108 protein-coding genes, 2 tRNA genes and 1 pseudogene (1 of these 111 running past the window's edge) are annotated in these 113926 nt (G+C 69.5%); 45 read left to right on the forward strand and 66 right to left on the reverse strand.

Going from position 1 to position 113926, the window contains the following annotated elements:
- Positions 1-42 precede the first annotated feature (42 nt).
- Entirely contained in the window at positions 43-480 is a 438-nt protein-coding gene (locus tag AB0M02_RS30240) for a SufE family protein (RefSeq protein ID WP_364232883.1), read from the forward strand.
- 1 nt (position 481) lies between these two features.
- Entirely contained in the window at positions 482-1123 is a 642-nt protein-coding gene (locus AB0M02_RS30245) for a DsbA family oxidoreductase (protein WP_364232884.1), read from the forward strand.
- A gap of 42 nt (positions 1124-1165) precedes the next feature.
- Here AB0M02_RS30245 and AB0M02_RS30250 read toward each other — a convergent pair whose 3' ends face one another.
- The gene (locus tag AB0M02_RS30250) at positions 1166-1708 is read right to left on the reverse strand and encodes a YbaK/EbsC family protein (RefSeq protein WP_364233288.1); all 543 of its coding nucleotides are present in this window, start codon (positions 1706-1708) and stop codon (positions 1166-1168) included.
- A gap of 38 nt (positions 1709-1746) precedes the next feature.
- Here AB0M02_RS30250 and AB0M02_RS30255 point away from each other — a divergent pair, with 38 nt between their 5' ends.
- The 3 genes from AB0M02_RS30255 to AB0M02_RS30265 are packed head-to-tail and all read left to right on the forward strand — an operon-like array spanning position 1747 to position 3112.
- A complete protein-coding gene (locus AB0M02_RS30255; protein ID WP_364232886.1) occupies positions 1747-2202 on the forward strand; it encodes a helix-turn-helix transcriptional regulator in 456 nt (151 codons plus the stop codon).
- Positions 2199-2609 carry a VOC family protein gene (locus AB0M02_RS30260; RefSeq protein WP_364232888.1) on the forward strand — a complete coding sequence of 137 codons (411 nt, stop codon included), beginning with the start codon at positions 2199-2201 and terminating at the stop codon, positions 2607-2609. Before AB0M02_RS30255 ends, AB0M02_RS30260 begins: the two co-directional genes overlap by 4 nt.
- A 41-nt stretch (positions 2610-2650) precedes the next feature.
- Positions 2651-3112 carry a hypothetical protein gene (locus AB0M02_RS30265; protein ID WP_364232891.1) on the forward strand — a complete coding sequence of 154 codons (462 nt, stop codon included), beginning with the start codon at positions 2651-2653 and terminating at the stop codon, positions 3110-3112.
- 299 nt (positions 3113-3411) lie between these two features.
- Here AB0M02_RS30265 and AB0M02_RS30270 read toward each other — a convergent pair.
- Both AB0M02_RS30270 and AB0M02_RS30275 read right to left on the reverse strand, forming a co-directional pair.
- Positions 3412-3831, reverse strand: a pseudogene (locus AB0M02_RS30270) (NUDIX hydrolase); the annotation flags it as partial.
- Complete coding sequence (locus tag AB0M02_RS30275) at positions 3832-4503, reverse strand: DUF6461 domain-containing protein (protein WP_364232894.1); 672 nt, start codon at positions 4501-4503, stop codon at positions 3832-3834.
- Between the two features lie 269 nt (positions 4504-4772).
- Between AB0M02_RS30275 and AB0M02_RS30280 the strand changes: the two genes are divergently transcribed.
- On the forward strand, positions 4773-5141 hold the full coding sequence (locus tag AB0M02_RS30280) for a tyrosine-type recombinase/integrase (RefSeq protein ID WP_364232896.1): 369 nt from the start codon (positions 4773-4775) through the stop codon (positions 5139-5141).
- Positions 5142-5206: 65 nt separating this feature from the next.
- Here the strand turns inward: AB0M02_RS30280 and AB0M02_RS30285 are convergent.
- From AB0M02_RS30285 to gyrB, 6 genes are all read right to left on the reverse strand, one after another.
- Positions 5207-5279: transfer RNA gene (locus tag AB0M02_RS30285), tRNA-Ala, on the reverse strand.
- A 16-nt stretch (positions 5280-5295) separates the two neighbouring features.
- Positions 5296-5424: a DLW-39 family protein gene (locus AB0M02_RS30290; protein ID WP_364232899.1), complete on the reverse strand. Its 129-nt coding sequence runs from the start codon at positions 5422-5424 to the stop codon at positions 5296-5298.
- A 140-nt stretch (positions 5425-5564) separates the two neighbouring features.
- Positions 5565-5638: transfer RNA gene (locus AB0M02_RS30295), tRNA-Ile, on the reverse strand.
- 79 nt (positions 5639-5717) lie between these two features.
- A complete protein-coding gene (locus AB0M02_RS30300) occupies positions 5718-6596 on the reverse strand; it encodes a DUF3566 domain-containing protein (RefSeq protein WP_364232901.1) in 879 nt (292 codons plus the stop codon).
- 3 nt (positions 6597-6599) lie between these two features.
- Positions 6600-9077, reverse strand: a complete 2478-nt coding sequence (gene gyrA, locus AB0M02_RS30305) for a DNA gyrase subunit A (RefSeq protein ID WP_364233291.1) — start codon at positions 9075-9077, stop codon at positions 6600-6602.
- Positions 9078-9225: 148 nt separating this feature from the next.
- Positions 9226-11178, reverse strand: a complete 1953-nt coding sequence (gene gyrB / locus AB0M02_RS30310; protein WP_364232903.1) for a DNA topoisomerase (ATP-hydrolyzing) subunit B — start codon at positions 11176-11178, stop codon at positions 9226-9228.
- 559 nt (positions 11179-11737) lie between these two features.
- Here gyrB and AB0M02_RS30315 point away from each other — a divergent pair.
- A complete protein-coding gene (locus AB0M02_RS30315; protein ID WP_364232906.1) occupies positions 11738-12304 on the forward strand; it encodes a hypothetical protein in 567 nt (188 codons plus the stop codon).
- A gap of 31 nt (positions 12305-12335) precedes the next feature.
- Here AB0M02_RS30315 and AB0M02_RS30320 read toward each other — a convergent pair whose 3' ends face one another.
- From AB0M02_RS30320 to dnaA, 6 genes are all read right to left on the reverse strand, one after another.
- Positions 12336-12815 carry a hypothetical protein gene (locus AB0M02_RS30320; protein ID WP_364232908.1) on the reverse strand — a complete coding sequence of 160 codons (480 nt, stop codon included), beginning with the start codon at positions 12813-12815 and terminating at the stop codon, positions 12336-12338.
- Positions 12816-12847: 32 nt separating this feature from the next.
- Positions 12848-13366, reverse strand: a complete 519-nt coding sequence (locus tag AB0M02_RS30325) for a DciA family protein (protein ID WP_364233293.1) — start codon at positions 13364-13366, stop codon at positions 12848-12850.
- 139 nt (positions 13367-13505) lie between these two features.
- Positions 13506-14636, reverse strand: a complete 1131-nt coding sequence (gene recF, locus AB0M02_RS30330) for a DNA replication/repair protein RecF (RefSeq protein ID WP_364232909.1) — start codon at positions 14634-14636, stop codon at positions 13506-13508.
- A gap of 1 nt (position 14637) precedes the next feature.
- Entirely contained in the window at positions 14638-15510 is an 873-nt protein-coding gene (gene gnd, locus AB0M02_RS30335) for a phosphogluconate dehydrogenase (NAD(+)-dependent, decarboxylating) (protein ID WP_364232910.1), read from the reverse strand.
- Positions 15511-15549: 39 nt separating this feature from the next.
- Positions 15550-16683, reverse strand: coding sequence for a DNA polymerase III subunit beta (gene dnaN, locus AB0M02_RS30340; RefSeq protein WP_364232912.1), 1134 nt, complete (start codon positions 16681-16683; stop codon positions 15550-15552).
- A gap of 1134 nt (positions 16684-17817) precedes the next feature.
- Positions 17818-19686 carry a chromosomal replication initiator protein DnaA gene (dnaA, locus tag AB0M02_RS30345; protein WP_364232913.1) on the reverse strand — a complete coding sequence of 623 codons (1869 nt, stop codon included), beginning with the start codon at positions 19684-19686 and terminating at the stop codon, positions 17818-17820.
- Between the two features lie 589 nt (positions 19687-20275).
- Between dnaA and rpmH the strand changes: the two genes are divergently transcribed.
- The 8 genes from rpmH (at position 20276) to AB0M02_RS30385 (ending at position 27133) form a co-directional block, all read left to right on the forward strand.
- Positions 20276-20413 (forward strand): 50S ribosomal protein L34, encoded by a 138-nt coding sequence (gene rpmH / locus AB0M02_RS30350; protein ID WP_111650962.1) that lies wholly within the window; start codon positions 20276-20278, stop codon positions 20411-20413.
- Positions 20414-20449: 36 nt separating this feature from the next.
- Complete coding sequence (gene rnpA, locus AB0M02_RS30355; RefSeq protein WP_364232916.1) at positions 20450-20806, forward strand: ribonuclease P protein component; 357 nt, start codon at positions 20450-20452, stop codon at positions 20804-20806.
- Positions 20803-21060: a membrane protein insertion efficiency factor YidD gene (gene yidD / locus AB0M02_RS30360; RefSeq protein ID WP_364232918.1), complete on the forward strand. Its 258-nt coding sequence runs from the start codon at positions 20803-20805 to the stop codon at positions 21058-21060. Before rnpA ends, yidD begins: the two co-directional genes overlap by 4 nt.
- Before the next feature lies 1 nt (position 21061).
- Positions 21062-22093 (forward strand): membrane protein insertase YidC, encoded by a 1032-nt coding sequence (yidC, locus tag AB0M02_RS30365; protein WP_364232921.1) that lies wholly within the window; start codon positions 21062-21064, stop codon positions 22091-22093.
- A 66-nt stretch (positions 22094-22159) separates the two neighbouring features.
- A complete protein-coding gene (locus AB0M02_RS30370; RefSeq protein ID WP_364232924.1) occupies positions 22160-22855 on the forward strand; it encodes a R3H domain-containing nucleic acid-binding protein in 696 nt (231 codons plus the stop codon).
- Between the two features lie 427 nt (positions 22856-23282).
- Positions 23283-24014: a 16S rRNA (guanine(527)-N(7))-methyltransferase RsmG gene (gene rsmG, locus AB0M02_RS30375; RefSeq protein ID WP_364232926.1), complete on the forward strand. Its 732-nt coding sequence runs from the start codon at positions 23283-23285 to the stop codon at positions 24012-24014.
- Positions 24015-25145: 1131 nt separating this feature from the next.
- Positions 25146-26087 (forward strand): ParA family protein, encoded by a 942-nt coding sequence (locus AB0M02_RS30380; RefSeq protein WP_364232928.1) that lies wholly within the window; start codon positions 25146-25148, stop codon positions 26085-26087.
- Entirely contained in the window at positions 26084-27133 is a 1050-nt protein-coding gene (locus AB0M02_RS30385) for a ParB/RepB/Spo0J family partition protein (RefSeq protein ID WP_364232930.1), read from the forward strand. The genes AB0M02_RS30380 and AB0M02_RS30385 overlap by 4 nt, the downstream gene beginning before the upstream one ends.
- A 622-nt stretch (positions 27134-27755) precedes the next feature.
- On the opposite strand, the gene AB0M02_RS30390 is transcribed toward AB0M02_RS30385, so the two are convergent.
- Positions 27756-28745 carry a hypothetical protein gene (locus AB0M02_RS30390; RefSeq protein WP_364232932.1) on the reverse strand — a complete coding sequence of 330 codons (990 nt, stop codon included), beginning with the start codon at positions 28743-28745 and terminating at the stop codon, positions 27756-27758.
- A gap of 884 nt (positions 28746-29629) precedes the next feature.
- Between AB0M02_RS30390 and AB0M02_RS30395 the strand changes: the two genes are divergently transcribed.
- Together AB0M02_RS30395 and AB0M02_RS30400 are read left to right on the forward strand one after the other, a co-directional pair.
- Positions 29630-29776: a hypothetical protein gene (locus AB0M02_RS30395; protein ID WP_364232934.1), complete on the forward strand. Its 147-nt coding sequence runs from the start codon at positions 29630-29632 to the stop codon at positions 29774-29776.
- A gap of 1935 nt (positions 29777-31711) precedes the next feature.
- Positions 31712-32569, forward strand: coding sequence for a hypothetical protein (locus AB0M02_RS30400; RefSeq protein WP_364232936.1), 858 nt, complete (start codon positions 31712-31714; stop codon positions 32567-32569).
- A 445-nt stretch (positions 32570-33014) separates the two neighbouring features.
- On the opposite strand, the gene AB0M02_RS30405 is transcribed toward AB0M02_RS30400, so the two are convergent.
- Both AB0M02_RS30405 and AB0M02_RS30410 read right to left on the reverse strand, forming a co-directional pair.
- A complete protein-coding gene (locus tag AB0M02_RS30405; RefSeq protein WP_364232939.1) occupies positions 33015-33977 on the reverse strand; it encodes a D-alanine--D-alanine ligase in 963 nt (320 codons plus the stop codon).
- Positions 33978-33985: 8 nt separating this feature from the next.
- Positions 33986-35293: a PLP-dependent aminotransferase family protein gene (locus tag AB0M02_RS30410; RefSeq protein WP_364232942.1), complete on the reverse strand. Its 1308-nt coding sequence runs from the start codon at positions 35291-35293 to the stop codon at positions 33986-33988.
- 221 nt (positions 35294-35514) lie between these two features.
- On the opposite strand from AB0M02_RS30410, the gene AB0M02_RS30415 reads away from it, so the two are divergent.
- A complete protein-coding gene (locus AB0M02_RS30415) occupies positions 35515-36189 on the forward strand; it encodes a GNAT family N-acetyltransferase (protein ID WP_364232943.1) in 675 nt (224 codons plus the stop codon).
- 1 nt (position 36190) lies between these two features.
- On the opposite strand, the gene AB0M02_RS30420 is transcribed toward AB0M02_RS30415, so the two are convergent.
- The 8 genes from AB0M02_RS30420 to AB0M02_RS30455 form a co-directional block, all read right to left on the reverse strand.
- On the reverse strand, positions 36191-37342 hold the full coding sequence (locus AB0M02_RS30420) for an N-acetylmuramoyl-L-alanine amidase (RefSeq protein ID WP_364232945.1): 1152 nt from the start codon (positions 37340-37342) through the stop codon (positions 36191-36193).
- Positions 37343-37428: 86 nt separating this feature from the next.
- Positions 37429-37752, reverse strand: coding sequence for a thioredoxin (gene trxA, locus AB0M02_RS30425; protein ID WP_364232947.1), 324 nt, complete (start codon positions 37750-37752; stop codon positions 37429-37431).
- A 16-nt stretch (positions 37753-37768) separates the two neighbouring features.
- On the reverse strand, positions 37769-38728 hold the full coding sequence (gene trxB, locus AB0M02_RS30430; protein ID WP_364232949.1) for a thioredoxin-disulfide reductase: 960 nt from the start codon (positions 38726-38728) through the stop codon (positions 37769-37771).
- Positions 38729-38850: 122 nt separating this feature from the next.
- Entirely contained in the window at positions 38851-39750 is a 900-nt protein-coding gene (locus AB0M02_RS30435; RefSeq protein WP_364232952.1) for a hypothetical protein, read from the reverse strand.
- Positions 39747-40478 carry an RNA polymerase sigma factor SigM gene (sigM, locus tag AB0M02_RS30440; RefSeq protein WP_364232954.1) on the reverse strand — a complete coding sequence of 244 codons (732 nt, stop codon included), beginning with the start codon at positions 40476-40478 and terminating at the stop codon, positions 39747-39749. The genes AB0M02_RS30435 and sigM overlap by 4 nt, the downstream gene beginning before the upstream one ends.
- 45 nt (positions 40479-40523) lie before the next feature.
- Positions 40524-42080, reverse strand: a complete 1557-nt coding sequence (locus AB0M02_RS30445; protein WP_364232957.1) for a protein kinase family protein — start codon at positions 42078-42080, stop codon at positions 40524-40526.
- A 214-nt stretch (positions 42081-42294) separates the two neighbouring features.
- Positions 42295-44049: a murein biosynthesis integral membrane protein MurJ gene (gene murJ / locus AB0M02_RS30450; protein ID WP_364232960.1), complete on the reverse strand. Its 1755-nt coding sequence runs from the start codon at positions 44047-44049 to the stop codon at positions 42295-42297.
- Positions 44050-44098: 49 nt separating this feature from the next.
- Positions 44099-44977, reverse strand: a complete 879-nt coding sequence (locus AB0M02_RS30455) for a hypothetical protein (RefSeq protein WP_364232963.1) — start codon at positions 44975-44977, stop codon at positions 44099-44101.
- Between the two features lie 57 nt (positions 44978-45034).
- On the opposite strand from AB0M02_RS30455, the gene AB0M02_RS30460 reads away from it, so the two are divergent.
- Positions 45035-46468: a CCA tRNA nucleotidyltransferase gene (locus tag AB0M02_RS30460; RefSeq protein ID WP_364232964.1), complete on the forward strand. Its 1434-nt coding sequence runs from the start codon at positions 45035-45037 to the stop codon at positions 46466-46468.
- A 4-nt stretch (positions 46469-46472) separates the two neighbouring features.
- Here the strand turns inward: AB0M02_RS30460 and AB0M02_RS30465 are convergent, their stop codons facing one another.
- Together AB0M02_RS30465 and AB0M02_RS30470 are read right to left on the reverse strand one after the other, a co-directional pair.
- Positions 46473-47627 (reverse strand): WD40 repeat domain-containing protein, encoded by a 1155-nt coding sequence (locus AB0M02_RS30465; protein WP_364232966.1) that lies wholly within the window; start codon positions 47625-47627, stop codon positions 46473-46475.
- Positions 47624-48145, reverse strand: coding sequence for a SigE family RNA polymerase sigma factor (locus tag AB0M02_RS30470; RefSeq protein ID WP_364232969.1), 522 nt, complete (start codon positions 48143-48145; stop codon positions 47624-47626). The genes AB0M02_RS30465 and AB0M02_RS30470 overlap by 4 nt, the downstream gene beginning before the upstream one ends.
- A gap of 83 nt (positions 48146-48228) precedes the next feature.
- On the opposite strand from AB0M02_RS30470, the gene AB0M02_RS30475 reads away from it, so the two are divergent.
- Entirely contained in the window at positions 48229-48684 is a 456-nt protein-coding gene (locus AB0M02_RS30475) for a methylated-DNA--[protein]-cysteine S-methyltransferase (protein WP_364232972.1), read from the forward strand.
- Positions 48685-48777: 93 nt separating this feature from the next.
- Here AB0M02_RS30475 and AB0M02_RS30480 read toward each other — a convergent pair whose 3' ends face one another.
- Together AB0M02_RS30480 and AB0M02_RS30485 are read right to left on the reverse strand one after the other, a co-directional pair.
- Positions 48778-49857, reverse strand: a complete 1080-nt coding sequence (locus AB0M02_RS30480; RefSeq protein ID WP_364232974.1) for an inositol-3-phosphate synthase — start codon at positions 49855-49857, stop codon at positions 48778-48780.
- A 23-nt stretch (positions 49858-49880) separates the two neighbouring features.
- Positions 49881-50510 carry a PadR family transcriptional regulator gene (locus tag AB0M02_RS30485; RefSeq protein ID WP_364232975.1) on the reverse strand — a complete coding sequence of 210 codons (630 nt, stop codon included), beginning with the start codon at positions 50508-50510 and terminating at the stop codon, positions 49881-49883.
- Positions 50511-50669: 159 nt separating this feature from the next.
- On the opposite strand from AB0M02_RS30485, the gene AB0M02_RS30490 reads away from it, so the two are divergent.
- The 3 genes from AB0M02_RS30490 to AB0M02_RS30500 all read left to right on the forward strand — a co-directional run bounded on the left by AB0M02_RS30490 (position 50670) and on the right by AB0M02_RS30500 (position 55622).
- A complete protein-coding gene (locus AB0M02_RS30490) occupies positions 50670-51104 on the forward strand; it encodes a DUF5318 domain-containing protein (protein WP_364232976.1) in 435 nt (144 codons plus the stop codon).
- A gap of 466 nt (positions 51105-51570) precedes the next feature.
- Positions 51571-53922, forward strand: coding sequence for a transglycosylase domain-containing protein (locus AB0M02_RS30495; protein ID WP_364232978.1), 2352 nt, complete (start codon positions 51571-51573; stop codon positions 53920-53922).
- Between the two features lie 140 nt (positions 53923-54062).
- Positions 54063-55622 carry a glycosyltransferase 87 family protein gene (locus tag AB0M02_RS30500; RefSeq protein ID WP_364232980.1) on the forward strand — a complete coding sequence of 520 codons (1560 nt, stop codon included), beginning with the start codon at positions 54063-54065 and terminating at the stop codon, positions 55620-55622.
- Here the strand turns inward: AB0M02_RS30500 and AB0M02_RS30505 are convergent.
- Together AB0M02_RS30505 and AB0M02_RS30510 are read right to left on the reverse strand one after the other, a co-directional pair.
- Positions 55588-57795 (reverse strand): hypothetical protein, encoded by a 2208-nt coding sequence (locus AB0M02_RS30505; protein WP_364232982.1) that lies wholly within the window; start codon positions 57793-57795, stop codon positions 55588-55590. The two genes, AB0M02_RS30500 and AB0M02_RS30505, sit on opposite strands and share 35 nt — an antisense overlap.
- 21 nt (positions 57796-57816) lie before the next feature.
- Positions 57817-58593 (reverse strand): deoxyribonuclease IV, encoded by a 777-nt coding sequence (locus tag AB0M02_RS30510; protein WP_364232985.1) that lies wholly within the window; start codon positions 58591-58593, stop codon positions 57817-57819.
- A gap of 116 nt (positions 58594-58709) precedes the next feature.
- Here AB0M02_RS30510 and AB0M02_RS30515 point away from each other — a divergent pair, with 116 nt between their 5' ends.
- The 5 genes from AB0M02_RS30515 (at position 58710) to rplI (ending at position 61636) form a co-directional block, all read left to right on the forward strand.
- On the forward strand, positions 58710-59672 hold the full coding sequence (locus AB0M02_RS30515) for a hypothetical protein (protein WP_364232988.1): 963 nt from the start codon (positions 58710-58712) through the stop codon (positions 59670-59672).
- A 298-nt stretch (positions 59673-59970) separates the two neighbouring features.
- Entirely contained in the window at positions 59971-60261 is a 291-nt protein-coding gene (gene rpsF / locus AB0M02_RS30520; RefSeq protein WP_097325510.1) for a 30S ribosomal protein S6, read from the forward strand.
- Positions 60262-60326: 65 nt separating this feature from the next.
- Positions 60327-60896 (forward strand): single-stranded DNA-binding protein, encoded by a 570-nt coding sequence (locus tag AB0M02_RS30525; RefSeq protein ID WP_364232991.1) that lies wholly within the window; start codon positions 60327-60329, stop codon positions 60894-60896.
- A 36-nt stretch (positions 60897-60932) separates the two neighbouring features.
- Positions 60933-61172, forward strand: coding sequence for a 30S ribosomal protein S18 (rpsR, locus tag AB0M02_RS30530; protein ID WP_007073789.1), 240 nt, complete (start codon positions 60933-60935; stop codon positions 61170-61172).
- 14 nt (positions 61173-61186) lie between these two features.
- Entirely contained in the window at positions 61187-61636 is a 450-nt protein-coding gene (gene rplI / locus AB0M02_RS30535; RefSeq protein ID WP_364232993.1) for a 50S ribosomal protein L9, read from the forward strand.
- A 319-nt stretch (positions 61637-61955) separates the two neighbouring features.
- Here the strand turns inward: rplI and AB0M02_RS30540 are convergent, their stop codons facing one another.
- Complete coding sequence (locus AB0M02_RS30540) at positions 61956-66191, reverse strand: hypothetical protein (RefSeq protein ID WP_364232994.1); 4236 nt, start codon at positions 66189-66191, stop codon at positions 61956-61958.
- 386 nt (positions 66192-66577) lie between these two features.
- Between AB0M02_RS30540 and dnaB the strand changes: the two genes are divergently transcribed.
- On the forward strand, positions 66578-68032 hold the full coding sequence (gene dnaB / locus AB0M02_RS30545; RefSeq protein WP_364232996.1) for a replicative DNA helicase: 1455 nt from the start codon (positions 66578-66580) through the stop codon (positions 68030-68032).
- A gap of 597 nt (positions 68033-68629) precedes the next feature.
- Here dnaB and AB0M02_RS30550 read toward each other — a convergent pair.
- From AB0M02_RS30550 to AB0M02_RS30565, 4 genes are all read right to left on the reverse strand, one after another.
- Positions 68630-68971: a YbaB/EbfC family nucleoid-associated protein gene (locus AB0M02_RS30550; protein WP_364232998.1), complete on the reverse strand. Its 342-nt coding sequence runs from the start codon at positions 68969-68971 to the stop codon at positions 68630-68632.
- A 434-nt stretch (positions 68972-69405) separates the two neighbouring features.
- The gene (locus AB0M02_RS30555) at positions 69406-69795 is read right to left on the reverse strand and encodes a zf-TFIIB domain-containing protein (protein ID WP_364232999.1); all 390 of its coding nucleotides are present in this window, start codon (positions 69793-69795) and stop codon (positions 69406-69408) included.
- Between the two features lies 1 nt (position 69796).
- Positions 69797-71044, reverse strand: a complete 1248-nt coding sequence (locus AB0M02_RS30560; RefSeq protein ID WP_364233001.1) for a glycosyltransferase 87 family protein — start codon at positions 71042-71044, stop codon at positions 69797-69799.
- Positions 71041-73569, reverse strand: coding sequence for a bifunctional diguanylate cyclase/phosphodiesterase (locus AB0M02_RS30565; protein ID WP_364233296.1), 2529 nt, complete (start codon positions 73567-73569; stop codon positions 71041-71043). The genes AB0M02_RS30560 and AB0M02_RS30565 overlap by 4 nt, the downstream gene beginning before the upstream one ends.
- A 438-nt stretch (positions 73570-74007) precedes the next feature.
- On the opposite strand from AB0M02_RS30565, the gene moaC reads away from it, so the two are divergent.
- The 4 genes from moaC to AB0M02_RS30585 are packed head-to-tail and all read left to right on the forward strand — an operon-like array spanning position 74008 to position 76624.
- Complete coding sequence (gene moaC / locus AB0M02_RS30570; protein WP_364233004.1) at positions 74008-74499, forward strand: cyclic pyranopterin monophosphate synthase MoaC; 492 nt, start codon at positions 74008-74010, stop codon at positions 74497-74499.
- Positions 74496-74963 (forward strand): MogA/MoaB family molybdenum cofactor biosynthesis protein, encoded by a 468-nt coding sequence (locus tag AB0M02_RS30575; protein ID WP_364233007.1) that lies wholly within the window; start codon positions 74496-74498, stop codon positions 74961-74963. The genes moaC and AB0M02_RS30575 overlap by 4 nt, the downstream gene beginning before the upstream one ends.
- Positions 74964-74987: 24 nt before the next feature.
- Complete coding sequence (locus tag AB0M02_RS30580; RefSeq protein WP_364233010.1) at positions 74988-76202, forward strand: molybdopterin molybdotransferase MoeA; 1215 nt, start codon at positions 74988-74990, stop codon at positions 76200-76202.
- On the forward strand, positions 76202-76624 hold the full coding sequence (locus AB0M02_RS30585; protein WP_364233013.1) for a molybdenum cofactor biosynthesis protein MoaE: 423 nt from the start codon (positions 76202-76204) through the stop codon (positions 76622-76624). The genes AB0M02_RS30580 and AB0M02_RS30585 overlap by 1 nt, the downstream gene beginning before the upstream one ends.
- On the opposite strand, the gene AB0M02_RS30590 is transcribed toward AB0M02_RS30585, so the two are convergent.
- The 4 genes from AB0M02_RS30590 to AB0M02_RS30605 form a co-directional block, all read right to left on the reverse strand.
- Positions 76621-77904, reverse strand: a complete 1284-nt coding sequence (locus AB0M02_RS30590; protein ID WP_364233016.1) for a glycosyltransferase family 87 protein — start codon at positions 77902-77904, stop codon at positions 76621-76623. The two genes, AB0M02_RS30585 and AB0M02_RS30590, sit on opposite strands and share 4 nt — an antisense overlap.
- Positions 77905-78050: 146 nt before the next feature.
- A complete protein-coding gene (locus AB0M02_RS30595) occupies positions 78051-78599 on the reverse strand; it encodes a DoxX family protein (protein WP_364233018.1) in 549 nt (182 codons plus the stop codon).
- Positions 78600-78627: 28 nt separating this feature from the next.
- Positions 78628-79833: an ATP-binding protein gene (locus AB0M02_RS30600; protein ID WP_364233019.1), complete on the reverse strand. Its 1206-nt coding sequence runs from the start codon at positions 79831-79833 to the stop codon at positions 78628-78630.
- Between the two features lie 81 nt (positions 79834-79914).
- Positions 79915-80514, reverse strand: coding sequence for a hypothetical protein (locus AB0M02_RS30605; protein ID WP_364233022.1), 600 nt, complete (start codon positions 80512-80514; stop codon positions 79915-79917).
- 291 nt (positions 80515-80805) lie between these two features.
- On the opposite strand from AB0M02_RS30605, the gene AB0M02_RS30610 reads away from it, so the two are divergent.
- On the forward strand, positions 80806-81285 hold the full coding sequence (locus tag AB0M02_RS30610; RefSeq protein ID WP_364233024.1) for a hypothetical protein: 480 nt from the start codon (positions 80806-80808) through the stop codon (positions 81283-81285).
- On the opposite strand, the gene AB0M02_RS30615 is transcribed toward AB0M02_RS30610, so the two are convergent.
- From AB0M02_RS30615 to AB0M02_RS30640, 6 genes are all read right to left on the reverse strand, one after another.
- A complete protein-coding gene (locus AB0M02_RS30615; protein WP_364233298.1) occupies positions 81272-84517 on the reverse strand; it encodes a UvrD-helicase domain-containing protein in 3246 nt (1081 codons plus the stop codon). The two genes, AB0M02_RS30610 and AB0M02_RS30615, sit on opposite strands and share 14 nt — an antisense overlap.
- Before the next feature lie 65 nt (positions 84518-84582).
- Positions 84583-85824, reverse strand: a complete 1242-nt coding sequence (locus tag AB0M02_RS30620; protein WP_364233300.1) for a metallophosphoesterase — start codon at positions 85822-85824, stop codon at positions 84583-84585.
- 183 nt (positions 85825-86007) lie between these two features.
- A complete protein-coding gene (locus tag AB0M02_RS30625; protein ID WP_364233027.1) occupies positions 86008-86565 on the reverse strand; it encodes a hypothetical protein in 558 nt (185 codons plus the stop codon).
- A 33-nt stretch (positions 86566-86598) separates the two neighbouring features.
- The gene (locus tag AB0M02_RS30630) at positions 86599-86841 is read right to left on the reverse strand and encodes a MoaD/ThiS family protein (RefSeq protein ID WP_364233029.1); all 243 of its coding nucleotides are present in this window, start codon (positions 86839-86841) and stop codon (positions 86599-86601) included.
- Between the two features lie 3 nt (positions 86842-86844).
- Complete coding sequence (gene moaA / locus AB0M02_RS30635; RefSeq protein WP_364233303.1) at positions 86845-87846, reverse strand: GTP 3',8-cyclase MoaA; 1002 nt, start codon at positions 87844-87846, stop codon at positions 86845-86847.
- A gap of 131 nt (positions 87847-87977) precedes the next feature.
- Positions 87978-88856, reverse strand: a complete 879-nt coding sequence (locus tag AB0M02_RS30640) for a fructosamine kinase family protein (RefSeq protein ID WP_364233030.1) — start codon at positions 88854-88856, stop codon at positions 87978-87980.
- Between the two features lie 56 nt (positions 88857-88912).
- On the opposite strand from AB0M02_RS30640, the gene AB0M02_RS30645 reads away from it, so the two are divergent.
- Both AB0M02_RS30645 and AB0M02_RS30650 read left to right on the forward strand, forming a co-directional pair.
- Positions 88913-89416: a GNAT family N-acetyltransferase gene (locus AB0M02_RS30645; protein WP_364233032.1), complete on the forward strand. Its 504-nt coding sequence runs from the start codon at positions 88913-88915 to the stop codon at positions 89414-89416.
- Between the two features lie 85 nt (positions 89417-89501).
- A complete protein-coding gene (locus AB0M02_RS30650; RefSeq protein ID WP_364233035.1) occupies positions 89502-90488 on the forward strand; it encodes a DUF4192 domain-containing protein in 987 nt (328 codons plus the stop codon).
- 1 nt (position 90489) lies between these two features.
- Here AB0M02_RS30650 and AB0M02_RS30655 read toward each other — a convergent pair whose 3' ends face one another.
- Together AB0M02_RS30655 and fdhD are read right to left on the reverse strand one after the other, a co-directional pair.
- On the reverse strand, positions 90490-92136 hold the full coding sequence (locus tag AB0M02_RS30655) for an alkaline phosphatase D family protein (protein WP_364233037.1): 1647 nt from the start codon (positions 92134-92136) through the stop codon (positions 90490-90492).
- A 71-nt stretch (positions 92137-92207) separates the two neighbouring features.
- Complete coding sequence (fdhD, locus tag AB0M02_RS30660) at positions 92208-93035, reverse strand: formate dehydrogenase accessory sulfurtransferase FdhD (protein WP_364233039.1); 828 nt, start codon at positions 93033-93035, stop codon at positions 92208-92210.
- Between the two features lie 74 nt (positions 93036-93109).
- On the opposite strand from fdhD, the gene AB0M02_RS30665 reads away from it, so the two are divergent.
- The 3 genes from AB0M02_RS30665 to AB0M02_RS30675 are packed head-to-tail and all read left to right on the forward strand — an operon-like array spanning position 93110 to position 95061.
- Entirely contained in the window at positions 93110-93709 is a 600-nt protein-coding gene (locus tag AB0M02_RS30665) for an NTP transferase domain-containing protein (RefSeq protein WP_364233041.1), read from the forward strand.
- Positions 93706-93948, forward strand: coding sequence for a DUF6457 domain-containing protein (locus AB0M02_RS30670; RefSeq protein ID WP_364233044.1), 243 nt, complete (start codon positions 93706-93708; stop codon positions 93946-93948). Before AB0M02_RS30665 ends, AB0M02_RS30670 begins: the two co-directional genes overlap by 4 nt.
- Before the next feature lie 24 nt (positions 93949-93972).
- The gene (locus tag AB0M02_RS30675; RefSeq protein ID WP_364233045.1) at positions 93973-95061 is read left to right on the forward strand and encodes a hypothetical protein; all 1089 of its coding nucleotides are present in this window, start codon (positions 93973-93975) and stop codon (positions 95059-95061) included.
- Here AB0M02_RS30675 and AB0M02_RS30680 read toward each other — a convergent pair.
- The gene (locus tag AB0M02_RS30680; protein WP_364233306.1) at positions 95058-95510 is read right to left on the reverse strand and encodes an Lrp/AsnC family transcriptional regulator; all 453 of its coding nucleotides are present in this window, start codon (positions 95508-95510) and stop codon (positions 95058-95060) included. The genes AB0M02_RS30675 and AB0M02_RS30680 overlap by 4 nt on opposite strands.
- A 68-nt stretch (positions 95511-95578) precedes the next feature.
- On the opposite strand from AB0M02_RS30680, the gene ddaH reads away from it, so the two are divergent.
- A complete protein-coding gene (ddaH, locus tag AB0M02_RS30685) occupies positions 95579-96406 on the forward strand; it encodes a dimethylargininase (protein WP_364233046.1) in 828 nt (275 codons plus the stop codon).
- 25 nt (positions 96407-96431) lie between these two features.
- The gene (locus tag AB0M02_RS30690) at positions 96432-97004 is read left to right on the forward strand and encodes a bacterial proteasome activator family protein (RefSeq protein WP_364233049.1); all 573 of its coding nucleotides are present in this window, start codon (positions 96432-96434) and stop codon (positions 97002-97004) included.
- 238 nt (positions 97005-97242) lie between these two features.
- On the opposite strand, the gene AB0M02_RS30695 is transcribed toward AB0M02_RS30690, so the two are convergent.
- The 4 genes from AB0M02_RS30695 to AB0M02_RS30710 all read right to left on the reverse strand — a co-directional run bounded on the left by AB0M02_RS30695 (position 97243) and on the right by AB0M02_RS30710 (position 101008).
- Positions 97243-98043: an HAD family hydrolase gene (locus tag AB0M02_RS30695; protein WP_364233051.1), complete on the reverse strand. Its 801-nt coding sequence runs from the start codon at positions 98041-98043 to the stop codon at positions 97243-97245.
- Positions 98040-98855, reverse strand: coding sequence for a Cof-type HAD-IIB family hydrolase (locus tag AB0M02_RS30700; protein WP_364233054.1), 816 nt, complete (start codon positions 98853-98855; stop codon positions 98040-98042). The genes AB0M02_RS30695 and AB0M02_RS30700 overlap by 4 nt, the downstream gene beginning before the upstream one ends.
- A gap of 103 nt (positions 98856-98958) precedes the next feature.
- The gene (gene serS, locus AB0M02_RS30705) at positions 98959-100245 is read right to left on the reverse strand and encodes a serine--tRNA ligase (protein ID WP_364233057.1); all 1287 of its coding nucleotides are present in this window, start codon (positions 100243-100245) and stop codon (positions 98959-98961) included.
- Between the two features lie 55 nt (positions 100246-100300).
- Positions 100301-101008 carry a hypothetical protein gene (locus AB0M02_RS30710; protein WP_364233059.1) on the reverse strand — a complete coding sequence of 236 codons (708 nt, stop codon included), beginning with the start codon at positions 101006-101008 and terminating at the stop codon, positions 100301-100303.
- 67 nt (positions 101009-101075) lie between these two features.
- Here AB0M02_RS30710 and AB0M02_RS30715 point away from each other — a divergent pair, with 67 nt between their 5' ends.
- From AB0M02_RS30715 to AB0M02_RS30725, 3 genes are all read left to right on the forward strand, one after another.
- Positions 101076-101504, forward strand: a complete 429-nt coding sequence (locus tag AB0M02_RS30715; RefSeq protein ID WP_364233062.1) for an OsmC family protein — start codon at positions 101076-101078, stop codon at positions 101502-101504.
- A gap of 75 nt (positions 101505-101579) precedes the next feature.
- Positions 101580-101921, forward strand: coding sequence for a metallopeptidase family protein (locus AB0M02_RS30720; RefSeq protein WP_364233064.1), 342 nt, complete (start codon positions 101580-101582; stop codon positions 101919-101921).
- Positions 101922-101937: 16 nt separating this feature from the next.
- A complete protein-coding gene (locus AB0M02_RS30725; protein ID WP_364233065.1) occupies positions 101938-102675 on the forward strand; it encodes an AIM24 family protein in 738 nt (245 codons plus the stop codon).
- Here the strand turns inward: AB0M02_RS30725 and pheA are convergent.
- The 5 genes from pheA to AB0M02_RS30750 all read right to left on the reverse strand — a co-directional run bounded on the left by pheA (position 102672) and on the right by AB0M02_RS30750 (position 105994).
- Positions 102672-103616, reverse strand: a complete 945-nt coding sequence (pheA, locus tag AB0M02_RS30730; RefSeq protein ID WP_364233067.1) for a prephenate dehydratase — start codon at positions 103614-103616, stop codon at positions 102672-102674. The genes AB0M02_RS30725 and pheA overlap by 4 nt on opposite strands.
- Before the next feature lie 16 nt (positions 103617-103632).
- The gene (locus tag AB0M02_RS30735; RefSeq protein WP_364233068.1) at positions 103633-104211 is read right to left on the reverse strand and encodes a hypothetical protein; all 579 of its coding nucleotides are present in this window, start codon (positions 104209-104211) and stop codon (positions 103633-103635) included.
- A 25-nt stretch (positions 104212-104236) separates the two neighbouring features.
- The gene (locus AB0M02_RS30740) at positions 104237-104623 is read right to left on the reverse strand and encodes an ACT domain-containing protein (RefSeq protein WP_364233070.1); all 387 of its coding nucleotides are present in this window, start codon (positions 104621-104623) and stop codon (positions 104237-104239) included.
- Positions 104624-104706: 83 nt separating this feature from the next.
- Complete coding sequence (locus tag AB0M02_RS30745) at positions 104707-105168, reverse strand: hypothetical protein (protein ID WP_364233073.1); 462 nt, start codon at positions 105166-105168, stop codon at positions 104707-104709.
- Positions 105169-105259: 91 nt separating this feature from the next.
- Positions 105260-105994 (reverse strand): hypothetical protein, encoded by a 735-nt coding sequence (locus AB0M02_RS30750; protein WP_364233074.1) that lies wholly within the window; start codon positions 105992-105994, stop codon positions 105260-105262.
- 284 nt (positions 105995-106278) lie between these two features.
- Between AB0M02_RS30750 and AB0M02_RS30755 the strand changes: the two genes are divergently transcribed.
- Positions 106279-107469 (forward strand): arginine deiminase, encoded by a 1191-nt coding sequence (locus tag AB0M02_RS30755; RefSeq protein ID WP_364233078.1) that lies wholly within the window; start codon positions 106279-106281, stop codon positions 107467-107469.
- Positions 107470-107557: 88 nt separating this feature from the next.
- Here the strand turns inward: AB0M02_RS30755 and AB0M02_RS30760 are convergent, their stop codons facing one another.
- The 7 genes from AB0M02_RS30760 to AB0M02_RS30790 form a co-directional block, all read right to left on the reverse strand.
- Positions 107558-108295, reverse strand: a complete 738-nt coding sequence (locus AB0M02_RS30760; RefSeq protein WP_364233080.1) for a glycoside hydrolase family 16 protein — start codon at positions 108293-108295, stop codon at positions 107558-107560.
- Positions 108292-109167, reverse strand: coding sequence for a DUF5926 family protein (locus AB0M02_RS30765; RefSeq protein ID WP_364233083.1), 876 nt, complete (start codon positions 109165-109167; stop codon positions 108292-108294). The genes AB0M02_RS30760 and AB0M02_RS30765 overlap by 4 nt, the downstream gene beginning before the upstream one ends.
- Before the next feature lie 71 nt (positions 109168-109238).
- Complete coding sequence (locus AB0M02_RS30770) at positions 109239-110441, reverse strand: HAMP domain-containing sensor histidine kinase (protein WP_364233085.1); 1203 nt, start codon at positions 110439-110441, stop codon at positions 109239-109241.
- Between the two features lie 83 nt (positions 110442-110524).
- Complete coding sequence (locus AB0M02_RS30775) at positions 110525-111313, reverse strand: glycerophosphodiester phosphodiesterase family protein (protein WP_364233087.1); 789 nt, start codon at positions 111311-111313, stop codon at positions 110525-110527.
- Entirely contained in the window at positions 111310-111645 is a 336-nt protein-coding gene (locus AB0M02_RS30780) for a rhodanese-like domain-containing protein (protein ID WP_364233088.1), read from the reverse strand. Before AB0M02_RS30780 ends, AB0M02_RS30775 begins: the two co-directional genes overlap by 4 nt.
- 21 nt (positions 111646-111666) lie before the next feature.
- Entirely contained in the window at positions 111667-112764 is a 1098-nt protein-coding gene (locus AB0M02_RS30785; RefSeq protein ID WP_364233091.1) for an LCP family protein, read from the reverse strand.
- Between the two features lie 148 nt (positions 112765-112912).
- On the reverse strand, positions 112913-113926 hold the 3' portion of the coding sequence (locus AB0M02_RS30790; protein ID WP_364233094.1) for an LCP family protein. The gene runs 138 nt beyond the window's last position; only the last 1014 of its 1152 coding nucleotides appear in the window; the start codon falls outside the window, past its right edge; its stop codon occupies positions 112913-112915.

The following is a 113926-nucleotide window of genomic DNA, read 5'->3' on the forward strand; positions in this document are numbered from 1 at the left end:
CATGGTCGGCGTGTGTGGAGGGCGCGACGTAGGGTCGGAACCGTGACTGACATGCCGCCGAAGCTGGCCGAGATCGTCGACGAGTTCGCCTCCGCGCCGCGCGATGTGGTGCTGGAGATGCTGCTGGAGTTCGCCGACGCGGTCCCGCCGCTGCCTGCCGATCTCGCCGGGCACGAGGGCATGGAGCAGGTCCCGGAGTGTCAGACACAGTTCTTCCTGAAGGCTGTGGTGCAGCCGGACGGCACCGTCGTGTCGCATTTCGATTGCCCACCGGAGGCTCCGACCACCCGGGCGTTCGCGGGGATCCTGGCGGAGGGCCTGGCCGGAGCCGGCGCCGCTGAGGTGCTGTCGGTGCCGGATGATCTCTATGCACGGATGGGGCTGGCCCAGGCGATCAGCCCGCTGCGGGTACGTGGCGGCACCGCGATCCTGGCCCGCTTGAAACGGCAGGTCGCCGAGCAGTCCGCCGGGGTGAGGTGACGTGGATGTCCAGGTCTGGGCCGACGTCGTCTGCCCGTGGTGCTACCTCGGCAAGCGGCGGCTGGAGAAGGCGCTCGCGGATTTCGACGGCACCGTCACGGTGACCTATCGGGCCTACCAGCTGGACCCGGCACCCGTGCCGTCCCCTCTGCCGATCAAGCAGGTGATGGCCGAGAAGTTCGGTGGCACTTCGCGAGCCGAGGAGATGTTCGCCCACGTGACCGCGATCGCGGCCGGTGACGGGCTGACGCTGGACTTCGACCAGGCTATCGCGGCCAACACGTTCGCGGCGCACCGGTTGGTCGCGTGGGGCGCGACCCTGGAACGACAGGCCGACGTGCTGGACGCGCTGCAGCGGGCGCACTTCACACTCGGCGTCGACGTCGGCTCGGTGCCCGCGCTGGCACGGATCGCCGGTTCGATCGGGCTGGACGAGGCGGCGGCCCTCGCCTATCTGGAGTCGGACGCCGGGACCAGCGCGGTGGAGACCGATCTTCATCAGGCGCGCGAGCTCGGCATCACCAGTGTCCCGACGTTTGTGATCGACGGGAAGTACGCGGTGCAGGGCGCGCAGGAGCCGGCCACTCTGCTCGCGGCGTTCGAGGAGATCGCGCGCCGAGAGGCCGTCGAAGCGGGTCTGTGACGCCGGTCGATGTCGTTTCACGTGGAACGACATCGACGAGCGTCAGCGAGCCAGGCCTTCGATGACCTCGGCGCCGGGGAGGGCACCCAGTGCCGGGCCGGCGATCGCGATCTTGCTGTGCCGGACACCGGAGCCAATGATCACGTGCGGGGTGGCGGCGACGCGGGAGTCGACGAGGATCGGCCAGTCGGCGGGGAGGCCGATCGGAGTGATGCCGCCGTACTCCATTCCGGTCAGGCTGACCGCGTCGTCCATCGCGGCGAAGCTCGCCTTGCGGACGTCCAGGTGACGGCGGACGACGCCGTTCACGTCGGCGCGGGTGGTGGCCAGGATGATGCACGCGGCGTACTTGGTGACACCGCCACGGCTACCGGAGACGATCACGCAGTTGGCGGACTCGGCGAGGCTCACGCCGTACGCCTCGCAGAACGCCGCGGTGTCGGCCAGGCCCGGATCGATCGGTGCCACCAGCACCTGGTCGGCGTCGATCGGCGCCTCGGCCGGCCAGACCGCCAGAGCCTTGGCGACCGGCGGGGCGAGCAGGTCGAGGCGGGACTGGGCGGATTCGGTCTGGAGGCTTCCCATCATGTCCGACATCCTCGCACCCCGGTTACGCTTCGCTGGTGAGCGGTGCAACCGACGACCCGCACCTGCGTGAACTCGTCCTGCTCCGGCGGGTCCGCGACCGGATCGACCGTGACTACGCCCAGCCACTGGACGTGGAGGCTCTCGCGCGCAGCGTCCACCTCTCGGCCGGTCACCTGAGCCGCAAGTTCCGGGCCGCGTTCGGCGAGTCGCCGTACAGCTATCTGATGACCCGGCGCATCGAACGGGCGATGACGCTGCTGCGCCGCGGCGACATGTCGGTGACCGAGGTCTGCTTCGCGGTCGGGTGCTCGTCGCTGGGCACGTTCAGCACCCGCTTCTCCGAGCTGGTCGGCATCTCGCCGAGCGCCTACCGCAAGCTGGGTGCCGGTGAGGCTGCCGGTATTCCCGGATGCCTCGCCAAACAGGTGATGCGACCGATCAGGAATCGAGAAGTGGCCCCGACCCGGACGGACCTAGCATCGTCGGCATGACTGTCACCATTCACTCGGCCTTCCTGCCCGCCGACGACCCCGACAAGTCGCTCGCCTTCTACCGTGACGCGCTCGGGTTCGAGGTGCGCAACGACGTCGGCTACGGAACCATGCGCTGGATCACGGTGGGACCGGTGGACCAGCCGCAGACCTCGATCGTGCTGCATCCGCCGGCCGCCGACCCGGGCATCACCGACGACGAGCGCCGGACCATCGCCGAGCTGATGGCGAAGGGGACGTATGCGGGGATCGTGCTCGGCTCGTCCGACCTCGAGGACACCTTCGAGCGGGTTCAGGCCAGCGGGGCGGAGGTCGTCCAGGAGCCGGCCGATCAGCCGTACGGTATTCGCGACTGCGCATTCCGCGACCCCGCCGGGAACATGGTGCGGATCAACCAGCTCACCTGAGTTCCTCAGTTTGAACCGGATCATGCCGAGCATAAGAGGTTGTGGAGGATCGTCGTAAAGCGCGCATCGGGACCGTCAGCGGGCTGGCTCTGCTGACCGGTGCCACAGCGCTGGTCGCCGTCGGTGGCGGTCATCATTCGATCTTCGCGACCCTGTTGCTCGGGCTGCTCGCTACCGGGATGGCGCACTCGCTCGTCACCGAGATCCAGCGGCAGGCACGGCGGCGGTCGGCCGGCGGCTGGAGCCGTCACGACACCGTCAACTCGGTGCTGCTCGCCTGCTGGTCGCTGAGCGCCACCGCCCTCATGCCGTTCGCCACCCGGCCCGTGCGGCTCCTGGCCCTGGTGCTCGCCGTCGGTTACGCCGTGTCCTGCGCCTACTTCGTCGTTGAGCGGCGCCGGGCCGTCTCCTCCACGGTGGTGCCGGCACCGTCGGAGACCGCTGTTCTGCCTTCGACCGCTGCCGTCCTGCCGGAGCTGTCTGACTCCGCGCCGAGCGCCTGACGCTGCTCCGGCACCGCCTCAGCCGTCTGACTTTGTGTCGGCGCCGCCTCGGTCGCCGGACCTTGTTTCGGCGCCGCGTCAGCCGACTGACCTTGTTTCGGCGCCGCCTCGGTCGTCTGACCTTGTTTCGGCGCAGCCTCGGTCGTCTGACCTTGTTTCGGCGCAGCCTCGGTCGTCGGACCTTGTTTCGGCGCCGCGTCAGCCGTCTGACGCTGTTTCGGCACCGCGTCGGCCGTCGGCAGCACGACCATCAGCGGTGGCACCGGCACGCCCCGGGTTTCGATCGGCAGCTCGGGGACCGGCAACCAGTCCACCCCGAGCGGCTCGGGCCCGGACCCGTCGTCCTGACCGGCCCGCGGCTCGCCGTCGGCCACGGTCACCGTGAACACCGACGTCATGCCCGACGGATAGGGCATCTCGAGCACGTAGCGTGCGTCGCTGACAACCAGGCCGGTCTCCTCGAAGACCTCCCGCCGCAGCGCCTCCTCGGCCGTCTCGCCCGGGCGTAGCCCACCGCCCGGCAGAGTCCACCACTCACCGCCACCGGATCGCCGGCTGCGCTCGTGCACCATCAGCACACGGCCGTCACGCACGATCACGGCGGCGGCCCGTCTTCGTTCGGTCACGAGTCGCAGGCTAACCGCATGACCTGTGCTGTGCAGTGCTCTGTCATTCCTTTGTGGATAACACCCGACACTGAAGAGCGGGCATATCCGCACCTACACCTTCGGAACGGTGACCAGCAGGTACGTTCTCTCAGCGAGCAACTCCCGGGTCAGCGAGACCCCGGTCTGCCCGGCCAGGAACGCCAGCGCCGGTCCCGTGGGATGCGTCACGGTGCTACCGCCGAGAAGCCCCGCCGCCCGCATCGCCGGCATGTAGTCACCCGGCCGCAGCCCACCCCACCGATCCGGCTGCCGCGAGTCGAAGTCCAGTTCGAGATCGCCGTTCCGCAACACCAGCAGCCGTCCCGCACCCTCAGCGTCCCCGCGGTAGGCCAATACCCGCCCGTCACGGGAAAGCGGGCTGACGAGCCGCTGAGTGACTCCCAGCGACCCGTTGTCCTCGACGATCACCGACCAGTCGTCGATCCGAGCGACTCCCAGGAAGTACCGATCAGCCCCGGCCTGCTCCCCGTCCCCCGCCGCAACCAGCCGCAACCACTCGACCCGCTCCAGCTCCTCGCCGCCGAGCCGCTCAACGACCTCGGCCGGCGTCAGGTCCTCAACCAGGGTGAAACAGAAGCCGGCACCGAGGCCGGACTCCCAGCGTGGCCATTGATAGTCGGCCGTGGACGGCTCACTACTCGGCACCGGCACAGCAGCACCGGGCTCGGAGCAGCCGGCCAACCCGGCGAGGGCAAAAAGGGTGAGGGCAGAACGGCGACGCACCGAGCCAGTAGACCAAAGATCCCCGGCGTTTTCTCACCCAGGACCTTCCCCCGCCCCGTCCGACGCTGCCGAACGACCCATCGGCAGCCGGTGGGGCCGGCCGGTAGCCGTCTTCCCCTTTGTTCGAAACAGGTCCGCGGACTCCCCGGCCGGAACAAAGGCTCGCGAGGGAGCCGAACGCTACCCCGGGAATGACGAAAGCCTCCCGGTCCGCAAACCGAGAGACTTATCCGTATCGGCTCCAGCTTCGCTCGCAGAAGTACGCCCCGGTGGAAGTCGAGATGCTTGATCTGACGGGGCGTGACCCGGTCCGGCGGCTGGTACCGCTGTACTTCACGACCGTCCATGGCAACCCTTTCACCGATCGGACCTGGTCCGGCGAGTGGGTCAAGTGGCGGACCAAGGCGGGATGGCCGGCCGATCCGAAGCAAGGCGGCTTCCAGGCTTTGCGGCATTTCTATGCCACCCGGTTGATCGCCAACCATGTCGATGCCAAGGAGGTGCAGCGGCTGCTACGGCATGCCAACCTCAAGACGACGCTGGAGATCTACGTTCACTTCTGGCCCCGCCAGGACCGCGTCCGGGGCATCGTCGGGGCGATCCTGCAAACCGCCCTCACACAGAAGGGCACAACCTGAGTTGTGCCCAGCTTGTGCCCAACGATCTTGAAATTGCTCCGCCGCAGGTCAAGAGCAGTTTTTTGTGGAGCCCAGGGGACTTGAACCCCTAACCCCCGCCTTGCAAAGGCGGTGCTCTGCCAGTTGAGCTAGGGCCCCCTGCCGAAGCCCGACCCTATCGAAGGTCAGGGGACGTGGTTGCCTCGTGCCACAGAGCCCGCTCGTCGCTGGACTCCTTGACCTTCTTCACAACCAAAGCCGCAGCGCCGACCACAGCGGCCACAATCAGAAGCTTCTTGAGCATCGAAAACCTCACCAGGCGCGAGTTGAACTCGGAGCGCAACCACTAAATCGCGGGGTGTCCGGGGGCTCGGCCCCCGGAGAAAGCATGACGAGCTGGCCCGGTCCGCCGAAGTTGGCGGACAGAGACCGCCCACCAGCTCGTGGGGCTAGCTGGAATCGAACCAGCGACCTCAGAGTTATCAGCTCTGCGCTCTAACCGACTGAGCTATAGCCCCCTCAACTGCGAAGGGAACGTTACCGCATCGGGTTGCGAGCCTCCAAAGCGGGGGTGGCTCGCAACCCGACGGGGATCGTCTAGTCGCGCTCGGCGAGGGTGAGCTCGATGCCGCCGACCAGGTCGGCGCAGACGTTGTAGATGAAGGCGCCCAGAGTGGCCAGCGCGGTGAAGAGAACCACGTTGACCGCACCGATCAGCATCGACGTGCCGATGACGCCCCAGGCGGTGACCTGGAACGGGTTGCTGGTGCCGGTGTCGGAGCCGCCGCTGGCGGTCACCAGGTCCTTGAGGCTGGTGTTGACCGAGCTCCAGACGCCCATCGTGTCGAGGGCCAGGTAGAGCACGGACGTCGCGACGACGACCACGATGAAGAGCACGATCGACACGGCGAACGCGAACTTCATCACCGACCAGGGGTCGATGCGCTTCAGGTTGAGCCGGGCCCGGCGGGGGCCGCGCGCGGCGGCCGAGGTGACCGTCGAGCGGGCCGAGCGGACCGCTTCCGAGACGCGGGCGGCGCCGACGGCGGCGGCGCCCGTCGCGGTGCCCGGGCCGGTGCGCTGCTTGGCGGCGCCGGGTGCCGTGGGTGTGGCCGCGCCCGCGGGCCGCGGGGGTGCGGACGGGGGCGCCGCCGGCGTCCCCGTGCGGGCGGCCGGTGTCCCGGGCGCCGCGCCCTTGCCCTTGGTGACGACCGGCACGGAGGCCGAGCCCTTCACCACCGACGGGCCACCCGGCCGCTTGGCCTCGGTGGTGCCGTCGGTGCCGGCACCGGGCTCACTCGGCGGAGCGGGCATGCCCGGCGCACGGGTGAACTTGGGCGGGGACGGGGCATCGGCGGGGACAGCGGCGCGCCCTGGGGTCTCACGACCGTTCGATGCGGCGGCGTCCTTCTTGGCCGCATCGTCCGGAGTCGCTGAGCTCCCGGGGCCCCCCGACTTCGCCTGTGTCTCCGGCATCAACTAGTCCTGTTCGTCAGGCTCGTCGGCATTGCGAGCAAGCGCCACGATGGTTACACCTTCTGGGAGGTCCATCAGCTTGACCCCCATTGTGTTCCGATCCCGTGTGCGCCGTACAGGCTTCACGGGAGTCCGGATGACACCACCATTGCTGGTGATGGCAAACAGTTCATCCTCCGGGCTGATCACGAGAGCGCCGACAAGTCCACCACGACGTTCCGTGATCTTGGCGGTCAGCACCCCCTTGCCACCACGGCCCTGCACCGGATACTCCTCGATCGGTGTGCGCTTCGCATACCCACCATCGGTGGCGACCAACACATCCATGCCCTCGCGCACGACTTCCATGGCGAGCAGCTCGTCGTTGTCACCGAAGCGCATGCCGATCACACCGGAGGTCGCGCGGCCCATCGGGCGCAGTGCGTCGTCCGTGGCGTTGAACCGGATGGCCTGGGCCTTCTTGGAGACCAGCAACAGGTCGTCCTCGGAGGCCACCAGCGCCGCGCCCACCAATTCGTCATCCTCCCGCAGGTTGATGGCGATGATGCCACCGCTGCGGTTGGAGTCAAATTCCTCCAGGCGCGTCTTCTTCACGAGGCCATTCTTGGTGGCGAGCACAAGGTGGGGCGCGACCTGGTAGTTCGGGATCTGGATGACCTGTGCGATGTGCTCGTCCGGCTGGAACGCCAGCAGGTTCGCGACGTGCTGTCCCTTGGCCACCCGGTTCGCCTCGGGCAGCTCGTACGCCTTCGCCCGGTACACCCGGCCCTTGTTCGTGAAGAACAGGATCCAGTCGTGCGTCGAGATGACGAAGAAGTGCGAGACGATGTCGTCCTGGCGCAGGCTCGCACCGCTGACACCCTTGCCGCCGCGCTTCTGCGACCGGTACATGTCGGCCTTGGTGCGCTTGGCGTAACCGGTTCGTGTGATGGTCACCACAACGTCTTCCCGGGCGATGAGGTCCTCCATGGACACTTCACCGTCAAACGGGATGATCTGCGTACGCCGCTCATCACCGAACTTCTGGACAATCTCCCCCAGCTCCTCGGAGACGATCGCCCGCTGCCGCTCCGGCTTCGCGAGGATGTCCTTGAGGTCGGTGATCTCCAGTTCGATCTTGCCGAGTTCGTCGATGATCCGCTGACGCTCCAGGGCGGCCAGCCGGCGCAGCTGCATGTCGAGGATCGCGGTCGCCTGGACCTCGTCGACGTCGAGCAGCTGCATCAGGCCCTGGCGCGAGTCCTCCACCGTGGGCGAGCGCCGGATCAGGGCGATGACCTCGTCGAGCATGTCGAGCGCCTTGACCAGACCGCGCAGGATGTGTGCGCGCTCCTCGGCCTTGCGCAGCCGGAACGCGGTCCGCCGGCGGATGACCTCGATCTGGTGCTCGACGTAGTAGCGGATGAACTGGGCCAGGTTCAGCGTGCGGGGCACGCCGTCCACCAGCGCCAGCATGTTCGCGCCGAACGTCTCCTGCAGCTGGGTGTGCTTGTAGAGGTTGTTCAGCACCACCTTCGCGACTGCGTCGCGCTTCAAAACCAAGATCAAGCGCATTCCGGTACGGCCGGACGACTCGTCCCGGATGTCGGCGATGCCGGTGAGCTTGCCCTCCTTGACCAGCTCGGCGATCCGCTCGGCGAGGTTGTCCGGGTTCACCTGGTACGGCAACTCGGTCACCACGAGGCACGGACGCCCCCGAGCGTCCTCCTCGACCTCGACCACCGCGCGCATCCGGATCGAGCCACGGCCCGTCCGGTACGCCTCCGTGATCGCCGACTGGCCCACGATCAGGCCGTAGGTCGGGAAGTCCGGCCCCTTCACCAGCTCCAGCAGCGCCTCGAGGGTGGTCGCCTCGTCCACCTCCGGGTGGTCCAGGCACCACTGCACCGCCGCGGCGACCTCGCGCAGGTTGTGCGGCGGGATCTTGGTGGCCATGCCGACCGCGATGCCCTCGGACCCGTTGACCAGCAGGTTCGGGAAGCGAGCCGGCAGGATCGTCGGCTCCTTGGTCCGCCCGTCGTAGTTGTCCTGCATGTCGACGGTGTCCTCGTCGATGTCCCGCAGCATCTCCATGGCGAGCGGGGACAGTTTCGACTCGGTGTACCGCATGGCGGCCGGCGGGTCGTTACCCGGCGAGCCGAAGTTGCCGTTGCCGTCGATCAGCGGGTAGCGCAGCGACCAGATCTGCCCCATCCGGACGAGCGCGTCGTAGATCGACGAGTCACCGTGCGGGTGGTAGTTGCCCATCACGTCGCCGACGACGCGAGCGCACTTGACGTAGCCGCGGTCCGGGCGGAACCCGGCGTCGTACATCGCATAAAGGATCTTGCGGTGCACGGGCTTGAGTCCGTCGCGGACGTCGGGGAGCGCGCGGCCCACGATCACGCTCATCGCGTAGTCGAGGTACGACCGCTGCATCTCGACCTCGAGGCCGACGGGCTCGACGCGCTGGCTCACACCGCCGCCGGCGTCGTCCTGGATGTCGTCGCCGCTCGGGGGTTCAGGAGTGTCAGTCACTATTAACCCTTACTCAAGGTGAAACCAGACAAGGCTGGCCAAAGCTCGCATACTGCTGTGGATAACACTGTGGAAATGACGTACACGCTGTGGATACGGCAGCGCCTGGAATTCAGATGTCCAGGAACCTGACGTCCTTGGCGTTGCGCTGGATGAACGACCGCCGAGCCTCGACGTCCTCACCCATCAGCACGCTGAACAGCTCGTCCGCGACCGCGGCGTCATCGAGCGTGACCTGCCGCAGGGTCCGGGTGTCCGGGTTCATCGTGGTGTCCCACAGCTCGTGGAAGTTCATCTCGCCGAGACCCTTGAACCGCTGGATGTCGTCCGGCTTGGCGTTCGCCTTCTTCTGCTGGCGCAGCGCGATCAGGCCGTCGCGTTCCCGGTCCGAGTACGCGTACTGAGCGTCGTCACCGCGCTTGTTCCACTTGATCTTGTACAGCGGCGGGGAGGCCAGGTAGACGTGGCCCTGCTCGACCATCGGGCGCATGAAGCGGAACAGCAGCGTGAGCAGCAGGGTCTGGATGTGCTGGCCGTCGACGTCGGCGTCGGCCATCAGGATGATCTTGTGATACCGCAGCTTCGAGATGTCGAACTCGTCGTGGATGCCGGTGCCCATCGCCGTGATCAGCGCCTGGACCTCGTTGTTCTTCAGCACCCGGTCGATGCGGGCCTTCTCCACGTTGAGGATCTTGCCGCGGATCGGCAGGATCGCCTGGATCCGGCTCTCCCGGCCGGACTTGGCCGAACCGCCGGCCGAGTCACCCTCGACGATGAACAGCTCGGTCTCGCGCGGGTCGGTGGACTGGCAGTCGGCCAGCTTGCCCGGCATCGAGCCGGACTCCAGCAGCGACTTGCGCCGGGCCAGCTTGCGAGCCTGCTGCGCGGCGATGCGGGCGCGCGCGGCCTGGTCCGCCTTCGTGATGATCAGCTTGGCGTCCGCCGGGTTGCGGTCGAACCAGTCGGCCAGCTGCTCGTTGGCGACGCGCTGGACGAAGCTCTTCATGTCGGTGTTGCCGAGCTTGGTCTTGGTCTGTCCCTCGAACTGCGGGTTCGCCAGGGTCACCGAGATGATCGCGGCGAGACCCTCGCGAATGTCCTCGCCGGACAGTTTCTGGTCGGCCTTGAGGAACTTCTTCTCCACGCCGTACCGGTTGACGATGCTGGTCAGCGCGGCGCGGAAGCCCTCCTCGTGGGTGCCGCCCTCGTGCGTGTTGATGCGGTTCGCGAAGGTGTAGACCGACTCGCCGTACGACTCGTTCCACTGCATGGCGATCTCGACCGCCATGCCCTCCTCGGGCGCCTCGGCACCGAACTCGATCACGGTCTTGTGGATGGCGCTCTTCGTCGCGTTCAGGTGGCGGACGAAGTCCGAGATGCCACCCGCGTACATGAAGGTGACCTTGCGATGCTCACCGTTCTCGTCGACCTGGTCCGGCCGGTCATCGGTGAAGTTGATGGTCAGCCCGCGGTTCAGGAACGCCATCTCCTGGAGCCGGCGGTAGATGGTCTGGAAGTCGAAGTCGACCGTCTCGAAGATCGTCGGGTCCGGCCAGAACTGGACCGTGGAGCCGGTCTTGTCGGTGCTCTCACCCTTGACCAGCTCGCTGGGCTTGGAGGCGTCGTACTTCTGGCGCCACACGAACCCGGACTTGTGGATCTCCACAGCCATCCTGGTGGAGAGCGCGTTGACGACCGAGACGCCGACGCCGTGCAGACCGCCGGACACCTTGTAGGCCTGGCCGTCGAACTTGCCACCCGCGTGCAGCACGGTCAGCGCGACCTCGACACCCGGCTTCTTCAGCTGCGGGTGCAGGTCGACCGGGAAGCCACGGCCGTTGTCGGTGACCGAGACACCGCCGTCGGCCAGCAGGATCACGTCGATGGTGTCGCAGTACCCGGCGAGCGCCTCGTCGACGGCGTTGTCCACCACCTCCCAGACCAGGTGGTGCAGGCCGCGTTCACCGGTGGAGCCGATGTACATACCCGGACGCTTGCGAACCGCCTCGAGGCCCTCGAGCACGGTGATCGACTCAGCGCCGTACTCCTGCTTCTTCTCTGACACCCTCGGCCACTTTCTCGCGCCGGCACAGGCCCGCACGGGGTTGGCGGGCAACCGGCGGCAGCCGGGCGCGACAGGTGACCGAAGATGACACCGCGGGAAGAAGCGGACCACCGGTGGAACCGTGCGCGCCGGTCGCCGCGGACGGCCCGCGGATCGTGATCGGCTGGAAAAACCGCATAGCGTGACGATGGTGGCTGGACCCACCGCCATACACAGTTTTCCCGGTCGCTGTCGATTCTACTCCGCTGGAACGAGTTGGTGAGGGTCCGGCACCCCTTCAGGGCGCCTGAGAGTCCCGTAGCGCGATTGAGGCCGCCACCCACGTGTTCCCCTACACGGAACTACCCGCCACCGCAACAACAAGTGATGCGGCTGTTTCGAAGGCCGGGCGCGCCTGCCGAGCCGGACCGGCACACACTGCGACACTGCTCGACAACCGCCCGCACCGGTGTCGTAACCTCGCCCGCGCGGGCCGTTGTTGGCCGGACGTCACGTGGCGGGTTCCATCGGTGCCGCCGCGGATGAGCCCTGTGAGGCAGGTCGAGGAGGGGTGGCCCCGATGGCGCACGACAAGGGCCTGGACAACGTCGCGGTGCACTGGCCGCGGACCAATCAGTACTACGACCCGGTGGCACCCGCCGAGTTCGTCGACTTCGGAGCGATCGCCGACCGCCCCGAGATCGCCGCACCCACCGGTGCGTTGGCGCTGCACATCGCCAAGACCGGCACGGTGCGCGCGACCGCGTACACCGAGCTGGTCGACCTCCTGCTGGGTCTGGAGGGGGTGCTGTATGCCACCGACGCGGCCGCCGAGGACGAGGACCCGGTGATCGACCCGGACGGGTGTGCCTGGATCGCCGGCGGCCTGGAACGCTTCGTCGAGGGCCACGACAAGTTCGGCGACCTGGTCACCTTCGACACCGTCGCCGAGGTCATGCGCACCGCGATCGCGGGCGGCCGCCTGGCCGATCAGCAGTTGCGCTGGCTCGATCACCGGCTCGCCGCGCTGCGTGACGACGCCGGCAACGCGCCGCACTGGAGTTTCGCCCGCACCGAGCTGGTCGTCCTGGCCGGTTTCTATCGCCGTTGCGCCGAGCGAGGGTTCGCCATCTTCGCCGATTACTGAAAACCAATTCAGGGGTACGCCGAAAGCGCGCTCAGTGCTCCCTCGGCTGCCGTAGCAACGCGGTCAACGCCGCGGCCACCACCACGACCACGATCCCCAGCCCGAACCAGAAGATGTGGATACGGTCGGAGGACACCCGCTCGACCCGGGCGGTGTACGTCGGCGTCGCCGTGATCATCTCGTTGCCGCTGCACAGCGACGTCTGCCCGGCGATGGCGTACACGCGGTAGCGCCCGCCCTGGTCGAAGCGGTATCCACAGGACGCCTCGTTGTCCGATGTGGTCAGCGTCACGTCGGCGGGCGGATCGCCCTTGACCACGGACTCGACGGTGAAGGCCACCCGGCTCGACCCCGCGGCCTCGTCGATCGAGGTCACGACACCGACGAAGGCGACCTCCGCCTCCGCGACACCGGCGCCGGCCTTGCACGAGCAGGCCCACGCGGGAGTGGCGGCAACCGGTATCGGCGCCAGCACGAACAGCAACAGCACCAGAAGGCGGCGAACGATCATGCTGGTAAGACGTTCGCCGAGCGGAATCGGTTTCAGCCGTACGTGTCGCGCGGTCCGCGGCCCTGCACGCGCCACGAGCCGCGGCTCCAGGACGGCGCGGCCGGTCCGTGGATGTTGAGCCTGGTGACCACGTTGTGGCCGACCTCTTTGGCGATCTTCTGCAGCAGTGTGGCGGCCAGCAGCCGCAGCTGGGTGGCCCAGGCGGTGGACTCGGCCTCGACGGTGAGCACGCCGCCGTCGTCGAGTTTCACCGGCCGGCTGTGCGCGGCGATGTCCGGGCCGACCACCTTCTCCCAGGCGCCGAACACCGTCGCCTCGGCCTTCGGCTTCTCCCAGCCGCGTGCTTTGACCAGGCGTTCCAGGACCGCGCCGAACAGCTGTGGATCACGCGGATCGGGCCCGGGACCGGAGTAGCCGCGCAGGCGCCGTTCCCCGCTGCCGCCACCGGTGCGCCGCCGCGGTGTGCGGGCGGCCTCCCGCCGCCGGGCGAGGGCGGCGTCCAGCACGGCACGGGCGAGTTCCGGCCCGGCCAGATCGCCACCGGCCTCCAGCGGCCCCCCGGAGAACGAAGGGTGCCCCTCAGCGGGCGAGGGAGCGCCGGAAGCCTGCGGACCCACACCCGACCCTGCCCCATGATCCCCTGAGGGCTTCACGGGCCGCTGAGAGCCTTTTCTCGATCGCTTACCCGGTTCATCGGACACGTTCCACCGCCCCCGTCGTCACGTCAAAGCGTGCACCATGCAACGCGGACGGCACATCCTCCGGCACCGCACATGTCACCAACAGCTGGGCCGCATCGGACACCAGAGCGGCGAGACGGTCGCGCCGGCCACCGTCGAGCTCGGCGAAGACGTCGTCGAGGACGAGCACCGGCTCGATGCCGTCCGAGCGCAGCAGGTCGTAGGCGGCCAGGCGCAGGGCCAGCGCGAACGACCAGGATTCGCCGTGGCTCGCGTACCCCTTGGCTGGCAGGTCGCCGAGGACCAGCGAGAGATCGTCACGATGCGGCCCGACCAGGGTGACACCACGCTCGATCTCGGCGGTCCGGCGTTCCTGCAGGGAGGCCAGCAGGGCGGATTCCAGACCTGGGCGGTCCGCCGCCAGGCCGTCTCCGAGTCTTGATGCGTACGCGATCGAAGCGGCCGACCGTCCCGCGGCAACCGCGTCGTAGGCCTTGGTCAGGTGCGGTCCGAGAGCGGCCGCCAGCTCGATACGACCGGCCAGCAGCTCGGCGCCGTGGTGAGCCAGGTGCTGATCCCACACGGCCAGCGTCGACAGGTCCTGCCCGCGCGAGCCGCCCACCTTCCGGGTCAGGTACGCCGTACGCAAAAGGGCGTTTCGCTGTTTCACGACGCGGTCGTAGTCGGCGCGCACACCCGCGAACCGGGGCTGACGGGCGACGAGCAGGTCGTCGAGGTAGCGGCGGCGCTCGGACGGGTCGCCGCGGACCAGCTCGAGGTCCTCCGGGGCGAACAGCACCATGCGCAAGGCGCCGAGCACCTCGCGCGGCCGGCGCACCGGGGACCGGTTGAGCCGTGCGCGGTTCGCCTTCCCGGGGACGATCTCCAGTTCGACGAGCAGTTCACGTCCATCGTGGACGATCGCACACCGGATCACGGCTGAGCTCGCACCGGCCCGGACCAGCGGGGCGTCCGTGGCCACCCGGTGACTGTCCAGAGTGGCCACGTAACCGAGCGCTTCGATCAGGTTTGTCTTGCCCATGCCGTTCTGCCCGACCAGCACGGATACGCCGGGTTCGAGGTCGACCGCCACACGCTCGTAGGAACGGAAGTCGGCGAGCTCGACCCGGCGTACGTGCATCTCAGCGCTTGACGGCGTGGCCGCCGAACTGCTGACGCAGCGCGGCGACGGCCTTCATGGCCGGCGAGTCGTCCTGGCGTGACTGGAACCGCGCGAACAGCGACGCGGCGATGACGTGGGCCGGCACGGCGAGGCGCACGGCCTCGTCGACGGTCCAGCGGCCCTCACCGGTGTCGTCCGCGTAGCCCTTGAGCTTCTCCAGGTCCGGGTCCTCCTCGAGCGCCCGGTCCAGCAGGTCGAGAAGCCAGGACTTGACGACGCTGCCCTCACGCCAGCTCTTGATCACGCCGGGCACGTCGTGGATGTACTCGGAGGCCTTGAGGATCTCGTAGCCCTCGGCGTACGCGTGCATCAAGCCGTACTCGATGCCGTTGTGCACCATCTTCGCGTAGTGGCCGGCGCCGTGGGTGCCGGCGTGCGCGAAGCCGAACTCACCGGCCGGCTTGAGCGCCTCGAAGATCGGCTTGCAGTGCTCCACCGTCGCGGCGTCGCCGCCGACCATCAGCGCGTAGCCGTTGGTCTTGCCCCAGACGCCGCCGGAGACGCCGACGTCGAGGTATTTGATGCCCTTGACGGCCAGCCGCTCGGCGCGCGGGGCGTCGTCGGTGAACTTCGAGTTTCCGCCGTCGATGATGATGTCGCCCGACGAGAGCACCCCGGCGAGCTGGTCGATGGTGTCTTCAGTGATCTTGCCGGATGGAACCATCGTCCAGACGACGCGCGGCGCGGCCAGCTTCTCGGCCAACTCGGCCAAGCTGGCGGCGTCGCTTACATCCAGGTTCTGGTCGAATCCGACTACTTCGTGCCCGGCAGCACGCAGTCGTTCCCGCATGTTGCCACCCATTCGGCCGAGACCGATCAGGCCGAGTTGCATGGTGATCTCCCTAGATGAGCGGATGGTTCAAGCTCAGTATCAGCGAGTGACCCGGATCGGCATGATCAGATAGCGGTAACCCGGGATGATTTCGCCGTTTTCGTCGGCGGGAGAGATCACAGCGGGCTTGAACGCGTCGACGAACGCCAGCATCGCGGTCGGAGCGCCCAGGTTCTGCAGGCCGTCGATCAGGTACTGCGGGTTGAAGCCGATCGTCAGCGGCTCACCGGTGAAGGTGGCCTCCATGGCCTCGCTGGCGCGCGCCTCCTCGGTGGTGCCGGCCTCGACGACCAGGCCGTCCTCGCTGAAGCTCAGCAGGACCGGGGTGGTCCGCTCGGCGACCAGCGCGACGCGGCGCACGACCTCGACCAGCGCGGCGACCGAGACCCGGGCCTCGGCGTTGTGCGAGGCGGGGAAGAGCGAGCGCACCGGCGGGTAGTTGGCGCCGTCGAGCAGGCGGCTGGTGGTGCGCCGGGTCCCGCCGGCGAAACCGATCATGCCCTCGCCTGCGCTGCCCTGCGCCAGGGCCAGCGTCACCGAACCGCCCAGCGGGCCGAGGGCCTTGGCCGTGTCGTTCAGCGTTTTCGCCGGGACCAGCGCGTTCAGGCTGATCTCCGGGTCGTCCGGGTTCCACTCGATCTCGCGCATGGCCAGCCGGTAGCGGTCGGTCGCGAGCATGGCCATCGTCGACCCGTTCAGCTCGAGGCGCACACCGGTCATCATCGGCAGCGTCTCGTCGCGTCCGGCGGCGACGGCGACCTGGGCCACCGCGGCGGCGAAGACGGCCGACTCGACCGTGCCGGCGCTGGAGGGCATGTCCGGGAGGGTGGGGTAGTCCTCGACCGGCATGGTGGGGAGTGTGAAGCGGGCGCTGCCGCAGACCAGCTCCAGATGTGCGCCGACCGCGGCGATGTCCACCGGCTTGCCGGGCAGGGCCTTGGTGATCTCGGCGAGCAGGCGGCCGGAGACCAGTGCGGCGCCGTCGGCGTCCGCCTGCACCTCGACGCTCACCTGGCTGGAGACCTCGTAGTCGAAACCGGAGACCTGCAGGCGGCTGTCGGTGACTCGCAGCAGGACGCCGGCGAGCACCGGCACCGACGGCCGGCTGGGCAGGCTCTTGGCTGTCCAGGCCACGGCGTCGGCAAGGGCGTCTCGTTCCACCCGGAACTTCATGCTGTCCTCCGCGATGCTTCCTCTACAGGGGCGTCGGCCCCACTGAACTCTATGGCTCCAGCGGTATCCATGCGCGCCCGACCCCGGTGCTGCGAAGTCGAGCCGAGGGCACGGCGAGCCGCAAGCAGCCCATCCACACCTTCCACAACGCTGATGATTGCTTTTTGTTTTCTTAGAAGAGATAACTAGTCGTCTTCATAGGGCCTGTGCATAGTGTGGAGAACTTGAGTCTCTGCAGGTCACAGCGTTATCCACCGGTGATTCACATGTGGGCAACCAGGGTACAAACCCGGGGCTGCGTCCACAGTCGCCGACGCGACGGGCGTTGTCCACCGTTGTCCACCGGCTATCCACCGCTTATCCACCGGGTTTATCCCCCACCCTGTGCATAACGCTGGGACGCTACCGGCTCGTCGTCCCCAGAACCTTCAACAGGTAATCCACACGTTTCCACAGGGTGTGGGCAGTGATGTAACCGTACGTGACTGTCCACATCGATTTCCCCAGGGTTAGTCCACATCTGTGGGGTTGGGTGTCGTGGGTTGTCCACCGTCTGGGGAGGAAGGCTGTGGATGCCTGTGGATTAGTGTGGACAACGTTGGCACGAAACTGTCACGTCGCGACGTTGACAACTCGACGATTTTCGCCCTCAGATACAGGCAGCGAGACGCGTCGATATGTTGTCTGAGCAGCGAAGATCTGGGGACAACCTGTGGACGACCCGGTGCAAAGCCGGTGGATAACCGGTGGGTTGTCGGCGAAGGTCCTGTTCAGGCCGTTGTGCACGGGAGTGGTCGGCCCTGTGGAAGGCGGGGTGTCCGGCGACTTGCGGGTTCGCCGGGCACCCCGCCACCGGCAGGCGCTCCACATCTACAACCCCACGCGAGCTGTGCAGCGGCACGGCCGTTTGCGAGTTGAGGATTCGGCGCGGCGGTGGCTGACCTGAGGATTTTCGTGGGCGGCGGGAAACCGGTGCGTGGGTTCATGACCCGGAAGGGGACCGCATGCGGGACCACGCACGTGGCCGCCCGGTCCGCCCGGGGCAGAGCGCGATTGCGCGTATCCATGAATGGGGTTGAGAAGAGCGACCAGGCAGTGCGGTGAGCTGAGGCCGAAGGGTGACCGGCGGAAGCGTCAGGTGTTCTGCTTGATGCGGTTGGTGAGCTCGGCGATCTGGTTGTAGAGCGAGCGGCGCTCGGCCATGTGCTGGCGGATCTTGCGATCGGCGTGCATGACCGTGGTGTGATCGCGTCCGCCGAAGGCCTGCCCGATGCGCGGGAGGGAGAGATCGGTCAGCTCACGGCACAGGTACATGGCGACCTGGCGGGCGTTCACCAGGACGCGGCTGCGGGAGTGCCCGCGCAGATCCTCGAGCGAGACGCCGAAGTAGTCCGCGGTGGAGACCATGATCTGGTCGGCGGTGATCTCCGGGCCGGCGCCGTCGGGCATGAAGTCCCGGAGCACCTCCTCGGCCAGGGAGAGCTGAACCGGGGAGCGGGTGAGGCTGGCAAAAGCGGTCACCCGGATGAGGGCGCCCTCGAGCTCGCGGATCGAGTTGGAGACGCGGGAGGCGATGAACTCCAGGACGTCGTCGGGTGCGTACATCCGCTCCTGAGCGGCCTTCTTCTGGAGGATCGCGATGCGCGTCTCGAGGTCGGGCGGCTGGATGTCGGCGAGCAGGCCCCACTCGAAGCGGGTGCGCATGCGGTCCTCGAGCGTCGCGAGCTGGCGCGGGGAGCGGTCCGAGCTGATGACGATCTGCTTGTTGGCGTTGTGCAGCGTGTTGAAGGTGTGGAAGAACTCCTCCTGGGTCCGCTCCCGGTTCTCCAGGAACTGGATGTCGTCGATCAGGAGGATGTCGACGTCCCGGTAACGGCGCTGGAACGCCTGGGTCTTGTCGTCCCGCAGGCTGTTGATGAAATCGTTGGTGAACTCCTCGGTCGACACGTAGCGGACCGAGCGCGCGTGGCCCAGGGTGGTGGCGTAGTGGCCGATCGCGTGCAGGAGGTGGGTCTTGCCCAGCCCGGAGCTGCCGTAGATGAACAGCGGGTTGTAAGCCTTCGCCGGCGACTCCGCGACGGCCACGGCGGCGGCGTGCGCGAACCGGTTGGACGAGCCGATGACGAACGTCTCGAACATGTATTTCGGGTTGAGACGGTTGCCGTCGTTGCCGCCCGGGCGCGGTGACGCGCCGGGACCACGCAGATCCAGCGGCGGCCGGCCGGGGCCGTTGTCACCGCGGGTCGGGATCGGCTCGTCGCGGCGGTCCGAGAGCATGGCCGGGCGGTCGTCCGGGTGCCGCTGGTTGTCGCGCAGCTGGGACGGGTTGGCCGCCATCCGGTGCCCGACGGTGTCGTTCTGCGGCTCGGGACCCTTCTCACCGGTGGGCCCGGCCGTGGGCCGGTTCATCGGCGGGGGCGGCGCCTGCGGCATCGGATCGGCGAACAGGGCTTCCTGACCGTCGCGGGCGGTGGGCACGCCTCGGGCGAACGGGTTGGCGGGCGCGGAGTGCTGCGCGGAACCGGTGGGGTACGGCTCCGGCGGGCGAGGCTGGCCGGGGTAGGCCGGCAGCTCCGGCTGATAGGGACCGGCGTCGGGCTGATACTGCCCGGTGTCCTGCTGATAGGGGCCGGCGTCCGGATAGCGGGGCGGCTCGGCGTAGTGCCGGGGCTGCGGCTCGACCGGCGGCTGGCCGGCCTCGACCGGCGTGCCGTAGACGGTGCCGGGGACACCGGAACCGTCCTCGGGCGGGCGGACCGTGACGGCGACCTGTATCGGGCGGCTGAGCCGGCGGGTGAGGGCCTCAGTGATCGCCGCGCGCATGCGGGACTCGATGACGTCGCGAGTGAAGGTGTCCGGAACCGACAGCAGCGCGGTGTCCTCGACTATCGCCCGGAGCCGGACCAGCTGAAGGTAGGCGCGCTGCTGCGGCGAGGCGATCTCGTCGGACAACTCGCCCAGAGTTGCCTTCCACACCTCGCTCAGGTCGACCTGATCGGCCACCGCCGCGCCACCCCCATCGCCACCGACCCCCGGTGGACCTTGTGTCCGGCCTTCCGCCTGTGCCTGTCGGTGCCCTGTGCAGGCAACCGATCGGCCCCCCAACCCAGCACAGTTAACGTGCTGAACACGCACGGCGCCACCGGCTATCCACAGGTTATCCACACCCTGTGGTGTTACCGGTGGCCGCTCCCGGCCGGATGGTCGGCAGATTTACCGGAGCCTGTAGTGGCGCGGGCTGAAAACAGGCTCACCGTGGCGAACGATCCACCTGCTTGTCCGGTTTTGGCCGCCGCTTCGCGGGGTGCGAACGGCCGGTGAGACCAGCAACCGCGCACGCTAACAGCGGCGACAGGTGGACGACAACCGCCCGCCCGACCCTCCCCTGCCCGTCAGCGGGAAAAGATTCACTTTGTGCGCGGAAAGACCAGGTAGCGGTGGTCCATGCCTGCCTGTCGGCGTGCCGACCCAGGATATGGTTGACCGTCATAACCGCTCTCCGTAGGGTTGGGCGGTTGCTCGTCCGCGCTCTGGTAAAGTGGCTCCTTGCAGCGGATACCCCCTGGACGTAGTACGAAGACGGAGTTTTCTCGTGAGCAAGCGCACCTACCAGCCGAACAATCGCCGGCGTGCCAAGACCCACGGCTTCCGGCTGCGCATGCGCACCCGTGCCGGCCGTGCCATCCTGTCGTCCCGCCGCACCAAGGGCCGCGACAAGCTGTCGGCCTGAGCCGACGGTTTTTCGGGCCGGAATGCCCAGGTAGTCGTGCTGGCCGCGACGCAGCGACTGCGGCGTAGCACTGACTTCGCCGCAGCGATTCGCGGTGGCCGTCGAGCCGGTCGCGGAACCCTGGTCGTTCATCTGCTTGTCGACGAGCCGGCGCACGCCTCCACGGCGCGCGCCGGCTTCGTCGTGTCCAAGGCAGTGGGTAATGCGGTGACCCGCAACAAGGTCCGGCGGCGTCTGCGGCACCTGGTCCGGCCACTACTCGACGATCTTCCCGCGGGGACAACCCTGGTGGTCCGGGCCTTGCCGCCGGCTGCCGAGGCGACGTTCGCGACACTCGCCGCGGACCTGGAGGGCGCGCTCGCGACGGCCCGCCGACCCCGGCGGCCACGATGAGCGTGGCTGCCCGCGTCCTGACGGCGATGGTCGTCGCGTACCGTCGATACTTGAGTCCGGCGCTGCCGGCCCGCTGTCGGTTCTATCCCTCGTGCAGCGCGTACGCCCAGGAGGCACTGGCGCGGCACGGTGCGCTACGGGGAACGGGCCTGGCGATCTGGCGGCTCCTTCGTTGCCACCCTTTCCACCCTGGCGGGTACGACCCGGTGCCTGACCCGATCCGTCACCGCCCTGCCGATGTGACTGGAGCTTAGATTGAGTCTCGACTGGATCTACAACGCCATTTCGTGGATCCTCCTGCGATGGCACGCCCTGTGGGACGCGATCGGCGTCCCTGATGAGCGCGTGATCGGCACCAACTGGGCGTGGATCCTCGCGATCATCTTCCTGGTGGTGACGCTGCGCGTCATCTTGTTCCCGGTCTTCGTCAAGCAGATCAAGAGCCAGCGGGCGATGCAGGCGCTGCAGCCCAAGGTGAAGGCGCTGCAGGAGAAGCACAAGGGTGACCGGGAAACGCTCCAGAAGGAAATGATGGAGCTGTACCGGACGGAGAAGGCGAACCCGCTCATGGGCTGCCTTCCGATGTTCCTGCAGATCCCGGTCTTCTTCGGCCTCTTCCACGTGCTCCAGCACCTGGACCCGACGATCTCCGACGAGTACAAGCAGCTGTACGGCTGGTCGCTCGAGCAGTTCAACAGCGCGGCGAACGCGCACCTGTTCAACGCGCCGATCAGCGCGAAGTTCGGCTCGACCCCGGCCGAGCTGGCCGCGGTCGGTGCGGACGGCACCACGGTCAAGGTCCTGGCGGCCATCCTGGTCCTCACGATGATGGCGACCACGTTCCTCACCAGCCGCCAGATGATCCTCAAGACCGGCTGGGCCGAGGACCCGCAGCAGAAGATGATCCAGCGGCTGATGCTGTACGGCATCCCGTTCTCGCTGCTGATCTCCGGCGCGCTGTTCCCGATCGGTGTGGTCATCTACTGGGTGACGAACAACCTGTTCACCCTGGCCCAGCAGCAGTGGGTGCTGCGGAAGTTCCCGCCGGTGCAGATGGCCGGCGCCAAGGGCGGCAGCTCGTCGGCCCGCCCGGCCGGTTCCGCCGGCAACCGCACCGGCACCAAGAACCCGGTTCAGCCGGCCCGCACCGGTGGCCTGTTCGGCCGCAAGCCGGCGCCCGAGCCGACCAGCCCGGTCGTCGACACGAAGGCGCTCGCCCCGAAGCCCGGTGCCAAACCGGTGAATCCGAAGAAGGGCGCCCGACCGGCGAACAAACCCAAGGGATGATCGCAGCCCGGGCCTTCGGGTCCGGGCGCTCCCCTTCGGCACAGACCTCCCCGGGCTGGTTCGGGTATGTATCCGGCGGCGCGGGAAACAGCGGACCGACTTCGGTCCGGATCGAGTGACAACGGAGATGAGACCGTGACCGACACCAGCACTCCCCCTTCCGCCGAGCAGTCGGCATCGTCGGCGCCTGCGGCGTCCACGGCGTCCTCGGCGCCTGCGGCGTCCTCGGTGTCCTCGGTGGCCGAGGCCGCTGAGGCGACCGGCGCCGACGAAGCGAAGAAGTCGGAGAGCGTCGCCTCGGACGGCGACCTGTTCCGCCAGAGCGAGATCGCGGCGGACTATGTCGAGGGTCTGCTGGACATCCTCGACTACGACGGCGACATCGACGAGCTGGTCTCGGCCGGCCGTCCGATGGTCGAGGTGGTCGGCGGACGGCTTCAGCCGCTCGTCGGTCAGCGCGGCGCCACGCTCGAGGCGCTCCAGGAGCTCACCCGGCTCGCCATCTTCCGGGCCACGGGTTCGCCGAGCCGGCTTCTGCTGGACATCGGTGGTTACCGGGCGGCCCGGCGCAAGGAGCTCGCGGCGGTGGCTCGCAACGCCGTGGAGAAGGTCAAGGAACACGGAGATCCGGTACGCCTGGAGGCGATGTCGGCGTTCGAGCGCAAGTGCGTGCACGACGTGGTGAACGCCATTCCGGGTGTGCAGAGTGAGTCGGAGGGTGTGGAGCCCAACCGGCGCATCGTGGTGCGTGTGGCGGATTGATCTCGTGACTGACCCACGCTTTGGGGTGGGGGGTTTCGGCCCGGGCGCTGAGTCGCCCGGGCCGTCGTCTTTCCCACCCGTCTCCCCGCCACCTTCCCCGCCGGTCGCACCTTCCCCGCCGGTCGCACCTTCCGCACCGGTCGCACCTTCCGCACCGGGTTCGGCGCCGCCTTCGTCGCCGGTCCACCCCGCGTCGTCTTCCGCTTCCTCGCCTTCGGCCTCGGGTTCGCCCTCTTCGCTGTCCTCCGCCTCGCCGGCTTCGTCCGCGCCGGGCACGTCTTCCTCGCCGTCTTCTTCTTCTGCGCCGGGCACGTCTTCCGCGCCGTCTCCTTTTTCCGCGCCGTCTCCTTCCTCCGCGCCGTCTCCTTCCTCCGCGCCGTCTCCTTCCCCCGCGCCGGCTTCGGCTCCGGGTTCGGAGGGGCTTGGTGTGCCGCCGGAAGAGGTGGCGGTGGCGGCTGCTGAGGTGTTTCGGGAGCGGTTGGCGTTGGCGGGGCGGTTCGCGGAGTTGCTCGGTACCGAGGGTGTAGTGCGGGGGCTGATCGGCCCGCGGGAGACGCCTCGGCTGTGGGAACGACATCTTGTGAACTGTGGCGTTATGTCGGAGATAATCCCGTTCGGCGCTTCAGTCGTTGACATGGGCTCTGGTGCTGGTTTGCCCGGTATCGTTCTTGCCGTGGCCCGGCCGGATCTTGCCATCACCCTGGTCGAACCACTTGCACGACGAACCGCGTTCCTGGACGAGGCGGTCGCCGAACTGGGCCTGGATGGACACGTCACAGTTCTGCGCGGCCGCGCGGAAGAGGTTGCCGGGCACCTGCCGGGTGCCGACATCGTCACGGCCCGGGCGGTGGCGGCGCTCGACAAGCTGGCCGGGTGGTGCCTGCCGCTGGCCCGGGAGGGTGGGCGGCTCCTCGCGCTCAAGGGTGCTTCGGCGGCCGAGGAGATCGCTTCTCACCAGAGTGCGGTGTCGAAGCTGGGCGGTGGAGAGGCTGTTGTGCGGCTCTGCGGGGTTGGCCTGATCGACCCGCCGGCGACGGTGGTCGAGATCGTGCGGGAGCGTGTCGTGGGGACACGGGCTGCTGCTGCGTCTTCGGCGCGGGGTTCGGCGAAGGGCGAAGTACGCCGGGGTGGCGGGCGAGGGAGATCGCGGAGGGGCTAGATGGGTCGGCGGGACGCGCGCAAGCGAAACGGTCGCAAGGCGCATCCCGCTGAGCCGTCGAAGGCACCAGAACGCCCGGCGGGACCAAGTCTCCCGGTCTCGTCGACTCCACCGAGCTTTGCCGGCTCTGCGGATTCATTGGGTTCTTCTCTAGCCTCTCCTAGCTCGTCCGCCCTCCCTGGCTCGTCGGTCTCTGGTGACTCACCGGCCTTGCCGGGCTCGTCGGCCACTGCTGGCTCACCGGCCTTGCCGGGCTCACCGGCCTTGCCGGGCTCACCGGCCTTGCCGGGCTCACCGGCTTTCCCTGGCTCGTCGGCCTTCGCTGGCTCGCCGGCCTTCGCTGGCTTACCGGCCTCCGCTGGTTCATCGCCTGTGCTGGTGCCGCTCAGTCCGGCGCCTGGGCGGCCGTTGCCGGTGGGGACCGGTGTTGAAGAGGCTGCTCCGCGGCTGCATGGGGTGCCTGAGTTGGCCTATGTTTGTGTGCAGCCGTGGCCGTGGCCGGTGGGGACGGTCGCTAGTTTGACCTGGCAACAGCCGGCGTTGACGGACTTTGCGGGCGCTGTGTTGGGCCTGAGACGTAGTGGAATTGCCTTCGTGGGGCCGAATGTGGGCTTTCGGCGTACGAAAAATGGCTTTGATGTTGGATCTTCTGGCGGATCGATGCGGTTGGTCCCGGGCGTCATGGTGTTCGTCGCGGCGGCAGGCTCGGAATTGTCGGGGTTGCGCTCGACTCATCGGACTGCGGACCATGGCGGCGCATGCCCGACGCCCGTAGGCTGGCTGGGCGTCGATAGTGTGGAGCGGATCTCCTCTGCCGGGCCACACGCTTCGCCGGCCGAACCGTTCCTAGCAAACAGGGATAAAGCGGTGCATGAGTACGGTGTTTCACGTGAAACCGAGTCGCCTCTCGACAGGCCGTCGGGAATGAGCGTGGGCGGGCTGCACGCTGGCGAGCAGAATGTTCCGCAGCCGCGGGCCGGCGGACACGGTCCGTCGCTGCAGTATGGCCACGGGAACTCGCCACATCAGGCTGCCGACGACTTCCGAGGGCCATCTCCGGCACCCCGGTCGGGATCGTCGCCGTTATCAGTTCCAAGTGCGGCGGGTCCCGTTTCCGGTGCGCCTTCATCCGTGGTGCCTACTTCCGGGGTGCCCGTTCAGCCCAGCGAGCATGTTTCACGTGAAACGCCGGGCGGGGATGAAGACGATCCGCCCCTCGCCATGGAAGCGTTGCGAGCTGTGCAGATCCTCAACCCGAGCGGCGAGATCATCATGCCGCGACCGGACCACCCGAGGGTGATTTGCGTCGCCAACCAGAAGGGCGGCGTCGGTAAGACGACCACGACCGTGAACCTGGCTGTCGCGCTGGCACTTCACGGCAACCGCGTGCTGGTGGTCGACCTGGACCCGCAGGGCAACGCCTCGACGGGTCTGAACGTGCCGCACCACGCTGGAGTGCCGGACGTCTACGACTGCCTGATCGACAACGTGCCGCTGGCCGAGGTCGCGCAGCCGGTCGAGGGTATTCCGAACCTGTACTGCGTGCCGGCGACGATTGACCTGGCCGGTGCGGAGATCGAGTTGGTCTCGGTGGTGGCTCGTGAGTCGCGGCTGTCGCGGGCGATCGCCGGCCATCCGGAGAAGTTCGACTACGTCTTCATCGACTGCCCGCCGTCGCTCGGGCTGCTGACTGTCAACGCGCTCTGCGCTGCGCAGGAGGTGCTGATTCCGATCCAGTGTGAGTACTACGCGCTGGAGGGCCTCAACCAGCTGATCAACAACATCAATCTGGTACGCCAGCACCTGAACCCGACGCTGGACGTTTCGACGATTCTGCTGACCATGTACGACCGGCGGACCCGCCTTGCGGACGCGGTCGAACAGGACGTACGGAACCACTTCGGAGCTAAGGTTCTGAACGCCGTCATTCCCCGAAACGTGCGGGTTTCGGAGGCTCCTAGCTACGGCCAGTCGGTGATGACCTACGATCCGGGATCACGGGGTGCCACCAGCTATTTCGAGGCGGCCCTGGAGATTGCGATGCGTGGGGTCGACACGGGAGGCACGGCATGAAGAACCGTCCGCGGGGTGGCCTGGGCCGAGGCCTGGGTGCTTTGATCCCCACGGCGCCCGTCGCTGATCCGGCGGCAGCGGTTGAGGTGGTTCCCGAGCCGGCGGCCGTGGCCTCGGTGGCGGCGTCGGTTGACAGTCCGGCCGCTGCTGCTCCCGTTGCGCCGATCCCGGCTCCTGCGGCTCCGGCTGAGAACGAGTTGGCGCCGGTGCCCGGTGCTCGATTCGCTGAGCTGCCGGTGTCGGCCATCGAGCCGAACGCCAAACAGCCTCGTCATGTCTTTGACGAGGAGGCGCTGGAGGAGCTGAAGACCTCCATTCAAGAGGTCGGCTTCCTGCAGCCGATCGTGGTGCGGGACGTCGGTGACGGCCGGTACGAGCTCGTGATGGGCGAGCGTCGCTGGCGGGCGGCGCAGGCTGTTGGTAAGGAGACCATTCCGGCGATCGTTCGGTACACACCTGACGACGCGATGCTGCGGGATGCGCTGCTTGAGAACATCCATCGGGCGAACCTCAACCCGCTCGAAGAGGCGGCTGCTTATCAGCAGTTGTTGGAGGAGTTCGGCGCTACCCACGAGGAGCTGGCTCGGCGGATCGGCCGGTCGCGGCCTCAGATCTCGAACACGATCCGGTTGATGAATCTGCCGGCGCAGGTCCAGCGGCGGGTGGCGGCTGGGGTTCTGTCGGCGGGGCATGCGCGGGCTCTTCTGGGCTTGGACGACAGCGAGGCGCAGGAGCAGCTGGCGGAGCGGATCGTTCGGGAGGGGTTGTCCGTACGGTCCACTGAGGAGCTCGTGACGCTGGCGATCTCGGATGGGACGCCCAAGAAGACGGCGCCGGCTCGGCGGGCGAAGGTACACGCGCCTGCTCTGAATGATCTGGCTGAGCGGTTGTCGGATCGGTTCGATACCCGGGTGAAGGTTGACATCGGCCGGAACAAGGGGAAGATCACGATCGAGTTCGCCACGGTTGATGACCTTGAGCGGATCGTGGGGATGATCGGTGTGGAGGAGGAAGGGGCGCCTCGGGGGGACTCGGCTGGGGACTGAGGTCCTTGGTCGGGTTTGGCTCTGGGGTCAGGTCTGGACTTTCGCTGGTTGGTTAGTTGGGCGCGCGGGATTGGCCGCGCGCCTTTTGTGTTGTCTATTGGCTAGCCGGATTCGGGGGCTGTTTTGAGGGTCGAATCCGGTTCTGTCAGAACGATTCTCCTGGGATTTCTGCCCAGGCCTCTGCGGCTGGTTTCTGCAAACAGAATGTGAGTTTCTGGCGTGTTTGCCGGAATCAGGGTGGCGGGTCTGTGGTGGCTCGCTTTTTGCGTCTTCTGACTTGGTCGGCTGGCCGTTGAAGCTGTCGATCGGATCGCCAGTGCGCGGAATGTAGTGATGATCCAATGTTGGCTGGTAGGTCGTCGCCCTGCGGTGTCTGGGGATGGATGTCAGCGCAGGGCGTTGTTTGGTTTCACGTGAAACGGGGTGCTGTGAGCTCTGGATGTACGACTGGTTCCTTGGTGGTGCCCTGCCGCTGGCTATCCCTTGTTGCGCGACTCGGCCGGCCGCCTCGGTCGACCGACTCGGTCGGCCGCCTCCGCTGGCCGCCTCCGCTGGCCGCCTCCGCTGGCCACCCCCGCCCTCCGTTTGGTGGGGGTGGCGTCGTCGGCAACTGCTGCGAGGCTCAGGCCTTCCGCATGATGACCTTCTTGCCGGAGGCCTTGAGGGTGTAGGACACCTTCTGGCCCGTGTACGGGTTCTTGGCGCTGACCCGTACGCCGTCCTTGACGTTGGTGACGGCGAGGACCTTTTCGTTGGCGGTGGCGTTGTGGGCGGCTGCCGTGTTGCGAGCGATCTTGCGTAGGTTGGCGACCGTGACCTTCTTGCCCTTGGCTGCTTTCAGGGTTGCCTTGGCGCTGCGAGTGGCGACGTCCTTGGTGGCTGCGGGCATGTCGACGTAGGCAAGTGCCTTGGTGAGGGCCGCGCGGCTGACTGTTTGGTCTGCGGAGGGGAGGGTCACTGTTTGGGGGCCGTAGGCGTACGCGAGGGTCTGACTCAGCAGCGGCGGGTAGCTCACGCCGACGCTGTCCAGCACGCCGTCCTCGCCTACCTCGATGGTGGTGACCGCGTCCTCGGGAACCTCGTAGCTGTAGGTGCTGGAGCCGTCGTCGTGGACCGTCTTCGTGCCGGCGTGGTTGGCGCTGTCGGCGAGCATGATGCTGGGGCGGGGCTCGTTGTCGTCGACCCAGTCGTCCAGGTCCAGCTTCGTGTTCGTGGTGAAGACGAACTTCGCCGAGGGGCGGCCCAGTAGCTTTGCCGCGGCGTACTCGGCCCTTGTCTGGAAGTGCTCGTAGGAGCCCTTGTTCGCTACCGCGTAGCCGGCGCTCGTCTCGCGATCGACAGTGAACTCGTAGTAGGCGCGCCCACCGGTCGGGTCGATCGCGAACGTTGCCCCGCCTTCCGCTCCGCTGATCGTGACCTTGTAGGTCCCGCCCCACCCGGCAACGGACGCGGACTCGGTGGCCTTGGCGACCTCGCTGAGTTCCGCCTTCATCTGAGCCTTGGTCAGCTGGGTGGTGGTGTCGGCGGCGTAGGCCGCGGACGGCGCCACCAGAATGCCGGCCGCAATCGAGGCGGAGGCAAGCAGGATGGCGGGTCGGTGGAAGCGGGACACTCGGGGTCCTCTCAATGGCCAATCGAGCCGTTGGGATTTGGAGTTGAGTACGGCTCGGACGGGGGCGGTGGGGTGGGTTGCTGTGCCAGCCCGCGGTCCACGGTCGACAGGGGATGGTGATCAGGCAATCGGCTATCGCAGGGGAGAACGAAGGATTTCGGCCGTCGAGCCAGAGAGGTTTCACGTGAAACATCGCCCCGAGATGACGGATCCTCGCCGTGTGTTGGATGGGATGCAGGAGCTGCGTTGGTGGGCTTGTGAGGCCTTCGTAGGCGTGGGTCTGCCGATCGCAGTGAATCCATCAACGGGGCGAAACAGGTCCGCGAAACGCCAGCGATGGACACGGCGGCGCCGCGCTTGGTGTTTCACGTGAAACGGCTGTGCGACCAAGTGAGGCGGCCTGAAGGAAGTTGCGTCCCTCTGCCCGGTGCGCGGGGGTCCTGCAAGTTGCGAGGAGGGCTAGCGACGAGGGGAGCGCCGCCGTCGTTGTCCCGGGAATGGTGCCGCCGGTTGGACCGGCCCCTCAGTCCCAGCTGCATTTGTGGAAGTGCTGTGGGTCGTCAAGTCAATCGGTTCGGCAGACGCTGTCGGTGGGGTGCCCGGTCGAAATTTGGCCGGCTGGCGGAATCGGCTGGAAGTGGCGCCGGGATGAAATGGCCACCGAGCGGGGCGGCGCGGGGCGGGCGCGGGGCGGGCGCGGGGGGTGCCGTTGGGCGGCGGAGTGAGGCTGGCGAATCTTCGTCTACCGCGGCCAAGCACAGAAATCTGGACGGGAGGTTCTATGCGCGGCGGGAAACAGGCGACGGACTTGGCTTCGCAGATGCGGGTGGTGCCTCGGTGGGCGGGCGGCGCGGGCGTTGGAGTTGCAGGCCCGGGAGGTGTCGATGCGGAGGCTGGGTGCGGCAGTTGGCGCCGGCCGCCAGTGGTGGGCGGCGCTGGCGGGTGGGCGCCAGTGGTGGGCGGCGCTCGCGGTGGGCGCCAGCGGCGAGATGGCGGTCAACCGTCGGGTGGAGCTGTGTTCGTGTGCCTGACCCCATAGCGGAATTCGGATCACGGGACGGATCACTACTGCAGTCTGACTGTGGTGACTGCGGAGATTGCCAATTGCGAGTCGTGCTTGTGGCGGCTTGATGCTGGGGCGGCCGGGGTGTGCGAGAGATGGCTACTCGCAGGAATTGGTTCGGAGGCAGATCGGTGCGGCGGTTGTTGAGGGCGATGGGACTGGGCGATCAGTGGTCGCCGCTTCCCAGTTCGAAGTAGCCCGAGGCCAGGCGCTGGCAACTAGTCCGTGGTGGCATGTGGGCCGTGAACGCCGTGTCCGTGGTGACGGGTGGACCGTGGTGACGGGTGTCTCGTGGTGAGGGTGGCGGATGGTTCGTGGTGAGGGTGATGGGTGGCTCGTGGTGAGGGTGGCGGATGGTTCGTGGTGAGGGTGGCGCGCAGCTCGCGAAGGCCAGGGTGACCCCTGATGGTCTGGTGGCCAATGAAGGCGGGGCGCCGATGAAGGCCGGGCCTGTGGTGGCGGGGTTGAGCGTGGTGGGAGTCTGCTCTTCCGAGGTGTGTTGAATGTTGAGGGTTGCTCGGTTTCACGTGAAACGGTGCGGTGGGCCGGCCCGTCGAAAAGGAGGGCTCCCGCAGTGCTGGATTCAGCGGGGCCCATCCTGACGAGAGGCCGAAGGAGGGTGCTGCGGTCGGTCGATGGGCACTCCTGCGAAGAGTTGGGTGGCCGCGCATGGATTGGCGCTCGGTCAGAGTGGTTCCGCTGACCAGCCGGCGGTTTGAGTTAGACGGTCGTGCGGAAATGGCGCCTTTGGCGGGGCGCGTCGCTGGAGCTCCTGAATCGGGTCGCGCGTCGAGGCGCCCATCCTGATGCCCGCGTTGATGGGGCTGAGCTATGCGGTCGAGTCGCCACGCAGATGGTGGCGCGCGGTGTGTGGGCCCAGCGGAATCGAGTCATGCGGCGGCAAGGTCCCATGCTGATCTGACGTCGCCCGGGGCCAATGCGGGCGAGCCCTGCGAAGGGCACGACCTACTTTCACGGGTGTGGCGAAGATCGGAGCAATCCAGCCGCGCCATGCCAAGGCATCCCATCACCGGCACTCTGGTTGGACAACCTTCCCAAGGCCGACGGTGACCACCCCAGACCAAACGGCGACCGCCTCCAGTGCCGGCGGTGATGGCTTCGAGGATCGGTGACGACCGCGTCTAGTGCCGGCGGTGACGCTCCCCGAGGATCGGTGGCGACCGTCTCCAGCGCCGGCAGTGACGCCCCCAAGGATCGGTAGCGACCCGCGCCGAGCGCCGGCGGTGACCACCCCCGACCGAAACGGCGACCGCCTCCAGCGCCGACAGCGACGCCCCTGAGGATCGGTGGCGACCGCCTCCAGCGACAGCAGTGATGGCTCCGAGAATCGGCAGCGACCGTCTCCAGCGCCGACGGTGACGCCTCCCAAGGGCAGATGGCGACCTCCCTGCCGCCGCCGGTGACGTTCCGAAGACCGACAACATCACCGCCAATCCCCACGGTGGCCGGCGCGACCCGCCCACGGCCTACGCCCTCAAACCACCCGACCCCACCGACGAGCGCCAATGGACCACCCCCAAACCCCCACCCACACGACCGGATGAATCTTGGGGCAAACGCATGCGCCTACACCACTATCCACACCCTGTGCGTAGACCTGTGCACCCAACCCTCACCCCCGTTTCACGTGAAACACCGCCGATGGCCCGGACTACCGTCCACCGGTCTATCCACAGGGCGCCCAAGCCTGCGACGTCGCGTTTCACGTGAAACCCGCCTGCCTGTGGATAACTTCTGTGGATAACTTGGGGATGGGTTTGTGGGGATTGGGAGCGAGACCATCGTCTAACTCGCCATGCTGCTCAGTCGGGTTGGGCAGAGTCCCCCCGTAGTGCGAAATTGACCCGGGACAGCCCCTCCTGACCTGGGCTAAGGTCACGTCGTGTCCGAGAACACCGCCCCCCTGCCTGACTTCACACGATGGCCGTCATTCCCGTTCGAAGGCGACATGCGAGTCAAGAAACTCGCCCAACCGGTGGAGGTCGAGCCGCCCCGCAGCGGCGAGGATGCCTCCGATTGTGTGGCCTGCGGCACGCCCGATGACGCGTACATCTGGGTCAGCGAACGATGGCGGGTCCGGGCGATGGATCGGCCGACGGGTCTGCCGATGGTCCTGATCCTGGAGTGCCGCAGTCATCTGGACCTGGGCGACCTACCCAATCTGCTGGCCGCCGAGCTCGGCGTGATGACCGTCCGGCTCGAGCGCGCGATCCGCTCCCTCGACGGGGTCGCTCGCGTTCACGTCAACCGATGGGGTGACGGGTCCGCGCACCTGCACATGTGGTTCCTCGCTCGTCCCTACGGACGTCTCCAGCTGCGCGGCACGTTCCTCTCGCTGTGGGACGACATACTGCCCGTCATCCCCGAGACCCAGTGGCGTGAAAACCTCGCTCTGGTCGCCGCGTGGCTGGCCGACTTCGGGGGCAAGGCCAACGCCGAGCCGGCACACATCCAATGGGAGTCCCCCGCCACCTTCACCGTGCCGGCGCCCACCGATCCCGACCCCGAGGACGCCCGCCGTCCCGCCAACCTGGGCGATGTCGAAGCGGCCGAGACGCCACCTGCCGGGTCACCCTCCGCGCCCCGGTCACCCATCGCGTCCATGGAAAATCAAGACCAGGGCGTACGCGAACCCGCGCCAAAACCCCCTCCCACAAACCACGACTCCAACAACGCGCGACCGTCCTCCGAAGCAACCACCCCGAACGGCACAACCACCGCCGCAAAGACAGCAGGCTGAGCATCAGGCCGAGTCGCACCTCGAACGGCACCGCGAGGGCGCCAGGTCGAGCCCGGACCCGAAGGGCGGGAACCGGGCGGCGGGACTGGGTCGCGGCACCGGGCGGCGGGACTGGCTCGCGGGACCGGGCGGCGGGACTGGGTCGCGGGACCGGGCGGCGGGACTGGGTCGCGGGTCCGGGCGGCGGGAACCGGGTTGCGGGTCCGGGCGGCGGGAACGGGCAGCGGGAACGGGCAGCGGGAACGGGCAGCGGGAACGGATCGCGGGACCGGATCGCGGGACCGGATGGCAGAACTGGGTGGCGTGGCCGGCGGGACGCCGGCGGCAGGCGAGCAGGGCGATTCACGAGAAGTGACAAGAGAAGTAACGCAGAAGGCCCGGCAGCTGCCGAAGCAGCGCACCGGGCCTTCACTGCGCTTCGTGTAGCCAGCACCCCAAGACCTTCTCAGGCGTCCTTACGAGCCACCGCCCGCTCCACCAGCGCACTGAGCACAGCACCCAGATCAACCCCGGCAGCCTGCACCGCGAGCGGCAACAACGACGTCTCCGTCAGCCCCGGCGACACGTTGCACCCGAGGACTTGGGGCTCGCCGTCCGGGGACACGATCACGTCGATTCGGGACAGGTCGCGTAGGCCCAGCGCCTTGTAGGCCGCCAGCGCCGTCTCCGAGACCCGCGACGCCACCTCGGGCGCCAGCCGGGCCGGCACGTGCCACGTCGTCAGGCCGGCCGTGTAGCGGGCCGCATAGTCGTACACCCCGTCGCGCGGGACGATCTCCACGATCGGGAGTGACTGGGGGCCCGTCCCCAGATCAATGATCGAGACCGCGACGTTCGTGCCGGTGACGTACTGCTCGACGAGCGCCGTCGAGTCGTACGCGAAACAGCCCACCATCGCCGCCGGCAGGTCCGCCGCGTCCCGGACCACCGCCGCGCCGAGGCCGGAGCCGCCCTGGGCCGGCTTCACCATCAGTGGCAGCCCGAGCCGTTCGACGATCCGGTCCAGAACCGCGACAGCGCCGAGCTCCGAGAACCGGTCGTGGGGGAGCGCCACCCAGTCCGGCGTCGGGATCCCCGCCTCGCGCAGCATCGCCTTCGCCGACGGCTTGTCCCACGCCAGGCGAGCCGTTCGGGCGTCGGCACCCACGTACGGAATCCCGCACAGGTCCAGGACCCCGCGCAGCGACCCGTCCTCACCGGTGGCCCCGTGCAGCGCGATCACCACCGCGTCCGGCGGATCCGCCTGCAGTGCCGGCAGGAGTGAGACGTCCGCGTCGTGCAGTTCCGCCGTCAGGCCGGCTGCCCGCAGCGCGTCGAGCACACGGCGGCCGGACCGCAGGGACACGTCCCGTTCGTAGGACAGCCCACCGGCCAGCACCAGGATTCGTACATCGTCACGCGTACCCATGGCTTTGATCATGCCAAGTCGGGGCCGGGAGCGTCGGCAGCGGCCGGACCACGACGGCGCTGGTGGCCCAGGGCCCCGCCGCCGAAGACCGCGCGCATCGCCAACTCCTGCTCCATCACCCCGGACAGGCGCCGCACGCCCTCACGAAGGCGCTCCGGGGCCGAGAACGAGAAATTGAGCCGCATGTTCCCCCGCCCGGTCCCATCACCGTAGAAGCCCGTTCCCGGCACGTAGGCGACCCGCGCGGCGATGGCCCGCGGCATCATCGCCTTGGAGTCCAGGCCCTCGGGGAGGGTGGCCCAGACGAACAGGCCGCCGGCCGGGCGGGTCCACGTCGTGCCGGCCGGCATCAGGTCGTGGAGTGCCGACAGGAGAGCGTCCCGGCGCTCACGGTAGATCTCCCGATAGACCTTGATCTGCTCGCGCCAGGGCATCGTCGACAGGTACTGCGTGACGGCGCCCTGTGCGAAGGCGGACGGGCACAACACGTTCGCCTCGCTCATCATGACCAGCTTCTCGCGGACCGCGTGCGGCGCGAGGATCCAGCCGACCCGGAGCCCGGGTGCGAAGGTCTTGGAGAACGTGCTGACGTAGAACACGCCGTCGCGCCTGCGGGCCCGCAGCGGCAGCGGCGCGTCGCCCTCGAAGGACAACATCCCGTACGGATCGTCCTCGATCACCAGTAGTCCGGCGCGCTCGCAGATGTCGAGAATCTGCTCGCGGCGTTCCTCCGACAGGGTGACACCGGCCGGGTTCTGGAAGGTCGGGATCGTGTAGAGGAACTTGGCACGGCGCCCGGCTCGGGCGTTCTCCGCGATGGCCTCCTCCAGTGCTGCCGGGATCAGGCCCTCGTCGTCCATTGCCACGTGCCGGACCTGTGCCTGGGCGGCCTGGAAGACCCCGAGTGCGCCGACGTAGGTCGGTCCCTCGGCGAGTACCACGTCGCCCGGATCCAGGAAGAGCCGTGCCAGGAGGTCGAGGGCCTGCTGTCCGCCCACGGTGACCACCACGTCGTCCGGCGAGGCGTTGGTGATCCCGGACAGGGTCATCACGTCACAGATGCGCTCGCGCAGGTCGATGGTGCCCTGGCCGATCCCGTACTGCAGGCTGGTGGCGCCCTGCTCCGACGCCAGCCGGCCGAGCATCTCGCCGACCGCGTCCAGGGGAAGGGCCGCGATGTAGGGCGAACCACCGGCCAGCGAGACCACCTCGGGGCGGCTCGCCACGGCGAACAGCGCGCGGATCTCGGACGTGGTCATCCCTCGAACCCGGCGCGCATAGCGATCGGTGTAGTCGTCCTGGGTGGTACCGGTCATGTCGCTCTCACCTCGCAGAAAACGGAGCAGAAAAAATACGGAGACACCCGATCGTAGACGGGAAAAGCACCATCGAGCCGGTCGTCCCATCCTGGCTGTTGCCCGACCTGCTCCCGTTCATGGCGGTTCCGACGTAAGATTCGGCGGGGGCGCGGCGGAGCACGTTGACGGCGACCGTGCTTCAACACGGTCCCGTCCGCGTCAGGAGCAAGGGGTCCCGCATGTCGCGACGCCTGGTCAATCTCACCCTCGACACGCTCGAGGACCTGCCCCGGCCCTGCCGCCAGTGTGTGTACTGGGAGCTGGACCCGGTCTCCGCCGAACGGGCGTGCGCCACCGGCGACCCGGGGCTGGAGAAAGAGGCCTGGGTCTCACAGACACTGCTGGAGTGGGGCTCCTGCGGCAAGTTGGCGTACGTGGACGGCATGCCCGCCGGTTTCGTGATGTACGCACCACCCGCCTACGTCCCGCGCTCGATGGCCTTCCCCACCTCGCCGGTGAGCGCCGACGCCGCGCTGCTCACCACGGCCAAGGTCGTGCCCGCGTTCGCCGGCGGCGGCCTGGGCCGGATGCTCGTGCAGGGTGTGGCCCGTGACCTCACCAAGCGCGGGGTCAAGGCGATCGAGGCGTTCGGCGACGCCAAGGCCGGTGAGGTCGACGAGAACGAGGAGCACGCCGGCACGTGTGTCGCGCCGGTCGACTACTTCCTGTCGGTGGGCTTCAAGACGGTCCGCCCGCACCCCCGGTATCCGCGGTTGCGGCTGGAGTTGCGGACGGCGCTGTCCTGGAAGTCCGACGTCGAGTACGCCCTGGAGAAACTCCTCGGCTCGATGAGCCCGGAGACACTGCTGCGCCCGGTCCGCCCGGTGACCGCCACGCGGTCGGCGGACAACTGATTCAGGCTCGGTCGGCCAGCGCCATCCGCAGCTGCCGGACGTCGATCGAGCCGGTCGGTACGTCCCGCTCGACCGGGAAGTACATCCTCTGGACCGCGGCCAGCAGTGCCTCCACGATCTGCTCGCGGAACATCGGGTCGATCAGCCGCCCCCGGTCCACCGGCGAGGTGAGGTAACCCAGGTCGACGCGTACGGTCGGCATCCGGGTGAGGCGCAGCAGGTCCCAGGTCTTGGCGTGGGTGCGGCAGTCGTGCATACCCGTACGCACGACGATCTCCCGCTGGACCAGGTTGGCCAGCCGCTCGCCGACCGTGGAGCTCAACCCGTTGCCCGTGCCGTAGTGATAGGTCGCCACACCCTCGGCGGACGGCGTCGAGTGCCCGTCCAGGTGCAGCGAGATGAGCAGGTCGGCACCGAGGCTGTTGGCCAGGGCGGCCCGCTCGGCGCCGCTCAGCGGTGCGGCCGGCGACGGTCCACGGGTCAGGTGCACCCGCATCCCGGCCGCGGCGAGCCGGCCCTCCATCCGGGCGGCGAGGTCGAACACCAGGTCCGCCTCGTTCCACCGCAGCGGGCCGTCGGGCACCACCACGCCGGTGTCGTCACCGCCGCCGTGTCCCGGGTCGATCACGATGGTCTTGCCGACCAGGTTGGGGCCGGACTGCCGGAACGCCTCGGCCTCGCGCAGCCACTGCGGTCGCCCGCCGACCACCTTGCGGCCGAGCCGGCGCAGCGCCTTCATGGTCTGCGGCCCGCAGGAGCCGTCCGGGACCAGGCCCACCTCACGCTGGAACTGCGCGACCGCCCGAGCTGTCCGCGAGCCGTAGATCGCGTCGGCGCGGCCGGTGTCGTAACCCATCTCGAGCAGGCGCTCCTGCAGCGTGCGCACGTCCTCGCCGCGCAGCGCGTCGGGCACCGAGTGGAACAGGGTGCGTGAACCGAGGCGCCAGCGGGCGGCGTCCAGCGCGCCCCACGTCTCGTCACCGACCATGCCGTCGACGCCGAGGCCACGATCCTGCTGGAAAGCACGGACCGCGGTTTCCAGTGCCTCGTCGAAGACGTCCGGTTCGGCCTCGCCGAGAAACTCCAGGCCGACCAGGATCGACCGGATCTCGGAAACGGCGGGGCCGGTGTCTCCGCGTCGGATGGACCGCACTCAGGACTCCCTAGGGGCGAGGAAAACGAACCTTCCGAAGAGTACGCCCCGCACCCGAATCGGGCGCGGGGCGCGGAACGTCGGTGTCAGAGCGCTGATTCGATGAAGTTCACCAGGAAGCTCTTCGGTTTCGCACCGTGGATGGAGTTGACCCGCTCGCCGTCCTTGAACAGGGTCAGCGTCGGCACGGTCATCACCTGGTAGGCGAGGGCGGTCTGCGGGTTCTCGTCGATGTTCACCTTGACGATCTCCACCTTGTCACCCAGCTCGTTGGCGATCTCGGCCAGCAGCGGGTCGACCTTCTTGCAGGGGACGCACCATTCCGCCCAGAAGTCCACCAGAACGAGTTTGTCGGACTTCAGCACGTCAGTGTCGAAGGTGGCGTCGGTGACCACCTTGTTTGCTCCCACCAGGACCTCCCGGGTCTTACAGCTCTACGAATGAAGCGATGAAGCGCTCGGCGTCCAGCGCCGCGGCACAGCCGGTGCCGGAAGCGGTGATGGCCTGCCGATAGGTGTGGTCGACCAGGTCGCCGGCGGCGAACACGCCGGAGATGTTGGTCCGGGTGCTGGGGTGCTGCACCTTCACATAGCCCTCGTCGTCCAGCTCGATCTGGCCCTTGAAGAGCTCGCTGCGGGGGTCGTGGCCGATCGCCACGAAGACGCCGGTGACGTCGAGGACCTTGGTCTCGTCCGTCTTCACGTCGCGCAGCCGGACACCGGAGACCTTGCCGTCGGCGCCGAGGATCTCCTCGACCACCGTGTTCCACTCGACCTTGATCTTCGGGTTGTCGAAGGCGCGCTTCTGCATGACCTTGCTGGCCCGGAAGCTGTCCCGGCGGTGGATGATCGTGACGGTCTCGGCGAAGCGGGTGAGGAACGTGGCCTCTTCCATCGCCGAGTCGCCGCCGCCGACCACCACGATGTGCTGGTTGCGGAAGAAGAAGCCGTCACAGGTGGCACACGACGAGACGCCGTGGCCGAGCAGCTCCTGCTCGCCGGGTACGCCGATCGGGCGCCACGCGGAGCCGGTCGCCAGGATCACGGCGCGGGCGAAGAACTGCTGGTCGCCGACCCAGACCGTCTTGAGGCCCTCGGTGCCGGCCTCGGTCGGCTTGTCGGTCAGCTCGACGCGGGTGACGTCGTCGGTCAGGAACTCGGCACCGAACTTCTCCGCCTGGGCACGCATGTTGTCCATCAGCTCGGGACCCATGATGCCGTCCCGGTGACCGGGGAAGTTCTCCACCTCGGTGGTGGTCATCAGGGCGCCGCCGGACTGCACGCCCTCGATCACCAGAGGCTTCAGGTTGGCACGGGCCGCATACAGCGCCGCCGTGTACCCGGACGGTCCGGAACCGATGATGATCAGATTGCGGACCTCGTCCACTGCCGACTCCTCAGTCTGTTTCGCCGCACGAAAGGTAGGCGACACTGCACGCTAGAACGTCATGCTAGGTGTCCACCATTCCCCGGCGGCGGCTGGTGTCCGACCTCACGCCGGGGGTCCGGTCAGCGTACCGGGACTTGACCCAGGCCGGCCGCGCCCGCACCGGGTGTGCCGCAGTCCGGGCCGACCGCCCAGGCCCAGATGCCGTTGGCCGCGCTAAAACGGACAATCAGGGCGGGCTGTCCCTCGAACGACGCATAGTCCACCAATTGCGCCTCGATCGGGCCGCCGGCGTTCTCCCGCGCGATCGCCTCCAGGCAGGAGGCCAGCAGGTCCGGCGCGAGCAGCCGGCTCAGTCCCTCTTTCGCCGCGGTGATCTCGTCGGGCGCGTCGGAGCTGCCGGCGGTCTGCGCCTGGGCGGCTCGCTGCGCGGAGATCGAATCCAGGGTGCCGGCCGAGTAGTCGGTCCCGCTGTGCAGGACCTGGCCGACCGTGGGCGCGTCCTCGGCCAGCATCGGTGCGGGGGCGGCATTGTCGGCTGCCCCCTCCGCGGCCTGCGAGCTGCCGCCACCGCTGTCCTCGGCGCCGCCGGAGATCTGGCTGAGTCCGAATCCGGCGAAGGCGAGCACACCGGCGGCCACCGAGACGGGTCCGGCCCACCGCATGCGCCGTCGGGCACCGGCACGTGCGGCGCGATCACGCCGGCGTTCATCAAGATCCAAAACCTGCACGGGTACGGAGGAAGCCGACTCGCCGGGAGCCGGTGTCTCCTCGGCGGGCACCGTGAACAGCGAGTCCAGCCGAGCGGCCAGGTCGCCGGGCATCGGCTCGGGCGGCAGGTCCAGCAGCATCGCGCCGACCGAGGACATCGCCGGAACCAACTGCTCGTAGGCCGCCTGCCAGGCCGGATCCTCGGCGATCAGCGAGGTGACCCGATCCTCGTCCGGAGTGCCGTCGAGGGCGCCACCGACATAGTCGGCGAGCAGGTCGAGGTCGACCCCCTCGAACTCGGCGCCGGTCACCGCTGGTCCCTCCGATCGTGTCCGTTCGGCAGCGGATTGCCCGACGCCGACCCGGATGGGACGCTGCCGCCGCCCTCCCGGTTCCCGGCCCGGTGTGCCGAACCGGAGCCCTCCCCGGCCTCGCCGGAGGTCTTGCCCCGCAGATATCCCAGCGTGAGGGCCATCCGCGCTCTTCCCCGCGCGCACCGGCTCTTGACCGTGCCTTCCGCCACACCGAGCATTTCGGCAGCCTCGGACACCGGATAACCCTGGACGTCGACGAGCACGATCGCGGCCCGCTGATCGGCCGGCAGGGCGGCCAGCGCGTCCCGGACGACCAGGACCGTGTCCTGATCCGGCATCGGTGCGGCCGGCTCCGGCCCGCCCGGCCGGTCGTCGTCGCGGTTGCCGTCCGGCAGCGGCACCGTGGGGTGCGCCTGGCGCCGCCGGATCCGGTCCAGGCACGCGTTCACCACGATCCGGTGCAGCCAGGTGGTCACCGCCGAGTCGCCGCGGAAGCGGGCGGCGTTGCGATGCGCGTTCAGCAGGGCGTCCTGGACCGCGTCGGCGGCCTCCTCACGGTCGCCGGTGGTCCGCAGCGCGACCGCCCACAGCCGATCCCGGTGCCGGCGGACCAGCACGGCGAACGCCTGTGGGTCGCCGTCGGCATGGGCACGGATCAGATCGGCGTCGCTCGGCGCGGTCTCCCCCGCGCCGGGCACACCGGCTGAAACGTCCCGGAAAGTCACGCGAGCAATCTAATCCACAGCGGTGCCGAGATGCTTGCCCGCACCTCAGTAGCCGTAGAGTTCGATCTCGCTGACGCTGAGCTTGAAGCCACCGCGGCCGTCCTCGGCCTCCGGCAGGTCGGAGATGAAGACCAGCACGTACTGATACTTCTGGTCCGGCTCGAAGCCGAAGAAGTTCCAGTTGGTGCCGGTGCTCGGCTCCGGCGCCTCGTCTCCGAGACGCTTGAAGTCCTTCATGATCTTCTCGTCGCCGTCCGAGCTGTCGCCCGGGTCGTTGGCGCCGTAGCGGACGTCGAAGGTGGCGCCGGGAGTCGACGCGGCCACACGGACCTCGGCGAGCGAGCGCGGAGAGCCCAGGTTGATCAGGACACCCATGCCGGGCTTCAGGTTGCCGAAATTCGACCGGTTTTCGTAACGCGAGGTCTCCCAGACCGTCTCCGGGTCGCCGTCGACAGTGAATTTCGCCTGGTCGCCGTCATCGCGGTCACCCTTGGGCGGGTCGACCATGCGGACCATGTCGGCGGTCAGCGCGATCTTCTCCGGCGTGGGCGCGGGGGTCTGCGCGTTGCCGTCCGGCTGACCCTGGACCCCGGCGTCGACCGGCGCGGTGGCCTGGGTGTTCGGCTTCGTGGAGTTGCTGATCGCGCGGATGCCGAACACCAGGCCGATGATCGCGATGACGACCAGCGCGCCGACGCCGATCAGGATTTTCGGCGCGCTGCGGATCTGGTCGGTCGCCGAGGCGCCGCCGCCACCACCCTGCACGAACCGCAGGGGGCCGACGTCGTCGAACTCCTCGTCCTCGGCCGCGGCGTCCAGCCGGCCCAGCTCGGCGGTGAGCGCGTCGGCGGCCGGCGCGGCGACGCGCCGGTCGAGCAGGTCCATCGTGAGGTCGTCGAGGTAGGCCGGGACACCGGCGCGGATCTGGCGCGGTGCGGCCGGGTTGCCGGCACTGTCCCGGTTCGCATCCGGCAGGGCGGAGTTTCCCACCTCGTTGTGCGGCCAGTGCCCGGTGAGCGCGAAGTAGAGGACCCCGCCGACGGCGCGGACGTCCAGCTCCACCGAGTCGGACGCGTCGGCGCGGGCGTCGGCGAGCACGACCCGGCCGTCGTCGGCGATCAGCGTGCTGCCCGGGTGCACGTTGCCGTGCACCATCCCGGTGGCGTGCACGGAGGTCAGCGCGTCGGCGACGGCGTGCGCGATGGCGATCGCCCGGGACGGGTCCAGCGGGCCCTCGGCGGCGAGCATGTCGCGCAGCGACTCACCCTCCACCCACTCGCGAACCACGTAGGCCCGGGACTCCTCGTCGATCGCGTCGTAGACGCCGACCAGGTTGGGGTGGATGACCCGGCTCGCGGCGACCGCGGCCTGGAGCATCTCGGTCGCCGAGTCGCCGCCGGGGTGCCGCAGGACCACGGCGACAGGGCGGCGCAGGATCACGTCGATGCCGCGCCAGACCTGCCGTCCGGCGCTGTCGTTGTTGACGTGCTCTTCCAGCTGGTAACGCTCGGCCAGGATCTCACCGACGGTGGGCGCACCGAAGGTCATGACCGGTCCGGCCTCGTCGGCCGCGGTCTCGTGGCCTTCGCCGACCTGGGTCACCAGTCCTCCCTCGGGTGGTGCGCTGTGTGGGGTGCGCTGTCTGGGTGCTCAGGACGGGGTGCTCCCGCGCACATGCCGACACCGACCATACCCGCACAACGCCATGGTCCGGCAGGTCGTCCCCCGGCGCGGCATCGGCGTGGAGCCACACGAATCGGGTCAATCACCCACGAGGTGGTTCAGTGATACCTGTTCAGGGCATGATCCGGTCGAATCAGCGCCCGAGTCTGCGCCGGACCATCCCGACCACCTGGCTGATCTCCTGGACCCGCAGAGCCAGCGCGGCGCCCAGGTAGGCGATCAGGATCACCGCGCCGACCACCACCAGGTGAACCATGGCCTCGATCTTGCCGTCCGGAACGCCGGTGCCGGGCAGCAGCCGCAGCACCAGCAGGCCCAGTCCGGCGGCGATCGCGGCGGCGACCGCCACCTTGATCAGCGACATCGCGACCGTGCCGAGGTTGAGTCGGCCGATCTTGCGGCGCAGCACGGCGAGGGAGATCAGTGCGGAGACCACGTACGAGACGGCGTTGGCGGCGGTCATGCCGGCGGCGGAGAGCGACTCGCTGAGGACCGCGGCGAGCACGAAGTAGGCGCCGATGCGAACCGCCACGACCGGCAGGTTGATCAGTGCGACGGTCTTGTTCGCCTGAAGGGAATAGAAGGCATAGGTACAGAGGTAGCTGATCGACAGCGGCAGGACGGCGAACGCCGACACGGTCAGCACGACGCCGGTGTCCAGCGCCGCGTCCTTGCTGTAGTTGCCGCCCTGGAACAGCACGACCGAGATCGCGGTGCCGAGGACGCCGTAGACGACCGCGATCGGGGCCAGCGCGGCGGAGACCAGCTTGATGCCGCGGCTCAGGTCGGCGCTGACCTCCGCGTACCGGCCGTCGGCGGCGGCCGCGCTCATCTTCGGCAGCAGCGCGGTCATCACCGACACGCCGATGATGCCGTGGGCCATCATCGTCAGCAGGAAGACGTTGTTGAAGGCCAGGACGCTGGCGCTGCCCTTGCCGGCCACCTCGTTGAGGATGCGGACCACGACGAAGACGGCGACCTGGTTCGCTCCGACGTAGAGCAGCATCCAGCCGCCCAGGCCGCCGATCTCGCGCAGGCCCAGCGAGCGCGGGTCCCAGCGCCACTTCCAGCGGAAGCCGACCTTGCGCAGTGCGGGCAGCAGGCCGACCGCCTGCACGATGATGCCGAGCAGGGTGCCGAGGCCGATCAGCAGGATCTGCGCGGTGGTGATCGTCTCGGGGCTCAGCTTGTCGTCGGTGCCGAAGACACCCAGGAACACGCCGCAGGTGGCGATGATGACCAGGTTGTTGAGGATCGGCGCCCACATCGGCGCGGCGAAGTGCCCGCGGACGTTGAGCACCGCGCCGATCAGCGCGGAGAGCCCGGTGAAGAAGATGATCGGCAGGATCAGGTACGCGAAGTTCGTGACCAGATCCCGGTACGCGTCGTTGTTCTTGTCGCTCGCCTGGATCGCCGTGATCACCGGAGCGGCCGCGACCACCAGCAGGGTCGCGATCCCGAGCGACGTGACCGCGAAGGTCAGCAGTTTCTGGGTGAACTCCTGGCCGCCGTCGTGGTCGTCCTTGCGGCGGCGCACCAGCAGCGGGATCAGGACGCTGGAGAGGATGCCGCCGAGCAGCAGTTCGTAGATCTGGCCGGGGAGGAACTGCGCACTGGTGTACGCGTCACCGACACCCGCGCCGAGGGTCATGCCGATCAGCGCGTTGCGTACGAAGCCGATCACCCGGCTGACCAGGCTGCCGATCGCCATGATCGCGCTCTGGCCGGTGGTGCCGCGGTTCTCCCCGCCGGCCGGGACCTCCTCGGCGGGCAGCGCCTGATCGCCGCCGGGAACCTCGGCGTCCACCGAGACGACGGTGACACCCTCCTCGGCCGGCGGCTGCCCGTCCGGCGTCGCGTGGGTGCTGCGGTACAGACCGCCGTTCAACCGGGCCTCCCGAACCAGAGCGATATTGGAGCCACGATAAAGGCAAACGTCACACGTGGTGACGCAGGAGGGTGCCGGGTTCGGCCCCGGCCAGGGTCTCCACCATCCAGCAGGCCTCCAGTGGTACGAGAGGTTCACTCAGCGCATCCAGAACCGTCGGATGATCACAACCGGCCTCGGTGAGCGCGCCGAGCAGGGCGGGCAGCGGCGCCAGGTCACCCGAGTCGGCGATCCGGCGGGCCAGGGGGCGGGTCTCGGCGTACCAGTCCTGGTGGGGCATATCGGTGAGGGTCGCGCTCGCGCGGCGTACCAAATCTGCTAGATCCTCATGCGGGAAGCGCTCGCCCACCCGGACCTGGAGGCCCACCTGGGCCGGGGCACTCATGGCCGCGACAGCGGCCTCGTCGAGCACCCGGGGTGAGAGAACCGGAGGGGCCGGCCACCATCGGTCGTCGCTGAACAGCGGAAGCGGCGCCTGTTCCGGACCGGACGCCTCGGCTGGCGGCACCTCGCGGCGCAGCGACCGGTACGCCGCCTCCCGCACCGCCGCGATCGCCGTCGTGTCGTCCTCGGGCGTCGCCGGCGCGAACGGGGAGAGCAGTGCGACCACGATCCCGGGATGCGGCAGCGTCGGGTCGCCGAGGGCGATCACCCGGGCGAAGGCCTCCAGCTCCCACCACCGCAGGGCCGCCGGGTAGGGACCGTCGGCCGGCGCCCAGCCGAGCTGGACCGGCTCGCTGGAGGCGGGGCGGCGCAGGCCCAGCGCACGCTCGCCGGAGGGCAGGTCGATGTCGAGGACCAGGGCGTAACCGTCCACCACGGGGAACGACACGCGCACGTGCGGGGGAAGTTCGTCCGCCTCGGTGAGGTCACCGGACCAGAAACGGGGGTCCAGGACCAGGCGTTGCAGCGCTTCCGAAACGGGCATATAGCCATCCTGCCCGGCGGAAAACTCAATAGCCATTCCAGATACCCTGGTCATCCCATGTCTTCTCTTCTTAACTCCGCCCAGCAGAAAGCGGTAGCCGAGCTGCTCCGCGTGTCCCCCGTCGCCGACGAGCTCGGGGGCCGGTTCTCCGCCGCGGGTCACGAGCTGCACCTCGTCGGCGGCTCCGTCCGCGACGCGCTGCTCGGCACCCTCGGCGACGATCTCGACTTCTGCACCGACGCCCGGCCCGAGCAGACGCTCGCCGCGGTGAGCGGGTGGGCGGACGCGATCTGGGAGACCGGCCGCGACTTCGGCACGATCGGCATCCAGAAGGACGGGCTGCGGATCGAGATCACCACCTATCGGGCCGAGGCCTACGACGGGGTGACGCGGAATCCGGTCGTGTCCTACGGCACGTCGCTGCACGAGGACCTGTCGCGGCGTGACTTCACGATCAACGCGATGGCCGTGTCGGTGCCGGGGCACGCGTTCGTCGACCCGTTCGGCGGGCTGGCCGACCTGGCGTCCCGGACGATCCGGACGCCGTCGACGCCGGAGATCTCGTTCGGCGATGATCCACTTCGGATGCTGCGCGCGGCGCGGTTCGCGGCGAAGCTCCAGTTCAATGTGGAGGAATCGGTCATTTCGGCCATGCGGGACATGGCCGCTGATCTGGACCGGATCACCGCGGAACGGATCCGGGACGAGTTCACCAAGCTGATGTCCGGCGCCGACCCGATCGCCGGGCTGCGCCTGCTGGTCGACACCGGGCTCGCCGACCGCTTCCTGCCCGAGATCTCCGGTCTCAAGCTGGAGATCGACGAGCACGCGCAGCACAAGGACGTCTACGAGCACACGCTGATCGTGGTGCAGAACGCGATCCGCCTGGAGTCCGGTGAGGGCCCGGACTTCGTGCTGCGGATGGCCGCGCTCATGCACGACATCGGCAAGCCGGCCACCAAGGCGGTCGGCCGCGACGGCCGGGTCAGCTTCCACCATCACGAGGTGGTCGGCGCCCGGCTCACCAAGCAGCGGATGCGCGCACTCAAGTACCCCAAGGACGTGATCTCCGAGGTGGTCGGGCTGGTCGCCCTCCACCTGCGGTTCTACGGGTACGGGCGCGGCGAGTGGACCGATTCGGCGGTGCGCCGCTACGTCGCCGACGCCGGTCCGCTGCTCTCCCGGCTGCACAAGCTCACCCGCTCCGACGTGACCACGCGGAACCGGCGCAAGGCCGCTCAGCTGGCCGCCGACTACGACGCCCTCGAGGAGCGGATCGCCCGGATCGCGGCCGAGGAGGACCTGGCCAAGGTCCGGCCCGACCTGGACGGCAACGCGATCATGGAGCTGCTCGGGGTGCCGCCGGGCCCGATCGTCGGGCAGGCATGGCGCTATCTGAAGGAGCTCCGCCTCGACCGGGGCCCGCTGGACCGGGACGAGGCGGAGGCGGAGCTCTTCAAGTGGGCCCGCGATCAGGGCCACATCTCCTAGCCGGTCAGCCTCTGCCCAGGCTGATGTCGCGGCCGATGAAGTCCGCCGGCAGGTTCAGCTTGGCCTTCAGCACACCGTTGAGGTCGTGCAGATAGAGGTCGCGGCCGCCGACGGCCAGGACCGTGCTGTTCTCCACGAACCGGACCGGCATGCGCTGCTGGGAGCCGATCGTGCCGAGCACGCGGCCGGTCGCCACCTCGGTGATCCGGACGCCGCCCGGTTCGGTGGCGTCGGGCATCAGTAGGACGTGCTTGCCGTCCGGTGACCAGGCGCCGGTCCCGGCGGGCACGCCGGGCAGCGGGAGCTCACGCAACCGCGCGCCGGTCGCCGCGTCGTAGACCACCACCTTCTGGACCGTGTCCTCCCGGTCCTCGGACTGCTTCACCGCAGGATCCCGCTCGGCTATCGCGACCTGCTTGCCGCCCGGCAGCCAGGTGAAGAAGCAGTTGTCCGGGCAGAGAGCCGTGCTCTCCGGAATCGTGTGGTCCTCGGCCGAGCCGGTCGCCGCGTCGATGATCCGGAAACCGCCGGCGTTCAGCGTGAGCAGCAGTTTCTTGCCGTCGGACGACCACTCCACACCGCTGCCGGAGCCGTGGTCCAGCATGCGGACCTGCCCGGTGGCCGCGTTCGCGATGCCGATACGGGCCGAGCTGTCGTCCTGCACGAGCACGTAGCGCCCAGCCGGTGCGGCGTCGAACATGGTGTAGCCGCCCGGGAAGACCTGGTAGCGGCCGGTCGCCCGGTTCAGGACGACGCTGCCCTGCGCCAGTGTGTCGGCGGGCCGCTGCTCACTGGTCCACTTGCCGGAGACCGCGGTGACGACCAGTCCGCCGGGCAGCGCGATCGGCTCGGTCCACCACTTCTTGCCGGCGGCCGCGACGTAGGGGACCTTGGCCGCCGGCTGCGGCGAGGTCACGGAGGGCGAGGGCGTCGGTGCCACCGGGACCGGGCGCGGTGCGCTGCGGCGATCTTCCATGATTGCGTACGGGGTGAGCACACTTCCGACCAGCGCCACCGCGGCGAGTCCGGCCACCGCACGGCGGCGACGGCGGATCCTCCTGCCCCGGTTCCGCGCGACGCTCGCCAGGTCACCGGGCGGCGGAGCGGTCGCGGCCAGCTCCTCGACGGCGGCTCGCACCGAGTCCTCGAAGTGCTTCATCGCCGGCCTCCCGTCGAGTGCGTCCATTCGTCCACGTCGCCGACCAGTTCGCGAAGTTTCGCCAGGGCCCTCGAGGCCTGGCTGGCAACCGTTCCGGGCCGGCAGCCCAGCACCGCGGCGGTCTCCTCGACCGTGCGGTCCTCGAGGTAGCGCAGGACCAGCACGGCGCGCTGGCGCGCGGGCAGGGTGAGCAGCGCCTCGCGGACCGCCAGGCGATCGGTGACGTCGTGTTCCGGCCGGCTGCTGTGCGCGACGTCCGGCGGTTCGGCGACGAACACCTCGCGGTGCCGGCCCGGCCGGCGCCAGCTCGACGCCCGGTCGTTGTAAATGATCTTCCGGACGTATGCCTCGGCATCACCGGAGATGCGTGGCCAGCGGGCGTACGCCTTGGCCAGCGCCCCCTGCACCAGATCCTCGGCGGCGCCCCGGTCCCCCGTCAGAGCGTGCGCGATCCGGAGCAGCACCTGCCCCCGTTCCGCGACGAAGGCGGTGAACTCCGCCTCGAGTGACTCCTTCACCCCTCACCTCCGACGGTCAGACGCGCGAGCGATCGGAAAGTTTGCATGCGTTTGTTGTCGTACCCGTGGCGCAGAATGGTGGGGTGTTCGTCGTCGAGTCACCGATCGGGCCGCTGGGCGTTGTCGCCGAGGGCGATGTCGTGGTCAACGTGCGGTTCGGGGCACGTCCCGCTCCGGTCACCGAGCACCCCGCGACCGAGCAGCTGAGCGCCTACTTCGCCGGGGAGCTGACCGACTTCACGGTGCCGTTCGAGCTGCGCGGCGGCTCCGAGTTCGAGCGTGCCGTGTGGGAGCAGATCGCCCGGATTCCCTATGGCGAGATGATCACCTACGGGGCGATCGCGACAGCCCTGGGCGATCCGGGTGCGGCGCGGGCGGTCGGCACGGCCTGCAATCGCAATCCGATCCCGGTGATCGTTCCGTGCCATCGCGTGGTGGGCGCCGGAGGAAAGATGGTCGGCTTCGGCGGCGGCCTCGACCGCAAGCGGAAGCTGCTGGAGCTGGAGGCGCGGGTCGCGCTGACGAAAGCGTGGGGCTGAACTCAGCGGGGCGCTTTGTCCGTACCTCTATGGGGTTGTGAAAAAAAGGCCGGCCCATCACCTGGGCCGGCCTTTTCGCGTGGCTTGCGCTGGTCAGCGCTCGATCTCGCCGGCGATGAACGCCTCGACGGCCCGGTGGGCGTCGTGGTCGCTGTACTGCACGGGCGGGGACTTCATGAAGTAGGACGACGCCGACAGGATCGGGCCGCCGATGCCGCGGTCCTTGGCGATCTTCGCGGCGCGCACGGCGTCGATGATCACACCGGCCGAGTTCGGGGAGTCCCACACCTCGAGCTTGAGCTCGGCGTTGAGCGGGGTGTCACCGAAGGAGCGGCCCTCCAGGCGGATGTACGCCCACTTGCGGTCGTCCAGCCACGGCACGTGGTCCGACGGGCCGATGTGCACGTCGCTCTTGACCATCTCGTGCGGGATCTGGGAGGTCACCGACTGGGTCTTCGAGATCTTCTTGGAGACCAGGCGGTTGCGCTCCAGCATGTTCATGAAGTCCATGTTGCCGCCGAAGTTGAGCTGGTACGTGCGCAGCAGCTCGACACCGCGGTCCTCGAAGAGCTTCGCCAGCGCGCGGTGCACGATCGTCGCGCCGACCTGGCTCTTGATGTCGTCGCCGACGATCGGCAGCCCGGCGTCGGTGAACTTCTGCGCCCAGGCCGGGTCGGAGGCGATAAAGACCGGTAGGGCGTTCACGAACGCGCAGCCGGCGTCGATCGCGGCCTGGGCGTAGAACTTGTCGGCCTGCTCGGAGCCGACCGGGAGGTAGGAGACGACCACGTCGACCTCGGCGTCCCGCAGAGCCTGCGCGACGTCGACAGCCTCGGCCGACGACTCCTCGATGATCTCGCGGTAGTAGGTGCCGAGACCGTCGAAGGTCGGTCCACGCTGGACCGTGACACCGCTCGGCGGCACGTCGGTCAGCTTGATCGTGTTGTTCTCGCTGGCGACGATCGCTTCGCTCAGGTCCATGCCGACCTTCTTGGCGTCCACATCGAACGCCGCGACGAACTTCACGTCGGATACGTGGTAGTCGCCGAAGGTCACGTGCATGAGACCCGGGACGCGGTCGTTGGGGTCGGCGTTCTTGTAGTACTCCACGCCCTGCACGAGGGACGAGGCGCAGTTACCCACACCGACGATGGCGACGCGGACGGAGCCCATCGCGTTTGCCTCCTTGTTGTTCATCACGGCCGGTCCTGGTGCGGACGCGGTGTTTCCGGGGGTGGTGCCGTCTCCGCCGCCGGTGTTCCGGCGGCGCGGTTGCGGCCGGCCGGCGTACGGCCGGACCGCTCGTTGGTGATCAGTTCCTCGAGCCAGCGGACCTCGCGTTCGCAGGCGTCCAGTCCATGGCGCTGGAGCTCCAGCGTGTACGCGTCCAGGCGGTCAGCGGCGCGGGCCAGGATCTCGCGAAGCCCCTCCCGGCGCTCCTCGATCCGCCGACGCCGGCCCTCGAGGATCCGAAGACGGGTGGCCTGATCGGTGCGCGAGAAGAATGTGAAGTGCACCCCAAAACCGGCGTCGTCATACGTCTCCGGACCGGTCTGGGTGAGGAGGTCGGCGAACCGTTCCTTGCCGTCGGCCGTGATCTTGTAGACAACGCGGCCCCGTTTGCTCGTCAACGGGGGAATGATGTCGCTGTTCGCCTCTGCCTCGCTGATCCAACCGGCAAGCTTCAGCCGCTTCAACGTCGGGTAAAGAGTCCCGTAACTGATCGCGGCTCGCAGCGTGCCGAGCTTGGTCGCGAGCTCCTTGCGCAGTTCGTACCCGTGCATCGGGGCCTCCTGCAGGAGACCGAGGATCGCCAACTCCAGCACCGGTCCCTCCCCCACAGTCTGCTCCGATGTATCGGCTCGATACATCGTCACCGTAGATCGGGTCGCGGAAGTGCGCAAGCAGGACATGCTCCGCAGTCGCCGCGCCACGCTGAGTGATGGCGGTCGCCGGGTTCGCGGTGACCGCGTACTCTTCTCGCCATGCGCACGCAGCGGCAGGTCGTCGACTACTCGCTACAGAAGCGGTCAGTCCTGCGTGACGTGCGTAACGGCTGGATCGGGACCCTCGAGGTCTGCGACGCGTCTCCTTACTTGAGAAACGCCGCGACGTTCCACGGAGAGCCGACCGACGAGCGCTGTCCGATCTGCCGCCGCGACAACCTGACACTGGTGCACTACGTCTATGGCGACGAGCTCAAGCAGTCGGCGGGACAGGCCCGGAAACTGGCGGAGCTGCCGGTCCTCGCGATGACGCTGCGTGAGTTCCAGGTCTTCGTGGTCGAGGTGTGCCGCTCCTGCGCGTGGAACCACTTGATCGAGCGTTACGTGCTCGGCCGGGACGGCATCGAGGCCGACGAGTCCTCGGTCGCGTGTTCCGCGGGGTCATGGTCACATCGCGGGGAGGGGCGGCGATGAACCTGTTCGATCTCGCTAACGTGTACAAGATTGGCACCGACATGAGCGTCCTGCGCCCATATCGGCCATCTGGGACATTTTGCAATACGGTTGCGGTCTCCGCAGCCGAAAACGCCCGCTCGTGGCGCACCGTCGGGGCGGCCCTTCCGGGCCGTCCGGCAGCGCCCCCGCGACCGGTAGGTGTGAAGACATGAACGCGTACGGCGAATCGCAGTCAGCACGAGCCCGGGCCCGAGTGCCCGGGCCGTCCGCTGATTCCACGCCAGGTGACGACGGTGGCCGTCCGGCTCCGGACGCCTATCGGCGTCCGTCCGGGGCAGCCGCGGTGGCCACGCCAGGGCGTGCGTCGGTGGGCGGTGCTTCAGCCGGCCGGGCATCAGTGGGCACCGCGTCCCCCGGCCGCGCCCCGGTCGGCTCGGCACGGGCAGCCGCGGCTGTCGCGCCGGCGGGAGGTGGGCGTGCCTCGGTGGCACGTGCCGCGGTCCGGCCGGTGCCGCCCGGCGGCCCCGGAGGTCCGGGAGGACCCGGCGGCCCCGGCGGGCCCGGTGGCGGATCGGGCGGCCTGGGCGGCGGCAAGGGACGCAGCAAGGCGGACAAGAAGTACCGCCGAGCGAACATCCTGACCGCCGCGGCCGCCGTTCTCGTCATCATGCTCGGTGTCGGCATCGTCGGCGGTACGTACTTCTTCGACGACGTCGAGCTGCCCACGCCCGAGGCGGAGGCGCAGATGAACGTCATCTTCGACTCCACCGGCAAGAACGTTCTGGCGCGCGAGGGTGAGCCTCGTATCAACGTCCCGTACAAGAACATCAGCCAGACGATGCAGTACGCGGTCGCCGCCGCCGAGGACAAGAACTTCTACAACCACAACGGCATCGACATGAAGGGCATCGCCCGCGCCGCGTGGAACAACTTCACCGGCGGCGACAAGCAGGGCGCGTCCACCATCACCCAGCAGTACGCCCGGCACGTGGCCGATCTCAAGGACATCAGCTACAGCCGGAAGCTGCGGGAGGCCGTGATCGCCCGCAAGCTGGAGTCGAAGTACGAGAAGCCCGAGATCATGGGCATGTACCTGAACTACATCGACCTCGGCGAGGGGCGCTACGGCGTCGAGGCCGCGGCCAACGGCTACTTCAACAAGTCGGCGGTCACCGGCGGCAGCGCGGGTAAGAAGGAGATCAACGTCTACGAGGCGGCGGTGATCGCTTCGATCATCAAGCAGCCGTACCCGACGGACACCCACGCCGGCTACGACCCGAACTACAACCTCAAGGACGCCCAGCAGCGCTGGGAGTACACGCTCGCCAACATGCGCGAGATGAACTGGATCTCTCAGGCTGACTACGACGCGCGCAAGTACCCGAAGGTTGCCGAGCCCAACCAGAACAAGTGCAAGACCTGCGCCGACGGCAAGCCGGTCGGCATGGTGTTGCGGCACGTGAAGGCTGAGCTCGCGGAGCTGGGCGTCACGAAGAACGACCTGGAAAAGGGTGGTCTGCAGATCACCACCACGATCAACCCGAAGGTGCAGGCGGCCGCCGTGGCCGCCGGCTCGCGCAAGAGCGAGAGCTCGCCGATGAACGGCCGGTCCGCCAAGATGCAGGCCGCGGTGATCGGCATCGACCCGAAGACCGGCCGTGTACTCGGTTACTACGGCGGTGACGACCCGAACGGCACCGACTACGGCGGCTACATGAACGGTGAGGGCACCGGCATCGTGGACTGGGGCGGCCAGTCGCCCGGCTCGACGATGAAGATCTACACGCTCACCGCGGGCCTGCAGGAGAACCTCTCCTTCGACTCGATCTGGGACGGCACGATCAAGCCCGAGGGCCGTGACAAGATCAGCAACGCGGGTGCGGAGGAGTCCAGCGTCTGTGGTGGCAAGATCACGCACTGTGACCTGGAGCGGGCGACGATCAAGTCGTACAACTTCCCGTTCTACTGGATCGCCGACTCGATCGGTTTCGAGAAGGTCATCGCCGCGGCCAAGGCGGCCGGCATCGAGCACATGTGGACCAACGGCTCGAAGCAGTACCCGTCCGGCAAGATGATCGACTTCACCAAGACCAACGAGTCGACGTGGAAGAAGAACTTCTCCAACGAGGTCGCCTTCGGCCAGTTCCGCGTCCTGCCGCTGGAGCACGCGGCGGGTGTCGCCACGATCGTCAACGGTGGTGTGAAGCAGAAGGCCCACTTCATCAAGTCGGTCAAGCGGCTCAACCCGACCAGCGGCAAGTACGAGCCCTGGAAGAGCGAGAACCTGGACGGCAAGCAGGTCTTCCCGGCCGACAAGATGTCCGACCTGCTCGGCGTCATGGGCAAGATCCCCGGCGACCAGGGCAACACCCTGCGCAACGGCCGGCCGGCCGTCTCCAAGTCGGGTACCTGGGAGTTCGGCAAGGGCAACGGTGACACCTGGTACGTCGGTGGCATCCCGCAGCTCGCGGCGACCGTCTGGGTCGGTGGCGCCAAGGACAAGGTCCAGCTGACCGAGACCAGCGGCAAGAAGATGTTCGGCTCCGGCACGCCGGCCGACATCTGGAAGGAATTCATCAACACGGTCACCGAGGAACTGGACTGGGACGTCGAGCGCTTCCCGGACCGGATCAAGGGCGGCGACCCGAAGGCATTGGGCAACGGCACCGCGCCGCCGGAGCCGGAGACCGACCCGAACCTCAGCGTGATCTGCCAGCAGCTGCCGGCGCTCTGCCCGACCAACAACGGCGGGGACAACGGTGGCAACAACGGCGAGAACAACGGGGGCAACAACAACGGGCCGGGTGGCAACGGACCCGGCGGCACCGGCGGTTGACGCCGATCCAGCCGACAGCGGCGCCCACCTCGGGTTCGAGGTGGGCGCCGCCTCGTTTTCGGCCGTCTGTCCTGTGAAGATCGGTTTGCAGGTGTGGGCCGTCACCTTTTGCGGCGCGTGATGCGGCATGATGCCAAGACATGAGCACGCAACCGTCCACCGACCGGCCCACCACCGACCGGCCCGACGTCACACCGGCGACCGAGGACGGGTTCGTGCGGGGGCTGTCCCAGATGATCGGCGGGCCGCTCGGCTCGCACGCTGTGCCGCCGGACTCGCGGCCCGGGCGGTTCTGGACGGCACCACGGATCGTGCTCGCTCTGACGTGCCTCGTGCTGGCCCTGTCCTGGGTGCAGAAGTCGCCCTGCATGGACGGCAACTGGCAGAAGAACGTGCAGTACACGCGGTACTGCTACACCGATGTGCTGGCGCTCTACTTCGCCGAGGGCATCAACGAGGGCAAGGTGCCGTACGCGGATCACCCGGTGGAGTACCCGGTCGTCACCGGCTACTTCATGGGCGCGCTCGGGCTGCCGGTGCACGCGTACGGGGTGAAGAACCCGGACATCAACCAGGGCAGCTGGTTCTACAACGTCAACGCCCTGGTCCTGTCGCTGTTCGCGGTCGCGACCGTGGGGGTGATCCTCGCCCTGCGGCGACGGCGGCCCTGGGACGCGGCCATCTTCGCGCTCTCGCCGATCCTGCTGCTCACCGCGACGATCAACTGGGACCTGCTGGCGATCGGGCTCGCCGCCATCGGGTTGTACCTGTGGGTCAAGCAGAAGCCGGTCTGGGCCGGCGTGCTCCTCGGGCTCGGCGCGGCGGCGAAACTGTGGCCGCTGTTCATCCTCGGGCCGATCCTGATCCTCGCCCTGCGCACCGGGCGGCCGAAGCCGTTCGTCGCCTCGTTCCTGGCGACCGGAGCGACGTGGGCGCTGGCCAACTTCCCGGTCTGGTTCTGGTACCACGAGAGCTGGCTGCGCTTCTTCCGCCTCAACTCGGAGCGGCCCATCGACTGGGGCACGTTCTGGTACATCGGCCGGTACCTCGACGGCAAGTGGAACACCGGCACCGACGGCGACCAGGGGCCGTTCCAGTGGCTGAGCAACAACATCCCGACGCTCAACTACCTGTCGTACGCCCTGTTCGGTCTCGCATGCCTGGCCATCCTGGTCGTCGGCCTGCTCGCGCCACGCCGCCCCCGGCTGTCCCAGTTGGCCTTCCTCGTCGTCGCCGCGTTCCTGCTCACCAGCAAGGTGTGGTCGCAGCAGTACGTGCTCTGGCTGCTGCCGCTGATCGCGCTGGCGCGGCCGAAGTGGGGCGCGATCATGGCGTGGACGGTCGCCGAGGTCGGCTACCTGGCGGCGTTCTACGCCGAGCTGATCGGTGCGGGCGGCAAGACGGTGATTCCGGAAGGGACGTTCGTGCTCGCGTCGACGGCGCGGTTCGTGACGGTGGCCGTGCTGTTCGGGCTCGTGATGCGCGAGATCTGGCGGCCGGAGCTGGACGTGGTCCGGGAGTCGTACGACGGGGCGGACCCGGATGCGGGGCCGCTGGACGGGCCGGACGTCGGCTGGGTCGCGGGTTTCCGGCGGACGTTCGGGATCGGCACGAGGTCGGGGTCGTCGGGGGACGCTGAACCGGCGGATCGCACCGACCCGGATCTCACAGACCCGGTGGGATCCCCGGCGGCGTCGTGATTCCTGGCGGCGTCGTGATCCCCGGCTGCGTCGTGGGTCCCGTGGTCAGTCCGGGTGCCGGGCTCAGCCCGGGACCGGTGCTTGCGCCCGGGGTCGGCAGCGGGGCCGTGCCGGGCGGCTGCTGACCCTGCTGCTGACCCAGCCGGAACAGGACGGCGTCGTCGAGGTCCTCGCGCGTGATGCCGAGCGCGTCCACCGGGATGTCGCCGGACCGCTGCCACGACGTGTTCGTCACCGCCGAGCGGATCAGCAGGACGCTGCCGACACCGATCGACCGTAGGTACTCGATGCTGGCCACGTCCGGGAACGAGGCCACCCGGGTGCGCAACTCGGTCTGCCGGGCGGCGGCGAACACACCGCCGCCGTTCGCCATCTGCTCGAACTTCGAGGTGGACCAGAGCTGCACGGTCTGATCGAAGATCTCACCGGTCGGCAGGACCAGCATCGGGCCGGCCTCAACCGTGCGCATGACGCTGGGCTGAGCCGGGACGGTCGGGTGCGCGGTGGCGTTCCAGCCCTCCAGGGCGACCAGGATCAGCGGCGTCAGCATGGCGAGCCGCAGGTAGGGGCCGGGCCACGGCGGGATCCGCTGTGCCGCGAGGTGTTCCGCGCGGCGGACGAAGTCGTCGACCGCGCCGGCCGCGAGGATCGCGAGGATCAGTGTGACCCAGAGCATGAGGCGCCCGGAGATGCGCAGGTCGAATGCGGTCGGGTAGTGCCCGAACAGCGGCAGGTAGGTCCAGCGGCCCTCGAAGAACGTGGTGCCCAGGGTGAGGATGATCGCGACGGCGAGGCCGAGCACCAGCAGGAGCCGGTGCCGGACCCGCCAGATCGAGAAGATCAGGCCGGCGAGGGCCAGCGCGTACAGCACGAAGCCGGGTAGCAGGGACATCTCGGCGGGCCAGGTCAGGAACGAGCGCGGCACCTCGTGGGCGGCGCCCCAGACCCGGGACTCGGCGGGGCCGATCAGCAGGCTGCGCAGCGGCGGGGAGAAGAACTGGATCTCCTGGAGGCGGGTCGGCGAGTCCTTGGCCAGCGCGTACGGCACGGCGATCATCAGGCCGACGCCGACGAAGATCAGGGCGCCGAGGACGTCGGTGGCGACGAGACGCCAGCCGAGCAGTGAGTCGTGGCGGCCGCGCAGGAAACGGAGCGGGGCGAACCTGCCCTCGTGGCGGATGCCGTGCACGACCGAGGCGACCAGCAGGACGAGCAGGATCACGCCCATTACGTACGCGAACGGCATGCCGAGCGAGAAGCCGAGCGAGACCTGCCAGATGGCGACGGCCCAGCCCGCGGCGGCCCAGCCCGCGTGGCGGCGGGGGGCGCGGAATCCGTACCGCATCGACCAGCCGTGTCCGCGGGCCAGCATCGCCAGGGCGAGCGGGATGCCGCCGGCCGAGATGATGTCGAGGTGGCCCTCCTGCGCCAGCCGCCACGGCGCGTACGCGAACGCGACGGCCGCCATCGCGGCGCCGGTCGGCCGGGCGCCGAGCTGGCGCACCAGGGCGTAGGCGCCGAAGGTCAGCAGTGCGTGCGCGACCAGGAAGATCAGGTTGTAGCGGAGCACGGCGGCTTCCGCGCCGCTGCCGATCATCCCGAACGGTGCCCAGCCGAGCAGGCTGTCACCGAAGCCGAAACTGAGCGATTCCGGGTAGTAGGCGTTGGAGTGCCACAGCCGGATCGGGTCCTCGACCAGGATGTGCCCGGCCCAGGCGATCTGCCAGGCCTGACGGGACGGGTCGGCCAGGTCCTGCGGGAGGGTGTGCAGCGGGTACTGCATGGCCGGCCAGGTCATCAGGACGGCCAGCAGGAGGCTGGCATAGACCGCGAGCGCCCACTCGTGGACCAGGCCGCGGCGTATGGCACGCATGCCGCGACGGAGGCGGCCGGGTGGCTGCTCGGGCAGGGCGGCGAAGACCGACCACGGATCCGGAGGGGCGCCGGGTGGACGGGAGTTCGGCAGCTTTTTCCGTACGTTTGCTTCGGGCTCTTCGGGTTTTTCCGGCTCTTCCTTCGCCGCCGGTTTCTCCGCCGGCTTGATCTCTTCCGGGGCCCGCTTCTGCCGGAACAGCCGGAACCTCGGCCGCCGCTCGGTCACGGCCGTGCTCGGCCCGCTCTCGCCCGGCCCCGGTGCGGAGGCGGGCGAGATCGGTTTCGGCTGCTCGGACATGACCCTCCCGTGCCGGTTCGGCTAGCTGCCCGCCCGCTGCCGCAGAAGGGCGATGTCCGCGGTCTGGCCCTCAGCTCCGCCCGGGGTCTCCACAATGGCCGGCGCCCCGGAGGCGCGGATCGCCGCCACCACCAACTCGGGGTCGATCTTCCCACTACCCAGGTTGTCGTGGCGGTCCTGGCCCGAGTCGAACCCGCCCTTGGAATCGTTGGCGTGGATCAGATCGATGCGGCCAGTGATCGACTTCACACGGTCGACGATGCCGACCAGGTCTTCGCCTCCCGCGTACGCATGGCAGGTGTCCAGGCAGAAGCCGGCGCCGAACTCACCCACCGCTTCCCACAGCCTGGCCAGATCGTCGAACCGCCGCGCACAGGCGTTGTCCCCGCCGGCCGTGTTCTCGATCAGCACCGGAAGCGGCAGGCCGCCTTCACCCTGCGCATACTCGAACGCCTTGCGCCAGTTCGCGAAGCCGGACGCCAGATCGGCGCCCGCACCGACGTGCCCGCCGTGCACGATCAGGCCCTTCGCGCCCAGCTCGGCGGCCGCCTTCGCGTGCGCCATGAGCAGTTTGCGGCTCGGGATCCGGATCCGGTTGTTCGGCGAGGCGACATTCACGATGTACGGCGCGTGGATGTAGATGTCCACCTCGGACGCCCGCAACACCTCGGCGTCCTCGCGTGCTTTGGGCGTCTTGTAACCCTGTGGGTCGGTGAGGAAGAACTGCACCGCGTCCGCGCCTCGTGCGGCGGCCTCGGCGAGCGGGTCTGCGGGGTCGACATGGGCTCCGATGCGCATGGGACGAGCCTACGACGCTTCCCCGCGCGTCACCGTGCCGTGTCACCTCTCGTTAGCTCCATTGATCTGGCTTGACCGATGCCGGCTGTGACCGGTGGCTGACTAGGGGATGGTGCATGTCGCGGCAGTTCCGATACCGGATGGCGGCGGTGGTGCTGAGTGGGTTGATCTTCGGCGTTCCGCTGCTCACGAACGGGACGGCCAGCGCCGAACAGCTGGAACCGGCCGATCGCCAGGTGAGCTTCGGCGGCGGGGTGCTGGGCCTCTCGTGTGAGTCGCGGCCCAGCGTGGAGTCGATGACCGTACCGGCGGACACGATCGTCCGGGTGGTCAACCGGACCGGGCACGACGCCCAGTTGCACCTCGGCAGCACGCCACGGGGTGTGGTCCCGGAGGACGGCTCGGCCGATCTGGTGTTCCGGCGCGGGGTGACCGCGGTGCTGCTGGACCCGAACTGCGACGAGAACGACGAGGTGGTGCCGATGCTGGTCACCACCGAGCCGTCCGATCCGGCCACGCAGCCAGGCCCGGACGCCACCTCGGCGGCCTCCACCATGGTCGCGGAGCCGTCGGGCCCGGGTTCGCCGGCGGGCTCCCGAGCCGGTTCGGCGCTGCCTGACTCGGCCTCCCCGGCGTCGCGCCCGTCGCGCATCACGCCTGGCGCGCGCCGGTCGAGCGTCCGGAAGGCGGCGGCCCGGCCCGCGGTCACCACCCCCGACGCTCCGTCCGTGCGTCCTCGTCTCAAGGTCAAGACCATGCGGGGTACGGGGATCGGCGCGCCTGCCTTCGCGGGAATGCCGCCGGGTGACCGTGTTCCCGCCACTCTCGCGTCCTCCTCCTCCGCTTCCTCCGTCCTTTCCTCCGCTCCGGCTCTGGCCGCCGCTCCCGAGGTGGCTTCGGCGGGTGGAACCTCGGTCGGCGGGACCATCGCCGAGCCGGTGGCCGCGGTCGGGCCGATCCGGGAGGGCCGTCCGATCGGGCTGCTGGGGCTCACCGCGCTGATCTGCGTGCTGGGCGTGTCAACCGCCGCGATTCGGGCAATCGTGTCGCAACGTGCATCTCGTACAAATATGGCGTAAGCTCCTCGGTGAAAGCTCCGCGGGGCGGACGCGTCCAACCTCATCGGTGTGGTCGTTCCTCCCCAGGTCCCACCCAACGAATTCGGACCGGACGCCCCGCGGCTTCTCACCACGACGACCCCGTCCACGGACGGGGTCGTCGTTTTTGGGCCTGGCGCCCTACCTGGGTATGCTGGCTCGGTTCGCAGTGTGTTCGCCGTGGGGCGTCTTCACTCCCACGGCTTTCTTCTGCGTTCGACACAAGACCTCCTGCCACGGAGAGACCGTGGCCGCATAGCCCACAGGAGGTGAGAAAGTCTTGCGTCATTACGAACTCATGGTGATCCTCGACCCTTCGCTCGAGGAACGCACCGTGGCCCCGTCGCTCGACCAGTACCTGAACGTGATCAGGACCGCGGGTGGCTCGGTGGAGAAGCTCGACGTCTGGGGCCGTCGCCGGCTCTCGTTCGAGATCAACAAGAAGGCCGAGGGCATCTACGCCGTCGTCGACCTTCAGGCGACCCCCGAGGCCGTCGCCGAGCTGGACCGTCAGCTTCGGCTCAACGAGAACATCCTGCGTACCAAGGTCATCCGTCCCGAGACCCGCTGAGGCGTTTTTGTCAGAGGGTCCTGAGACCCTTTGCGTCAACGACTTGAGCGGCGAGGAGAAGTTTCATGGCTGGAGAAACCACCATCACGGTCGTCGGCAACCTGACCGACGACCCTGAGCTGCGCTTCACCCCGTCGGGTGCGGCGGTCGCCAAGTTCCGCATCGCGTCCACACCGCGGACCTTGGACCGGCAAACGGGCGAGTGGAAAGACGGCGAGCCACTGTTCCTCGCATGCAACATCTGGCGTGACGCCGCCGAGCACGTCGCCGAGTCGCTGCAGCGTGGCGCTCGCGTGATCGTGCAGGGCCGCCTGCGCCAGAGGTCGTATGAGACGAAAGAGGGAGAGAAGCGCACCGTCTACGAGCTCGAGGTCGACGAAATCGGTCCGTCTCTGCGCTACGCCACGGCGAAGGTGCAGAAGATGAGCCGGTCCGGCGGCGGCGGGGGAGGCTTCGGCTCCTCCGGTGGTGGCAACCGGCAGTTCAGTGGCGGCGGCAATCGTGGCGGCGGCAACAGCGGCGGCAACGATTTCGACGACCCCTGGGCGACGGCTGCCCCGGCTTCCAGCAACCGCGGTGGCAACAGCGGCGGTGGCGGCGGCAACTCCTCGTTCGACGACGAGCCTCCCTTCTAAGCCCTACGGGCTTTACTGAGTTCAGGAGTAAGAGCAATGGCTAAGGCTGCGGCGCTTCGCAAGCCGAAGAAGAAGGTGAACCCGCTCGACAAGGACGGGATCACCTACATCGACTACAAGGACACCGCTCTCCTGCGGAAGTTCATCTCCGACCGCGGCAAGATCCGTGCCCGCCGCGTCACCGGTGTGACCTCCCAGCAGCAGCGGCAGATCGCCCGCGCGGTCAAGAACGCCCGTGAGATGGCGCTCCTGCCGTACACGGCCACGGCGCGCTGAGAGGGGGCACCGAGATGAAGATCATCCTCACTCAGGAGGTGTCGGGCCTCGGCACCCCCGGCGACATCGTCGAGGTGAAGAACGGCTACGGCCGTAACTACCTGCTCCCGCAGGGCTTCGCCATCCAGTGGACCAAGGGCGCCGAGAAGCAGGTCGCGGTCATCAAGCGGGCCCGTGAGGCGCGCGAGATCCGTGACCTGGGCCAGGCCAACGAGGTCAAGGGCCAGCTCGCCGGCCTCAAGGTCACGCTGTCGGCGCGCTCCGGCAACGGCGGCCGCCTCTTCGGCTCGATCACCCCGGCCGAGATCGTCGACGCGGTCAAGGCCGCCGGCGGTCCCGCCCTCGACCGGCGCCGCCTCGAGCTGCCCGGCCACATCAAGACCACGGGCGCGTACAACGTCCAGGTCAAGCTCCACCCCGAGGTCACCGCCACCTTCCCGGTGAACGTGGTCTCCGCGAAGTAACACCCCGCACCACCGAAACGGCGCGCCGGCCGACAGTCGGCGCGCCGTTTCGCGTTCACTCCCGGGCTGTTTGCTTCCCGGGCCGCTTCCTGGGCCGGCCGCCTCCCGGGCTGGCTGCTTCCCGGGCTGGCTGCTTCCCGGGCGGGCCGCTTTCCGGGCGGGCCGCTTCCGGGGCCGGCTGCTTCCCGGGCCGCGATTTCCCGGCGGGGGCTTTCCTCGGTCGGCGCCCTTCGTCTGTTCCGCGCTTGCCCGCTGGTTGGCGCTTGCTTCCTGGTGCGCGCTTCTTGGCTTTTTGTGCCTGTTTCGGTCGGTTCGGGCGTCAGCTCAGGCTGTTGCCGGTGATGGCGGAGCTGAGGACTGTGGCCAGCCCGCCGCCTACCACCGCGGCGGCCAGGCCCACGCTTGCCGACTTCCAGGCGGTGGTTGCCCAGCGGAGGGCCAGGGCGACCAGCATGCTGAGGGCGAGTGAAACGCCGAACTCGGGAGCGGCGCCGGCGAGCGTGTCCAGGGCGTGGCTGCGCTGGCCGCTGTTGAGCAGGAACATGCCGGCTACGAAGAGGAAGACGGGCACGCCGTACCAGACGACCGTGTAACCGACCGCCGCGAGTGGGCCGCCGGTGGTCTCCTCGTCGGTCTCGTCGTCGTCGGGGTCGAGCAGGTCGTTGCCGGCGCTGGTTACCAGACCGCTGTTGACGGGGCGTCGTTCGTAGGCGCCGGAGCCCTGGAACGCACCGGTGGGACGGCGCGGCGGCCAGGAGGTGTCCTCGTCCTCGTCGGGAAGAGCGTCGGCGGGCGGCCGGGAGATGACCGAGGTGGCGCTCAGCGCCAGGTTCGACGGTCCTGCCACGGAGGCGGAGCCGCTTGGCCGAAAGGGCGGAAAGTCCGATGTGTCGTACCGCCGGGGTTCGCCCTCTGTCAGTGCGTTGTCCCGGGAAAGCTCCTGGCGCCAATCGGTCTCACCGTCCGTCCCGGCGCTGTCACGGTACTGAGCGCCGCGGCGTGCGGCGCGTTCGGCGGAAAGCCAGTCAGCGGCGGGGCGGGCCTGGCCGTAGCCGGCGCCGCCGCCCGGAGGATCGTTCCAGTTGTCGTAGCCCTCGCGGCCGTTGTCCGGTTCGCCCGAACCGTACGCGGGCGCGCTGGCACGACGCGGCTGCTCGGACCACTGAGAGGGTCCGGCGGGCAACTCGCGGCGAGGCGGCTGCTGCTGCCAGGTCTGGCCGCCGGCGGGCAGCTCACGGGCTGCGCCGTAGGCGCGCGGCTCCGGACGGGCGGGCTCCTGCCACGGCTCACGACGGGGTTGCCGCTGGTCCTGCCAGCCGCCCCGTCCCGAGTCGGGTCCGCCCTGGTCCTGCCAGCCGGGTTCGGAACGTCCCTGGTCCGGCCGTCCCTGGTCTTGCCAACCGCGTTCGGCTCGGCCCTGGTCCTGCCAGCTCGGCTCCGGGCGTCCCTGGTCCTGCCAGCTCGGCTGGCCGCCTGCGGGGAGTTCGCGGGACGGAAGCTCGCGCGCGGGTGAACCCCAGCGCGGCGGCTCGGCCGACGGCAGTTCGCGTTGCGGCTGGGCGGCACCGTAGGCGCGCGGCGGCTCCCGGCGGGGCTCCTGCTCCCGGCGGGGCTCCTGCCAGGACTGGCCGGTGCCGGCCGGTAGTTCGCGCATCGGGGCCTGGCGCGGGGGCATCGGGCCCTGACGCCAGCCGCCCTCGGCGGGGGGCTCGTCGGGCTCGACGTTGAGTCGCCTGTACTGACGGCTCTGCCGCGGCTCGGGTGCGACCCGCCAGGCCTCCGGGTCCAGCGGCTCCTCGTCGCGGGCGGAGGGCTCGCTCACGCGGCGACGGCCGGTGCCGGTGGTGTCGGGCGAGCCGTAGCCACCGTACGGATCCTGGTCGCGGTTGCGGCGGCCGCCGCGGTCCTCGTCGTAGCCGCCGCCCCACGACGGGCTGCCGGGAGGCGCGCCGCCGGGAGTCGAGCTGCTCGGCCGGATGGCGCCGGGCATGGCGCTGCGCGGACGGCTGCTGGGCACACCGATGCTGGTCTGGGTGCTGCTGGGCGGTGCGCCGTTGGTGGGCTGTGCGCTGCGCGGTGCCGGCATCATCGCGCCGGAGCGAGCCGCGCCGTTGCCGTTCGGGACGGCGCTGGTCGGCCAGGCGCCGCTGCCGGGCATGCCGCTGCTCGGCAGAGGCCCGCCGGGAACGCCGCCGGTGCGCCCGCCGGGTCCGCCGCCGAATCCGCCGGGTCCGCCGCCGTTGGGTGCACCGGGTCCGCCGCCGTTGGGCCCGCCGCCGTTGAATCCGCCGGGACCACCACCGTTGGGTCCGCCGCCATTGAATCCGCCGGGACCACCACCGTTGGGTCCGCCGGAAACGCTGCCGTTGGGTCCGCCGCCCGGGCCGTCGCGTCGGCTTCGGCGGGACGCACCGCGGGCGCCGCCAGCGCCGTCCTCCGGCCCGTCCGCGGCCTCGCCCTTGGTGGCCTCCCGGCGAGCGGCTTCCGCGCGCCAGGCGAGCACACGGGGGTCGTCCTCGGCGCGGCTCCACTGGCCGGTGTCCGGGTCGCGGGTCCAGTTGCTGGTGTCCGGCTCGGCCTCCCAGGAGGAGGTGTCCTCGCGCCAGTCGGTGGCGTTCTGGTTGTAGCGGGCCGGGCGCGCACCACGGCGCGGCTCGGCGTCGCCCTGCTCGCGGCGACCGCGGCGGCCGCCGGGCTCGGGCATCCCCGGGCCGTCGAAGCGACCGGAGGCGGAGGGTGTGGGCGCCTCCGTGTACCTCGGGATGTTGCCGGTGTCGGTGTGCTGCGCCCAGTCGTCCTGGTCGGTGCCGGTGGACCAGCCGGTGCCTCCCGCGGGGGCGGCGCCGTCGGCCTCCGGTGCACGACGACGGCCGCGGCGGGGGGTCGGATCCTCGTAGGCGGCCTGACGGCGCCACGCGGCACGGTCGTCCTCGCGGACCAGGTGGCGGGCGTCGTCGACCGGTGAGGTCTGCCAGCCGGGAGCGTCGGTGCGCTCCCACTGGGTCATGCCGGTCGTGTTCTCGCCGGGATCGCCGCCGCGCCCGAAGTCACCACGCCCGTTGCCACGGCTGAAGCCGCCACGCCCGGGATCGCTGCGGCTGAAGGCGCCGGACCCGGGATCGCTGCGGCTCGGATCGCCACGGCCGAAGTCGCCACGACCCGGTTCGCGCCCGAAATCGTTGCGTGCGGGGTCGCGCCCGAAATCGTTGCGTGCCGGGTCGCGGCTGATGTCGCCACGCCCGGCGTCACGGCCGAAGTCGCCACGGCCGGCGTCGCGGCCGAAGTCGCCGCGCCCGGGGTCGCGGCCGAAGTCGCCGCGCCCGGGGTCGCGGCCGAAGTCGTTGCGTGCGGGGTCGCGGCTGATGTCGCCACGTGCGGGGTCGCGGCTGAAGTCGCCGCTGCCTGTGTCGCCGGGGGCCAGGTCGCTGCGGCCGAAACCGCCGGCGCGCCCGTAGTCGGGGGCACGGCCGTAGTCGGCGGGCTGACCGTAATCGGCGGGCTGGCCGTTGTCGGGCGGGCGGCCGGTCTCGGTGCCGCGTCCCCAGGACGGGGAGGGCTGTTCGCGGCTCCACGAGTCGGCGGGCTGGCCGGGGTCGCGGCTCCAGGAGGGCGAACCGGTCGCACCGCCCGCCGGGACGCCTCCTGCTGCGGCGCCACCGGTCGACCAGGAGTCGGCGGGTCGCTGTTGCCAGGACGGGGTCTGTGCTGACGGCTGCTGCCAGGACGGGGTGGCGGACTCGGTCCCCGACCACGTCTGCTCGACCGGCCGGGTGGCCCGGCCGGGATCCTCCGAGCGCCGCCAGGAGGGCGTGGTGTCCGGCTCCGGCTGCTGCCACGACGGCGTCTGCGCGGAGGACGGCTGCTGCCACGACGGTGTGGACGACGATTGCTGCTGCCAGGAGGGTGTCGAGGACGACTGCTGTTGCCAGGAGGGTGTCTGCGTGGAGGAGGACTGCTGCCAGGAGGGTGTGGACGACGATTGCTGCTGCCACGACGGTGTCGAGGACGACGACTGCCGCCACGACGGGGTCGACGAATTGTCAGCGATGTCGCTGTTACCGGAATCAGTACCCAGTGTGGGCCAGGCTGTTCCCTGGATGGCCAGTTGGTCCCGCTCGCGCTCCGGGTTGTCGTCGTTGTCGCCCTGCCACGCCTCGGTGGTGGAACGCCAGACGTGCGAACCGGTCGACGACCGCCACTCCGTGGTCTGCCGCCACCGTGCGCCGGTGGCCCTCCACTCGGACGTCTGGGTCCGCCAGCCGACCCCGTCCGCCGGGAAGGTGGGGCGCCCGGTGGACGCCACCTCGGACCAACGGTTGGCCGGCTCGATGGCCTGACTACCGGAATACGGCTCGACTTCTGCCTGCTGAGCCCATGCGTCAGCGCGCCGCTGCCAGGTCAGCGCCTCTTCACTGGGTGCCATGCTGCCGGTGTCGGCGAGCGAGGCCCACCGAGACTCGGATTCGTTGATCTCCGGTTCCCGGGTGAGCCAAGCCTCCGCAGCGCGCCTGTCGCGCGGCATGCGGGCGCCGTAGCCCCACTCCGGTTGGTCCACGTGAAAAGGGTGACGTGCGCAGGACGGAACCGCAACGCCTCAGCGCGACGGCTTGCTCACCGGCCAGGTATTTCCCCTGATTGGCATCCTTTTCTGCCCTCCACAGGTGGGGATGACAAAAGCGCTGCTGGGGAAGGGGCAGCACCCATTGTCCCCAGAAGTTGTCCACAGGCCTGTGCACAGGCAGGAGGTGGATGTCCACAACTTGTCCCAAGACTCGTCCACCGAGGTGGTTGGGCAGGTGGCGGCACGATTCGTACAGTGGTCCAGCCTCGCGTACCCACTTTGATCCGCGTGTTTCTCTGAAGCAGCGCTCGGATCAGCCGAAAGTGTCGTACCTGAGTTGTTCGATCGTGATGGCGGTCACTGTTTCGAGGGGGTCCGGGGTGTCGATCACCGATGACGCACGGCCGGAGTCCCGGCCGCCGTCGCAGGCCGGCGGTGGCTCCTCCGGCGGCGAGCCGCCCCGTAACGGATCGGGCGGCGGGTTCAGTGGCGGTGGGGGTGGTGGCGGCTTCGACAAGGCGCCGCCTCAGGACGTCGCGGCCGAGCAGGGCGTGCTCGGCGGCATGCTGCTCTCCAAGGACGCGATCGCCGATGTCGTCGAGATCCTCAAGACCACCGACTTCTACCGGCCGGTGCACGCCACGATCTTCGACACGGTGCTCGACCTCTACGGCCGGGGTGAGCCGGCTGACGCCCTGACCGTCGCCGCGGCCCTCGCCGACTCCGGTGACCTGCAGCGGGTCGGCGGCGTTCCCTATCTCCACACGCTCATCGAGAGCGTGCCCACCGCGGCCAACGCCTCCTATTACGCCCGGATCGTCTCCGAGCGGGCGATCCTGCGGCGCCTCGTCGAGGCGGGGACGAAGATCGTCCAGCTCGGGTACGGCACGGGCGGCAACGGTGGCCGCGACGTGGACGACATCGTCGATCTCGCCCAGCAGGCGATCTACGACGTCACTGAGAAACGGGTCAGCGAGGACTTCGCGGCGCTCGGTGACATGCTGCAGCCGACCCTCGACGAGATCGAGGCGGTCGGCGCGTCCGGCGGCATGATGACCGGCGTCCCGACCGGCTTCCAGGATCTCGACCGCCTGCTCAACGGCCTGCACGCCGGTCAGCTGATCATCGTGGCCGGCCGTCCCGGTCTCGGGAAGTCGACGGTCAGCATGGACTTCGCGCGTAATGCGGCGATTCAGAGCGGCTGTGCCAGCGCCATCTTCTCGCTCGAAATGAGCAAGATCGAGATGGTCATGCGTCTGCTGTCCGCCGAGGCTCGCGTGCCGCTGCACACGCTGCGGTCGGGCCAGCTCTCCGACGACGACTGGACGAAACTGGCCCGCCGGATGGGCGAGATCAGTCAGGCGCCGATCTTCGTCGACGACACCCCGAACATGAACCTGATGGAGATCCGGGCCAAGGCGCGCCGCCTCAAGCAGCGGCACAACCTGCGCCTCCTGGTGATCGACTACCTGCAGCTGATGTCGTCGCCGAAGAAGACCGAGAGCCGTCAGCAGGAGGTCTCCGAGCTGTCCCGTGGCCTCAAGCTGTTGGCCAAGGAGATCGAGTGCCCGGTGATCGCGGTGAGCCAGCTGAACCGTGGCCCCGAGCAGCGCACCGACAAACGCCCCCAGCTCTCCGACCTGCGTGAGAGTGGCTCGATCGAGCAGGACGCCGACGTCGTGATCCTGCTGCACCGCGACGACTACTACGACAAGGAGTCGCCCCGGGCGGGCGAGGCCGACTTCATCGTGGCCAAGCACCGTAACGGCCCGACGGACACGGTCACGGTCGCCGCCCAGCTGCACCTGTCCCGCTTTGTCGACATGGCCATCTGACGCTGCCGGTCTGCCGAGCGGTGGCCCACTGACGCGCGGGCGCGGCGGTGGGAGGAGACGCTGGGGTCCGCTGCGTGACGGCCTGGTGGAGGGCGGACGCGGCGGTGGGGGAAGACGCTCCCGATCCGCCGTGCGACGGCCTGGTGGCGGGCGCGGCGACGGGGTCTGCTGTGCGGCGCCTGGCGCGGGTGGGCGCGGCGACGGGGGTCTGCTGCGCGGGGGTGCCTGGCGTGGGCGGGCGCGGCGCCGGGGGAAGACGCTTCCGATCCGCCGTGCGACGGCCTGGTGGAGGGCGGGCGCGGCGACGGGGTCTGCTGTGCGGGGTGCCTGGCGCGGGTGGGCGCGGCGCCGGGGTCTGCTGTGTGTGCCGGGCGCGGGTGGGCGCGGCGCCGGGGGGTCTGCTGTGCGGCGGCCCGGTGGGAGGGTGAGCGCGGCGCTGAGAGAAGTCGCTGCGTGGCCTGGTGGAGGCGTGGGCGCGGTGATGGAGGAGTCGCTGGCCCGCGGTGGAAGGGCTGGCGCTGGGGAGGAGTCGGCCCTGTCCCGCCGGGGAGGAGCTGCGTGGCTCCGGACCGGCAGGGGTGAAATGGCGATATTTCCTCAGGCGTCGTCTTCGGGTGGGCGGTGATTCGTCACCAGTTGTTCTATCTGACGGTGTTTGCCGGCTGAGGCGTGCTGAACTGTTTCCACAATGGTGCGGGCCAGGGTTTGTGCGTCCCATTCCCGGCAAGCCTGCTGATCCAGTCGCAAATCCACCAGGTGGCCGTCGGCGTCCACGGTTGCGTGCACGGCGCCGTCCAGGGACTCGGCGCTGACCTGCATCGTCGCCAGGCTGCGCTGGAGTTCGTCCACTCCGGAACGCAGTTCCTCATAACGGCCGTAAACGTCTTCCAGGTCGTGGCGCAGAGCCTGGTTCGCCGCGCGATCCGCTGTTTCAGTCACGGTTCTTCCTCCGTTCGCCGCGACAGGGGGGCGACGTGACAATACCCAAGATCAGCGACGTTGCGTATTCCAGTGACTTCGTAACGCACATGAAAAGAGAAAGCTATCGAAATGGTTCTCTTTAAAGTGACGACACGGCTCCGGATGGTGGTCACCGAGAGTGATATGGGGCACGGCGGCGCCGGAGGTGGGGAGCTGGATCCGCGCGGAGAGGCAAGGATTGTCGCTGTTGGGAATGTCCACAGCGGAACGGCGAGGTGCGGGCGATGCCGGTCACTCTCGGTGCGGCTGGAACGGGTGTAACCGTGCTGTGACGCCCCGTGGCTGTCTCAGTCAGCGGACACGGAAGCGCGAAATGTGGACCTGAAAACACGTGTGCCCTGCGCACGGCGGGAAACCGTCATGCGCAGGGCAGCGTCGCGGAGAAGACCGGCTCAGTCGAACAGGTCGTGGAGGAAGCCCCGCCGGCGGTAGTGGCCGTGGTGCTGCTGCCGGTAGTGGCCGTGGTGTCCGTAGCCGGGCCGGCCATAGGGAGCGGCGGCCGCGGGCGGGTAGGCGTGCGGCGCCGGAGCACCGTAGGCGGGCGGAGGCGGGGGCGGCGGCACGTAACCGCCGTGCTGGGGCTGCTGGTGCGGAGCAGGCGGCGGAGGCGCTTGCCCTGCGCCCGGCGGCCGTGCGTTGTATGTCTGCTCGGCGGCGAAGAGCTTCTCGAGCTCACCACGGTCCAGGAAGATTCCGCGGCACTCGGTGCACTGGTCGATCGTGACGCCGCTGCGCTCGTAGACCCGCATCTCGCCGTGACACTTGGGACAGGTCATCTGCATTTCATTGACGGTACAAGGCCGTGTCATGCCGTGGGGCCGTTGTAGCTGTGTGGTTGCTGAGTGCGGTCGCCCAGACGAGCAGGGCCGCCGGGTACAGCAGGTAGCCGAAGCGGGTGGTCGGCATCAGCAGGATCGCGGTGAGCAGGCCGTACCCGCAGAACAGCGCGGCCGTGGCGGCGGAGCGGGGCGGCCGGCGGAGCAGCAGCAGGCCGATCACCGCGGCGGCGGCGACCAGGAGGCCGGCGGCGATGACGCGGCCACCGGGGAGTGACTGGGCGATCAGGTAGCCGGGGAACGGTGACTGGGCGGGGCTGGTGACGAGCCCGTGCCCGAGCGGGAACCGCAGCACGTTCTCGACGAGCGCGTCGGGATCGGCCAGCAACGGTGGCAGCAGGGCGAGCAGGGGCAGGCCGAGGGCGGGCGGGAGGAAGCGGCGCCAGTTGCCGGTGGTGACGGCGAGTACGGCCAGGACCGCGAGCACCGGTAGAGCGAAGAGTTTGCAGGCGGCCGCGGCGCCGATCGCGGCGCCCGACCAGCCGTAGCGGCCGGCGCCGGCGAGGGCCAGGGCGAGCAGGCAGAGAGCGAGCACCGGGATGTCGTCGCCGCCGGTGGCGAGCGTCAAGGCGGTCACCGGAAGAACGGTGGCCGCCTGAATTGCCCGTACACGAGAAGACCGAGAGGAACGCAGAAGCGTGACCGCCGCACCCAGCGCGACCACCGTCGTGATCGCGAACCAGATCCGGGCGTCTGTCCACCAGTGCTCGCCGGCCACCGCGCGGGGCAGCCCGAAGATCGCCATCCCCGGCTGATAGGGCCGGTAGCCGAGGAGCCGCTCGTCGAGAGGGATCGCGGCGATCTCCGCCCGGCTCAGATAGGGCGTGCCGCTGTGCAGGAGCGACTCGCCCATGTGCTCGACGACGACCACCTCCTCCTGGGCCCGGTCGGTACGCCCGTTGGCACGCTGCACCGCCTGGATCACCAGCGGAAGCAGGACGACCGCCGCATAGGTGGCCCAGGCCAGGAGCGCCCGACCGGCCGGCCGGCGCAGCACGAGCTGTGTCGTCACGATCAGCGCCGCCACGAGATAGCCCCAGGCCGCGACGGCACCCCACGCGCGATGCGGCAGCAGCGTCGAGGAGAGTGCTGTGAGCAGGGCGAACGCGGCGGAGATGAGGTACAGCCCGAGGTCGGCGGCGAGCCCTCCGGCGGCCCGGTCGATGCGTACGAGCAGGCCGCGGGTCTTCGTCACGCGGGCAAGTGTGGCAGAGACGCGCGCCCCCCGCCCGAGGGCTTGCGGGCCGGTAGCCGCACCACGGAGCCGGCGTCGTAGAGGGGCGTGGCCAGCACACCGGGCTGTCCGCCGGAGCCGCGCTGGAGGACGGCGAGGAAGCGCGCCGCCGAGTACGGCCGGGCGAACAGGTGGCCCTGACCGGCGAGACAGCCGAGCTCCCACAGGGTGCGTCGCTGCGGCTCGCTCTCCACACCCTCGGCGACGACCGTGAGGTGCAGGTTCCGGGCGAGGTGCACCGTCGTACGAATAACCGCGGCCGCCTCGGCAGACGTCTCGACCGCCGCCACGAACTCGCGATCGATCTTCAACTGGTGAACCGGGATCCGGGACAGCACCGACAGCGACGACACCCCCGTGCCGAAGTCGTCGATCGCGAGTCGCACCCCGGCGTTGCGCAGCTCAGCGAGTGCCCGCTCCACCACGTCCAGCTGGCTGATGGTGAGCGTCTCGGTGAGTTCCAGCACCAACCGGTTCGCCGGAACGTCGTGCCGGGCCAGCCGGGACAGCACCGCCCCCGGGAACTTCGCGTCGAGCAGGCTGCGCGGCGACACGTTGACCGCGACGGGCAGGTCGAATCCCGCCTCCCGCCAGGTCTGCATGGCGATCAGCGACTGTTCGAGCACCGCGTCGGCGAACGCCGGCAGCTGGCCGGAGCGCTCCACGGTCTCCAGGAACTGCACCGGGCTGAGACTGCCCTGGTCCGGGTGGTGCCAGCGGGCCAGCGCCTCGGCCGCGACCACCTCGCCGCTGCCCAGGTCGACGATCGGCTGGAAGTCCACAGTGAACTCGTGTTCGGCGACCGCGCGGCGCAGCTCGCCGGTGAGCATGAGCCGTTCCAGGTCGGCGGTGTCCCGGGCGTGCGCGTAGACGACGGTCTGCTCGTTGGAGCGTTTCGCCTGATACATCGCGATGTCGGCGCGGCGCATCAGTTCCTCCACGCTGCCCGTGCCGGCCGCCAGGGCGATGCCACCGGCCGCCTCGACGGTGATCTGCATGCCCTCGACGTCGATACCGCCGTCGAGCCCGGCGAGGATGCCGCTGGCCCGGTGGTTCGCGAGGGCGGGGGTGGGCAGGCCGCTGAGCAGCACGGCGAACTCGTCACCACCCAGCCGTGCCACCAGGTCGCCGGGCGCTGCCGCGTCGCGCAGCCGTGCCGCCACCTCGCGCAACACGTGGTCACCCGCAGCGTGGCCGAGCGTGTCGTTTACCTCTTTGAAGTGGTTGAGGTCGATCAGCAGCAGCGCGAACAGGCCCTCCTGCCCGGTGGCCTGGAAGAGCTCGCCCGCGCGGTCGTAGAGACGGCGGCGGTTGGCGAGCCCGGTGAGCGGGTCGTGCGCGGCGGCGTGTGCGTTCTCCTCGGCGATGCGGGCGAGTTCGGCGTACGCCTGAGCGTTGCGAACAGCCGTGCACAGCGCGGAGGCGAAGGTACGCAGCTTGTACTGCTCGAATTCGGTCAGCCGCACCGCACCGCCGAACCGCAGCCGCAGCACGCCCACGCGGATGCTGCCGTCGTGGGTGACGAGGTCGATCACTGTCTCCTCGGCGGGCCTCGGCTCGGTGGCGAGCGGCCCGTCCTCGAGCACCTGCGCCTCGGTGGCCCGGACTGTGCGGCCGGCTCCGTCGGCGGGCAGGTCGATCGCCGCCTCCGCCGCGGAGAAGATCTGAGCGGCCCGGATGGTGGCCGAGTGCAGAACCTTCGTGAGGTCCACCGCGTTCAGCTCGTCGGTGGCCTTGGCGAGGCGCTGCCAGGACTCCCGTTCCTCACGGGTCCGGACGCTGCGGGACTGCCACAGGTGCATGCAAACCACAACGAGCGGGACGAACAGCAGAAGCAACGTGTTCGCCCCGGTGAACAGCACGCCGACCACCAGCAGGGCGGCGGCCAGTTCGCCGAGGTAGCAGATCGCCTTCTCGATCCAGTTGTGCAGGACGACCTGCTGGATCTTTCCGCCGGTGGCGACCGCGACCACGGGGGCGTAGACGAGGTGGTCGACGGTCACCAGCGTGATCAGGGCGATCGTGATCGCGGCCACCGGGAACGGCGGGTCGACGATCTGCGGATGGACGCTGAAGGCCAGGAACACGACGGCGGCCGCGCCGGTGGTCAGCGCCTCCTTGGCGACGGCGAACAGCGTCTTCTGCAGGCCGCGCCGCTCGGCGCAGCGCAGGACGGCCATCGAGGCGACCGCGGTGAACACCACCCACGGCGCGGGGAGCAGTGACAGTCCGATCAGGACCGGGATCTCGCCCCAGTTGTTGCTGGCGTGGCTGTCACGGACCCGGACGTAGACACGGACCCGGTTGGCGAGAAGGACACCACCGGCGAGCACCGCCAGAGCCAGCGGGTGCGGCATCGGCACCGGCCTGGTCAGCGCGAAGACCGCGAATCCGGCAGTTGCGGAGAATCCCAGAACGACGACGAGACCGATGAGCAGCCTGAGCTGCCGATCGGTCACGTTGTGGTCGTCGCTGTTTCGAGACATCGCTTCCTTGTCGTTGCCGAGCGCGATCGGATCGTCGCTCAAGGCACAAGGTAATTCAAATGCATCAGTCTGTGCACTGACAGATTTCAGAGCCACTCAAGCCCGCGCATGGCGATTCCTCCATTTTGGTCGATGGCTTCCGGTATGTCCTGCTCAGTCCGTCGCGACAGGACGTACGTTAGGCGCAATGGAGTGTCGGTTTCCAGTAGATCGTGTCGGTATGCGCATAATGCGGGAATCGGATGAAGATCCGTTACCGACCGTTCCTCAATGGCGACGCAATGCGATGGGAATTGCTTCATCGAAACCTGTTATTCGGAGCCGCCGCAATGCATCTGACCAGTGCCGGAAGCATGACGGCTGCTTGTGGACAAAGTGTGAAGGCAATACGGCTGAGATGCGAACGCGGCGGCCTCGAGCGCTCTATAAGCTCCCGGTATGCCCCAGGAATTCCAGCTGACTCACGTCGACGAGACCGGCGCCGCGCGCATGGTCGACGTGTCGGCCAAGGAGGTGAGCGACCGGCGAGCGGTCGCCGCCGGTCGCGTGCACACCACCGCCGAGGTCATCGATCTGTTGCGGCGGGACGGCCTGCCGAAGGGTGACGCGCTCGCCGTGGCCCGGCTGGCGGGGATCATGGGCGCCAAGCGCACCCCGGACCTCATCCCGCTGTGTCACCCGATCGGGCTGCACGGTGTCACCGTGGAGTTGACACCGGGTGACACCACGGTGGAGATCGTCGCGACCACCAAGACCGCCGACCGGACCGGCGTGGAGATGGAGGCGCTCACGGCCGTCGCCACCGCCGGGCTGGCGATGATCGACATGATCAAGGCGGTGGACCCGGCGGCCAGCCTGGAAGCGGTCCGCGTTCTGCGCAAGCAGGGTGGGAAGACCGGAGATTGGGTACGTCCGGACGACCGCCCATGAGAGCCCGCGTGATCGTCGCGTCGAACCGGGCCGCGGCCGGTGTCTACGCCGACACCAGCGGACCCCGCCTCGTCGCGGGTCTGCGGGAACTCGGCTGTGAGGTGGCCGACCCGGTGGTCGTGCCGGACGGCGAACCGGTCGCCGAGGCCCTGCGCGCCGCCGTCGCCGACGGGATCGACGTGGTGCTGACCAGCGGCGGAACCGGCGTCACCCCGACCGACCGGACCCCGGAGGCGACCCGGGGGCTGCTCGACTTCGAGATACCGGGCATCGCCGAGGCGATTCGGGCGTACAGCCGGGACAGGGTTCCGGCGGCCGCGCTGTCCCGAGGGCTGGCCGGCGTCGCGGGCCGGACGCTGATCGTCAACCTGCCCGGTTCGACCGGCGGAGCCAAGGACGGTCTTGCGGTGCTCGGGCCGCTGCTGGCGCACACCGTGGACCAGATCCGCGGGGGAGATCACTGAACGGCACGGCGATAGGCTTCGCCGGTGACCGAGTTGACCCCCGTGGACTGGGAACAGGCGCGCACTCTCGCATATCGGGCGGGCTTGAGTTCCCGCACCGGCACCGAGAGCGTTCCGCTCGCCGAGGCGGACGGGCGCGCACTCGCCGCGCCGTTGCGTGCGCTCACCGACCTGCCCGCGTTCCCCACCTCGAGCATCGACGGCTGGGCGGTGCGCGGCGCCGGTCCGTGGCGCCAGGTCGGCCGGGTGCTGGCCGGCGGCACACCGCCGCCGCTCGCCGAGGACGGCACCTGCGTGGAGATCGCCACCGGTGCGATGGTGCCGGACGGCGCGGCGGCCCTCATCCGGGTCGAGGAATCCAAGACCGACAGCGACGGGCTGGTCTCCGGGGAGCCGCGCCCGGCCGCCGAGTGGCGCCTTCCGGGCGAGGAAGCCGCGCGCGGCGAGGAACTGCTGCCGGCCGGGACGGCCGTCGACCCAGCGGTGATCGGCATGGCGGCAACCTGCGGCTATGAGGCTTTAGAGGTACGCGTGGAGCCGCGCGCCGCCCTCCTCGTCTTCGGCGACGAACTCCTCACCGCCGGCCCGCCCGGACACGGCCGGGTGCGCGACTCGCTCGGCCCTCAGGTCCCCGGCTGGCTGCGCCGCTACGGCGCGACGGTCGACAGCGTCACCGGCCCGGTCAAGGACACGCTCGACGCCCACCTGGACGCGCTGCGCACCGCCCTGGAGACGGCCGACCTGGTCTGCACCACCGGCGGCACGATGCGCGGTCCCGTCGACCACCTGCACCCGGCGCTGGCCGAACTCGGCGCCGACTACATCGTCAACACCGTCGCCGTACGTCCCGGCTTCCCGATGCTGCTGGCCCGCATCCCCGGCGCCGACGGACGGCCGCGCTTCCTGGCCGGCCTGCCCGGCAACCCGCAGTCCGCGGTGATCGCCCTCGTCACGCTCGTCGCCCCGCTGCTGGCCGGCCTCCGCGGCCGCCCGCGGCCGCCGCTGACCGAGGTCGAGGTCACAGCGCCGGTCCCGGGCCGCGGCGCCTTCACCCACCTGGCCCTGGCGACCCTCGACGCCACCGGCCGCGCCGCCGCACCGGCGGGTCACGTCGGCTCGGCCATGCTGCGCGGTCTGGCCAACTCGCACGGGTTCGCGGTGGTCCGGCCCGGCAGCCAGGCGGTGGCCGGGGATCTGGTTCCGTTTCTGTCCCTTCCGTTGATTCCTGGGGAGCGCTGATGGGTCGGGTGGTTCGGGTCGCGGTGGTCGACGAGACCCTGGATCTGGCGGCGCACGAGGCGGCGGTGGCCGACCCGCGCGCGGGGGCGGTGGTCTCGTTCCAAGGGGTGGTGCGGGATCACGATCACGGGCGTGGGGTGACGTTGCTGGAGTACGAAGGGCATCCGAGTGCCGCGGATGTGCTTCGGGAGGTGGCCGAGGAGATCGCGAAGGATCCGGCGGTCTACGCGGTGGCGGTTTCACACCGGGTGGGGACGCTGGGGATCGGGGATGTCGCGCTGGTGGCTTCGGTGAGCACGGCTCATCGGGGGGCGGCGTTCGAGGCTTGTGGGCGGCTTGTGGATGAGGCGAAGGCTCGGCTGCCGATCTGGAAGCGGCAGGTCTTTCAGGACGGGTCCGAGGAGTGGGTCAACTGCCCCTAACCCTCTCGGGGGACCGGGATGGCCACCGGCCTTCGGAGCGGGCGGGGGATCGGGATCGCCGGTGCGCAGCCGTGGCGCCACGGCAGCGCGTTCACCAGCAGGATCAGGACAAAGGCGACCCCGTTCCACGGCTGACTCACCGACGGCCCCGCGACCAGCAGGACGAAGCCGAGGAGCGCGGCCACCCCCATACCCGCGCCTGTGTGACGGAGCACCCGGGGAACCCGGACATCCCTGCGACGCCGGACTGCCGTGTCGGCGAGGATCAGGACCGCGGGGAGCAGCCAAATCGTCTCGGCGGGGGCGGTTACCGGGCCGGCGGCGGCCGCGGTCAGGGCGATCAGGGTGAAGGCGGCGATCTCGTCGCCGTCGGTGTGTGCGGATCGGGCTCGGATCAGGCCGACGGCCAGCAGCAGGACGGCGAAGGGGAGCCAGACCAGGATCGGCGGGGCGGGGTAGCCGTACAGGCGGGCCAGCAGGCCGGCCAGGGACTGGTTGCCGGGGTCGCTGATCGGTGCGGCACGGTCGAGTTCCCAGAGGGTGGCGCCGAACCAGGTGAGGGTCTCGTCGGGGGCCAGCAGCAGGGCGCTGAGGGTCACGGCGGTGGCGGTCGCCAGGGCGGTGGAGGCGGCGCGTCGCTGCCGGGTGATCAGCAGGTAGACGATGAACAGGACCGGTGCCGCGGACAGTGCGGTGGCCAGGCCCGTGCCGATGCCCGCCCAGCCGCCGCCGGACCAGAAACGGCGCAGGCGATTGGTGGGGTGGGAAGGGGCCGGCCACCAGGTGGCTCGGCTGCGTGCCCGGGCGGCCCGGCGCAGCGCGATCAGGTCGGCCACGACCAGGCCGAAGAGAAGCAGGTCGGTCCGGCCGAGGCCGATCGCGGCGTGTACCGGGGTGGTGAGCATGGCCAGGGCGGAGAGGGCCAGGACGACGGTGGTGCGGCGGTGGCCGTAGCGGCGGGCGACCGGTCCGGCCAGCACGACGAGGGCCAGCAGGAGCGCGGTGACGCCGGCGAGGGCCAGCAGCCAGCCGGCCAGGCGCAGCGGAAGCAGCGTCAGGGGCGCGAGCAGGAGCGCCAGTGCCGGGGAGAGTGCGGCGCCGGCTTGAGTGCCGGGCATTCGGTACGCGTAAAGACTGTCCCCGCCCAGCCAGCCCCGGATCGCCTCCAACTCGATGGCGAGCGTGCTCAACTCGTACCGTTGCAATGAAAAGCCGACGACGCCGATGGTGGCGAATCCCAGCAGCGCAGCACGAAGCGCACTCTTGTCGATTTCCGGCATGAAACGACCCCCGTCTCGTCCCCGGTACCCGGATAGCAGAAGCCGGATAGCAAAGGGCGGGAACGGCGTGCGGAAGCGAGCTTAGAAGGCGCAGACCGACCGCGCGGCCCCTCGTCCGCTTTAACGCAAAGGCCGCTTATAGGTTGTTATCTGGACAAAGGGAGCTTCCGGGCGGCGGTGGCGGAGAGCGCGGCGATCTTCGCGTCCCGCTTGGCCGTGCGCACCGCGCGCCGCACCGATCGCTGCGAGCGGTCCACGGCATGGGTGGTCCGGTACCGCAGGTTGGGCCGTCCCTCGGTGTCCGCGGCGGCCAGCAGCAACCCACCGAGCAGGCCCAGGTTCTTGAGGAAGTGGGTCTGCTGGTTGGCCCGCTCCTCCTTGGGCGCGGACCAGAACGGGTGGCCGGCGTACGTGGTCGGGATCAGGCCGACCGCCAGCACCGCCGCGGCGGGCCGGGTGAAACGCCCGGTTGCCAGCGCGAGCCCGGCGACGACGTCGGTCACGGCCTTCACCCGGACCAGCGTCTCCGGGTCGGTGGGCAGGCGCGGATCGGTCCGTTCGAGCAGCGGGCCCACCCGGTCGGTGACCCGGCGTGCGGCCTCGACGCGTCCCCCGGGGCGAATCAGCACACGAACCCCGCTGATCACGAAGATCGAGGCGAGCATGGCACGGGCGGCGCTGCGAACGGGCTTCATGAACTTCGTTATACCCGCAGTGGCCGCGTCATACCGGTTGCGTTCTGAGGTACCTGCCGAAGTGCGGGACGGTGAAGGCGACCGTGCCGCGCTCACCGGAGTAGATGAGTCCTTTTTTGATCAGTGCGTCGCGTGCCGGGGAGAGGCTGGCCGGCTTGCGCCCCAGTGAGGTGGCGATGTCCGAGGTCGGCACCGCGGCGTCCATGTCGTTGCCCGGGTCGTTGGAGAGCGCCGCCATCGCTCGCATGTACTCCCGCTCGGCCGGGGTGGCCCGCTCGAACCGGGAGCCGAAGAAGCCGACCGCCAGCTCGCTCTCCGCCTCGGGGGCCGCCACCGACACGTCGTCCGCGGTGATCGGCGTCTGCGGGGCGTGGTCCCAGGTCGCCTTTCCGTACGCCTGAACAAAGTACGGATAACCGCCGGACTTCTCATACAGCAGGTCGAGCGCCTCCTGGTCGTAGTCGACGCCCTCCCGCTCGGCCGGCACGCCCAGCGCCAGATCCGCCGCGTCCCGGTCCAATCTGTCGATCCGCTGATAACGGAAGAGGCGCTCGGAATACGACTTCGCCGCCGACAGCACCGCCGGCAGGTGCGGGAGACCGGCACCCACCACGATCAGCGGCGCGCCGAGCTGGGACAGCTCGTGGCAGGCCGCGCAGAGCGCCGACACGTCGGTGGCGCTCAGGTCCTGCATCTCGTCGATGAACAGCGCGATCCCGGTGCCGACGTCGGTCGCCAGCGAGGCGGCGTCGGTGAAGAGCTCGACCAGGTCGATCTCGATGTCACCGGAGTCGGCACGGCCGCGTGCCGGCGGGACGTCGATGCCGGGCGTCCAGCGGTCCCGGATCTTGGAGTTGGCGTCGTTGGCGCGCAGCGCGAACGCCTTGAGCACGCCGAGCACCTCGTCGACCCGGTCCGGGTCGCGGTGGTGCGGGGCCAGCTCACGGATCGCCATGTGCAGCGCGCCGGAGACCGGGCGGCGCAGCGACTGGTCGGGGCGCGCCTCTATCTTGCCGGTGCCCCAGAGACGGCCGATCGCCGCCGAGCGCAGGGTGTTGAGCAGCACCGTCTTGCCGACGCCGCGCAGACCGGTGAGCACCAGGCTGCGCTCCGGGCGGCCGCGGGCCACCCGTTCCAGGACGACGTCGAAAGCGTCCAGCTCACGGCTGCGACCGGCCAGCTCGGGCGGGCGCTGGCCGGCGCCGGGAGCGTACGGGTTCCGCACCGGATCCATGGCGTAGCACAGTATCGGGCCATCTAGCGTGAACGCTAGAGTTCGGTCGATTAATCGCTCTACGGGTGTCTAGCAAATTGGCTAGACAGGCCCATACTCTTTGAGGCACAGCACGAAGTCCACGTCGTCGTACTCGGTGTCGTAGTAGTACCACTTGGTGTAACCGGTCACCTTGGCGCACTTGCTCATGGCGTCCTTCTCACCGGTGGTGCGGCCGTCGATGCGCTTGAGCACCTCGAACGTGTTCGCCGCGCACACCACGACCCGCAGTTTCGGCTCGGTGTTGCTGCCCTCGTTGCGGACGCACTGGCCCTTCACCGCGAACCGGGCGTCCTCGCTGGCCTGCGGGCGGGGCGCGATCACCGCACCGGTCGTGGTGGGCGTGGCCGCCGGGGTCGCCGCCTTCTCCTCCCGGCCGAACAGGAACCAGGCGGTGGTGGCCAGACCGCCGCCGACCAGCACGCTCAGCACCGCGACGACGGCACCCATCGCGAAACCGCGGCGGGCAGGCTGCGGCGGACCCCAGGACGGGGCGGCCGGAGCGTACGGCTGGTGCGGTATCTGCGGGGGCGGGCTCCAGGAGGACTCGTGGCCGTGCCAGGGGTCGGACGGCTCCGAATACGGCTCCTCGGGGGTCCCACCCGGCCACGGCTGACCGGAGTGCGGCCCGTTCTGCGACATCGGGTCCCTCCTTCGCTGCGTGCCACGGTATCGTGCGGCCCTGATTCCGGCCGTGCCGGAATCGCGGGTAGGAAACGTGCAGTTGCCTCGGAGGGTTACGTTCCGGTGATCGCGGCGCTTGTCTTCGGTTCGGCGGCGGCCGCGTTCGTGCCGCTCGTGGCCTACCGGCTGGCGGTGCCTTACGGCACACCGCCGCGTTCAGGTTGCGGTGATTGCGGCGAGACCTTCCCAGGATGGGTACGCGCCGGAGCACCCTGCCGCTGTCGCGGAGTTCGCGGCTGGATCGGTCCGGTGGCCGCGTCCGCCACGGCGGCCGGCGTGCTGGCGGCGGCGCTCGGCCCGGTTCCACGGTTGCCGGTCCTGCTCGTCGCCGCGGTGCTCGGAGTGCTGCTCGCGGTGATCGACATGCGCTGCCTGCGGTTACCGGATCCGCTGGTCGGGGCGCTGGCACTCAGCGCGGGAGTTCCACTGGCGCTGCTGGAGCCCGGCCGGATCACCACGGCGCTGGTCGCCGCCGGTTACCTGGGCATTGCGATGCTGCCGGGCCGCGGACTCGGGCTCGGTGACGTGAAACTGGGTGCGGTGCTGGCGTTCCTGCTCGGGTTCGGTGGGTTCCCGGCGGTGATCGTCGGGCTGGGTGCGGCCCACCTGATCAACGGAGTGGTGGCGGGATGGCTCCTGATCAGCGGGCGGGCCCGTCGCGGACGGGGTCTCCCGTTCGGCCCGGCACTGCTGGCCGGAGCCCTGATCGGACTGGTTACAGCAGCCTGAGCTGCCGGTCCTTGGGGCGGGCCGGTGCCGCCTCGCCCAGCCGCTCGAACAACCCGGAGTCGATCACGTCGAGGAACGGGGTCGGCGCCTGCTCCCGCTCGCTGCCGTGCCGCGACCGCTTCGCCGAGTGGCTGACGTAGAGCCGGTCCTGCGCCCGGGTCAGTCCGACGAAGAACAGCCGCCGCTCCTCGGCGATCTCGTCGTCGGTCGGCGTCGAGCCCGGCCACCGCAGCGGCAGCAGTCCGTCCTCGCAGCCGACCAGGAAGACCACCGGGAACTCCAGGCCCTTCGCGGCGTGCAGGGTGAGCAGGTTGACCGCCTCGGCCCGTGGGTCAAGGGCGTCCACCTCGGCGCCGGTGGCCAGTTGCTGCAGGAACAGCGAGAGGTCGTCGCCGACTCGCTGGGCCAGCGGTGTCAGCAGGTCGGCGGCTGCCCAGACGTCCTCGGGTGCGATCTGGTCACCGTCCAGAGTCGGTGCCGAGTACCGCTGGGCGAGCACCTGCGCGGCGAGCTTGACCCGGGCCGCGAGCGAACCGCCCAGACCGCCGGCGTGCCGCAGTTCGCGGGCGATGACCTGAACGCCCGTGCGGTCGCGCAGCCGGTTGTGCGAGCGCTTCTGCACCGGGATGCCGGCACGGGAGAGCGCTTCGACGATCGGGCCGGACTGCGCGTCGGTTCGGTACAGCACCGCGATGTCCGAAAATGACAAGTTCTCGACGGCGGTGGCGCGGGAGTCGACCCGGCCGGAGTCGAGCGAGCGGTGCGAGAGGCCGCCGACCATCTCGTCGATCGTGCGAACCACGAAGTCGGCCTCGTCGGTGACGCTGCGAGCCGGGTAGCGGCCGACCAGCGCGGCCTCCGGGTCGAGCCGGGCCGGATCCAGGCGCCGGCCGCTCACCAGCGACGACGGCGCGATGGCCTGCACCGCGGCGGCCAGGATCGGGGCCGACGACCGGTAGTTGCGGGTCAGCCGTACGAGCCGGGCGTCCACGAAGTCGGCGTTGAAGCGGAGGAAGTAGCGCACGTCGGCGCCACGGAACGAGTAGATCGCCTGGTCCGGGTCGCCGATCGCGCACAGGTTGCCGTCGGCCGGGCTGAGCAGTCGCAGCAGCTCGTACTGGAGATCGTCGACGTCCTGGTACTCGTCGACGAAGATCCACTGCCACCGCCGGCGGTACTTCTCGACCAGCGCCGGATCCTCGCGCAGCAGCGCCACCGGCACGCTGATCAGGTCGTCGAGGTCCACCAGGTCCTGCTGGCGGAGCAGCTTGCGGTACGCCGAGTCGTCGTCACCCGCCTGCTCGCGCGCCTGAGCCTGCTCCTGCTCGTCGGCGATCCGCCAGCCCGAGCCGAGTCCGGCAGCCTTGGCGTTCTCCTTCAGCACGGTCAGGCCGAGCGAGTGGAACGTACCGACGGTGATGTCCTCGGCCACGTCGCCGAGCAGCGCCTCGAGCCGTTCCTTCAGCTCGGCCGCGGCCCGCCGGGTGAACGTGATCGCGAGGCAGCGCTCGGGGAAGACACCGAGTTCGGCACAGAGGTACGCGATCCGGTGGGTCAGGGTGCGGGTCTTGCCCGTGCCGGGGCCGGCGACGATGAGCAGCGGACCGCCCGGTGCCGACGCGGCCACCCGCTGCATGGCGTCGAGCCGGTCGAGCAGCCCGGTGCCGACCTCCTCCATCCCGGCCAGCATCGGCTCGAACGGCTCGTGCGGGCTGGGCGGCGGTGCCAGCGGTGGCGGGGCGGGCTTCTGCCTGGCTTTCGGCTTCGGCTTGGCCGCGCCCGGCTTCGCCGCACCCGAGCCTGCCGGAAAGGCGTCTCCGGCGGAGACCGGCCTGGACCCGGGGAAAGGCGCGGACCCGGGGATCGGCGCGGAACCGGTGGCCCGCGCGGAACCAGCGGCCGGCGGAGCGGACCGTGCCGGCTGCGGTGTCGCGGCCGGGAAGTCGAACAGCGTCTCCACCTGCGGCGCGCTGTTCCGGTTACGGAGTTCACCCGGGTCGAACAGGGTGATCACGCCGTACTCACCGTCGTACCCCGGAACCCGCCGCACGTCCCCGCGGCGCAGCCGGGTGATCGCCTCGCGCAGCTCCTCGCCGCCGGCCTTGCCGATCTCCTCGACCGGGATCTTGCGCAGGATGTCGAGCTCCGAGCCGAGCGTGGCGACCAGGTGGTTGAGCTGGGCCTCCACGGTCTTCGACTTCGGGCCGACGCCGTGAATCTCCCCGATGATCTCGTGCAGCTGGATCAGGTGCTCGACGCGCATGTCCTTCCGGAAGCCGGCTGGGCGGTCGGCCAGGTCCTCGACCCGGCTCAACACGCCGACGGTCAGCGGGCGCCCGCACTCGGGGCAGCGGCCGCCGGCCTCCCGGGTGCGCGACGGCTCCCAGTTCACGCCGCAGGCACGGTGGCCGTCGGCGTGGTACTTGCCCTCCTCGGGGAAGAACTCAAGCGTCCCGGCCAGGCCGGTGCCGTCCTTGACCGCGTAGTAGTCCGGCACGCCGGTGAACAGCGTCGCCTCCCGGGCCAGCGCGGCCGGGGAGTGCGCGTCGGAGTTCGACACGAGGCGGTAGCGGTCGAGCGAGGAGACACGCCAGTTCATCTCCGGGTCGGAGGAGAGGCCCGTTTCCACAGCGGTGACGTGGTCGGCCAGGTCGGCGTAGCAGTCGGCGATCGCGTCGAAGCCGGACTTGGAGCCGAGCGCGGAGAACCACGGGGTCCAGATGTGCGCGGGGATCAGGTATCCACCGGACTCGAGCGTGATCTCGAGCAGGTCGCGCGAGTCCAGGCCGAGGATCGGGCGGCCGTCGGCGGTCAGGTTCCCGATCCGGGCGAGCGCAGTGTTGATCTTGCTGACCGACTCGAAGTCGGGGGCGTACAGAAGGTGGTGGACCTTGCGGGTGCGGTCGTCCCGCTTGTAGATCGTGGAGATCTCGACGCTGAGCATGAATCGCGCCGGCACCGTGGCGCTCAGTGAGCCGGGCAGCCGCTTGGTCACGGGCGTCTCGTCGGCCAGCCGGAACAGGCCGGGCTCGGCGGGTTCGAGGCTCTCCCGGAGGTGCTCGAACCACGCCGGGTGGGTGAAGTCGCCGGTGCCGAGCAGGCTGATGCCCTTGCGCCGCGCCCACCAGGCGAGGTTGGGCAGCGTCAGGTCGCGGCTGCAGGCTCGCGAATAACGCGAGTGAATGTGGAGGTCCGCGACATATGCATCCGCGGTGACCTCCACGCTCAGCATCCTGTCACGGCTGCTGTCGCCCTCACGAGTCGCCACGCTCAAACACACTTACCGATCTTGATGGGTTATGCCACACGCAATTCGATGACCGTGACCTGCGGGGGCGCACCGACCCGGACCGGTGGCCCCCAGAAGCCGGCGCCGTTGGTCACGTACACCGGTACGCCGTCCACGTTTCCGAAGCCGGAGACTACCGGTTGCTGCAGCTTGACGAGGTAGTTGAACGGGACCATCTGGCCGCCGTGCGTGTGCCCGGAGACCTGGAGATCGACGCCGTAGGGCGCCGCCTCGACCGCGGCCAGCGGCTGGTGCGCCATCAGGACGACGGGGCGGGCCCTGTCGCGGTCGCCCAGCGTACGGGCGAAGTCGGGGCCGTCGTCGAACTCCTCACCGTTCAGGTCGTTGACGCCCGCGAGGTCCAGCCCGTTGATCTCCACACGCTCGTTGCGCAGCGGACGCATCCCGAGCCGGGCGACCTCCTCGACCCATTCCTGGTGCCCGGAGTAGTACTCATGGTTCCCGGTCACGAAGTAGGCACCCTGCCGCGACTCGATGCCGGCCAGCGGCGCCGCGAACTTACCCAGCTCGGCGACGCTGCCGTCGACCAGGTCGCCGACGACGCAGACCATGTCCGCGTCGACCGAGTTGATCACCTGGACGATGCGCTTGGCGTGGTCGACACCGGTCAGCGGCCCGATGTGAATGTCGGAGACGACCGCGAGGCGGGTGCCGTCCATGGCGCGCGGCAGCTTCGCGAGCGGGATCTGCACACGGTCGATCTGCGGTGCACTGGTCGCGGTCCGCACCCCGTAGCCGGTAACGCTCGCCGCGGTCAGCCCGGCGAAGATCGCCGCACCCCTGGCGAGCAGCAGCCGCCGGTCGATCCCGTCGTCAGACGCACCGTTCTCGCCGGGCTCGGGCTTCTCGTCGGGCTCCGGCTTCTCATCGGCCACGTCGATGGCTGCCGCGGACGATCCGGCCTGCGCGGCGGTGACTTTCTCCTTATCGGTACGCCCGGCGCGCACCCACAGCAGGTTGACGACGAGTCGCGGAATCTCCAGAGCGACGAGTGCCACCAACAGGTAGAACATCAGCGCGATCCACAGATAACCCGGCCACGACAGCCACTTGAAGTAGCCGGCGCGCACCCCGATCAGCGTCAGCGGAACCAGCACCCCGAGCGCCACCGCCAGCGCCGTCCCGACCCTGCGCCCCCGCCCCGGCCGCAGGGTGTCGCGCACCAGCCGCTTCCACAGGTAGTAGTGGATCAAGCCGATGACCAGCAGGACCACCGCTACGAAGCCCAACACAGAAACCCTCCCCCAACGGCCGTTCCCAGCCGAGCCCGCACCAGCTTGCCGCCACAAGTGTCCCCGACCCGGTGGGGTCCTCCGTGCTGTCTCTCTCAGCCCTGTCTCAGCATCGCTGTGCAGTCTCCGCGCCTCTCCTCGATCGCCGAAACACCCGGGAGAGGGATCACCAGCGGTCGGTCAGGCAGGAGGTGACGCAGACGGCCAGCGATCGGTCAGAAAGGACGCCACGAGGGCGGCGTGCGAGAGCGGGCTGGAGGTGTCCGCCGGGTCGCCGTTGGTGGTGTAGTCGAGCAGGACAAGGTCGCTGTATCCCCGCAGCCTCACGACCAGGTCCGGCACTCGGTGTTCGAGCATCCAGCGATAGGCCGGGAGGTAGATCCGCCGCCGAGCCTCCTCATAACCGAGCAGATGAGCGCCGTCGGGGCCGGCACGGTGACCGCGGACCGCGCCGTGGCGGCGGGTCGTGCGTTTCAGTCCTGTCATCGTGGTCACCGCCAGTTTCGACGGGTCGACGTCGGTGTTCTCGAAGACCTTCAGTGCCTGCCACACGCCCTCGACGGAAGCGCTGACCGCGCCCGGCGACAGCGGCACGGGAATGCCGCCGTGCGGATAGAACGGGCTCAGCCGAACCCACGGCTCCGGCCCCCGCGACGTCACGTCGATGATCGTCGCCTGCGGGAATTGCGCCCGGACCGACTCGGGTTTCCGTCGCCGACTGGCGACTCTCACCTGCATGACCCGATGCTGCCGGAGGGGTACGACAAAAAGTCAGCCGCCGGCGAAGGGCGGAAGCACGTCGATGGTCGCGCCCTCCGGCAGGGCGGCGGCGCGGTCATGGCAGGTCAGGCCGTCGACCAGGAAGCTGGCGGCCTTCAGCACGAGGCCGAGCCGCTCGCCGTGCCGGTCCACCAGCAGCTGCGTCAGGTCGTGAAGGGTGGCCGCCTCGACCTCCTCCGACGACGTCCCGTTCGCGGCGGCGCGGGCGCCCGCGAAGTAGCGCACGGTGAGCACGCCTCAGCCTCCGATCGCGGACATGGGGCGGGCGGGCTGGAGGAACGTGGGGTCGTCGATGCCGTGGCCGGCTCGCTTGCCGCGCATGGCGCCCCGCCACGCCTCGGCGATGTCGGTGTCCGGGGCGTCGTCGCGGACCAGCTTGCGCAGGTCGCTCTCCTCGGTGGCGAAGAGGCAGTTGCGCACCTGACCGTCGGCGGTGAGGCGGGTCCGGTCGCAGTCGCCGCAGAACGGCCGGGTCACGCTGGCGATCACGCCGACGCGGGCGGGACGGCCGGCGGCGTCCACGTGCCCCGGGACCAGCCAGGTCTCGGCCGGCGCCGTTCCACGTGAAACATCATCGGGCTGGAGATCGAAGGGTTCGAGGGCGGCGAGGATCTCCGATGCGGTGACCATCTCGTGGCGGTCCCACTGGTGCTGGGCGTCGAGCGGCATCTGCTCGATGAAGCGCAGTTGATATCCGTGGTCCAGCGCGAACCGCAGCAGCGCCGCCGCCTCGTCGTCGTTGACCCCGCGCATCAGGACGGTATTGATCTTCACGGGGGTCAGCCCGGCCGCGACCGACGCCCGGAGGCCGGCCAGGACGTCGGCGTGCCGGTCACGTCGGGTGAGGGTGTGGAAGCGTCCGGGGTCGAGCGTGTCGAGGGAGACGTTCACCCGATCGAGGCCGGCCTCGCGCAGCGGGAGTGCCAGCCGGTCGAGCCCGATGCCGTTCGTCGTGACGGAGAGCCGGGGGCGCGGGGAGAGGCGGGCGGCCTCCGCGACGATGCCGACCAGGCCGCGGCGGATCAGCGGCTCGCCACCGGTGAACCGGACCTCGGTGACGCCCAGCTGCTCGACCGCGATCCGGACCAGCCGGTTGACCTCGGCGTCGGTGAGCTGCTCGGGCTGCGGCATCCAGGCCAGCCCTTCGGCGGGCATGCAATACGTGCAGCGCAGATTGCACCGGTCGGTCAGCGACACGCGCAGATCGGTGGCGACACGGCCGAAGCGGTCGACGAGCATCGTCACCGTCGGCACCCCATGGATCTCCTGAAGAGGCTCACAGATCGAATCTAGCCGCTGACAGCGCTCATCGCCGTTATGCATATCGCCCTGTGGACCATGGGCCCGGGGAATAGGGACCAACAGCGGGGTCAGGAGAGGGATACCGCGTCGGCGGCCGCGCGGACCGCGCCGCGGTAACCGCCGCCGAAGGCAGCGGTGTGTACCAGGAGGAGATGCAGCTGGTGCAGCGGAACGCGCGAGCGCCACCCGGCGGCCAGCGGCCACACCTCCTGGTAAGCGCCGAGGATCACGTCCAGGAACGGTGTGCCGCCGAACAGCGCCAGTGTCGCGAGGTCCGTCTCCCGGTGGCCACCCTGCGCGGCCGGGTCCACGAGCCAGGCGCGCCCGTCGGCGGCCCAGAGCACGTTCCCGGGCCACAGGTCACCGTGGATCCGCGACGGCGGTTCGCTTTCGTCGTACCCCTCAAGGGTTTTGATGATCTGGGAGATGAGCGTGACGTCATCGCCGGAGAGTGCGCCCCGATCAGCCGAGGTCTTGACGAACGGAAGCAGGCGCCGTTCCGCGAACCAGGGCCCCCACCTGCCCGAAGTCAGAGTGCTGTCCAGCGGCAGCGGCCCGATCCAGCCCGGCATGGCGGCGCCGAAGGCGTCGGCGCCGCTGCGGTGCAACCCGGCCAGGCCACGCCCGAACTCCTCCGCGGCCCGGCGCGTCGGCTCACCCGGCTGGACCCACTCCATCGCCAGCAGCGACGGGAGGGCCACCAGCACCTCCGGAACCGGAACCGCGCCGGCCGACCGGAGCCAGGCCAGACCGGCCGCCTCCGCGACGAACATGCCGTCCGGTGCCGGATCGGAGGGCCACGTCTTGGCGAAGATCGAAGCGCCGTCGTCCAGGGTCAGACGGCTCGCGGCGCAGACGCCGCCACTCACCGGCGTCTCACGAATCCGCTGATGAGTCAGAAATGTCGGTAGATGCTCCGGGTGAGTGCGCAGGTACGCCAGGTCCACACGGTTATCTTGCGCTTCCGGTGACGCACCTCCCACTTTGAGGGCAAGATGGCGACATGACCCCTGTGGCCGTGCGTTCGTACCGCCCGAGTGACCACTCCGCGGGCCGTCGTCTGTGGGCGGAGCTGACCAGGCAGCACAACGAGATGTACGGCGAGCACAGCGACGACGGCGGAGCAGGGTTCGAGGAATATCTGACCAGGCTGGACCTGTCCGGCCTGTGGGTCGCGGACCACGCCGACGACGGGGTCATCGGGATGGTCGGGCTCATCATCCGCGGTCGTGCCGGTGAGGTCGACCCGATCGTCGTGACCATCGGGCACCGGCACAAGGGTGTCGGACGGCTGTTGCTGCAGCACGTGGCGGCCGAGGCCAAGAAGCGGAACATGACGTCGCTGACGATCTCGCCGGAGTCCCGCAACGTCGAGGCGATCCGCAGTCTGCACGCGGCGGGCTACGACGTGGTCACCTCGATCGAGCTCACCATGGACCTGGAACGGCACACCCAGCCGTGGCACCAGGAGGGCCTGGAGCTGCACGAACTTCCGTTCCGCTCGTAGCGCCCCTGTGGACGGACCGGCGTGTCGTCCACAGCCCCGAAGGACGGCACGCGAACGCGGACCGGCACCGGCCACGCTGCCCCGCATGGCAACCTCCCTGCTCATCCGCAACTCGTCCGAACTCATCGCCGCGGTGCCCTACGTCCTGGGCTTCCACCCGGTGGACAGCGTCGCCGTGGTCGGCTTCAACGGCCGCAGTCTCCATTTCGCGGGCCGCTACGACCTGCCCCCGCCCGACTGCGACGTCGACGACTTCGCGGCGGAGAACGCCAGGGTCGTCGCCCGGCAGGATCTCGACTTCGCCATGGTGGTCGGATACGGCCCGCCCGAACGGGTCACGCCGGCGGCGCTGAGCCTGGCGGACGCGTTGACGCGTACGGGCCTGCGCGTCGCCGACGTCATGCGGGTGACCGACGGCCGATGGTGGTCCTACGGCTGCGACGACCCGCGGTGCTGCCCGGCCGAGGGCACGCCGTGCCTGCCCGGGGACAGCGTGATCGCGGCCGAGGCGACGTATCACGGCAAGGTGGCCCTCCCCAGCCGGCGTGACCTGGTCGCACAGGTGGCGGCGGTGACCGGCGAGCCCCGGGAGCGGATGGCCACGGCGACCGAGCGGGCCCGCAAGCGGTTCACCGACCTGCTCGCCGCCGACCAGCGGCACGGCCGGTCGATCCGCCGGGCCGGCCGCGGAGCGGTGCGTGATGCCGAGAAGCGATATCGGGCCGGCCGGCCGCTCACCGACGACGAGGTTGCCTGGCTGGGTGTGCTGCTGGTCGACAGCGCGGTGCAGGACTACGCGCTGGACCGCACCGGCACGGACGAGTGGCGGGTCAGGCTCTGGACCGACGTGCTGCGCCGGGCCGAACCGGCGCATGTGGCGGCGCCCGCCTGCATGCTCGCCTTTGCCGCCTGGCGTCTCGGAGCCGGACCGCTGGCCCTGGTCGCGCTCGAACGCGCGCTCAAGCAGGAGCCGGGCCACGAGCTCGCCGGGATGCTGCACGACATGATCCGGCACGGGATCGGTCCGCAGATGGTGGAGCGGGACGGCGACCGTGGCCGCCGTCCCCGATGAATCACGGCCGCGCGGTCTCCTGCTCGACGGTCGCGGCGCCGAGGTCCGCCGGGGCGGATCGCAGCGTCGCGGCCGGCGTCGGGTTGTCCGCGACCTGCTGCAGTCCCGGCACCCGGTCCTCGATCACGAAGGAGGCGCGGGTGTGTGCCGCGGCGCCCGGCGTCGTGACGTACGGCAGGACCACGAAGTCGGCGGTCAGCGAGTCCTTGGCGATCCGGGTCCGTACGTAACCGCGCTGGTTGTTGTAGAAGCGCAGGTGCGGGTTCCACGCCGCCCACGAGTGCTGCCCGGTCGGCACGTCCGCGCCGTTGCCGCCCGACGTGATCGACGAGCAGACCAGCTCGGTGCCGACGGTCTTCGAGGTCGGGTCGTCGTAGTCGAGCTTGAGATCGTCGGCCCAGTGCGCGTGCACGTCACCGGTGAGCACGACCGGGTTGCGCACGCCCGCGTCGACCCAGCCGCGGGTGATCCGGTCCCGGGATCCCTGGTACCCGTCCCAGGAGTCCATGCTGAGCACCTTCTGCGGGCCGGAGTTGTTGTCCCGCTGTCCGAAGAAGACCTGCTGGCCGAGGATGTCCCAGCGGGCGGTCGACCGGTGGAAGCCGTCCAGCAGCCAGGCCTCCTGCTCGGCGCCGGTGATGCTGCGCGCCGGGTCGTACGCCGCCGGGCAGTCCTTGTACCCGTCGCCGCAGCCCTGGTCGTCGCGGTACTGCCGGGTGTCGAGCATGTGGAACGTGGCCAGCCGCCCCCAGTGCAGTCGGCGGTACAACTGCATGTCGATGCCCTTCGGCACCGAGGTGCGGCGCAGCGGCATGTTCTCGTAGTACGCCTGGAACGCCGCCGCCCGCCGGGCCAGGAAGTTCGGGTCGGCCGCCTCGGGCACCTCGTCGGCCCAGTTGTTCTCGGTCTCGTGGTCGTCCCAGACCACCGCCCACGGCGCCACGGCGTGCGCCGCCTGCAGGTCCGGGTCGGTCTTGTACTGCGCGTGCCGCTGACGGTAGTTGGCCAGCGTCACCGTCTCGGGACCCTCGTGGTCGCGCGGGTTGCCACCCGGGATGTTGTAGACGTCCGGCGCGTACTCGTACTGGTAGTCGCCCAGGTGCAGGATCAGCTCCGGCTGGTCCTCGGCCAACCGCCGGTACGCCGTGAAGTACCCGTGCTCGAACTGGGAACAGGAGACGAAGGCCATCGCCAGCGAACCGCCGGAGGCCCAGCGCGCCGGAGACGTCCGGGTCCGGCCCACCGGCGAGATGTAACGCTCGGCGCGGAAGCGGTAGAAGAACTCCCGGTCCGGCGAGAGGCCGTTCAGTTCCACGTGGACACTGTGCGCGCGGTCCGCCCGCGCCACCGCCACGCCACGGCGGACCACCTTGCGGAAGCGCTCGTCGGCGGCGAGTTCCCAGGCCACCGGCACGTTCCGGGCGGGCATGCCACCGAGGCCGTCCTCGGCGAGCGGACTGACGGCCAGTCGGGTCCAGAGGACGAAACCGTCATGGTCGGGGTCGCCGGACGCGACGCCCAGGGTGAACGGGTCAGATTTCAGCGGGCCACGGTACGGCGAGGCGGTGGCCGCCACCGGCCAGATCGTGGCGGCTCCGGCGGCTCCCACAGCGGAGCTCAACAGCAGGGTTCGACGCGAGATCGACATATCTCGCAGCCTGAACTCTATGGATGACGGTAGATGTGGATCGAGTTGGCGAGCGCGGGAATCTCATGTGGTCAGAGCGTGACGCGCCGCTGCCCGGCGTAGATGTTCATCCGCGGCTCACGGAGGAAGCCGACGAGCGTCATCCCGGCCTCCTCGGCCAGCTCCACCGCCAGGGTGCTCGGTGCGGACACCGCGGCGAGCAGGGGCAACCCGGCCATCCAGGCCTTCTGGGTCAGCTCGAAGCTGGCCCGGCCGGAGACGAGCAGCACGTGCCCGGCGAGCGGCAGCCGGCCCTCGCGCAGCGCCCAGCCCAGCACCTTGTCCACCGCGTTGTGCCGTCCCACGTCCTCTCGCAGCACGAGCAGGTCGCCGCCGGGCGTGAACAGGCCGGCCGCGTGCAGCCCGCCGGTGCGGTCGAAGGTGCGCTGCGCGGCGCGGAGCTTGTCCGGCAGCCCGGCGAGGGTCCGCGCGGATATCTCCATCGGGTCGGCCGCGACGTCGAAGAGCGAACGGGTCCGCACCGCGTCGATGCTGGCCTTGCCGCAGACACCGCACGAGCTGGTGGTGTAGAAGTTCCGGCTCGGGTCCGTGACCGGTGGCGGCACGGCGTCGTCGAGCACGACGTCGACGACGTTGTACGTGTTCGGCGTGTCCGTGCCGGCGCAGAGCTGTGCCGTCACCACGTCGCCGGCCTTGCCGATCACGCCCTCGCTGAGCAGGAAGCCCATCGCGAGATCGATGTCGTGTCCAGGTGTGCGCATCGTCACGGCCAGCGGCTTCTTGCGTACCCGGATCTCCAGCGGCTCCTCCGCGGCGAGCTCGTCCCGGCGCTGCCGCGTGCCCGGTGACCCGCTGAGATCGATGCTGACGACGGTGCGCCGCGTCGTGTTCCGCCCCATGGCGGGAGCTTACGGCGACGCGTCGAAGTGAGCGCGCGGTCACGCCCGGCAGGCGCTCGGGATACGGTACTCACGTGGGGGGATTTGCGGCGGTGGTCCTGGCTGGTGGCGCGGCGCGGCGAATGGGTGGTGCGGACAAGCCGACCCTCCCGGTCGCCGGTCAGTCGATGCTCACCCGTGTTCTGGCGGCCGTGCACGACGCCGACCCCCGAGTCGTGGTCGGCAGGGTGACGTCCGACCTGCCCGTTCCGGTGCACGTGACCCGCGAGCAGCCGCCCGGCGGAGGCCCGGTGGCGGCCGCGGCGGCGGGGCTCGCGCTGGTGCCCGAGACGGTGGCGTACACGGCTCTGCTCGCGGCGGACCTGCCGTTCCTGACCGGCGAGGCGATCGACGTGCTGCGGCTGACGATGGAGTCGGCGCCGATGGAGGGCGCGGTCTATCGCGACGCCGAGGGGCACCTTCAGGTTCTGTGCGGTGTCTGGCGTACCGCGGCGTTGCGCAAGGCGCTCGACCGGCTCGCCGCGGAGCGGGGCAGTCTGCACGGCGCCCCGGTCCGGGAGCTGTTGTCGAACCTGCGGATCGCCGAGGTGTCCTGGCGACGTCCCGGCCCGCCGCCGTGGTTCGACTGCGACACCGACGACGATTTGCGGACCGCTGAGGAATGGGCGAGATGAACGAGCTGGACGGGTGGATCGCGGCGGCCGGCGCGGAGCTGGGCGTCGCACCGGACGAGGTGCCGACGACAGCGGTTCTCGACGTCGCCCGGGACGTGGCACACAACGTCCTGCGGCCCGGTGCGCCGGTCACCGCGTACCTCTTGGGCCTGGCTGTGGGGCGTGGCGCGGACCCGGCGGAGGCCGCCGCGAAGATCAGCGCGCTCGCCCAGTCGTGGCCGGGTCGCGCCTCTCGATAGGGTGACCTGAACGGAGGTGCGATCATGACGGCAGAAGGCGCCGCGAGCGAGACGTCAGACAGCGTTTTGCTGGACGAACCCACCACGGCCGACCTGCGGGCCAAGGTGACTCAGGCGTGGCGGGAGTTCGCCAGTTCGCTGGCCGGCCTGCTTCCCACGCTGCCGCCCGGTGCGCACGTCGACCTGACCCTGGACCCCACCGCGTCCGGTACCGGTACGGCGGTCTACTCGGTCAGCATCCGGGTCCTCCCCGACGGCGTCGTCGAGGCGCTGGCCGTCGGCAACGCCGAACTCCCCAACGAGTACCGGATGGACCGCGCCGCCGTCGCCGACCTGGTCGCCCTCGGCTGGTCACCGCCCGGCGTGCTGCCCGGCTCGGGTGACTCGTTCGGCCTGCGCTCGTCGCAGGAGAAGGCGACACAACTCGCCACCGTGGTCTCCCGAACCCTGCGCGACGTCTACGGCGCGCCGCACCCGGCCTTCCTCGTCTACCTCGTGCACGACGAAGAGGACGAGCCGATCGACGCCGCGCCGCTGGGCACCGCCCGGCACGAGCCGAGCGTCGAGGGCGGCGTGGACCTGTCCGAGCTGGACGACGACGACGCGCTCGAGGCAGCCCTGGCCACCGTCTCCGAGGACGTCGTCCCGCTCGACGAGCGGGTCCGCACGGTCGTCGCCACGATGTCCAAGACCACCGTCGACCAGCTGCAGGTCGACGCCGACGGCGACATCGGCATCCGGGCCGGCTCCGCGATGGTCTTCGTCCGGGTCCGCGACAACCCGCCCCTGGTCGACGTCTTCTCCCCGATCCTGACCGAGGTCGAGCCCACCGAGCAGCTCTACGTGAAGCTGTCCGAGCTGACCAACCGCATGCCGATCGGCCGGCTGTATTGCGCGCAGGACACCGTCTGGGCCTCGATCCCGGTGTTCGGCCGCAACTTCCAGGCCATCCACCTCATGCTCGCGGTGCAGGTGATGACCGGTCTCGCGGACGAGCTGGACGACCGGCTGCACGGCGAGTTCGGCGGCAAGCGCTTCTTCGGCGAGGGTGACAAGCCCGCTCCCGCCAAGGAGCCGATCTCCGACGAGCACCGCCCGGGGATGTACCTCTAGATCGGGATCGCTGTCGGCGTCTCCACGAGGCGCGACAGGACGACCATGCTGCGGGTGGATGTCACGAACGGCTCCGCCCGCAGCCTCTCCAGCGCCTGTTCCAGATGCCCGATGTCGGCCGCGCGCAGGTGCACGAGCGCGTCCGCCTGCCCCGACACCGTGTAGGCGCCCACCACCTCGGGATGCCGCCGGGTGGCGACAGTTATCTGTGCCGGTGTGGTCCGCCCGGTGCAGAACAGCTCCACGAACGCCTCGGTCGTCCACCCCACCGCGGCCGGTTCGATGACCGCGGTGAATCCCTTGATCACCCCGCTCGCGCGCAGTCTGTCCACCCGTCGTTTGACCGCCGGCGCCGAGAGGGACACCTTCGCGCCTATCTCGGCATACGAAGCGCGGGCGTCGGCCACGAGCAGCGCAATGATTCGCTGGTCAACGGCGTCCATCTGCAACGATTCGCCTCCGAGGAGCAAGATTTCCACCTGTTTGCTGCAACGCAGCCTACCTACTCTTAAACCTCATGAACCACACCGAGCGTTTGCCGCGAAACAGGACATACCTCATGTGTCCGCCTCAGCATTTCACGGTCGAGTACGCCATCAACCCCTGGATGGACACCACCGTCGCGGTCGACACCACCCTGGCGCTCACGCAGTGGGAACAGCTGCGCACCACGCTCACCGACCTGGGTCACGTCGTGCACGTCCTGGACCCCGAACCCGGCCTGCCGGACATGGTCTACTCCGCGAACGGCGCCTTCTCGGTCGACGGCACCGTTTACGGCGCCCGCTTCCTCTACCCCCAGCGGGCCGCCGAGGCGATCGCGCACCGCGCCTTCTACCTCGCCGCGGAGCACCGGTTCGTCGAGCCCGAGCACGTCAACGAGGGTGAGGGCGATTTCGCGTACCTCCCGGCCGCCCACGGCGGGATCGTCCTCGCCGGATACGGCTTCCGCACCTCGCCGGCCGCGCACGCCGAGGCACAGGAGGCGCTGGGCCGCCCGGTCGTCTCGCTGAAGCTGGTCGACCCGGCCTTCTACCACCTCGACACCGCGCTCGCCGCCCTCGACGACCGGCACGTCACGTACTACCCCGGCGCGTTCTCGCCCGCCTCCCAGCGTGTGCTCGCTCAGCTCTTCCCGGACGCCGTTCTCGCCGACCGCGCCGACGCCGAGGCGTTCGGGCTGAACCTGGTCAGCGACGGCCGGCACGTGATTCTCAACACCGAGGCGATCGCGATGGGTGAGAAGGTCCGTGCGGCCGGTTACCTGCCCGTACACGTCGAGCTCTCCGAGCTCAAGCGCGGTGGCGGGAGTGTCAAATGTGCCGTGGCCGAACTGCGGTTGTGAGCGGTGGTGCGCAAAGATGGATCGCATGACCGACGACACCCGCACCACTGAGCACAAGGAAGACGGCTCCGTCATCGTCGTGGGCCCCGACGGCCGCCCCATGGGCACGGTCGAGGAGGACGGCACGCTCACCCCGGAGGAGCCGGGCAATCTCATCGAGCAGCCGGCGAAGGTCATGCGGATCGGCAGCATGATCAAGCAGCTGCTCGAGGAGGTGCGGGCCGCACCGCTCGACGAGGCGAGCCGGACCCGGCTGCGGGAGATCCACAAGCGGTCCATCACCGAGCTGGAGGACGGTCTCGCACCGGAGCTCCGCGAGGAGCTCGAGCGTCTCTCGCTGCCGTTCGAGGGCGAGACCCCGCCGAGCGAGTCCGAGCTTCGCATCGCTCAGGCACAGCTGGTCGGATGGCTCGAGGGCCTGTTCCACGGCATCCAGGCGGCACTCGTCGCCCAGCAGATGGCCGCTCGCCTGCAGCTCGAGCAGATGCGTGGCGGCGTGCCCGGCCGTCCCGCACTCCCGATGGGCAACATCATCCCCGGCACCGGCAAGCAGGGCGGCGGCCAGGAGATCCAGGGCCGCACCGGTCAATATCTCTGATTTTTACGGTACGGAAGTGGCCGCCCCACGCCGGACCCCCGCGTCCCGCCGGTTCCACGCGGCCTGACTGCAACGCCAGGCCGCCCGGCGGGCGCCGGGGCCGCTCCGGGTGGTCACCGGGGTGGCCGCTCTCGCCGAGGCCCCGCTCGAGGCCCAGTTCCGGGCCTCGCTCGAGGGCCCAGCTCCGGGCCTCGCTCGGAGGCCCAGCTCCGGGCCTCGCTCGGAGGCCCGGCCTCGATCAGAGGTGGAAGGCCCGCCGAAGGTAGCTCGCCACGCCGTCCTCGTCGTTGGTCCCCGTGACCTCGTCCGCGACCGCGACCACGGCCGGGTGCGCGTTGCCCATCGCGACCGCCCGGCCCGCCCAGGTCAGCATCGGGATGTCGTTGGGCATGTCGCCGAAGGCCAGCACCTGCTCGGCCGGGATGCCCTCCTGCTCGCACAGCCAGGCCAGACCGGCCGCCTTCGTGACGCCCGCCGCGGAGATCTCCACGAGAGCCGACGACGACGAGCGGGTCGCCTCCGCCAGACCGCCCAGCGTGCCGCTGACCAGCTCCAGGAACTCGTCGGGATCGGCGGTCGCGGAACGGGCCAGCAGCTTCACGGCGGGCGCCGAGGTCAGCTCCTCGGGCGCCGCGATCACCTGCACGCGGTGATCGTGCTCCCAGCGGATCGTCCAGCTCTCCTCGTGGAGGAACATCCGGCCGTCCTCGACCTCGACCGCGAGCGAGACGTCCGGCACCGCCTCGCGCAGCCGCTTGATCACGTCGGTCAGCATGTCGACCGGCAGCGACTCGGCCCGCAGCACCTCGTCCGACTCCGGGTCGTAGATCACCGCGCCGTTGGCGCAGATCGCCGGGATCCGTTCGGGCATCTGGTCGTAGAGCTGGTCGAGCCAGCGCAGCGGCCGGCCGGTGACGAGCACCACGGGGACCGGGATCCGGTCGAGGACGTCGCGGGTGGCCGGGCTGAGGGTCCGCTCACTGGTGATCAACGTGCCGTCGATGTCCGTGGCGATCAGCTGAAAGGGAGGGTGTTTCACCTTCTGGACAATAGTTGGTCCAGGAAGACGGCCACCCCGTCCTCGTCATTGGTCAAGGTCACAGTGTCGGCCACGGCGAGCAGCTCCGGATGCGCGTTCGCCACCGCCACCCGGCCCCACCCCGCCCAGCCGAACATCGGCAGGTCGTTGGGCATGTCACCGAAGACCAGCACGTCCGCCGGATCCACGCCGACCGCCTCGGCGACGACCGCCAGGCCGGTGCCCTTGTCCACGTCTGCCGGGCAGATCTCCAGATAGTCCAGGCCCGCCTGGGTCACCGTGGCCACGTCCGGCGGGACCACCCGCCGGGCCACCGCGAGCAGGTCGTCGACACCGAGCTCGAAGGACCGGGCGAACGCCTTGATCACGTCGCCGGTGAGGCACTCGTCGCGGGTGCGAGCCTCGACGGTGACCGGGTATCGCCAGGTCGGGTCGTAGTCCCCCCACAGTGGGGAGTCGTCGTGCTCGAGCGCCTCGAACATCACCGACAGCGGGCCCACCACGGACTCCAGCGCGCCCAGCACCTGGCCCAGCATGGGGCCGGGGAGACGGGACTGCCGCAGGTAACGCGCCTCCGCCTGGTCGAGCACCCAGCCGCCCTGTGCCAGCACCAGATAGTCGGCGACCCGGATGTCGTTGCGGGTGAGCGAGGTCAGACGCGGCCCACGGCCGGTGGCGGCCACGATGCGGATGCCGGCGTTGCGGACCCGCTGCAGAACCTCGTGGGTGTAATCCGACACGGTGTCGTCACTGCGGACCAGCGTGCCGTCCAGGTCGGTGGCGATGAGCTTGGGGAGCCCAGGCTTGAGCATCGAGAACCTCCGTGGGTCTGCGACCCCCGCGGAGGGCGGAAGGAGAACGTTACACCGGTTCGGCTACCAGCTGCCATGACAACTGGTAGCCGCCCGGTTGCGGTTACTTGACGGGTTGCCTCGCCGTTATTTTCGCCGGCTCCAGCACGTCCCGGCCCCCGAGGAACGGCTGCAGCGCCTTCGGCACCCGGACCGAGCCGTCGGGCTGCTGGTGGTTCTCCAGGATCGGGATCAGCCAGCGGGTGGTGGCCAGTGTTCCGTTCAGTGTGGCGGCGGTCTGCGGCTTGCCGTCGGCGTCCCGGTAGCGGATGTTGAGCCGGCGCGCCTGGAACGTGGTGCAGTTCGACGTCGAGGTCACCTCGCGGTAACGCCCCTGCGACGGGACCCATGCCTCGCAGTCGTACTTCCGGGCCGCGCTGGTGCCGAGGTCGCCGGCCGCCACGTCGATCACCCGATACGGAATCTCGACCTTGGCGAGCATCTCCTCCTCCATGGCCAGCAGCCGCTGGTGCTCGGCGAGGGCGTCCTCGGGCTTGCAGAACGAGAACATCTCGACCTTGTCGAACTGGTGCACCCGCAGGATGCCCCGCACGTCCTTGCCGTGCGAACCGGCCTCTCGCCGGTAACACGTCGACCAGCCGGCGAACCGCTCCGGACCGTTGCTCAGGTCGATGATCTCGTTCGTGTGGTAGGCCGCGAGCGCCACCTCCGACGTGCCCACCAGGTAGAGGTCGTCGGCCTCGAGCCGGTAGATCTCGCTGGCGTGCGCGCCGAGGAACCCGGTGCCCTCCATCGACTCCGGCCGGACCAGGGTCGGCGTGATCGACGGGATGAAGCCGTGCTCCACCGCCTGCTGGATCGCCAGCTGCAGCATGCCAAGCTGGAGCAGCGCGCCGACACCGGTCAGGAAGTAGAACCGCGAACCCGACACCTTCGCACCGCGCTCGGTGTCGATCGCGCGCAGCGCCTCACCGATCTCCAGGTGGTCCTTCGGCGCCTCGATCGCCGGGATGTCCCCGACCGTCCGCAGCACGACGAAGTCGTCCTCGCCGCCGGCCGGTGCGCCGTCCTCGACCAGGTTGGGCACGGCCATGTGCGCCGCGCGCAGGGTCTGCTCGGCCTCGCTCACCGCGGCCTCGGCGGTCTTCACCTCGGCGGCCAGCTCCTTGGTGCGCGCGAGCAGCGCGGCCCGCTCGTCACCGGAAGCCCTCGCGACCTCCTTGCCGAGGGACTTCTGCTCCGCACGGACACCCTCGAACCGCTGGGTGGCGGCCCGGCGCTCCTCGTCGGCGCGCAGCAGCGCGTCCACGACGTCGGTGGACTCGCCGCGCAGCCGCTGGCTGGCACGGACCAGTTCGGGATCTTCGCGAAGCAGGCGCAGGTCAATCACGGTTGTCGAGCCTACCGGTGGCCCGGTCCGATCAGCACACGGATATCCCCCGGTGTCACGATCGGTGCGGCTGGTCCCGCTGACCGGGGAAATTGGCGAACGGTGTGACCGGCGCGATGGTCAGGTCGAGGGGAACGTCCGGAGCGGATTCCTCCTCCTCGGTGGTGCGGCGCGACCACCGCGGGCCGTCCTCCGACTCGGGTTCGCGCGCGGTCAGCCAGAGGGCGAGCAGGGCCGCGCTCACTCCGGCGAGCGCGCACCACAGCCCTCGCCCGTACGAGACGGCGGACTGCTCGGATGCCAGCTCCATCGTGAAATACCGCGAGATGAGCCGGGTCTCGCTGCCGAGCAGGTGCACCATCGCGAGCAGCAGGGCGATCAGCACGCCGCCGACACTCAGCCCGCCGAGCCGCGCGTAACGCCGGCCGGCCGGCGGGCCGAAGAGCACCAGCACCACCGCGGCCACCAGCAGGAACAGGCCACAGAGGTACGCACCGCCGAGCCCACCCAGGTCGAAGAGGTCGGTCGGCAGCAGCCGGGTCTCGCCGATCTCGCCGTCCCCTTCGTAGTCGATCGGCTCGACCGCCGTCACCTGCCACTCGGAGATCAGTGAGGCGAACACCGCGACACCGCCGAGTCCGGCGGTCAGCACCGGCACACGCCGATCCGTGGCCAGGGCACGCAGATGCTCCATGGCGGGACGGCGCCGCGGCTCGTCTGGCTCCGGTCCGCCGAACTCGAGGACCTCAGAATCTCCGGACATGCGCTCCATGATGGCCCCTGATGTCGTACACGAACCAGCGACACCGAAATGGGCTAGCGTTCTGGACATGCCTATTCGTTCTGCTTCGGCACGCTGGGAAGGGAACCTCACCGAGGGTTCCGGCACTGTCAAGACCGGCAAGGGCGGCCTTGCGGGGAACTACTCCTTCAAGTCCCGCTTCGAGGAGGGCGAGGGGACCAATCCCGAGGAGCTGATCGCGGCCGCGCACGCGGGTTGCTTCTCGATGGCCTTCTCGAAAGGGCTCGCCGACGCGGGCTTCACGCCCACCTCGGTCGAGACCGTGGCCAAGGTCCGCCTGGACAAGACCGACGCCGGCTTCGGCGTCAGCGGCATCGACCTGGAGACCGTCGGCGACGTCCCGGGCATTGACGACGCCAAGTTCCAGGAGCTGGCCGAGGCCGCCAAGGAGAACTGCCCGATCTCGCGCCTGCTCAAGCCGGGCGCCCCGATCACTCTGGTCGCGAAGCTGGCCTGAGTCACGTGTTCGCCGGCGCGGCTCCGGCCGCGTCGGCGCACCTGTTACCGGCACAATGGGTGCGTGCCGGTCGATATGAGTCGTGAACGATTCGAGGAGCTGGTCGGTGAGGCCCTCGACGACGTGCCCAACGAACTGCTCTCCCTGATGAACAACGTGGTCATCCTCGTCGAGGACCGGCCGCCGGACGGCAGCGACGACCTGCTCGGCCTCTACGAGGGCACGGCACTGACCGAGCGCGGCTGGGACTACGCCGGCGTGCTGCCCGACCGGATCACCATCTACCGGATGCCCACGCTGAAGGTCTGCGACACCGAGGACGACGTCGTGGACGAGGTCGCGATCACCGTGGTCCACGAGATCGCCCACCACTTCGGGATCGACGATCACCGGTTGCATGAGCTGGGTTGGGGCTGAGTCCTACCCTGAGGTCATGCGTAGCGACCTTTTCTCGGCCGACAACCTCGAGAAGGAGTCCGCCCAGCCCGGGCTCCGGCTGCAGAACTCCAAGCTGTTGAAGGCCGAGCTGAACGGCGAGTTCATGGCCCGCACCGGTTCGATGGTGGCGTATCAGGGTCAGGTCCAGTTCGAGGCGCTCGGCTCGGGCGGCCTCGGCAAGTTCCTCAAGCAGAAGCTGACCGGCGAGGGCGTGCCGCTGATGCGGGTCCGCGGCCACGGCGACGTCTTCCTCGCCGAGAACGCCGCCGACATCCACCTGATCGACCTCGACCATGGCGACGCCCTGTCGATCAACGGGGCGAACGTGCTCGCCTTCGACTCCACCCTTCAGTACGACATCAAGATGGTCAGCGGCGCCGGGATGATGTCCAGCGCCGGCCTGTTCAACTGCGTGTTCACCGGGCAGGGCCGGATCGCGGTCACCACCAAGGGCACGCCGGTCGTGCTCAACGTCGACCAGCCGACATACGTCGACCCGCAAGCGGCGATCGCCTGGTCGGCGAGCCTGCAGACCGGTTACCACAAGGCCGAGCAGTTCGGCCTGGGCACGCTGCTGGGCCGGACCACCGGCGAGCGGTTCACGATGAGCTTCGCCGGTCAGGGCTTCGTCGTCGTGCAGCCCTCCGAGGAACCGCCGGGCGGCCTGGCCGGCCTCGGCGGCGGCAAGAAGGACTCGGGCGGCGGCATCCTCGGCGGAATCTTCGACGACTAGATTTCTCCGGCTCGGATCCGGGTCAGCCAGGCCGCCGAGTCCGCGTAGTCGGCGTCCGAGAGACCGGCCGGGGCCGCCACGGGCGGCTCCGGCTGGAGCCGGTGCTTGGGGTAGCTGCCGAGGAAGCGGACCTCGGCGCAGATCCGGCGCAGGCCCTGCAGGGCCTCGCCGAGACGCGGCTCGGCCACGTGCCCGGTGCAGTCCAGGAAGAAGACGTACGTCCCGAGCTGCTCGCCGGTCGGCCGCGACTCGATCCGGGACAGGTTGATGCCGCGGACCGCCAGCTCGGTCAGCACCGCGAGCAGCGCGCCGACCTGGTCGTGGCGGATCGACACGGCCAGCGACGTGACGTCGTCGCCGGTCGGCGGGGCCGGCTCGCCGGGCCGGGTGAGCAGCGCGAACCGGGTCACCGCCTCGGCCCGGTCGGCCACCTTCTCGGCGAGCACGGTGAGGCCGTGCTGCGACACCCCGATCGGTGCGCAGAGCGCCGCGTCGTGCTCACCCGCGGCGGCGCTGATCGCGGCGGCGGCGTTGGAGAGCACGTCGACAACGACGGCGTCCGGCGCGTTCGCCCGCAGCCAGTGCCGGCACTGCGCGGAGGCCTGCGGGTGGGCCGCGACCGTGCGGATCGCGGCGAGCGGCGTGAGGTCCCGGGCGGCGAGCACGAACTCGACCGGCAGCAGCACCTCGCGCGTGATCATCAGCGGGCTGCCGGTGATCAGCTCGTCGAGGGTGACCGGGATGGCGCCACCCACCGAGTTCTCCAGCGGGACCAGGGCGGCGTCCGCCTCACCGGCGCGCACCGCCTCCAGGGCCTCGGGCACGCTGCGCGCCGGGGTGCGCAGACCGTGCTCGGCCGCGGGGATGGTCCGCAGGGCGGCCTCCGTGAAGGTCCCCTCCGGGCCGAGATAGGCGAAGCGCGTGGGCGGCGTACCGGGCATCCCCGAATTCTATGGCTCAGAATCCGCAGGCCAGCACTCGGATGCCGGCCGGAGCCTCGGTCTGCATCCGCGGGTTGCACACGTCCGTGCCCGCCGCGACCAGTTTGAGCTGGGCGCCCTTGCCCGTCGCGGAGACCTGCAGCTGCTCAGCCTGACTGTCCCCGGCGATCCGGACCGACGTGAACGACCAGGTCCCGGCGCAGTACGGCCCGTCGGCGACCTGCAGTCCCTGGTCCGGGACACCGGGATCGTCCTCGACCAGTTTGAGGATCTGCGCGGCGGTCGGCTCGCCGGTGCATCTGGCGGCGTGCGTCGGCGTCGGCGTGGGTGACTTGGTCAGCGGCGCCGTGGTCGCTGTCGTGGTGGACAGCGGGGGTGGGGTCGCGTACCCGGGCACGGTGTACGTGGTGACCGGGTTGGTGGGCAGCGTGGCCGGCGGGACCGTCGTGATGCCGGTCGTCAGGTCGGCGGACGGTGCCGGTGCCGGGGCCGAGACCGGCGGGAACGCGCTCGGAGGAGCGTCCGGCGGAGTGCCGCACGCGGCGGTCAGCAGGAGCGCGCCCACGGCAAGGGGCAGGCGTGTGCGGGGGGACACGCGCTCATCGTAAGAGCTCGGGGTGTCAGCCCGCGATACGGTGGCCGGCGCCGGTCAGCGTATTGACCGCCTCGGTGAGCCGGACGGTCGGCACCAGCAGGTAATCGGTGTCGTACGTCGAGAAGGTCACGATGTTCACGCGGGCCTCGGCGAGCGGGCCGACCAGCGACGCGAGCACGCCGGTCATGGCCAGATCGAGGTTGGCGACCCGCAGACATCGCCACGCCGTGTCGGCCTCGGCGTCCGGCGGGACACGGTCGCTCGGGCAGATCACCGAGAGCTCGTCGACGCCCCAGGTCACCGAGATGACGCTCTTGTCGTCCGGACCCGTCGTGAGCGTGGCGGGCAGGGTCGAGCCGGCCGGGAGCCGGCACACCGCGTACTCACCTGGTAACAGGTCTAGATCGAGCATGAGGGCAGACTACGTTGCGGATCTGTAACGCCCAATGCCCGCCGGGTGCGTCGAACATTACATCGGTGGGGGCAAAAAGGACTTCAGTACCGTACCGGGGACAGGAAGGTCAGGGAACCTGCCACCCGGTCGCCGGAGAGCAGCGGCGTGGAGACCGCGTCCAGGGTGAGCGGCGCCTCGCCGGCACCCGGCACGACCCGCATCAGGCCGCGGGCCAGGCGCTCGCTGCTCAGTGCCAGCAGTGGCGGGATCTTGTCCGCCTCGGGCTCCTCGAGCCGCCCGGCTCCGGCGGTGAAGTCCACCAGCTGGAGCGCCGAGCTGAGTCGCTGTCCGAGCGCCTCGACCGGTTTACCCAGGCCGAGCAGGGCGCTGCACGACGGAGAGACGGCGAGAATCGAGCCGCTGACGTCGATGATCAGGCATGGCTCGTCGGCGGCGACGACCGTCGACGCCCAGCGTTCGACGCTGGTGACGAACTCGGCCTCGGCCGGTGTCCGAGCCTGGGGGACGAACGCTCCCGAGAGGGAGAGCTCAACATGCGCCACCCGCTCCTCCTCGCATCTTCGCGGCGACCGCCGGCGCGTGATCGGTTCAGCGGTCACGGCACCGGCTGGTCGACGGCGTCAGAAAGGAACGTTACCGGCGGGTGGGCCGCTTGTCAGCGGCCGTCTGTCCGTTGCTGTACCAACGGTAGTCGCCAGCCGGGCGATACGGGGCATTTGCCCACGTGCCAGGGTGGGTGGCGACAGCGGAGAGTTTGTTCGCCGTGGAGGGCGAGATCTTGGCACCACCGGCGATCAGGAGCCGGTCGAGCTCCTTGTCGGTGGAGACGAGACAGTCCTTCGGCAGGCCGTGCACGCTGATCACACCGGAACCGACGAACGTCAGCACGGCGGTGACCGGCACGTTGAGGCCGACCGCGGCGGAGAGCGCCTTGGCGGCCCGGCGGGCGTCACGGCGCGCCTCGGCGACGTACTGCGGACGCTTACCGTTGATCTGCACGACGTCACCGGCGATCAGCACGCGGGCGCGGCCATGATCGGCCACGGTCACCGCGTAGACCCCTCCGGGTCCGATCGCGAGGAAGCCGGCACGGTCATCGGCCGGGTCGGGCTCGTGGTAAGCCTGCATGGCGTCGGTCCGCGGCCAGTCGACGATGTGCCAGTTCGGTCCAAGGCGATCGAGGCGGGTCAGCGCGCGTGCACCAGCGGCTTCCAGGCGGCGTGCGTCGCGTTCGGCACGACGGCGCCGCGCCCACTCGACCGGTGTGACGCGCGGCGCATCCAGGACGGAAGGCGTCGGGCTTCGGTCGACGGGCGTGAGTGCTTTGGAAGGTACGGGCAGGGCGGGGCGGGCGGGGAAGACAGTCACTGCGACCTCCGGCAAAAGGTCAGTCGGGCTCTCTTATAACCACTACCGTACGTGCTCGATTCCCTACAGAACAGAGCGGAGGGGCGGAAAGAGAGCTGAGTGAGTGGTGAATGTCGTATTCACGGGCAACACTTCTTTCGGATGGTGCACCTGTACGCCTGAGTGCCGCGGTCTCGTCGCACCCACACAAGCTATCGCTGCCGCACGTCAGATGCATGGTCGTCTCAAGATCTAGTAGATCCGTGACCACCCGGTAGCGTTCGGTACGGGATAACGTCGGCGTCGTGTACGTCGACAGTGAAGTGAGCCACCTCCGTACCGTCCTGCTTCACCGGCCGGGGCCGGAACTGGCGCGGCTCACCCCGCGCAACAACGATTCGCTGCTCTTCGACGCGATTCCGTGGGTCGGACGCGCCCAGGAGGAGCACGACGCCTTCGCCGCGGCCCTGCGCTCCCGGGGAGTGGAGGTCCTCTATCTGGGTGACCTGCTCGCCGAGACGCTGACCGTGCCGGAGGCCCGAGCCGAGCTGACCGCCGGTGTGCTGGCCGCCCGCAGGCTCGGCGACGCGCTGCGCGCCAGTGTCGGAGGCTACCTGGCCGACCAGGATCCGGACCGGCTCGCCGAGGTGCTGGTGGCCGGCCTGGCGCACGAGGAGATCAAACCGAGCACCGGTGGCCTGGTCTACGAGATGATGAATGATCACGATTTCGTCATCGATCCGCTGCCGAACCTGCTGTTCACCAGGGACTCCTCGGTCTGGATCCGGGACCGTGTCGCGGTGACCAGCCTGGCGATGCGGGCCCGGCGGCGCGAGACGACCATCACACACGCGATCTATCGCTTCCACCCGCGTTTCGCCGGCTCGACCCTCCTCTTCGACCCGTCGATGGAGCACCTGGAGGGCGGCGACGTGCTCGTGCTGGCGCCCGAGGTGCTCGCCATCGGCGTCGGCGAGCGCACCACGCCGGCCGGCGCCGAGCGCCTCGCCCGCCGCGTGATCGACGCGGGCCTCGCGCGTACCGTCCTCGCCGTGCCGATCGCCCAGGAGCGCGCCACGATGCACTTGGACACCATTTGCACCATGGTGGACAGGGATGCCGTCGTCATGTACCCCAACATGGCCGACACCCTGGTCGCCTGGACGGTCACCGCCGGCACCGAGGGCGGCCTGCTCGTGCGGGCGCCTCGGCCGTTCCTGGAGGCTGCCGCCGAGGCCATGGGCATCGACCGCCTCCGCATCATCGACACCGGCCTCGACCCGGTGACCGCCGAACGCGAACAGTGGGACGACGGCAACAACACCCTCGCCATCGCACCGAGACTTTGCGTCGCATATGAGCGAAATGTCGAGACAAACGCGCAATTGGAACGCGCCGGCATCGAGGTGATCCGCATCGCCGGTTCCGAACTGGGCAGTGGCCGCGGCGGCCCGCGCTGCATGAGCTGCCCCGTCACCCGAGACCCACTCGCCTGACACCGGCTCGCTGCCCCGGCGCGGCGAGCCCTGGCTGCGTGAGCCGTCCCATCACCCGAGGCTGGCTCGCGGTGCCGAGCGGAAACGGTCAGGAGCCGGTGACCTCGGTGACGATCAGCTCGGGGACGGGTATCTCGCCGCCGGGAACGAGGTGGGCCCGGTCGGGGAAGTCGAAGACGGCTATTTCCAGCTGGACCGGGTAGTCGGGGGACTGGGCGACGCGCTTCACGACCTCGCCGTCGACCGAGAAGGCGAGGGAGCCCGGGCGCCAGTCGACCGCGTACGTATGAAAATCAGCCACGTCAGCGGGGAGGGTGACCGTCCCCCACTCCTCCGTGACCGCCGGGTCGCGGAAGGCGTGCAGGCCCATGCCGAAGTCGTGCGGGGCGGTGCCGAAGACCTCCATGACGCAGATCTCCGCGGAGCGCTCCGGGCGGTCCTCGACGCCGGCGAGCCAGAACGACACCATCGACCGTGGGGAGAGCACCGCCCGCATCCGGATCGCGAGGTGGCCGTAGAGCGGGGTGTAGCCCCAGAACTCGGGCTGCTCCTCGCGGACCGTCTGGCCCGGGAGGAACGGCTGGCCGCCGATCGTGCTCCCGACCGGGCCGGAGAAGGAGGCGGACTGGATGCCGGAGACCCGCAGCGGCGTCGGGTGGATGCCCTCCGCCCAGAGCGGCTGGTCCACCGGGATGCTCAGGCGCAGCTCGCCGCCGGACACCGTGTATGTGGCCCGCGTGCCGGCCCGTGAGCTCCAGTGCGGCAGGTAGTGCGGTACCCAGATCGACGGATCCAGGCCCGCACCCGCGAACCGCAACAGACTCACCGCAGGGTCAGCTGCCGTCCGATGAGGCCCTGCTTCGCGCGGCGCCCGGCGGCGTCGAGAGGCTCGTCGACGGCGAGGGTGTCGGCGTACCGCTTGGCGAAGTCGGCGAGCGGGGCCTCCCAGTCGGCGCCCTCCGGGTCGCCGGGCACGTCCCAGACCGGGACCAGCAGGCCGTGCGCCCGGAACATGCCGGCGAACTTGGTGTCCTCGCCGAGCAGCAGCTCACCGGCGGCGGAGAGGCGGGCGAGCGCGTCGAGCGCCCGGTCCTCGGGGTCGGAGAGGACCCAGCGGACGTGACCCTTGTCGGGGGCGACCCGGCACCAGTAGGCCGCCTTGGCCGCGGCCAGGCGCACCGTCGGGTAGATCGAGGCGTTTGCCCGCTCCAGGGACGCCTTGACGGTTGCGTCCTGCATCTGGTCCTCGTCCAGCCAGTACTCGAAACCGTCGTGCATGGTGATTTCGAGCGGGTCGTTGACGAGCAGGTCCTGCAGGCGCGGGCCCTCGCCGGGCAGAGCGGGCACCGAGACCGTCTCGCCGGGAGTGGTGCTCAGCGCGTTGAGGATCGCCACGGCCAGGTCGCGGGAGACGTCACCGGACTGGACGTGCCGCTGCAGGCCGATGAAGACGCGGCCGTCCCGGCGGGTCATCGCGGGCCACGCCATCGGCAGGACCGTGGAGAGGGTGATCGGGCGGTCGCCGAACTCCTCGACGATCTCCGGCTTCAGGGTCAGCGGCGCCGAGGCGGCCGGGACCAGCTCGCGGAGGGCGACCCATTCCGGTTCGTCCGCCAGGCCCTCGAACGGGCGGGCGACGAAGATGTCGCGCACCTTGGTCTTGGGTGCGGTTTCGCGGGGCTTGCGACGCTTGCTCACGAGGGACCAGCCTAGGGGGTCACTCACCGGAAACGGTGACGCGGGCCACCCCGTGTCTTGCGCGCCCGGCGTCAGGCGCGTGGTAAGCGCACCTCGGCGACGGTGCCGCCACCGTCCCGGGGCCGGAGCGACACCCAGCCGTGCTGGCGCTCCACCAGGCGGCGGACCAGGTACAGGCCGAGACCCGCGCCGGGGTGCGGGTGCTGTTTCTCGGACTCCGCCTGCCAATAGCGCTCGAAGGCCCGCTCGACGTGCTCGGGGGCGATGCCGGCGCCGCGGTCGGAGACCCGGAAACGCAGCGTGTCGTCGTCGGTGCCGGCGCAGACCTCGACGAGTGTCTCGGCCGGCGAGTACTTCTCCGCGTTGGTGGCCAGCTCGGTGAGGATCGTCGTGATCGAGTCGCGGTCCCCGTACGCCTTCGGCAGGTCCGGTGGCAGCTCGCCGAAGTGAATCCGCTGGCGCAACGCCGCGGGAAGCTCCTCGGCCGCTGTCCGCAGCGCGTCCGCCAGGTCGAACGGCCCGGACGCGGACGTGCCGACCGAACCGTCCTCGCTCGCCGCGGAGAGCAGCCGGTCGACCAGCCGGGCCAGCTCACCGGCGCGGGTGCCGATCACGCGGACCGCTTCCCGGCGGCCGGGCTCGCCCAGGGTGTCCCAGTGGTTGGTGAGCGTGTCCGCATATCCCTTGATGACCGTCACCGGCGTCCGCAACTCGTGGCTGGTGACCGCCACCCACAGGTCCCGGTTCTCCTGCCGCCGCGCCTGTTCCGGTGCGGACTCGCCGTGGATCGGCAGGCCGGTGTGCATCCCGTAGAGCCGGCCGACCAGACCGGCGACCAGCTCCAGGACGGCGTGGTGCTCGGGGCCGGGCTCGCCGGAGTCCTCGCCGAAGTAGACGTGCAGCGAGCCGACCACGGTCGTCCCGACCTCGCACCGCGCGCCCAGCATGTGCCGCAGGTCGCCGCCCTCGATCTGCCGGGCGAACTCGTCGTTGACCGAGTCGAGCGGGACCAGCAGGGTCCGCCGGGCCAGCAGCCGGTCGTCGGGCCCCTCGATCCGGCGGCCGATCGCGGACTCGCAGACGCCGGTGGCCGCGATGATGCGGCCGTGGCCCTCCGTGTACTCCGCGAAGCCGGCGCCGCGGGCGCCGAGGGCCTCACCGGCGAGCCGGACGAGTTGCTGGAGGACGGGCAGTCCGGACTCGCCCGCGTTGACGCGGTCGAGGACCGCGATCTGCCCCCGGGTGAGAGCCGCGTAGTCGGGACGCTCCGGCATGGTGCGAGTCTGCCTCGCCTGCCACGTTTTGGGCAGTCGAACCTAAGCGGATGCTGAGGTCAACCGGCCTACAGTGTCGTACGTCACATCCGATCGAGGTAGTCGAGCACGAATCGGGGACGGTCGGTGATCACGCCTTGTACGCGATGTTTCAGCACCAGTTCCAGATCCGCCGGTTCGTTGACGGTCCACACGTACGTCTGATGCCCGGCCGCCCGCATTGCCGGCAGCAGGCTCGGCCGGGCCCGGATCACCTCGATGCCCGGCCCCGCGGTGCGCGCGCCGAACGGCAGACGGCCGCGCCCCACGCCGGGCGGGACGAGCTCCAGCAGATAGACGGTGGGCAGGCTGGGCGCCTGGACGCGGACGCGGCGCAGTGCGAGGGCCGCGAACGACATCACGGTCACCTTGACCGGGTCGTCGGGCTTGGGGTCGGCCAGCCCGTAGCGTTTGAGGAGCCGGACGAGGCGGCGCTCGACCTCGGCGCCGTACCGGGTGGGGTGCTTCGTCTCGATCAGCAGGCGAACCTGGCGTCCGCTGGAGAGCAGCGTGTCGAGAAGCCTCTCCAGCGTGAGCAATCGTGACAAATCGGGCATATCATCGGCGGGGTAGCCGGGGTGCCACGACCCGAAGTTCAGCGCGTCCAGTTCGGCGAGGGTCTTGGCGCTTACCCGGCCGCGCCCGTTGCTGGTGCGATCCAGCTTCGAGTCGTGCACGCAGACGAGGTGGCCGTCGCGGGTCAGGCGGACGTCGCACTCGACGCCGTCCGCCCCCTCGTCGAGCGCGCGCAGGTAGGCGCCGAGCGTGTGCTCCGGTAGTGCGTCCGCGCCTCCGCGGTGGGCGAAGACGAGTGGCCGGTATCGGTCGTTCACAGCACCCGGGCCGGTTGCCCGTCCTCGCTCACCACGTCCTTACCGGCAGCGGCCCAGGACTGCATGCCGCCGTCGAGGTTGCGTACGTTGTCCCAGCCCTGGTTCATCAGATAGGCGACGACCTGGCCGGAGCGCCCACCCGCGCGGCACACCACGACCACCTCGCCGTCGGTCGGCACCTCGGCCATCCGGGCCGGCACCTCCATCATCGGCAGGTGGTGGGCGCCCGGCGCGTGGCCGGCGGTCCACTCGTCCGGCTCCCGCACATCGAGCAGGTAGGCGCCGGATTCGACTTGATCAGCGGTCACACTGGGTACCTGAGGTCCGAACACGGGAGACAGCTTAAAGCCGGGCTACTTCTCGTTGGCGACGACGCCCGGGTTGTCGAGGACGAACTCGGCGAGCCGGTCCTCCTTGACCGCCTCGAACATCGCCTGCGTGGTCTCGTCGATCCGCTCGCGCCCGCTCCCGTTGCCGGCGAACGTGCCGTTGTTGGTCCGCAGCAGCACCATGTCGTTGGCCGCCACGTCCTTGAGTCCGAGCACGAAGTCGGTGATCTTGGCGTCACCGATGTCCAGCACCAGCGCCTTGCCGGCCGACTGGATCACGCCGCCCGCCTTGATCGGGTTGGTCAGGACGCCGCCGGTCGCCGCCTTCTTCGCCATCGCCTTGATCAGCTGCTGCTGGTGGCGCTGCCGGTCGTAGTCGCCGTTCTTGAGCCCGTAGCGCTGGCGGGCGAAGTCGAGCGCCTCCCAGCCCTCCATGGCCCGGCAGCCGACCTTGTGCACCACCGGCTTGGTCGGCTTGCCGGTCTTGCGCGCGTCGGCCAGGAACATCGGCTTGCCCTCGACGAAGACCATGTGCTTCGAGGTGACCTGCTGGTCCACGCACATGGTCACGCCGCCGAGCTCGTCGATCACGCTCTTGAAGCCGCCGAAGTTGATGATCGCGGCGCCGTCGAAGCTGATCCCGGTCAGGTTCTTCAGCGTCTTGGCGAGCAGCTGCGCGCCGCCGCCCCAGCCGCCGCCGTTCTGCGCGCCGTGGAAGAACGCCTCGGTCGCCTTTGTCGTGCCGCCGCCGTAGTTGCTGGGCTCGAACGCCGGCACGTCGACCTCGGTGTCCCGGGGCACGGAGATCAGGTACGCCTGGTCGTGGCTCGCCGGGATGTGCAGGATGATGATCGAGTCGGCGCGCAGGTCGTCGGCGGCCCAGCGGGCCCGCGCGTCCACGCCCATGAGCAGCATGTCGATCGGGCCCTCGAGGATGTCCCCGCCACCCTCGGCCTCGGTCTTGCCCGCCTCACCGGTCAGGTTCTCCACCGCGATGTTCTCGGTGGTCTTGTCGAGCAGCACCTTGCCGCCGATGAGACCACCGCCACCGGCGATGAGAAGCACCGCCCCGGCCGAGGTGCACAACCTCGCCCAGAGCGGTGCCCTGCGCTTCTTTCTCACCGGCGCCACGCGATCCCGCGTCGGCGATGGCCGATCGGTGGTGACCGTCATGCAGCACTCCAGGGGTGAGGGGCTGCATTACCTTACGGACACTTTCCGTCCAGCTGAAGGTCTATGAAGTTTCAGATTTGATTCAGGCCGGAATTCGCTACTTCTTTGGCGGGTTTGCGGCCATCCACTCGTCCATCTTGTCGGCCGCCATCGCGTCGTAGAGAGCGATCGCCTTCTCCCGGTCGGAGACCACCACGGACTGTCCGTCGATCGTCTCGCTGCCCTTGTTGGGGCTGGTGATGAACGTCAGGTTGCTGCTGCGCAGGTTGCGGAACTGGACCACGGTGTCCTTCAGCGAGAAGGTCTCGTCGACCGTGACGGCGGCGGCGACCGCGTTGAGGAAGTCGTCCAGCTTGCCGGGGTTGGTCAGCGTGCCCGTGCTCGCCGCCTTGTCCATGATCGCCTTGAGGAAGTCCTGCTGGTGCTGCATGCGGGCGAAGTCACCACGGGCGAACTGCTTGCGCTGGCGCACCCAGTCCAGCGCCTGCTTGCCGTCCATGTGCATCATGCCCTTCTTGAACACCCGGTACGGCTTGTGGATCGACGTGATGGTCTGCTCCACCTTCAGGTCGACGCCGCCGAGCGCGTCGGTGACGGCCTTGAAGCCGCTGAAGTCGATCGTGATGACGTGATCCAGGTGTACGTCGGTCATGCACTCGACGGTGCGCACCGCGCGGGGGATGCCGCCGAACGCGAACGCTGCGTTGATCTTGGCGCGGCTGCCCGAGGTGCACGGCGCGTTGTTGTCGCTCGGGATGCTCACCCACAGGTCACGCGGGATCGAGACGATCTGCGCGGTCTTGTGGTCGGCCGGGATGTGCATGATCATCAGCGTGTCCGCGCGCCACTGGTTCGCCTGGTCCTGCTTGGCGTCCGGGTCTCGCGAGTCGGTGCCGACCAGCAGGATGTTGAGCGCGCCCTCGACGGCCTTGCCGGGCCGTTCCGCGGTGATCTCGGAGAACGCGTTGGTGCGCTTGAGGTCCTTGTCCAGGCCGCTCACGTACCCGTACGCCGCGATGCCGGCGACGATCGCGAGGACCAGAACGGCGATGCCCGCCACCAGGGCGATCCGCTTCCACCGCGGGCGGGGGCGCCGTCCCCGGTAGGGAGT

It is taken from the genome of Actinoplanes sp. NPDC051861 (assembly GCF_040681145.1).
Lineage (GTDB): Bacteria > Actinomycetota > Actinomycetes > Mycobacteriales > Micromonosporaceae > Actinoplanes.

Bases quoted from the DNA above. Each gene is read 5' to 3' on its own strand.
- AB0M02_RS30250 (WP_364233288.1), bottom strand. From the start codon at position 1,708: ATGGGAAGCCTCCAGACCGAATCCGCCCAGTCCCGCCTCGACCTGCTC.
- AB0M02_RS30260 (WP_364232888.1), top strand. From the start codon at position 2,199: ATGACTGTCACCATTCACTCGGCCTTCCTGCCCGCCGACGACCCCGAC.
- AB0M02_RS30290 (WP_364232899.1), bottom strand. From the start codon at position 5,424: ATGCTCAAGAAGCTTCTGATTGTGGCCGCTGTGGTCGGCGCTGCGGCT.
- AB0M02_RS30300 (WP_364232901.1), bottom strand. From the start codon at position 6,596: ATGCCGGAGACACAGGCGAAGTCGGGGGGCCCCGGGAGCTCAGCGACT.
- AB0M02_RS30315 (WP_364232906.1), top strand. From the start codon at position 11,738: ATGGCGCACGACAAGGGCCTGGACAACGTCGCGGTGCACTGGCCGCGG.
- AB0M02_RS30320 (WP_364232908.1), bottom strand. From the start codon at position 12,815: ATGATCGTTCGCCGCCTTCTGGTGCTGTTGCTGTTCGTGCTGGCGCCG.
- recF (WP_364232909.1), bottom strand. From the start codon at position 14,636: ATGCACGTACGCCGGGTCGAGCTCGCCGACTTCCGTTCCTACGAGCGT.
- gnd (WP_364232910.1), bottom strand. From the start codon at position 15,510: ATGCAACTCGGCCTGATCGGTCTCGGCCGAATGGGTGGCAACATGCGG.
- dnaN (WP_364232912.1), bottom strand. From the start codon at position 16,683: ATGAAGTTCCGGGTGGAACGAGACGCCCTTGCCGACGCCGTGGCCTGG.
- yidD (WP_364232918.1), top strand. From the start codon at position 20,803: ATGAGCGTGGCTGCCCGCGTCCTGACGGCGATGGTCGTCGCGTACCGT.
- AB0M02_RS30370 (WP_364232924.1), top strand. From the start codon at position 22,160: ATGTATCCGGCGGCGCGGGAAACAGCGGACCGACTTCGGTCCGGATCG.
- AB0M02_RS30385 (WP_364232930.1), top strand. From the start codon at position 26,084: ATGAAGAACCGTCCGCGGGGTGGCCTGGGCCGAGGCCTGGGTGCTTTG.
- AB0M02_RS30395 (WP_364232934.1), top strand. From the start codon at position 29,630: ATGCGGAGGCTGGGTGCGGCAGTTGGCGCCGGCCGCCAGTGGTGGGCG.
- AB0M02_RS30405 (WP_364232939.1), bottom strand. From the start codon at position 33,977: ATGGGTACGCGTGACGATGTACGAATCCTGGTGCTGGCCGGTGGGCTG.
- AB0M02_RS30410 (WP_364232942.1), bottom strand. From the start codon at position 35,293: ATGACCGGTACCACCCAGGACGACTACACCGATCGCTATGCGCGCCGG.
- AB0M02_RS30415 (WP_364232943.1), top strand. From the start codon at position 35,515: ATGTCGCGACGCCTGGTCAATCTCACCCTCGACACGCTCGAGGACCTG.
- AB0M02_RS30455 (WP_364232963.1), bottom strand. From the start codon at position 44,977: ATGCCCGTTTCGGAAGCGCTGCAACGCCTGGTCCTGGACCCCCGTTTC.
- AB0M02_RS30460 (WP_364232964.1), top strand. From the start codon at position 45,035: ATGTCTTCTCTTCTTAACTCCGCCCAGCAGAAAGCGGTAGCCGAGCTG.
- AB0M02_RS30465 (WP_364232966.1), bottom strand. From the start codon at position 47,627: ATGAAGCACTTCGAGGACTCGGTGCGAGCCGCCGTCGAGGAGCTGGCC.
- AB0M02_RS30480 (WP_364232974.1), bottom strand. From the start codon at position 49,857: ATGGGCTCCGTCCGCGTCGCCATCGTCGGTGTGGGTAACTGCGCCTCG.
- AB0M02_RS30490 (WP_364232976.1), top strand. From the start codon at position 50,670: ATGCGCACGCAGCGGCAGGTCGTCGACTACTCGCTACAGAAGCGGTCA.
- AB0M02_RS30500 (WP_364232980.1), top strand. From the start codon at position 54,063: ATGAGCACGCAACCGTCCACCGACCGGCCCACCACCGACCGGCCCGAC.
- AB0M02_RS30505 (WP_364232982.1), bottom strand. From the start codon at position 57,795: ATGTCCGAGCAGCCGAAACCGATCTCGCCCGCCTCCGCACCGGGGCCG.
- AB0M02_RS30510 (WP_364232985.1), bottom strand. From the start codon at position 58,593: ATGCGCATCGGAGCCCATGTCGACCCCGCAGACCCGCTCGCCGAGGCC.
- AB0M02_RS30515 (WP_364232988.1), top strand. From the start codon at position 58,710: ATGTCGCGGCAGTTCCGATACCGGATGGCGGCGGTGGTGCTGAGTGGG.
- AB0M02_RS30525 (WP_364232991.1), top strand. From the start codon at position 60,327: ATGGCTGGAGAAACCACCATCACGGTCGTCGGCAACCTGACCGACGAC.
- rpsR (WP_007073789.1), top strand. From the start codon at position 60,933: ATGGCTAAGGCTGCGGCGCTTCGCAAGCCGAAGAAGAAGGTGAACCCG.
- rplI (WP_364232993.1), top strand. From the start codon at position 61,187: ATGAAGATCATCCTCACTCAGGAGGTGTCGGGCCTCGGCACCCCCGGC.
- AB0M02_RS30555 (WP_364232999.1), bottom strand. From the start codon at position 69,795: ATGCAGATGACCTGTCCCAAGTGTCACGGCGAGATGCGGGTCTACGAG.
- AB0M02_RS30565 (WP_364233296.1), bottom strand. From the start codon at position 73,569: ATGTCTCGAAACAGCGACGACCACAACGTGACCGATCGGCAGCTCAGG.
- moaC (WP_364233004.1), top strand. From the start codon at position 74,008: ATGCCCCAGGAATTCCAGCTGACTCACGTCGACGAGACCGGCGCCGCG.
- AB0M02_RS30575 (WP_364233007.1), top strand. From the start codon at position 74,496: ATGAGAGCCCGCGTGATCGTCGCGTCGAACCGGGCCGCGGCCGGTGTC.
- AB0M02_RS30585 (WP_364233013.1), top strand. From the start codon at position 76,202: ATGGGTCGGGTGGTTCGGGTCGCGGTGGTCGACGAGACCCTGGATCTG.
- AB0M02_RS30590 (WP_364233016.1), bottom strand. From the start codon at position 77,904: ATGCCGGAAATCGACAAGAGTGCGCTTCGTGCTGCGCTGCTGGGATTC.
- AB0M02_RS30595 (WP_364233018.1), bottom strand. From the start codon at position 78,599: ATGAAGCCCGTTCGCAGCGCCGCCCGTGCCATGCTCGCCTCGATCTTC.
- AB0M02_RS30600 (WP_364233019.1), bottom strand. From the start codon at position 79,833: ATGGATCCGGTGCGGAACCCGTACGCTCCCGGCGCCGGCCAGCGCCCG.
- AB0M02_RS30605 (WP_364233022.1), bottom strand. From the start codon at position 80,514: ATGTCGCAGAACGGGCCGCACTCCGGTCAGCCGTGGCCGGGTGGGACC.
- AB0M02_RS30615 (WP_364233298.1), bottom strand. From the start codon at position 84,517: ATGCTGAGCGTGGAGGTCACCGCGGATGCATATGTCGCGGACCTCCAC.
- AB0M02_RS30625 (WP_364233027.1), bottom strand. From the start codon at position 86,565: ATGCAGGTGAGAGTCGCCAGTCGGCGACGGAAACCCGAGTCGGTCCGG.
- moaA (WP_364233303.1), bottom strand. From the start codon at position 87,846: ATGCTCGTCGACCGCTTCGGCCGTGTCGCCACCGATCTGCGCGTGTCG.
- AB0M02_RS30645 (WP_364233032.1), top strand. From the start codon at position 88,913: ATGACCCCTGTGGCCGTGCGTTCGTACCGCCCGAGTGACCACTCCGCG.
- AB0M02_RS30650 (WP_364233035.1), top strand. From the start codon at position 89,502: ATGGCAACCTCCCTGCTCATCCGCAACTCGTCCGAACTCATCGCCGCG.
- AB0M02_RS30655 (WP_364233037.1), bottom strand. From the start codon at position 92,136: ATGTCGATCTCGCGTCGAACCCTGCTGTTGAGCTCCGCTGTGGGAGCC.
- fdhD (WP_364233039.1), bottom strand. From the start codon at position 93,035: ATGGGGCGGAACACGACGCGGCGCACCGTCGTCAGCATCGATCTCAGC.
- AB0M02_RS30670 (WP_364233044.1), top strand. From the start codon at position 93,706: ATGAACGAGCTGGACGGGTGGATCGCGGCGGCCGGCGCGGAGCTGGGC.
- AB0M02_RS30675 (WP_364233045.1), top strand. From the start codon at position 93,973: ATGACGGCAGAAGGCGCCGCGAGCGAGACGTCAGACAGCGTTTTGCTG.
- ddaH (WP_364233046.1), top strand. From the start codon at position 95,579: ATGAACCACACCGAGCGTTTGCCGCGAAACAGGACATACCTCATGTGT.
- AB0M02_RS30690 (WP_364233049.1), top strand. From the start codon at position 96,432: ATGACCGACGACACCCGCACCACTGAGCACAAGGAAGACGGCTCCGTC.
- AB0M02_RS30700 (WP_364233054.1), bottom strand. From the start codon at position 98,855: ATGCTCAAGCCTGGGCTCCCCAAGCTCATCGCCACCGACCTGGACGGC.
- AB0M02_RS30710 (WP_364233059.1), bottom strand. From the start codon at position 101,008: ATGTCCGGAGATTCTGAGGTCCTCGAGTTCGGCGGACCGGAGCCAGAC.
- AB0M02_RS30715 (WP_364233062.1), top strand. From the start codon at position 101,076: ATGCCTATTCGTTCTGCTTCGGCACGCTGGGAAGGGAACCTCACCGAG.
- AB0M02_RS30720 (WP_364233064.1), top strand. From the start codon at position 101,580: ATGAGTCGTGAACGATTCGAGGAGCTGGTCGGTGAGGCCCTCGACGAC.
- AB0M02_RS30725 (WP_364233065.1), top strand. From the start codon at position 101,938: ATGCGTAGCGACCTTTTCTCGGCCGACAACCTCGAGAAGGAGTCCGCC.
- pheA (WP_364233067.1), bottom strand. From the start codon at position 103,616: ATGCCCGGTACGCCGCCCACGCGCTTCGCCTATCTCGGCCCGGAGGGG.
- AB0M02_RS30740 (WP_364233070.1), bottom strand. From the start codon at position 104,623: ATGCTCGATCTAGACCTGTTACCAGGTGAGTACGCGGTGTGCCGGCTC.
- AB0M02_RS30770 (WP_364233085.1), bottom strand. From the start codon at position 110,441: ATGCCGGAGCGTCCCGACTACGCGGCTCTCACCCGGGGGCAGATCGCG.